This window comes from Solwaraspora sp. WMMD406 (genome assembly GCF_029626025.1).
Classification (GTDB): Bacteria; Actinomycetota; Actinomycetes; order Mycobacteriales; family Micromonosporaceae; genus Micromonospora_E.
Genome location: NZ_JARUBF010000001.1, coordinates 518,617 through 633,959 on the forward strand (window position 1 = coordinate 518,617; position 115,343 = coordinate 633,959).

Below are 115,343 nucleotides of genomic sequence, written 5' to 3' on the forward strand. Positions count from 1 at the left end.
TCGATGATCTTCGTGTTCATCGCCGGCACCTACACCCCGTTCTGCCTGCTACTGCTCCCGGGCCGCAGCGCCGCCGTACTGCTGACCGTGGTCTGGGCGGGGGCCCTCGCCGGGGTGGCGATGAAGGTGATCTGGCCGCATCTGCCGCGCTGGGCCGGAGCGCCGCTGTACATCGCGCTGGGATGGGTCGCGATCGTGGTCCTGCCGGACATCCTCCGTCACGGCGGAGTGACGGCGTTGGTGCTGCTGGTCGTCGGCGGTGCCGTCTACAGCATCGGCGCGGTCTTCTACGCCCTGCGGCGTCCGAACCCGTGGCCGGAAATCTTCGGCCACCACGAGTTCTTCCACGCCTGCACGCTGATCGCCGCGCTCTGCCACCACATCGCGATCTACTTCGCGCTGTACGCCTGACCAGCGGGCACCCCGCCGACGCCACGCCGAACGCCACGCCGGCCGCTACGACCGTGGTGAAAATCCGGTGCGGACCGCCGGGCTGGGGGAAAGCCCACGGTCCGCACCGCAAGAGTCACCGTCGTCGACCCATGTGTCGACGTCACACCGCCGACGTGAGACCGCCGACGTCACATCGGGCGGCCAGGGCGGCGGACCTCCCGGTACTGCTCCTCCACGACCCGATCGTGCTGCGCCGGCGCGACGGCGGCCGGCTCCTCGGCCGCCGAACGGGTCACCACCGTACGGCGACGGCTCTGCCAGAACCAGAGGGTCAGCACCAGGCCGAATGCGCCGGCCACCATGAGCACCCATCCGACGATGGTCAAATCCAGAAAACCCAGGTTCGCTTCGACCGCGAAGGCCAGGATGGCGCCCAGGGCGATGAGAAAGATGCTTCCGCCGATGCCCACTTCGTACCTCCTTGGCTACTGCCGGCACCGTTGTGCCCGCACCGTGCCGCTTGCGAGGTAGCGGCGCGGATTCATGTACCCAGGCGGCTTCTCGCCCAATCAGGCAAGCTGTAACCATGACGCGACGTACCATCGTGCTGCTCCGCCACGCGAAGGCGGAACCGCCGGACGCGCTGGGGGACCTCGAACGCGGTCTCACGCCGCGCGGACACTCCGACGCGGCGCATGCCGGTGACTGGCTGGCGGGGCAGGGCCTCTGGCCGGAGCTGGTGATCTGCTCACCGGCGAAGCGGACCCGGCAGACCTGGCGAGAGGCGTCGGCCGCCGGCGACGAGGTTCCCGCGATCTTCGAACCATCGCTCTACGGAGGGACGGCGGACGATCTGCAGACCATCGTCCGTCGGCTCGACGACACCGTACGGTCGGTCCTGATCGTCGGACACAACCCCACGATTTCGCACTTCTCGGCGATTCTCGACCCGGCCGGCGCGGACGACACCGGATTGCGCACCTGTGGTGTGGCGATCCACCAGCTCGCCGGTCCGTGGACCGACTGCGGACCGGAGTCGGCACCGATCGTCGACTCGTACACCGCCCGCGCCGCGAGCGTCAGCTGACCTGATGGTCGGGCTCAGTTGGGCGGCTGTGGGGGTTCGGCAGGTGGCGGCACCATCTGCGTCGGGTGGGAGAGTTTGTTCTCTTCGACGATCACCGTCCGCGCCCGGCGGCGGCGATCGTTCCAGAACCAGAGCACGGTAAGCAGGATGGCCAGACCCGCGAGGATCAGGACCCAACCCACCGCCTGTACGTCGAGCCACCAGACGTCCGCGCGGACCGCGTACGCCAGGATGGCGCCTACTGCGATCAGGAAGATTCCGCTGCCGATACCCATGCGCTGCACTCCTTGTGCGGTCGCTACAAGTTGTGCGGTCGCCGGTTGATCTACCCGGCGGGTCATCGGTGAAACGGCGTCACCTGGGTGGTTGCGGGCTGGCCGCCAGCAGGTGTGGCGGTGATGGTGGTGGTGGCGGTCGGCGAGCAGGGGGCTCCCGCCGACCGCCGGTGTGCGGTCGCGGACGGTCTCGCTATCCAGGCTCGGAATCCGGTTCGGAATCCGGCAGCGGTCATCCGACCGGTCAGAACGCTTCTTCGGGCAGCTCCATCAGGTCCAGGTCGGTGCCGGCGATGATCCGCCGGTCCGCGCCGATCCGGGGCAACACTTCGCTGGCGAAGAACCGGGCGGCGGCGACCTTGCCCTGGTAGAAGCTGCGATCGGCGGGGGACACCTCGCCGCTCAACGCGGTGAGCGCTACCTCGGCCTGCCGCTGCAGGAGCCAGGCGACCACCAGGTCGCCGAGGGCGAGCAGCAGCCGTCGGCTGCTCAGACCCACCTTGTAGAGGGAGCGCGGCTCGCCGCCGGTGGCCTCGCCCAGCCATCCGGTCATGACGCCAAGGATGTTCTGCACCTCGCCGAGGGCCCGGCCCAACGCGAGCCGTTCCTCCTTGAGCTGACCGTTGCCGCCTTCCGCCTCGATGAAGGCCTGGATCTCGGCGGCGACGGCCATCAGCGCCTGACCGTTGTTCCGGACGATCTTGCGGAAGAACAGGTCAAGGCTCTGGATCGCGGTGGTGCCCTCGTACAAGGTGTCGATCTTGGAGTCGCGGACGTACTGCTCCAGCGGGTAGTCCTGCAGGAATCCGGAACCCCCGAAGGTCTGCAGGGACTCGTGCCCGAGCAACTCGTACGCCCGCTCCGAGCCACACCCCTTGACCAGCGGAAGCAGCAGGTCGTTGACCCGCTTGGCGAGCACGACGCCTTCTTCGTCGCCAGCCGCCGTGGCGATGTTGACCTTGTCCTGCCACGAAGCGGTGTAGCAGACCAGGGCGCGCAGACCCTCGGCGTACGACTTCTGCAGCATCAGCGACCGGCGTACGTCCGGGTGGTGGGTGATGGTCACCCGGGGTGCGCTCTTGTCGGTCATCTGCAGCAGGTCGGCACCCTGCACCCGGTTCTTGGCGTATTCGAGGGCGTTGAGGTAGCCGGTGGAGAGCGTGGCGATCGCCTTCGCGCCCACCAGCATCCGGGCGTACTCGATGATCAGGAACATCTGGCGGATGCCGTCGTGCACGTCGCCGAGCAGCCATCCCTTGGCCGGCACGCCATGGTCGCCAAAGGTGAGTTCGCAGGTCGTGGAGACCTTGAGACCCATCTTGTGTTCGAGGTTGGTGGCGAAGACGCCGTTACGCTCGCCCAACTCGCCGGTTTCGGAATCGAAGTGGAACTTGGGCACGACGAACAGCGACAGGCCCTTGGTGCCGGGGCCGCCGGCGCCGTCCACCCCCACCGGCCGGGCCAGTACGTAGTGGATGATGTTCTCGGACAGGTCGTGCTCGCCGCTGGTGATGAACCGCTTGACGCCCTCGATGTGGTAGGAGCCGTCCGGCTGCGGGATCGCACGGGTACGCCCGGCGCCGACGTCCGAACCGGCGTCCGGCTCGGTCAGCACCATGGTCGACGCCCACTGCCTGTCGACGAACAGCCTGGCCCACCGCTTCTGTTCCGGGGTTCCCTCCCGGTAGAGGGTGTGGGCGAACGACGGACCGGACGCGTACATCCAGACCGGCGCGTTCGAGCCGAGCACCAGCTCGGCGAGGGACCACCACAGGGCCCGTGGAGCGTTCGTACCGCCGAGCGCCTCCGGCAGGTCGAGCCGCCAGAACTCGGCCGCCATGAAGGCGTCGAACGACCGGTGGAACTCCTCGGGCACCCGCACCGAGTGGGTGGCCGGATCGAGGACCGGCGGGTTGCGGTCGCCGGGCACGAAGCTGGTCGCGAGTTCCTCACGGGCCAATCGGTCGACCTCGCGGAGGATGTCGCGGGCGGTGTCGACGTCCAGGTCGGAGTAGGGCGCCTGGTCGAACGTCCGGTCGGCGCCGAACACCTCGAAGAGGTTGAACTCAAGATCGCGAAGGTTGCTCTTGTAGTGGGTCATCGCGCGCTGGCCCCCGCTTCCCGGACAACTGTTACTGGTCAGTAACCACCACTGTATTACTCGCAGGTAAGCCCCGACAAGCAGCGATCGACAGTGACCGGCACCACACCATGGGTCTCCTGGGCGGGAACGGGCACGGAACGGCAACCGTCACCGATGGCGACGAGAGTCGTTTGGCCGGGTACATGAGGCTAAAAAGGGCAAAGCGCGATTAAACTAGGTCTAGGGGGTCAAGGTGTCATTCATCCGACTGTTCGATGTGTTGATCGAGCCGATCGCCGGCCGTCGCTACGTCGGCCGACACCGCGCACTCACCGGAGCGTCGTTCCTGGCCGCTCTGCCGCAACACGCCTGAGGCTGACCCACCACACCTGCGCGGCTGGTCAGCTGTCGGCCGCCCCGACCTCCCAGCTCGGTACGGCTGGCGCCGGCGTCACACCGGTCCCGGAATACTCCATCAGCACCAACGCGATGTCGTCGTCGAGTCGCCCGTACACCCACTCGATCAGCGCGGTCTCCAACGAGGCGAGCCCGTCGCCGACCGTACCGTGGCCCAGCAGCCGCCAGGCCCGCTCGGCGGTCGGGAAGAACTCCCCGTCCCGCCGGGCCTCGCCCAGTCCGTCGGTGAACAGCAGCAGCCGGTCGCCCGGCTCGAGGCGTTCCACCCGAGGGCGTACCACCGGCATGAAACCCAACGGCGGCGCCGGCGCCGGCGGTTCCAGCGTGATGACCTCACCTCGACGCAACAGCAAGGGAGGAGGATGGCCACAGTTGACGATGGTCAACGTGCCGCCACGTTCCTCGACCAACGCGGCCGTGACGAAATCCTCGTCGCCGACGCTGCGCGCCACGGCTCGGTCCAGGTCCGCCACGATGGCCCGCAGATCGGCCCGCTCGTACGCGACATGCCGGTACGAGCCGAGCACGATACTGGCCAGCCGGACCGCGTCCAGACCCTTCCCACGGACGTCCCCGATGATCATCCGTACGCCGTACGGCGTGTCCAGCGCCTCGTACAGATCACCACCGATGTCGGCGGCGGCCGTGGCCGAGATGTAGCGGCCCGCGACCGCGAGCGTCCCGACCTGCGGGCCGAGCGGACGCAACACGGCCTGCTGCGCCACCGAGGCGAGCCGCGACAGTTCGGCGATCTGGTCGGCCTGACGCTCCCGGATCACCGCGACCGCCGCCGCGATTCCGGTAGCGAGCGCGATGCCGACCACGTTGACTCCGGTAGCCAGCGACAGCATCTGCCCGGTCAGGGCGAAGATCGCGCCGACCACCGTGGCCAGCGCACCGACCGACAACACCACCCGCCACGTCGCGAAGGCCGCCGAGAGGAACGGCGCGGCGGCCACCAGCCCGACGTAGTTGGCCGCCGAACCGTCCGCGATCTCCACCGCCGACACGAGCGCGAGCAGCACGAGGGCCGCGCCGAGACCGACGCGGGAACCTGCGCTCAACGGGCGGCGGCCGCCCTGCGGGATAATGTGCATGGGTACGCGAAACAGCATGACTCATCGTTCGCGGTGACCCAACGGGGTTGACTTCTCGTCTGACCCGGTTATGGCCACCCGGTGGTAGTGGACAAGATCGGCTCTCTGCCACACGCGCGGTGGTCGGCCACAGGTTGCTCGACCTGCGGTCAAATCTGGAAATGGCACACTCGGTCGGTGACCGACCTGCAACAGCTGCTCGTCGCGGCGTTCCGCTGGCACGACCCGGGACCGGCCAGCGAACACCTGGTGAGCGACGTGTCCGGCTGGTGGCGCGAGCCGACTGTCCTCGCCCGCATCGGCCCCGCCCTCGCCGACCTGGTCAGCGCAGACGAGCCGACCGTGGTGATGGCGCCGCAGGTCACCGGCATGATCATCGGTCCACTGGTGGCCACGGCACTTCGCGCGGGCTTCGTTCCCGCGTACAAGGAGGATCCGCTGCGGGCCATCGCCGAGGCGACAACCTGGACCACGACGGCGCCCGACCACCGGGGGCGGACGCTGCGGCTCGGGGTCCGCGACCGCCACCTCGGCCCGCGCGACCGGGTCGTGCTGGTCGACGACTGGGTCACCACCGGTGCCCAACTGCGGGCGATGAGCCGGCTCGCGGCGGCCAGACGGGCGACCGTGGTCGGCAGTGCCGTCATCGTCGCCGACTGCTCGCCGACGGTCGTCGACGAGCTGCGCGTCCGGAGTCTGCTGCGGGGTACGGAGCTCTGACCCGGCTGACTGACAAATGCGGTGAAGTCTAGGGTGTCGCCTCGTGACCGGGCCGCCCCCGCGTCCGCCGCGCCTGCTTCAACTCGGCCTCGTGCAGGTGCCGGCGGCCGGCCGCCAGCTCTTCCCTGGCTGCCCGCTCCACCTCCTGAAACACGGCGAAGTAGCCGTCGTCGAACTCCTCGACGACCTGAAAGGTCCAGCGACCCGGCAGCACGTTGCGACCGATCAGATCCGTTTGCACCCGGTCCGCGATCCGCTGATGGCCCGCCGCCCGCAACAGCTCGACCACCCGGTCCAGCGTCGCGTCCGCGCCACCGATCAGCTGGTGCATCGAGTAGAGGTGTCCCCGGGCGCGATGCACCGTCTCCAACGCCTTGCTCAGCTCGCCCAACGCCGCCACTGTCGCGTCGTCCACCCCGGGCGGTCGGGAGTGTGCGTCGTCGACCGACCGCTCATCCATCGATTCCGACATGACCCATTCCTACCAGGGTGATCCATTCGACGACCGTCGGTCCCGAATTCGTGACCGCAGGTAGAGTCAGCCGGTGGATCGATCCCCGCAGATCATCTCGGTGGTCACGCCCGTTCACCCGCCGAGCATCCCCTACCTGACCCAGGCGTACGCGTCGCTGCGGGCGCAGCGCCTGCCGGCCGGCTGGCAGTGGCGGTGGCTGGTCCAGGAGGACGGGCAGACCGGCGCCGTCGCCGCCGCTCTCCCGGCGGACCCAAGGATCAGTACGGGCACGAACCGCCGGGCCGGCCCCGGCGTCACCCGCACCATGGCGTTGTCCAGGGTGGTCGGGCCGCTGGTCAAGACGCTCGACGCCGACGACCAGCTCACCGACGGGGCGCTGGCCAGGGACATCGAGGTCCTGGCCGGCGACCCGACGATCGGCTGGACCACCTCGCGGGCGCTGGACCTGGCACCGGACGGTTCGACCTCGCCCGCGCCCGACGACCCACTGTCCGGTCGGCTCCGCGCCGGCACGGTGCACCGGTCCTGGCAGGCCGACGGTTACCGGCTGCCGGTGCATCCGGCGACTCTGTGTCTGCGTACGGAGCTGCTGCTCGCCCTCGGCGGCTGGATGGCCCTGCCGGCGTCCGAGGACACCGGACTGTTGTTGGCCGCGAGCGAAGTGTCCGACGGCTACTTCATCGACGAGACCGGACTGCTCTACCGCAAGTGGCCCGGCCAGGTGACCAGCCAGGTGGAGCACTGGGCATCTGACGAGCGGGCCGACCGCATCCAGATCATCGAGGCCCGGGTGGCGGCGATCCGGCGTACCTGGCCGCCTGCCAGGCAGGCACCCACGCACCGGACACCGGAGCAGGCCGTACGGAGTCCGTGGAGCGGGTGACGGGAATCGAACCCGCACTGTCAGCTTGGGAACCGCCGGACACCGGCCCCTGCTGGGCTCGTCCCCCAGGTCACAGCGGACTCGCCTGGCCTGGTCTGGCCTTGATCATCCTGACCTACTGGCACGCCAATGGCACGGCGAACGTGTTTCGGCTGAGCGGCGGGCCGGGACCCAAAGAACGTCAGGTAGGGACTCGAACCCCTAACCCGCGCACGGGCGGTGGATCGGGTCGAACCGGGCGCGTCAGCATGCCGGCCTGCGGCTCGTTCCTCGACGTCTCTCGGCCTCTCGCGGCCGCTTCGGCTCTCGTTTGTACTGACGTTGTCGTAGTTGATCTTGCCCCGACTTGTCGGCGGCCGTGTCCACGGATGCGCTTGAGCGCACGGCTGAGCGCACTGATTGGGTCCCGTGCGCATCGCGTACGCGTCACCGATCGATCCGGACGGCCCGGTGCGGTCGCTGATCTTCGTGGCGGGTGTGTCCGATGTGCGATTTCTTTCGCTGGTGTGTGTGGTGTATCTGTTGGGCTATGGGTATCGATGTTGCGCAGACGGCGGCTGCGGTTGTTCCTCATGTAGCTGCGGCGGTGGCGGCGTATGGGATGGGCACGGTGGACAAGGTGCGTGACGCGGTCGTTGAGCGGGCGTCGGACGCGTCGGTGAGCCTTGGTCATCGCATCCTGAATCGAATCTTGCGGCGGGAGGAGTCCCGTCCGGTGATCGAGAGCGCGATTGTTGATGTTGCCGCTGGGCAGGAGGACAGTGAGGCGGCGTTGCGGTTGCAGATCCGTAAGGTGCTGGCTGCGGATCCGGATCTAGCTCGTGAGGTGGCTGATCTGCTGCCGGCCGGCAGCGTGCACAACGAGGCGTCGGGTGACGGGTCGATCGCTGTCGGCACCAACACGGGGATCGCCAACACCGGCGTGAATCCCACCTTCATCCGGTGACCGAGCCGGGCGGCTCTCGGACGGCGTCGGGTGACGGGTCGATCGCGATCGGCACCAACACGGGGATAGCGAACACCGGTGCCAATCCGAGGTTCATCAGCCTGCCGCCGGGGGCGCTGGTCTCTCCGGAGCAGGTGCCGGCTCCGGTCGGGTTGTGGAACGTCCCGCGTCGCCCGTCGCGGGTGTTCGTCGGCCGGGACCAGGTCATGGAGCGGGTGGCTGCAGCGTTGGCGGCCGGATCGTCGGGGGTGATCGGCCAGAGCGTCGCGGGCCTGGGCGGGGTCGGGAAGACGGAAGTCGCGCTGCACCACGCTGCCGCTTCTCGTTCCAGGTACACGGGTGTGTGGTGGGTGCAGGCCGACACGCGGGCAAACCTTGCCGCCGGGCTCGCCGGGTTGGCACGTCGGTTGTCCCCGGCGACGTGGGCGTTGACCGATGAGCAGGCTGAGGCGTGGGCGACGGCGTGGCTGCACCATCACGCCGGTTGGCTGCTGGTCCTGGACAACGTCGATGACCCGGCCGACGTGGCAGGGCTGCTGGGTGGTGTCACCAGTGGGCATATTCTCGTGACCACCCGCCGTGATATCGACTGGGAGGATCATGGCCTCACGCTGATCCGCATCGGCGTCCTGGACTCCGCCGACGCGGTCCGGATGCTGTTCGAGCGCACCGGGCAGGACGACCAGGCTGCCGCTGCCGGGATCGCCGAGTACCTGGGGTGTCTGCCGCTGGCGTTGGAGCAGGCCGCCGCCTTCATCAAGCTGCACCGGGTCCCGATAGCCGATTACCGTGACCGGCTCCGCAGCCGACCCGACGATCTGTTGGCCAGTGCCGCGCCTGGGCAGGATGCGCAACGCGCGGTCACACGGGTCTGGGCGATCACCCTCGATGCCATCCGGGCTACCGATACGATCGCGATCGACGTTCTACGCGTGCTGGCGTGGCTTGGCCCCGATGACATTCCCCGCGACCTAGTAACGCGGCTCACCGGTGGCGATCAGAATGCAGCCGATACAGCGCTCGGCGTGCTGGCGTCCTACAGCATGATCACGCTCGGCGAGTCCGTAGTTAGCGTCCACCGGCTTGTCCAATCCGTTCTCCGCGCCGATCCAGCCCCAACCGATGCCACGACTGACCCCAGCGTTCGAGCCATCCGGGTGCTCGCCGACGCCGCACCCGACGACCCGCAGACCGACCTCGACGGCTGGCCCCGGTGGCGGAGTCTGCTTCCACACGTGGTCGCACTCGCGGAATATCTACCCGCTTCTCACACCAACGGCACACTTGGCCGTCTGCTGAACTTGGCTGCGATGTTCCTCCTTGCGCAGGGGAGGCCTACCGATGCCGTACCCCTGGAACAGCGGGCGTTGGCCATTACCGAGGCCGCCTACGGACCCGACCACCCCGACGTCGCCACCTGGTTGAACAACCTCGCCGTCAGCTACTCGGCTCTGGGTCGACCCGCTGACGCGGTACCCCTGCAGGTTCGGGCGTTGGCTATTACCGAGGCCGCCTACGGACCCGACCACCCCGACGTCGCCACCTGGTTGAACAACCTCGCCGTCAGCTACCGGGATTTGGGTCGACCCGCTGACGCGGTACCCCTGCAGGTTCGGGCGTTGGCTATTACCGAGGCCGCCTACGGACCCGACCACCCCCACGTCGCCACCTGCTTGGGTAACCTCGCCGGCAGCTACCGGGATTTGGGTCGACCCGCTGACGCGGTACCCCTGGAACAGCGGGCGTTGGCCATTACCGAGGCCGCCTACGGACCCGACCACCCCGACGTCGCCACCTGCTTGGGTAACCTCGCCGTCAGCTACTCGGCTCTGGGTCGACCCGCTGACGCGGTACCCCTGCAGGTTCGGGCGTTGGCTATTACCGAGGCCGCCTACGGACCCGACCACCCCGACGTCGCCACTCGGTTGGGTAACCTCGCCGGCAGCTACCGGGATTTGGGTCGACCCGCTGACGCGGTACCCCTGCAGGTTCGGGCGTTGGCTATTACCGAGGCCGCCTACGGACCCGACCACCCCGACGTCGCCACCTGCTTTTGTAACCTCGCCGGCAGCTACTCGGCTCTGGGTCGACCCGCTGACGCGGTACCCCTGCAGGTTCGGGCGTTGGCTATTACCGAGGCCGCCTACGGACCCGACCACCCCGACGTCGCCACTCGGTTGGGTAACCTCGCCGGCAGCTACCGGGATTTGGGTCGACCCGCTGACGCGGTACCCCTGGAACAACGGGCGTCGGCCATTACCGAGGCCGCCTACGGACCCGACCACCCCGACGTCGCCACCTGCTTGGGTAACCTCGCCGCCAGCTACTCGGCTCTGGGTCGACCCGCTGACGCGGTACCCCTGCAGGTTCGGGCGTTGGCTATTACCGAGGCCGCCTACGGACCCGACCACCCCCACGTCGCCACCTGCTTGGGTAACCTCGCCGCCAACTACTCGGCTCTGGGTCGACCCGCTGACGCGGTACCCCTGGAACAACGGGCGTCGGCCATTACCGAGGCCGCCTACGGACCCGACCACCCCACCGTCGCGATCCGGTTGAACAACCTCGCCGCCAACTACCGGGATTTGGGCCGACCCGCTGACGCGGTACCCCTGGGGCAGCGGGCGTTGGCCATTACCGAGGCCGCCTACGGACCCGACCACCCCACCGTCGCGATCCGGTTGAACAACCTCGCCGCCAACTACTCGGCTCTGGGTCGACCCGCTGACGCGGTACCCCTGGAACAACGGGCGTCGGCCATTACCGAGGCCGCCTACGGACCCGACCACCCCACCGTCGCGATCCGGTTGAACAACCTCGCCGCCAGCTACCGGGATTTGGGCCGACCTGCTGACGCGGTACCCCTGCAGGTTCGGGCGTTGGCTATTACCGAGGCCGCCTACGGACCCGACCACCCCGACGTCGCCACCTGCTTGGGTAACCTCGCCGCCAGCTACTCGGCTCTGGGTCGACCCGCTGACGCGGTACCCCTGGAACAGCGGGCCTTGGCCATTACCGGGGGAAACAACCTTGATGACGTGGCTTCCGCTATGGGCCATGCTCGTCCCGGAACCGGATTACCCTGCCGAAGGCTCGGACAAGGCGGCGCGGCGGGCGGCTGCCCGGCGGTGACGGTGGTTTTCCGCCCCGGCCGCGTAGCGGTCCGGGGCGGCTTGCCGCCGGGCGGTGTTCCGCCCGCGCGCCGCGCTGGGCGCGGCGTCTTGATCCAATACAGAACAATTCGGCAACTCTGTCAACTCGCCTGCGTTCGGCGGCTGTTGCTGGGTCCCAACCTGCACAAGCGGCCGGAAATCAGGCTTCTTGCTGGTCTCCGGCGAGTGCTGCGGAAGTAAGTCGGGACCAAGCCGACCCGTACCGCAGCCGCGCCAGCGGCGAGGAGCGGAAGCGGCGCGGTAGTGGGGTGGTCTTCGGTGCCCGGGTTGCTGCTATCGGGTGCAGGGTGCTTCGTGGGCGTTGAGTTGTTCGCAGCGGGTGCCGTCGGGTTGTTGGAGGTTGCAGATGACGCGGTGGTGTTGGGTTTGGTCGCCTTCGATGGTGACGGTGGTTTCGGGGTAGTCGAGTTCGCGTAGGTAGGTGCGCCAGTCGGCGAGGGTGACTGCGATTGTGTGGGCGGCTTCGATGGCTGCGGTGAGGTCGCGTGCGTGGATGGGGATGTGGATGACGTAGCGGGGTTGTTCGTCGGCGTCGGCGAGGGTGGTTGGCCGGGGTGGGGGTACGGGGGTGAAGTAGTCGGCTGATGGCTGGTTGATGGGGTGCTGGCCGTTGGTCATGGTGGGGAACCTCCGGTGGGTGTGGGTGTGGGTGTGGAGAGGGCCGGTCGGGGCCGGGTTGGGTCGGGGGTCCTGTCCCCGGTCCCGACCGGTGTGGTGTCGTGCTCACCTGCCGGCGCGGCTATGGAGGGCTGCACGCCGGCAGGGGTTTTCGCGCGACTGGGGTAGTGAATAGGGATTGGTGTGTCGTCGCATCCACGGTGCGGGACTGGTGGGGGACGTCTTCGTATTCTGCGAAACGTCGGGGGACGGGGTTGAAACGTCCTGGTGGTTGTTCGTCTAATAGCGGGTATGAATGAACGTCTCCGGACGGTGATGGTTCGTCGTGGTGTGCCAGTGGAGGATCTCGCGGCTGAGTGCGAGGTGGATCCGAAGACGGTGGAGCGGTGGATCAGTTCGGGGCGTGTTCCGCATCGACGGCATCGGTGGGTCGCGGCGCGTCGGTTGGGCGCGGAAGAGGCGTATCGGTGGCCGCAGATCGCGGAAGTGAATGATCGTCGTCCGGAGGCGTCGCGGGCGGAGTTGATCGAGGTGTTCGGCGATCGGGCGTCGGTGCCTCGGGAGTTGTGGTTACGGCTGTTGGGTGAGGCGCGGGAACAGGTTGACGTGCTGGTGTTGGCGGGTGCGTTTCTGTCGCAGGTGCAGCCGCGTATCGGTCGGGTGTTGGCGGATCGGGCGGGGGTGGGTGTGCAGGTGCGGTTGTGTTTCGCTGATCCGTCGGGTGAGGCGGTGGCGGTGCGGGATCGTGAGAATTGCCTGGTGGTGACGTTGGGCGCGATGATCCGTAGCTCGTTGACGCACTACCGGAGCTTGGTCGGGGTGGAGGGCTGCGAGGTGCGGTTGCATCCGGTCACGCATCACGTGAGTGTGGTGCGGTTCGATGATGAGGTGTTGGTGACTCCGCACGTGTTCGGGGAGTCGGGGAATGCGAGTCCGACGTTTCATTTCCGGCGGGTGCAGGGCGGGAACCTGTTCGATCATTACGCGGCCGGGTTTGACCGGTTGTGGGATTCGGCGTCGCCGTGGGCCGGTGATGTCGGGTGATCCGGTGCAACCTGTGATGACGCCCCGGTTTCCGCGTTTATGCGGTCCGGGGCGTCGGTGTGCCGGGTGGAGGCTGGTTAGAGTTCGCCGGGGTGGAGGGCGGTGGCGATTTCGGCCATGCTGCCGATGATGGCGTCTGCTTTGGTGAGGCTGTGGTACTTGCGGGGTTTGTTGGCGTATCCGATGGTGGGCATGTTGATGGCTTGGGCGGCTTCGATGTCGGTGGGTGAGTCGCCAATGAGTACGCATTCCTCGGGGTGGGTGTGGAGTTCACGGACGGCGGCGAGTACCGGACCGGGATGGGGTTTCATACCGCCGGGGTCGCCGTGGGGGCGGCCGATGACGGGGTGGACGTAGGCGGCGAGCCGTCGCGCGATCAGGTACTGGGTGACGGCGTCGGCGCTGTTGTTGGACACGATCGCGATCCCGCGTCGGGCGTGGTGGGCGGCCACGATGACTTCCCGTGCGTACGGGGTGGGTTCGGCGACGGCGACGGCGTCCACCTCGGCGGCCCTGAGCGCGTCGTCGACCCGGCGGACGACGGCGGGCCGGTTCAGGGTGGCTGTCCAGCTCAGGACGGCGAGCGGGTCGGGTTCGTCGAGCAGGTCCGCCGGGATGGTGACGCCCTGGTCGACGAGCAGGCGGCGCAGGGTGGCGGCGACCTGGGGCGCGGGGTGGTTGGCGAAGACCTTGCAGACGGGTCCGTCGAAGTCGAGCAGCAGGAACCGGGCGCGGTCGATGACGGCGGCGAGTTCGGCGTTCATGACGTGTACTCGCGGGCGATGGTGTTCCACAGGCTGTTGAACCAGGCGCCGGCCTGCTGCACGTACAGGCCGTCGTGGGAAGCGTCGTCGTCGCTGGGCGTGAACGGGAACAGGATCGCGTCTTTGCCCATGGCGTCGTAGATGGCCATGGGTTGGCCGTCGACGCTGACGGTGTGCTCGACGACGGGGTAGAAGCCGAAGAACGCTTTCTCGTCGTTGATGACGAACAGTTTGAACAGCGGGGCCGCGCCGTGGACGCGTACCTCGGTGGTGGCGGCCTTGACCAGGTCGAGATCGGCCAGCTCCTGGACGGCGTCGATGATGGCGTGGATGGACCGGTTGGTGATGCGGGCCGACCGGGCGCGGACGCGGGGGTCGTCGGCGCGGTCCTCGGCCCGGCACGGGATCGCCATCGGGGCGTTCATGTCGGAGATCAGGATCCGGATGCGGATCGATCCCGGGGTGAGTCGGCCGACGCGGACCTTGTCCAACGTCTCCTGGATGGCGTTGTGGAGGGTCTCGCCGGAGAAGCCGGCGAAGTCGATCGCGACGTGGGTGGCCTCGAAGGCGCGTTCGATGTGCGGGCGTAGACCGACGGGGCGTTCGGTGTTGGCGCGGACGAACGTGCCGCTGCCCTGGCGGGTGACGATCAGCCGCTCGTCTTGGAGCTTTCGCAGGGCGGCTTTGATCGTCTCGCGGGCGACGGAGAAGCGTTCGACCAGGTCGTTTTGGCTGGGCAGCTTCTCGCCGGGGGCGAACTTGCCGGTTTTGATCTCCGCGCGCAGGGCGGCGGCGATCTGCTGGGACGGGGTGCGTGGGTCGTCGGGGTCAAGAGCCATGCCCGGGACCATACCTATTGACTAGCCAGGCTAGATGTCCCGTGTCCAAGTGTTAACATGGCTAGCCAAGTTGCCTACCTGTGATCCACAGCACCTGGCTAGTCAAGCCGGCCAGGCCTACACGTGGGGTAGAGCTCCGCTCCACAGACGTTCGCCCGCAAGACCGAGGCCGAAAAGCATCACGGGCACCCGGCGCGAGCCTGCGCGACATCATGGCGCGGATGGGGCACGACAGCCCGCGTGCCGCGCTGATCTGCCAGCACGCCAACCGGGAAGCCGACCAGGGCATCGCCGACGCGATCGACAAGGCGGTAAAGGCCGCGCGGCGCAAGCCGGGCAAGCGCAAGGTCAAGCGGGTTGCAGAGCATCCAGAGAAGCCCTATGGATGAATGTGGCATTCATCCTCACTCACTCTGCACCCAGGCCTTCTTTCGTACGGGGTTCGCCACGTACGGTAGCTGAAGGTCCCGTGAGTCAAGGCCTGTCCTGACTTACAACCCATAGGAAACGGCACCCGTCTAGCCACGGATGCCGTTCCAGATCACCTGCCCGCAAGCCCCTCGCTAGAGCCTCGAAGGAAGGCACCTCGATGACCGTAACAAGACGGACCCGCGCGGACAACCACGAGCAACGGCAAGGTTCACGTAGAGTCATTCGAGGCATCCATGCAGCGCGTGGGTTCCTCCTGGCCCTCGCGGCCTTCATTAGCGCTGTGACCAGCTTGATCATCGCTCTAGCTCGCGGCTAAGCGTGACAATGGCCCGCTAATGGCCCCCGCCTGTTTCAGCATCTCCTAGAGTTACGGAAGCCCTGGCGGACCATTGGTCCTGACCAGGGCTTCCGTGCGTGGAGCGGGTGACGGGAATCGAACCCGCACTGTCAGCTTGGGAAGCTGATGTTCTGCCATTGAACTACACCCGCGAGCGGGATCACTCTACCTCGCCAGAGCGTCGGGTGCGCAACAGGGCTCAGCCGCTCAGCAGGCCGACTGCTCAGCAGGCGACCTGGTCGGGCAGCGGGCTGCGTACGCTGTCGCTGGTCGGATCGAGCCACACCTGTACGGCGGGCTGTTCGACGAGCGCGGCGGTGGCGTGGGCCGCCGAGCGTCGGGCGATCATCGCCACGTCGACGGTGAACTCGAACAGCCGCCAGTCGACGTGTGGCGACGCCCCCAGCTCGCCGGCGAGCCGGGCCACCCGGGCGACGTCGTCGACCGGATGCGCCCGCCCGGCCAGGTAGGCCTCGTCGTCGCTCTCCTCCGGCGGGAACGAGTGGAGCGCGTAGCGGCCGTCGCGCTCCAGGTCTCGACGCTTGGGCGAGTCGATGATGAAGCAGAACAACCCGTGCTGGGTGATCACCGGGGAGACCGGGTGCACACGCGGGCCGCCGTCGGCCCGGACCGTGGCGAGGTAGCCAAGGCCGGGACCGTACTGCTGCATGAGGAGTCGGATCGCCGTGGCCAGCCGGGGCTCGTCGGCTGCGAACTCGGACCAGGTCGCCATGCCGACAGCCTATCGAACATGTGTTCGAATATCCAGCGAACGCGCTGCCCGTGCCCGCTGCGCGCGGCACGGTCGCTATGGTGTGACGATGCTCCTCTCCGACCGGGACATCGTCGCGGAGACCAAGAACGGCAACCTGTCGCTCGATCCGTTCGAGCCCGCACTCATCCAGCCGTCCAGCATCGATGTCCGGCTCGACCGCTACTTCCGAGTCTTCAACAACCACCTCTACACCCACATCGACCCGTCGACCCGACAGGACGACCTGACGTCCCAGGTCGAGGTCCCGGCGGGCGACCCATTCGTGCTGCACCCCGGCGAGTTCGTCCTCGCCTCCACACTCGAGGTCGTTTCCCTGGGCGACGCGCTCGCCGCCCGGCTGGAGGGCAAGTCGAGCCTGGGGCGGCTGGGGCTGCTGACCCACTCGACCGCCGGCTTCATCGATCCAGGATTTTCCGGCCACGTCACGCTGGAGCTCTCCAACGTCGCCAACCTGCCGATCAAGCTGTGGCCGGGGATGAAGATCGGCCAGCTGTGCATCTTCCGGCTCTCCTCCGCCGCCGAACACCCCTACGGATCGTCGGTCTACGGTTCGCGCTACCAGGGGCAACGTGGACCGACTCCGAGCCGTTCGTGGAAGCAGTGGCGGACCTGGCCAACCGGCTGAGCCAGATGGCGAAAGGCGCCCTCCCAAGCCGGGGGGAGACCTGGGAGGACGCCTTTCCTGGTGGCCGGTGCCGCCGCACGACGGGGGAATCTGCGGCGTGCGCCAGGCCATGGGGAGGAGTGGAGCTATCCGGGCCTGCCGTAGCTGTGAACGTCAGAACCGATCTTGCGCATCTGGACCGGTTCACCGGCGCGTGAGGCGTGCACGATCCATCCGTCGCCGACGTACATGCCGACGTGCGACAGACCGCTGTAGTAGAAGATCAGGTCGCCGGGACGGAGTTCGGATCGGCTGACGCTCGGGATCACCTGACGTTGCCGGGCGGCGTTGTGCGGCAGCGAGACGCCACCCTGTCGCCACGCGGCCGAGGTCAGTCCGGAACAGTCGTAGCTGTTCGGACCCCCGGACCCCCAGACGTACGGTTTGCCGATCTGCGCGCAGGCGAACGTGACCGCCTTGCCCGCCGCGCCGCCCGGGTAGCTCGCCGGGCAGGGCGCCGGGCGCAGCGAGCCGAGCGTGGTGGTCGACCCGTACGCCTCGAGCCGCAGGTCCTGCAGCCGGTCGACTTCGGCGTCGATCTCCTTGGCCTTGGCCGCCAACTGCGCTTCGGTACGGGTCAACTCGACCACGAGCGCGTCGAGCGGTTCCTTCTGGGCGGCGTACTCCTCCTTGAGGTCGACCACCGCCTGCACGTCGCGGGCCTGCCGACGGGCGAACTGGTCGAGCAGCTCGAGCTGGTCGGCGAGGGCGGTCGGGGTGCCGTTCGTCAGGATCGCGTTGACCATCGAAGGGCTGCCGCCCTTGTATGACCGGGCGGCGAACTCACTGACCCGGTCCATGGCCAGATCGATCTGAATCTGCAGCGGCTGGATCTTGTCGGCGAGTGCTTTCGCCTGCTTCTTCTTGGCGTTGAGGTCCTGGCGGACCGCGTTGTGCCGTTCGATCGTGGGCTCGAGCTCGGCCCACACCTCGTCGATCTGGGCTTCGATCTGCGCGACGGTCGGTTGGGCCTGGACCGGTGCCGCGGTCAACAGCAGACCGACACCGGTGGTGACGGCGAGCGCGGCGTCGACGAACCGTCGACGGGTACGGCGTGGCTGGCGCGGCTCGCGGTCCCGGTCGGGCCACTCGGAGCTCAGCCGCAGGGCTTTCCTAGCCACCGGACTCCTTCTCCCCAGACCGCCTACCGGGTTAGCTGACGGGTTCGGGCGGAAGAGAGACGCCCTACCGCAGGGAAGCTGCGGACTCACCCCGAGGTGCCTGGGTCCCCGGTTCGTTGTGCGCGACGATTCGGCGGTGTCGGGCCGAGGCCAACCGGGGTGGCTGGCGTCCTCCCGACTCGACGATCCCCAAGAGTAGAGAGTGGCGTTCTTCAGACGCAAGCGACTAGACTACTCATTTCTTTGCGTGAACGTACGATCGCAATTAGTATCGCTGTTCGTCGATCAAACGTTCGAATGAAGCGGGTGGGCCGCCTGATATCGAGACGACCCACCCGAGCGGCCCGCTCGCCGACCGACTATCGCCGCGCCGCACCACCCCTGCCGCCGACCTGCACGATCAACCCACGCGCCGGAATCCAGCGACCGGCATGTGATCGATGTTCTCCATTTGCACCGGCTGTCCCGCGCGGGGCGCGTGCACCATGAGACCGTTTCCGATGTACAAACCCACGTGATGTAGATCACTAAAGAAGAAGACCAAATCGCCCGGTCTGGCCTCCGAACGGCTGATCGAACGGCCCTCGTTCCACTGGGCACCGGTGTAATGAGTCAGCCGTACGCCCGCCTGCGCCCAGGCGTACTGGGTCAGGCCGGAACAGTCGAATGCGTTCGGCCCGGTGGCCCCCCAGACGTACGGCTTGCCGAGTTGGGCACACGCCGTCCGGACCGCGGTTCCGGCCGCACCACCGACCGACACCGCCGGACAGGGCCCCGACGCGCCGGAGCCTCCGCTCGTGCTCGCCGTCCGGTACGCGGCGGTACGCATCTGCTCCAAGCGGTCGATCTCCGCGTCGATCGCTTTACGCTTGGCCGCGAGTTCGGCGTCCTGCTGCTGCTGGGTGGCAATGAGCTCGTCGAGGGTCCGCTTCTGCGCCAGATATTCGTCCCGGGTGGCGAGCACCGCAGCGATCTGCTCATGCCGCTGCTTGGTCAGCCGGTCGAGCACGAGGAGTTGATCGGCGAGACTGGTCGGCGACCCCGTTGTCAGCAAGGCGTTGAGCTCGCTCGACGGACCCGTACGGTAATAGCGGTTCGCGACCTCGCCGATCTCGTCGGCGGCGAGGTCGGCCTGCAGCGACAGCGGACGGATCCGCTCGTCCAGGTCGGCGGCCTTCTTCTGATTGGCCCGAAGTTCGCTGTGCACCTTGTTGTACTGCTCGATGACCGGTTCGAGCTTCAGCCACTGAGCGTCGAGCTCGGCCTCGATCTCGGCCAGCGTGGGCTCCGCCTGAGCCGGGACGGCCGGCAGCAGCGTCAAGACCAGCGGCACCAGCACGGCCAGGATTGCTCGGCCCGAGATCACCAATGAACGCTTCACGTATCCGAATTGCGACCGAGAGTAATCTCGGGTGTGCGAATGGGTGAGCACACGTGCCATTGGCAGCGACTCCTTCATTAACGATCGCCGGGGCCTCGCGGGCGGGGGAACGGAGGCCGACATCCGCAGCGGTCGGGCTCCCACCTTATTGGAATCGCCGCCGAACCTTCAAGACGGTGTCGCGGGCGCATACCGTCAGACCGGGTTAGCGTGACGTCATGAGTGCGCTCATCCTGGCCGAGGAACTCACCCTGCTCGCCTACGACGACCAGTCAGGTGACCCGATAGTCGGATCGCCCGAGCTGGACTACGCCGTCAGTGGAGCCATCCTGCTCGATCTCGCCCTCGACGGTGCGGTCACCGTCCACCCCGACGGTACGGTCCACCCCGACGGTACGGTCCACCCCGACGATGCGGGCACCGTCCACCCCGACGATGCGGGCACCGTCCATCCCGACGGTACGGTCGCGGCTGCGACGGCCGGGCCGGCGGAAGCCGATCGTCGTCATCTCGACCGGGCCGCGGCAACCATCAGGGCCGCCGACCCGCACCCGGTCGAACACTGGATCGTCGAGTTGTCCCACAAGCTGGTCCCCCGGATCCTCGACGGGCTGGTCACCGCTGGCGTGCTGCGTCGAGAGCGGGACCGGGTGTTCTGGGTGTTTCCGCACACCCGCTTCGCCGCCCCCGACAGCAGGCGCCCACCGGCGGAGGCCGAGGCCCGTACCCGGCTGCGGAGCGCCGTCCGACACTCGTCCGACCCGGTGGACGAGCGGACCGCCGCGCTGGGGGCGTTGGTGCACGCCCTCGACGCCGACGAACTGCTCCGCGAGGTCGTCTCTCCCGCTGACGGCAGCGCTGCGACGACGACCGACGTGCCGATGTCGGACCGCGAACGGGACGCCTGGTCCGCCCGGTGCCGGGCGGCGATACCGGATGCCGCCTGGGTCGCGACCGCTACCGAAAGGGTGATCCGGGACCACCGCTCCGAGGTGGCCACCGCCGTCTTCATCGCCACCAACGTCGCGACCAGCGGCAGCTAGTCGCGCCGCCGGCTGCCGGACGGCTGCGGGCGGCTGCCGGACGGCTGCGGGCGCGGCGGGGTCGGCCGCCAGACCAGCCGTACGACGCCGGCCGCCGCCGCCCCGACCAAGACCCCGGTGGCGTTGTTGACCCAGTCGTAGCCCACACACTGGCGGCCGAGCCCGCTCACGGCCTGGGCCAGCTCCACCATCGCCGGCACCACCAGGAGCACGCCGGTCCCGATCAGCGGCCGACGCACCGCCAGGACCAGGAAGAACGCCACCGGCACGAACATTGCGACGTTGCCGACTCGCTCGCCGAGCGAGTCGACCGTGACCAGCCCGGACCAGAGCACCGCCGGATCGGTCAGCGACCGCAGGCAGCCGGCCACGATCTCGCCGTCCGGGCCGGAGACGGACACACCGGGTGCGAGCGGCACCGTGGAGCTGATCGGGGCCGGTGGCAGGGTCAACGCCGCGACCGCGGCGGCACCGACGAAGACGCCGAGGGTGGGCCAGCGACGCCAGCCCAGGCGGCGGGCGACGGGCCGGTGCGCGAACACGCCGATCAGCGTCACCACGGCCAGGGTGAGGAAGGGCCAGGGCTGCGACAGGAATTCACGGGCCCAGCCCAGCACCCGCGGTCTCCTTCGCTGCGGTCAGCGCCGGTACGCGCTGATCACCCTGGTCACGACGCGTCGGTCGCGGATGATGCTACCGCCGGCCGTACGGATCGCAGCAGCACGGTCGCCACGTCGACGACCTCGACGTTCTCGGCCGCCGCGCCGCTGGACTGTTTGCCGGTGACCCCGTCGCCGAGCATAGTGAAGCAGAAGGGGCAACCGACGGCGATCGTCTGCGCGCCGGTGGACAGCGCCTCCTCGACCCGGTCGACGTTGATCCGCTTTCCGATCCGCTCCTCCATCCACATCCGGGCTCCGCCGGCGCCGCAGCAGAAGGACCGCTCCGAGTTGCGCGGCATCTCGCGTACGGCGTCGCCGGCACCGAGCGCGGCTCCGAGCACCTCGCGGGGCGGGCTGAACACCCGGTTGTGTCGTCCCAGGTAGCAGGGGTCGTGGTAGGTCAGTCCGCCGTCGACCGGGGTGACCGGGGTGAGCTTGCCGGTGGCGACCAGGTGGGCCAGCAGCTGCGTGTGGTGTACGACCTCGAAGTGGCCGCCGAGCTGCCCGTACTCGTTGCCGAGGGTGTTGAAGCAGTGCGGGCAGGTAGCGACGATCTTGCGCTTGGCGGGCTCGCGGTCGCCGAACGCCTCGTTGAGGGTCTCGACGTTTTGTTGGGCGAGCATCTGGAAGACGAACTCGTTGCCGATCCGGCGGGCCGGGTCACCGGTGCAGGTCTCACCCTCGCCGAGGATGGCGAAGTCGACGCCGGCTTCGTTCAGCAGGGTCGCCACGGCGCGGGTGGTCTTCTTGGCCCGGTCCTCGAACGCGCCGGCGCAGCCGACCCAGAACAGGTATTCGAAGTCGTCCACCTCGCCGACCCGGGGTACCTCGAAGTCGAGGCCCTTGGTCCAGTCCTCCCGGGTGTTCTGCGGCGCGCCCCATGGGTTGCCCTTGTTTTCCAGGTTGCGCAGCATCACGCCGGCCTCGCTGGGGAAGCTCGACTCGATCAGGACCTGGTAGCGACGCATGTCGACGATGTGGTCGACGTGTTCGATGTCGACCGGGCACTGTTCGACGCAGGCGCCGCAGGTGGTGCAGGACCAGAGCACGTCCGGATCGATGATCCCGCCGTCCTCGGCACCGCCGATCAGCGGGCGGTCCGCTTCGGCCAGGGCCAGGGCGTCGACCTTGGCGAGCTGTTCGGCGGTGCCCTTCTCCTCGCCGGTGAGGTCCTTGCCGCCCCCGGCCAGCAGGTAGGGGGCCTTGGCGTACGCGTGGTCGCGCAGCGACAGGACGAGCAGTTTCGGCGACAGTGGCTTGGCGGTGTTCCAGGCCGGACACTGCGACTGGCAGCGGCCGCATTCGGTGCAGGTGGTGAAGTCGAGCAGGCCCTTCCAGCCGAACTGCTCGACCTGGGCCACCCCGAACTGGTCGGATTCGGGGTCGGCTTCTTCGAAGTCGAGCGGCTTGCCGTCGCTCATCATCGGACGCAGCGCGCCCAGACCCGAGTTGGCTTTGCCTGGGTCACGCTTGAAGTAGATGTTGAAGAAGGCGGCGAACCGGTGCCAGGCGACGCCCATGGTCAAGGTCAGGGCGATGACGATGACCCAGGTCATCGAGATCAGGATCTTGATGAGGGCGGTCACGCTGATCGCCGCGTCCGAGGCGGGGAGTACGGCGCCGAGCGCGTGGCTGACCGGGGTGGCCCAGACGGGGAAATCGAAGTGGTCCGTGGCGACGCGGAAGCCTCGGATGAGGAAGCCGCAGATCAGGACGGCCAGCACGACAGCTTCGACGAAGTAGCCCTGCCACATGGTCGAGCCGGTGAACCGGGAACGTCCGCCGGCTCGGGTCGGCCGGTTGATCAGCCGGATGGCGATGAGCACTCCGATCCCGACCATTCCCAGGATCGAGACGAGTTCGGTGACGAGTCCGTAGATCAGCCAGCCGCCGATGACCGGGATGCCGCCTCCGGCGTCAACGACCTCGAAGTACGCCTCCAGCACCAACACCGAGAGCACGATGAACGCGATCATCACGAACCAGTGCGCCGCGCCGACCACGCTCCAGCGGAGCATCCGGGTGTGGCCGAGTGTCTCGGTGAGCATCACCCGGGCTCGGGTCGCCGGATCGCCGAACCGGGTCGGGTCGGGTCGGCCGAGACGGATGATCGAGACGAACTGCCAGACCGCCCGGCCGGCGAGCGTCACCGCCACGGCGGTGACGATGGCGGCAACGATCGTGGTGGCGACCTGGACGGTGCCCATGCGTTGGCCTCCCGGTGTGCTTCCGACGAGCGGCTGAGGTGACCGGAGGGCCGGTCACCACACAGCCTACCGTCAGGTTACCCACCGGTAACGTGGGACACCTCACGATCAGCCGGCCACCCGGTATCGCCACCTTAGGGCAGCACGACACGTCGTACTCGCCCGGGCGACCCAGAGTCGCCGGACGGCCAGGCGGGAGGGGAGAGCGAGGAGCGGCAGATAGTCAGCGGAAGGCGGTCAGCGCCAGCGCGAGAGCAGGATCAGCGAACTCACCATCGCACCGAAGCCCACGGCGAGATTCCAGTAGCCCCAGGTAGCCACGGGGTAGGCCGTCTCCGACAGGTAGTAGACGACCAGCCAGCCGATGCCGAAGACGATCAGCGAGACCGCGGCGATCGGCAGCCAGATCGGGCTCGGCTTACGAGTGGCAGCCGTCTGGGTTGGCCGGACGTCGGTCGGCGGGGTGTAGACCTTCTTCTTGCGAACTTGCGACTTGGGCACGACGCTCTCCTGGGTGACAGTCATCCGGCCCGACAACCGGACGCAGCGGCGACGGTCCATGGCCAATAATGTTCACCAGCTAGCGTAGTCAAGTTGGCGCGTTCCGGCCATGGACGGGTGCCGGGCAGAGCCGACAACTGGGCACGACCGGCACCACCAGGGACAATATCCAACACTGGTGGTCCACTATGCGGACAGTTGTCGATGGCTACGGGTACCGGAGGCTTCAGATGGAGTACACGTCCGGCAGCGCGTCCTGGCGGGACGTGGTCCGTCGGGCCGCCACCGGCCTGCTGCGGCGGCCGGGGGGTCGCCGCCCAGCCGGTTGGGCCGTGGGCGTACCGCTCATCGCGCTCACCGCCGGCCTGCTCTTCACGACGACCGCCACCACGGCCGGTGGCACCACCTTGCGGGAGGATCGGCGACCGCAGCTGGCCCAGTTGATCAACGACCGCCGTGCCCAACTCGCGGTCGCCGAGGAACGAGCGGCGGCGCTGCGCGCCCAGGTCGACCAGCAGGCCGCGCTGGTCGCCGGGTCCGACCAGCCGATCGCCGATCAACGGGCCCGGGTCGAGGCCAACCAGCCGGCCGCCGGCTTCACCGCCCTGGCCGGTCCCGGCATCGTCGTCGAACTCGACGACGCTCCCCGGCTGACCGACCTGCCCGACGGTGCCAGCAACGACGACTTGGTGGTGCACCAGGGCGACGTGCAGGCGGTGGTCAACGCGCTGTGGGCAGGGGGCGCGGAGGCAATGTCGATCATGGATGTACGGGTCCTCGCCACCAGCGCGGTACGCTGTGTCGGAAACACGCTGCTGTTGCATGGCGGGGTCTACTCACCCCCTTTCCGGATCGCCGCCATCGGTGATCCGAGCGCCCTGCAGGAGGCGCTCGCCGGATCGGAGGGGGTCCAGTTGTTCCAGGACGCGGTGACCCACTTCCAGCTCGGCTACCGTGAGACCGTCGAGTCGGAGCTGACCGTTCCCGCATTCGAAGGGTCGGCGACACTGCACCACACCGACGTCCCGGAGCTGGCGCGATGACGGCGGCGGGACCGCCGGGTGGTACCGGCTGGTCCAGGAGCCCGGACGACATCGACTGGGCCGCTACCCGGGACGACACCGTCTGGCCGGCGGCCGATGCCCGCCCGCCGGGCCGACACAGCCGCACCCCGGCGTACCCGGTCGACGACGCCACCGCGGTCATCCCGCGCTTCACCGGCCGCCCGCCGTACCCCGATCGCCGCGACGAGCACGCGACGAGCGTGCTGCCGGTCGTGATCAGCTCCTACCAGCCACCGGTGGACGCGACCCGCAGATCGCCGGACACCAGTGCCGACGCCGATGCCGAGCCCGGCGACCACGGCCAGCCGGCGCGGCGCGGCGAACGGGTCGTCAAGCTCCGGCCGCAGCGGACCGACTCCGGATACAAGAGCGTCTACTCCGAGTTGACCAGGCCGACGGTCTGGAGCCGGCTCCGTACCACCGCCCGGGTCTCCGGCGAACTACTGATCACTCTCGGGATGGTCGTGCTGCTGTTCGCCGGCTACGAGATCTGGGGCAAGTCGGTGATCGTCAACGCCCACCAGGAGGATCTGAGCCAGCAGCTGGCGCAGCAGTGGGCGGACGTACCGGATCCGGTGGTCAGCGACGGTCCGGCGGCCACCCCTTCACCGTCCTCCGCCCCGGTGTACGGCACGCCCGTCGCCGGCCTGTACATCCCCAGGATCGACAAGAACTGGATCGTGGTCGAGGGCGTCGAGCAGGACGACATCCGCTACGCGCCAGGCCACTATCCGGCCAGTGCGGGACCAGGCGAGATCGGCAACTTTTCGGTCGCCGGTCACCGCAACCGGGCCACCTTCTGGCGGCTCGACGAGCTGCGCACCGGCGACGCCGTCGTGCTCGAAGACCGGGACACCTGGCACGTGTACGAGGTGACCCGCAGCCACATCGTGCGCCCGAACCAGACCGATGTGGTCGCCCCGGTCCCGGGGCGGCGCGGTGCCGACCCGACCGTGGCGATGCTGACCCTGACCACCTGCCATCCGAAGTTCGACAACTACCAACGGCTGATCGTGCACGCCGCCCTGGTCCGCAGCCAGTCCAAGGCCGACGGCCGCCCGGCCGAGCTGGGTGACTGACGTGTACGGGTGGGTGGCTGACGTGTACGGGTGGGTGGCTGACTGACGTGTACGCGTGGATCTGGCGGAAGCTCCCGTTCGGCCTGCCGGGCAAGGTGATCGGGTCCGCCGTACTCGCCGGCCTGGCGGTGGCGCTGCTCTGGTTCGTCGTCTTCCCCTGGGCGGAACCCCTGCTGCCGTTCGACGACTCACAGGTCATCGACGATGGTTCCGGCGGCGCACCGGCTGACGGCGGCCCGGTCGGCGGCGATCCGGACGGCGGCACCAGCGGACCGGAGGGCGGCGCCCCCGACGGCGGCGATCCGGACGGCGGCGGCCTGGGCGAGCACGACCTGCCGTACGACACCGAGTCAAGCAATCCCGAACCATCATCCGATAACGGTGACTAGGTCCATTCCGACAGCGGCGACGAGATCAGGTGACGGCGTGCGCGTACTGGTGATCGACAACTACGACTCGTTCGTGTTCAACCTCGTGCAGTACCTGGGCCAGTTGGGCGCCGAATGCGAGGTACGGCGCAACGACGAGCTGACCGTGGCCGAGGTGGGTCGGCTCGGTGCCGCCGGGATCCTGCTCTCCCCGGGGCCGGGTACGCCGGAACGGGCCGGGATCTGCCTGGACGTCATCTCCGCGTACGCCAGCCGGCTGCCGATCTTCGGCGTCTGCCTGGGTCACCAGGCGATCGGCGCGGCGTACGGCGGGGTCGTCGAGCGGGCACCGGAACTCCTGCACGGCAAGACCTCGCTGGTCCACCACAACGGGGCCGGGGTGCTGGCCGGTCTGCCGGAGCCGTTCACCGCCACCCGCTACCATTCGCTCGCCGTACGGGCCGAGACGCTGCCCGCCGAGATCGAGGTGACCGGACGCACCGAGTCCGGTGTGGTAATGGCCATGCGGCACCGCGATCTGCCGGTGGAAGGGGTGCAGTTCCACCCCGAGTCGGTGCTCACCGAGGGCGGACATCTGATGCTCGCCAACTGGCTGGCCGGGTGCGGCCTGCCCGCCGCAGTGGATCGGGCGCCTCGGCTCGCCGCCGAGGTCGACGTCCGTCGGCGGGCGGCCTTCGCGGCGGCCTGACCCGGCCGGCCGGCCGGCTACCGTATCGGCCGCCCGACCACCCCACCTGCCGGCCGATCCGACCAGCAGGTGGCTTTCCGACTCGCTACTCCGACGGGATACGGACCGCCGGGGTGGTGGGGATCAGCGTCCCCACGCCGCCGCCGGCACCACCGCCGGAGGTGGGTTCGCCCGTCCCGGCGCCCTCGCCGTCACCGTCGCCCGGTGGTGGCTCGGTCGTCGTCGGTGCCGGGCTCGACGGGGCCGGGCTCGACGGTGTCGGACTCGGCGTCTCCTCGACCTCGCGTGGCTGTGACACGACGATCTCGACCCGCGAGTTCACCTTGGCCTGGCCGCCGTTGGGGTCCTGGCTGGTGACCCGGCCGGCGTCGGCGGGGTCGACCTCCTGGCCCTCGACGACCTGCGGATCGAAGCCGGCCCGTTCCAGGATGGAGATCGCTTCGCTCTGGGTGCTGCCGACCACGTTGGGCACGTTGCGGATGTTGCCCAGCGAGATCTCCACCACGACCGTGGAGCCGACCTCCACCATTTCGCCCTCGTCCGGCACCCGGACCACCTGGTCCTTCGGATCGGCGCTGTCCACCGGCACGAATTCCGGCACCAGTTCGAGGTCGATCAGCGCGTTCTCCGCACCGGACCGGGTGTACCCCTCCAGCGACGGGACCTGCACCATGCCCGGCCCGGCGCAGACGGTCAACTGCACCTCGCTGCCCGGTTCGACCTCGCCGGGCTCCGGGGACTGCGCGACCACGTTGTTGAGGGTGCAGTCCGGGTCTTCGGCAGTGGTGGGGACCGGATTGAGGTTGAGGCTGAGCAGTTGGCGCTGCGCCTCCTCGATCGGCTGGCCGACCAGGCTAGGTAGAACGACGAGTTGTGGTTGCTCGTCGCCGGAGTTCGCCCAGATCAGTCCGGCGGCCAGCGCCACCACGGCGAGCACACCGAGGACGCTGAGGCCGGCGATCACCCCGGGGGACGTCCGGCGCGGCCCGCTGCCGCCGGCCGGGATCCGCTGGGTGGCGCCGGCGGCGGCCATCGCCACGGTCTCGTCCTCGCGCAGCACCGGGGTGGCGTGCACCGGCCGGCCGGTGGCGGCACGGAGCAGGTCGGCGCGCATCTCGCCGGCGCTCTGGTAACGGTTGAGCGGGTTCTTGGCCAGCGCCTTGAGCACGATCGCGTCGACCGGCGGGGTGACGTCCCGGTTGATGTCGCTGGGGGCCCGGGGGTCTTCCCGGACGTGCTGGTACGCCACGCTCACCGGGCTGTCACCGACGAACGGCGGGTGGCCGCAGAGCAGTTCGAACAGCACGCAGCCACCGGCGTAGACGTCGGAGCGGGCGTCGACCGCCTCACCACGGGCCTGCTCGGGCGAGAGGTACTGCGCGGTGCCGATCACCGCCGAGGTCTGGGTCATCGTCGTCGCGCCACTGGCGAGGGCGCGGGCGATCCCGAAGTCCATCACCTTGACCTGGCCGGTCTGCGTCAGCATCACGTTGCCGGGCTTGATGTCGCGGTGGATGATCCCGTGCCGGTGGCTGAACTCCAGGGCCGCGCAGATGTCGGCGCAGATCTCCAGGGCGCGGCGCAGGTCCAGCCGGCCTTCGGCGGCGAGGACCTCTTTGAGGGTACGGCCGTTGACGAACTCCATGACGATGAACGGAAGGGTTTCGCCGGTGGGGGCGTACTCCTCACCGGTGTCGTACACGGCCACGATCGCCGGGTGGTTGAGCGACGCGGCGTTCTGCGCCTCGCGCCGGAAACGTTCCTGGAACGTCCGGTCCCGGGCCAGGTCGGCACGGAGCATCTTGATCGCGACGTCTCGACCGAGCCGCAGGTCACGGCCGCGATGGACCTCGGCCATGCCGCCATAGCCGAGCAACTCGCCGACCTGGTACCTGCCACCAAGCAGGCGGGCCTGCGCCGTCATCGTCTCTGTCGTCCTTCGCTCATCTGATCGTCATCCTGCCCGGACGTGTGCGGTGCCTCCACCGACGGTACGGCTCCGACACCAGTTTCGACGTAGCGCGAGCCCATCTGGTTCTCAGCCGTAACCAATCGCACCGCCGGCTGGACCGGGCCCGCCGAGTTGGCGGCATATTCCTGGACCAGGAAGGCGATCAGGCCGGCGCAGAGCAGCACCACGAGTGCGCCGAGGATGATCGCCAGGACGGTGAACAGTTGCCGGTGTAGTCCACCCGACCGCTGCGGTGCGGCCGGTGGACGGGTCGGGCGGTACGAGTGGGGTGGTTGACCGGGCCCGGCCTGCCGGGCCGGCGGGACGTTGTGATGGTATCCGGCCGGGTAGCGCTGAGGACTCGCCGACGCGGTCCCGGGCAGATGGGGGCCGGCGGTGGGGCCGCCGCTCGTCGGCGGCCGGGGCACCGGCGGCTGGACCATCGGTGAGTTCGGCGCCCCGGACGTCGGGCGGGGCGGCAGCATCGGTCGACCGGCGGCCGACGGGTAGCCGCTGGCCGGAGCCCGGCCCGAGCCTGCGGTGGCGCCACCCGGTGGGCGGGGACCACTCGGATGACCGGGTGCGGTCGGGTAGCCGGGGGCGGCGGGACTGCCGGGATGACCGGGGACGCCGGGCCGGCCAGGGGCGCCGGGGTGTCCTTGGCTGCCGGGGTGTCCCTGGGCGCCGGGTCGGCCCTGTCCGGCGAGGGTGGCGGCGGCCTGCCGGGAGACGGCCGCCATCGCCGCGGCGGCGGGCCACCGGGCGGCCGGGTCCTTGGCCAGGGCGCGTTCGACGATCGCGCGAACCACCGGTGGGATGTCCGACGGGAGGGCACGGGGCGTGTCCCGTACGTGCTTCATGGCGATTTCAAGCGGGTTGTCGCCTTCGAAGGGCCGCCGGCCGGACAGGCACTGGTAGGCGACGACGCCGAGGGCGTACACGTCGGAGGCCGGGGTGGCGACGGCACCGGAGGCCTGCTCCGGAGAGATGTACGAGGCGGTGCCGAGGACCGAACCGGCGGCGGTCAACTGGCCGACCATCTCCGACCGGGCGATGCCGAAGTCGGTCAGCACCAGGGTGCCGTTCGGCCGTACCAGCAGGTTGCCGGGTTTGACGTCCCGATGCACGATGCCCTTGTCGTGGGCGGCCTGCAGGGCGTCGGCGGCCTGGGCGACCAACGCCATCGTCCGGGCCGGGGTGAGTCGGCCCACTCGGGACAGGGTCCGCGACAGCGCGTCGCCCTCGACGTACTCCATGACCAGGAAGGCAATGTGCTGGTCGCTGCCGTAGTCGTAGACGTCGACGACGCCGGGGTGGTTGATGGTCGCCATGGTCCGGGCCTCGCCCCGGAACCGTTCTGCGAACCCCGGCTCCTCCAGCAGCGCCGGGAGCAGGCTCTTGACCGCGACGGTACGGCCGAGCACCTCGTCGGTGCCCCGCCACACGTCGCCCATCCCGCCGCTGGCGATCCGCTCGTCGAGGCGGTACCGCCCACCGAGCAGGACTCCGGAGCTCAGCACGTCATCGCCCCTCCCGCTCGGCGATGACGGCCCGCATGATCTGGCCGGAGATCCGGGCGGCTTCGGCGCTGCCGCCCCCGCCGGCCCCTTCGAGCAGGACGCAGACGGCGGAGATCGGCTCGCCGTCGTCGGTCATGGCGTACCCGATGAACCAGCCGTGGTCCTCGTCGTCCTCGCCGGCCTGGGCGGTGCCAGTCTTGCCGCCGACGGTGTAGCCGTCGATCCGCGCGTTGCGCCCGGTGCCGTTGCGCACCACGCTGACCATCATCTGCTGCAGGTCGCCGGCGACCTGGCCGCTGACCGACTCGCGGAGCTCGCGGGGCGCGGCCGTGTAGTAGCTGCTGGTGCGGTCCGGGCCGAGCAACTGCTGGATCAGGTACGGCCGCATCTGGGTGCCGCCGTTGGCGACCGCGGCGGCGATCATGGCCCCTTCGAGCGGGGTCATCCGTACGTTGTTCTGCCCGATCGACGACTGGGCCAGCGCGGCGCCGTCCTCGCTGCCGTCGGGGTTCTGGATGTCGCCGGTCCGGCTGGGCGCGACCGGCAGGCCGGTGTCGCCGTTGGTCCGGCCGACCACCTGCTCTTCGTCTTCGAACCCGAAGTCGCGGGCCTTGTCCTTGACCCGCTCGGCACCGAGTTCGACGCCGAGTTTCGCGAAGCCGGTGTTGCACGAGTCGGTCAACGCGGTGATCAGGGTGACCTGGTCCTGGGGGCAGATGGAGTTGGCGGCGTTGCGGATGTCGGTGCCCGAGTCGGGGTGCCGGTAGACCGGACCGGCGGAGATCTGGTCCTCGACGCCGACGCCGTTTTCCAGCGCGGCGGCGACGACGACGACCTTGAAGGTGGATCCGGGTGGCAGCACTTCACCGAGCGCCCGGTTGCGCAGCGGCCCGTCCGGGTCGCCGTCGAGGGCGTTGTACGCCTCCTGGGCGGCGTTGGTGTCGTGGCTGGCCAGCGGGTTCGGGTCGTAGCTGGGGATGGAGACCAGCGCCTGGATCGCCCCGGTACGGGGGTCGATGGCGACGGCGGCGCCCTGGTCGACCCCGACCCGGTTTTCGATCAGCTGCCGGTAGGCGGTCTCCTGCGCCCGACGGTTGACGGTCAGCAGCACGTTGCCGCCGCCGGTCTCCTCGCCGGTGAACAGGTCACGGACCCGGTCGGCGAACAGTTGGTCGCTGGTGCCGGCGAGGAAGTCGTTCTCGGCCCGTTCGATCCCGGTCGCGGCGAGGTTGACCGGCTTGTAGCCGATGACGTGGGCGTACAGTTCGTTGTCCGGATAGGTGCGCAGGAACGTGAGTTCGCCGTCCGTCTCGGTGCTGGTGGCCAGGGCCCGGCCACCGGCCTCGATGTTGCCGCGCTGCCGGTCGTACTCGGCGACTTGGACCCGGCCGTTGTAGTCGCTGTTGCGGTACTCGTCGGCCTTGTAGCCCTGGACCCAGTTGAGGTTCGCGAAGAGCAGGCCGAAGAGGATCATGATGACGACGCCGACCCTGCGTAACGGTGCGTTCATCGCTTGATCACCTCCGTGGGCGCGCCGTGCAGCTGGGCGGGCGGTCCGGCGGGGGTGCCGGGTGGCCGGGGGTCGGCCCCGGTGACCGGCCGGCGGCCGGCGTCGGAGATCCGTAGCAGCAGCGCGATCAGCAGCCAGTTCGCCATCAGCGACGAGCCACCGGCGGAGAGAAAGGGCGTGGTCTGACCGGTGAGCGGGATCAAGCCGCTGATCCCGCCGACGATCACGAAGACCTGCAGGGAGACGGTGAACGCCAGCCCACCGGCGAGCAGTTTGCCGAAGGAGTCCCGGACCGCCAGCCCGGCCCGCAGGCCCCGCTCGGCGACCAACAGGTAGATCACCAGCAGGGCGGAGAGGCCGAACAGTCCGATCTCCTCACCGATGCCGGCGAAGATGAAGTCGTTGTGCACCTCGGGCACCTTGAGCGGCTGGCCGCCGCCGGGGCCCGCGCCGAACAGCCCGCCGGTGCCGAGTCCGAGTAGTCCTTGGACGAGTTGGTACCCGTCGGCGTACGGGTCGGAGAAGGGGTCCAGCCAGATGTTCGCCCGCTGGTAGAAGTTGGCGAACGGGCCGCCGACGCTCGCGCCGAGGTAGTACGCCAGGAACGCCCCGCCGAAGAAGAGCAGCAGACCGATAATCAGCCAGCTGACCCGTTCGGTGGCGATGTAGAGCGTCACCACGAACATGCCGAAGTACAGCAGCGAGGTGCCGAGGTCCTTCTGGAACACCAGGACCAGGACGCTCAGCAGCCAGACCACCAGCACCGGGCCCAGGTCTCGGCCACGCGGGAAGTCGATGCCGAGCACCCGCCGGCTGGCGAGCGACAGGACTTCCCGCTTGCGGACCAGGTAGTAGGCGAAGAACGACAACAGCGCCAGCTTGGCGAACTCGCCCGGTTGGATGGAGAAGCCGCCGATCAGGATCCACAGCTTGGCGCCGTTGACCTCGGAGTAGCGGGCCGGGAGGACGGCCGGGATCATCACCAGCACGATGCCGGCCAGCCCGAGGGTGTACGCGTACCGGGCGATCATCTGGTGGTCGCGGACCAGGACGAGCAGACCGGCGGCGAGGACCACAGCGGCCAGGGTCCAGGCCAGCTGCCGGCCACCCGTACCGGCGAAGATCGGGTAGTCGAGCCGCTCGGCGGCGGCGACCTGGGCCAGGTCGTAGCGGCGCAGGAACGCCACACCTATCCCGTTGAGCAGAGCGACCGCCGGCAGCAGGGCCGGGTCGGCGTACGGCGCGAAGAACCGGATGACCAGGTGCAGGCCGACGAAGACCGCGCCGACGACCGCCGTGGGCACCCAGAAGCCGGGCCGGACGGTGCCGAGCACCGCCGCTTCGACAGCGGCGGAGTAGAGCGCGACGACCGCCAGCGCGAGCCCGAGCAGCCCGAGTTCGGCGTTGCGCCGGGTCCGGACGGACCGGACCCGGGGCATCTCGCCGGTGATCGCCGGGTGCGAGGTGGGTCTGACTGGCGCGGTCACTGAAATTCCTTCACGTCGATCGCGCCGGGTCTCAGTCGACCGACCGGCAACCGGCCGGGTTGGTCAACGGTGGCACCGGCTCGACCGGTGGGGCGTCCGGGGTGCTCTCCGGAGCACCGTCGGGCGCGGGCGAATTGATCCCGCTCACGTCCGGCACCACGGTCGGCCCGCCGGTGGGGCTGATCGACGGGACGGGGGCAGTCGCCGGGGGTACCGGAGACCCGGTGGGTGCCACGATCGTCGGTGCCGGCGTCGGTGCCGGCGTCAGCGATGGCGTCGGGGAGGGAGACGGCGGGCAGGTGGGCTTAAGGTTGGGGTTGTCCGGTTCGTCGCGGGTCAGCTCGACCAGGTGGCGCTGCGCCTCGGCTTCGCTGCTGACGTGAATGCCCTGCTTGACCCGGTCCTGCGCGACCGTGGTCAGGTCGTCCAACGCGGTGTCGCTCGTTTCGTGCACGGTGGAGAGACTGACCCCGGCGATCTCACCCGGCATCCCCTGGAAGATCGCCAGCTGGCCGTCACCGGTCGCGCCGACGTAGTACTGCCGCTGGGTGTAGCTCCAGCCACCCCAGATGCCGCCGCCGAGAATGGCGACGAGGACCAGCAGGACGAGCGCCGCGCGGACCGGGTGCCGGCGGGGCCGTTCCGGGTCGTCGTCGCGGCCGGGCGCGGCGGCCTCCGCCGGTTCCGGTACGGCGGCCCGGGGCGCGGACAACGCCGAGGCGCGCGCCGCCGGGGTGGAGTCGTCGGCCGCGGTGGCCATCCCCCGGTCGCGGGCAGCGGCCCCGCCGACGATCGGCGCCTGTTCGTGGATGCTCTGGTCGGTGGCGTCGGCGATGATGACCGTGATGTTGTCCGGCCCACCGCCGCGCAGCGCGAGCTGCACCAGCCGTTCGACGCACTTCTGCGGGTCGGTGTATTCCCGCAGGGTCTCGGCGATGGTCTCCGCGCTGACCACTCCGGAGAGGCCGTCGCTGCAGATCAGGTAACGATCGCCGGCGACGACTTGGCGGACCGAGTACTCCGGGTCGATGTCCCGGCCGTCGAGCGCGCGGGTGAGCAGGGAACGCTGCGGGTGGCTGCTGGCCTCCTCAGCGCTGATCCGGCCCTCGTCGACCAGCATCTGGACGTAGGTGTCGTCCTTGGTGATCTGGGCGAACTCACCGCCGCGCAGCAGGTAGGCACGGGAGTCACCGATGTGCACCATGCCGATCTTGCTGCCGGAGAAGAGGGTGGCGGTCAGCGTGGTGCCCATCCCCTCCAGGTGGGGATTGGCGTCGACGGTGTCCCGCAGATGCTGGTTGGCCAGTCCCACGGCAGAGCGCAGGGCGTCGACCATGGCGTCGTTGGGGACGTCTTCGTCGAGCGGGGCGAGCGCCCCGATGACGATGTTGCTGGCGACGTCACCGGCGGCCATCCCGCCCATGCCGTCGGCCACGGCGAGCAGCCGCGGTCCGGCATAGACGGAATCCTGGTTTCCGTCACGGATCAGTCCGCGGTCACTGTGGGCGGCATAGCGCAGGGTCAGAGTCATGGCCGTAACTCAAGAGATGTGCGGCCGATGCGAATCGGCACGGCTAGGGGTACGGGGGTAGGCCCGGTGACCTTAGCGCGATCGAGGTACGTCCCGTTAGTCGAGCCCATGTCCTCGATGAACCACTGCCCGTCACGGGGCATCAACCGGGCGTGTCGGGCTGACGCATAGTCATCGGTGATCACCAGAGTGGAATCCTCTGCCCGACCAATCGTTATCGGCGTCTCACCCAGAGTGATCCGCGTACCGTTCAGCTGACCTGCCGTCACCACCAGCTGATGCGCGGCCCGCCCCCGTTTCACCTTGGCGGTCCGGGCCGGCGCCGCCCCGCCGCCGACACCACGCGGCGCGGCGACCAGTCGACTCGACCGGGCACCGGCGAAAAGGTCCCGACGGATCACACCGACCACCGTGAACACGAAGATCCACAGCAGGACGATGAACCCGATCCGGGCGACGACAACGACGAATTCGGGCAAGGTTAGCCATCCACTCGGAACGTGAGCGTGGTCGTTCCGAGCTGGATCATGTCACCAGGGTTCAAGGCGACAGCCGAGACCCGCTGACCGTTGACCATGGTCCCGTTGGTCGACCCGAGGTCGGTCAGCACGACCTGCGCACCATCGAAATCCAGCCGGGCGTGTCGACGGGAGATCCCGACGTCCGGCAGACGCAGGTTGGCCTGGTCACCCCGGCCGATCACGGTAGAACCCATCTGCAGCGGATAGGTCCGGCCGTCGCCGGACACCAGCCGGATGTTGCGCCCGGCACCGCCCTGCTGGTGCGGCGGCGGGCCGTACCCGCCGGGCTGCTGCTGCTCGTACGGCGGGTAGCCGGGCGGGCCGCCGGGCATGTCGTACGCCGGCTGTTGCACCGGGGCGACGTCGCCGCCGGTGAAGACCTCGGCGGTGACCCGGAACATGCCGGTGTCCAACCCGTCGCCCCGCTCGATCTCGACGATCACGTCGCCGTACACCGTCCAGGCCTGCTCACCGATGAACTCGGCCTGGGACTGGGCGAGCTCCTGGGCGAGCGCGGCGGCGTACGGCGCCAGCCGGCTGTGGTCGTACGGCGAGAGATCGATCACGTAGCGGTTAGGAACCAGCGTGCGCCCGCCGGCCAGGATCGCCTTGTGCGCCTCCGCCTCCCGCTGCATCGCGTTGAGGATCTCCACCGGGTGCACGACACCCTTGAACACCTTGGCGAAGGCCCCTTCGACTAGGCCTTCCAGACGCTTCTCGAAGCGTTGCAGCACGCTCACCGGCTCCTCCTCGGGTTCCGAGGACATGATGGTATCCGGCCGTCGCCCGTGCCACCCGCACGCCGATCGACCCTGCTCCCGCCCTGTCCCGTACGGCCGGCTCGTCCCGTGCTAGTCTTCGCCAGGCGTCGCGGGCGGTTACCCGCTCGGGACTGCCAGGGACAGCGTAGTATGTCCCGGCACCTGCCAGCGGGTGGGTCCGGCCGACACCCCCTCCGGAGTCGGCGAACGACCCGTCTGGGATAGTCTTCACCGACTGTTCCGGACAGCGTCCGGGGAAGTGGCGGAATGGCAGACGCGCACGGTTCAGGTCCGTGTGCCCGAAAGGGCGTGGGGGTTCAACTCCCCCCTTCCCCACCAGCGGTACGGCCGGTTCGGCCCGTACCTGTGATGTAGTGACAAGAAGGCTCCGCCGGCGGCGGAGCCTTCTTGTACGTGGTGTCCGGATATGCTCTTGATCGTTCCTCCGCCCCCCAGCTCAGGAGTGTCGTGTGAGCGTCGCGTTGGTCACCGGATCCGGCGGTCTGATCGGATCGGAGGCGGTCCGGCACTTCGCCGGGCTCGGCCTGGACGTCGTCGGCATCGACAACGACATGCGCCGCGAGTTCTTCGGCGCCGAGGCCTCCACCGCCTGGAACGTGGAGACGCTGCGGCGTGACCTCGGTGCGGCGTACACCCATCAGGCGGTCGACATCCGCGACCGCGACGCCCTGGCGGGCCTGTTCCGGCGGTACGGCCGGGACATCGCCGTGGTGATCCACACCGCCGCGCAGCCGTCGCACGACTGGGCGGTCCGGGATCCGTTCACCGACTTCGACGTCAACGCCGGCGGCACCCTCAACGTGCTGCAGAACGTCCGGGAACACTGCCCGGAGGCGCCGGTGATCCACTGCTCCACCAACAAGGTGTACGGCGACCGGCCCAACAGCCTGCCGCTGATCGAGCAGGAGACCCGGTGGGAGATCGCCCCGGACCACCCGTACGCGGGCGGGATCACCGAGGACATGTCGATCGACGCCTGCCTGCACTCGGTGTTCGGCGCGTCGAAGGTCGCCGCCGATGTGATGGTGCAGGAGTACGGCCGCTACTTCGGCATCCGTACCGCCTGCTTCCGGGGCGGCACGCTGACCGGGCCGGCGCATTCGGCGACCGAGCTGCACGGCTTCCTCGGCTACCTGATGCGCTGCAACATGGAGCGGCGGACCTACAAGATCTTCGGGTACGGCGGCAAAATGGTCCGCGACGCGATCCACAGCCACGACGTGGTCTCCGCCTTCGAGGCGTTCTTCCGCGACCCGCGCCCGGCAGCGGTCTACAACCTGGGCGGCGGCCGGCACTCCAACTGCTCGCACCTGGAGGCGTTCGCCCTGGCCGAGCAGATCACCGGCCAGCAGATGATCACCGAATACCAGGAGGCCAACCGGGTCGGCGACCACCAGTGGTGGATCGGCTCCAACGCCGCTTTCCAGCGGGACTACCCTGACTGGAAGCAGGTCTACGACGTACCGATGATCCTGCAGGAGATCTACCAGGCCAACGTCGACAAGTGGGTGCCCGGGAAATGATCGACCAGGGCAAGCGCAACCTGCTCGGGGTGCTGGTCGACGCCGTCGACTACGAGACCGCCACCGGGCGGGTGATCGACGCCGCCCGGGAGCGCCGGCCGCTGGCGTTGACCGCGCTCGCCGTACACGGGGTGATGACCGGGGTGCTCGACCCGGCGCACAACGCCCGGCTCAACTCGTTCGACCTGGTCACCCCGGACGGCCAGCCGGTGCGCTGGGGACTCAACCTGCTGCATGGTGCCGGCCTGAAAGACCGGGTGTACGGGCCGACGCTGACCCTGCGGGTGCTGCGGCGCTGCGCCGACGAAGGGCTGCCGATCTACCTGTACGGGTCGACTGAGGAGACGCTGGCCCGGCTGGTGCCCAAACTGGAGCAGATGTTCCCGGCGCTGAAGTTCGCCGGGGTCGAGCCGTCGAAGTTCCGCTCCGTCCAGCCGGGCGAAGAGGTGGAGATCGCGGACCGGATTCGGGCGTCCGGGGCCCGGCTGGTGCTGGTCGGGCTGGGCTGCCCCCGCCAAGAGGTCTTCGCGTACGCCATGCGCCCGCTGCTGGACATGCCGCTGATGGCGGTCGGCGCGGCCTTCGACTACCACGCCGGGCTGCTGCGCAAGCCGCCGTCCTGGATGCAGCGGTACGGCCTGGAGTGGCTGTGGCGGCTCGGGCTGGAGCCGAAACGGCTGTGGCGCCGCTACGTGATCCTCAACCCGGCGTACCTGAGCCGGCTGGGCGCGCAAAAGACCGGACTGTGGTCGGCCACCCCGCCGCCGGCCGCGACTGACCGCCCCGCCACCTTCGCCGTCTGACCCCTACTCAGCTCTGGCTCGACGCCGGCCCGGGTCCTGGTCCGCCTGCCGCGCCGAGTTGCCGAGTTGTCGCCCGCCCGAAAGCTCACGAGTTGAGGGCTGGGGTACGTAATTTTCGAGAATTACGTACCCCAGCCCTCAACTCGCGCACGGACACCGGGCAACGGTGGAGACCAGCCCCGGCGCGCGGGCCTGCGATCGGCCGGGGGCATGATGCTGGTCGGCGCTGATTCGAACGACTACGCCGCTGGCCGCGATTCTTCGGCCTGCCACCAGGCCACAGCTCTGGCGGCGAAGTTGGCGACATCTACGTCGGTAGGAGCGAGGCCGAAGTGGCGCTCCATCCTGTCGCGCAGGAAGCATGTGACGTCGTCTGCGTCCGACCCGGCGGCCAGCCTCGTCAGCAGCGGTCCGAGTAGACAGTCGTACTCGTCGTCGCCGGCGTGGAACTCTCCAACACCGATGGGGTCCCACCCGTTCAGCATCTGGCGCAGCGCCCTTGTCCGGACACGGACTTGCGCCCGCACGGCGCGCTCCATCGGGCTGCTCCTCATCCGCCAACCGTGATCGGGCCGCTGATCGCGGCTACATGTCAATGATCGCCCACGTTTCGACGGCACGACCGATGCCGAGGCAGCCGAGGCGGTGACTGGGGCCGACGCATACCCCACACGCGTGCATGGTATCGGGCTTTGCGACCGAAGATCAGCGGCCGGCCATGAGCACGACCCGGTCGGCTTCCACGTCGTATCCGAGCACGGGCTGGTTCTCCAGGCCTTCGGGGGTCATCAACACCGGCTTGCGTAGCCGGCGGCCGATCGTGGTTAAGAATCGACAGAGGACGTCCAGTTGCTGTTGACCCTGCAGCTCACGCAAATCAACATCAAACTCGATTCGCTCAGCGTCGTAGAGCTGGAATATCGCGAGAACACCGGGTACCGGCCATACCTTCAACTGGACACCGCCCTCGTCACGGAGGCTCAGCATGTCCTCAACCGTGGCGGGCGGTGTACCCGCACCTCCGTCGAACAGGTAAGTAAACTGCCAGCCCTCCGACAGCACGAGGTCAACTAGAGCCAACGCCGCTCGGTTAAGCCGTTGCGGCAGCGGTCAAGGGTGTGTCGGTCGGACATGGGAAAGCGGAGTTCCTGTAACGAGGTGAGTCACTCCAAGACGCCTCGAGACCAGGAACTCCGCTTTGGTCGATCAGATTGCCATAACTCGGACGGTGCGGGTAGCCGCAGGTGTGTTCGCGCCGGGTCATCTGGGTGAGTTGACCCAGTTCCTGCCCTTCGAGATGGTCGATGAGGTCCTTGCCGCGACCCGTCGTACCCAGCAGCGGATCCGGCTACTCCCGGCCCGGGTCGTGGTCTACCTCGTCCTCGCAGGCTGCTTGTTCGCCGAACTCGGCTACGGGCAGGTGTGGCGGAAACCGACCGCCGGTCTGACCGGGCTGGATCTGACCGAGCCGGCCTCAGGCACGTTACGGGAGGCGCGTCAGCGGCTCGGGTCGACGCCGTTGCGGGCCCTGTTCGATCTGCTGCGCGGCCCGGCGGTCACCACGGCGACGCACGCCGTGCGGTGGCGGGGCCTGCTGGTGACAGCGATCGACGGGACCACGATGTCGGTCGCCGACGCCGAGGCGGTCCGGGTCCGTTACCGCAAACAACGGGGTAACCACGGCGGCGCGGGCTACCCGGCACTACGGCTGAGTGTCCTGCTGACCTGCGGCACCCGCTCGATCATCGACGCCGTGTTCGCTCCACTCGGCACCAGCGAACTCGACCAGGCCCGCTCCCTGGCCCGGAGCCTGGCCGCCGGGATGCTGCTGTTGGCCGACCGTAACTACGCCGCCGCCGACCTCATCCAGACACTCGCCGCCACCAGGGCCGACCTGCTGATCCGCTGCAAGAACGGCCGCCGCCTGCCGGTGATCCGCCGGTACCACGACGGATCCTGGCTGTCGACCATCGGCACGGTACGGGTGCGGGTCGTGGACGCTGAGATCAGCGTCCAGACCATCGACGGCGTCCGCACGGGCGGCTACCGGCTGATCACCACCCTGCTCGACCCACGCACCCACCCGGCCGGCGAACTGATAAAGCTGTACCACCGCCGGTGGGAGGTCGAAACCGCCTACCTGGAGATCAAATCCAGCATCCTCGGCGGCCGGGTCCTGCGCGCGCGTACTCCCGACGGCATCGACCAGGAGGTCTACGCCCTGCTGGTCGTCTACCAGATCCTGCGTAACGCCATGACCGACGCCACCGACAGCCGGCCCGGCACCGGCCCTGACCGGGCCAGCTTCACCACCGCCCTGAACGCCGCCCGCGACCAGGTCACCCACGCCGCCGGCGTCCTCGCCGACACCGTCATCGACCTGGTCGGCGCCATCGGTCGTGCGGTTCTGGCCCACCTGCTACCTGAGCGTCGGATCCGGGTGAAGACCCGCATGATCAAACGCTCGAACTCCAAGTACCAAGCCCGCGGACCCAACGTAGACCGACGCAGCTACAAAGCCACCATAGCCATCGATATAATCACAAACACTTGCTAACCATCCACCCGCCCTAACCGAGCGGCGTTGCAACTAGAGCACGCCAGTCCTCGACGGTCGTCTCCGGCACATGCACATCTGGGAGTGTCCCGTTCAGGTCAAGGTCGAACCAGTCCTGGACGTCCTCCCACAGCAAGCCAGTCACGTCCTACATGTACTGGGCGGCGGTCTGCTCGACTTCGCGGATGAACTCCTCCAGCTCGGCCTCGGTCCACTCTCGGTCCTGCAACAGCGTCCCGAGCACGGCGATCTGCATCGAGAAGGCGGTCTCCGCATCGATGTCGTCGATCAGGTCGGGCTCGCCGAGGGCTGCTCGGATCATGCCTTCCATCGCCAGGGCGGGCAGTTCGTGGCCGTCCGCGTACCGCTGACGGGTCGTCGCGACGAAGGTGGCGACCTGCTGCAGGTCGGGTGTCTCGCCGAAGCGTCGCTGCGCCGCGACGAAGAAGGCTGCGGTGATGGTCTGCGGCCCTTCTCGTAGCCCTTTGTCGCCGATCTCGGCGAGGAGCCGATCGGCCGTGCCCCAGTCTCCCCGGGCCATGGCACGGATCAGGTCACTGTGGTTCTGGTCGGCGCTCACGTTTCAGGTACCTCGCTATCTGCTCGCGTGCGACGTTCACCGCAGACGGCGGAAGCTACTTCTCCGCTACGTACACGCCGCGACCGGAATGTCCGATGACGAGATCTCGGTCGTGCAGGAGTGAGACGGCGCGGTACACGGTCGCCGGGCTGACGTCGTACTGATCGGCAAGCTGGGCAGTGCTGGGCAGCTTGGTGCCCGGCGGTAGCTCGCCGCCCTTGATCTTCGCGGTCAGTTCGTTTGCGATCCGTCGGTAATCGGCTGACACTGAGGGCACGGCACATCCCCTTGGTTCGGTACCATTATTCGATCACGGACAACCTTCGTCAGCAAGGGACGTAAATCCGATTAACCAGCGCCCACTGCGAGGCAGTGCCGGCGTTATCCGGCATGTCCATCCTGTAGATAATAAGCAGTTCTGGTCCTCAGTGCATCGAGCGCTACGGCAACGCGCCGCCACAAGTACGGGCGGAGCCGCTGCTGCGCCTGTTCTGCGGTACAGAACTCGAACGCGGACAGCTCCTCGTCGACAATCCTGAGCCCGGAGATCTGCTCGTCGGTCAGCTCACCACCATCAAAGATGAACGAGAGCAGGTCGTCCCAGGGCCCGTGTGGTGACACCCAATCGACCACCAGCAGCCCGGCCACGTGCAGGTCCAGGCCGAGTTCTTCTCGCAGTTCACGGCGAACGGCCTCATGAGGCGGCTCGTTGGCTTCCGCCATGCCGCCGGGTATGTCCCAGTTCGGCTTATACTGCGGGTCAACGAGGAGAATCCGCCCTTCGCAGTCACGGATGAGAACGTCAGCACTGACGCGCTTACGTGGCTGCTTGGCGTTGCCCTCTGCCAGGTACGCCTGCCACGCCTCCGGGTCACGCTCATACAGCGGAGCGTCAGAGCCCACGATCGGACCTACGATGACTGAGGCTGCCGAGAGCCTGCTGGGGTGCTGAGGACTCGTAGCTCGTCCAGAAAGGTCAGCGCCTCAGGGTGGTTGGTGTACTGCTCGTGCAACAGCTGCCCTAGCTCACGGGAGCACATGAGGAGAGACGGTAGAGACCTGCGGTCGCCCGACAGCGCATGGCGGCCGTAGGCCACTGCTTCCTCGATCTCTCCGCTGCGCGCGGCGACCACACCTAGCGTCAAACGTGCCTCGGCGTTCCGCATGGGCTTTCGTTCGGTGCCGTCCGGATCAGTGGAGGATCGCATGACTTCACGGGCGTACATCCCGGCAAGCTGGTCCTCCCGGGCCAACCGGTAGCAGTCCATCGCGTAGAAGTCGAACTTCGATGGATCAACGACGAAATGGTGGTCGGTGTCCTCCGGGTAGGGCAGCGACTCCAGGAGTGACCGGCCGCGATCAAGTGCCGTCTCCACTTGTCTGCGGTCCCCGATACGCGCCCATGCCTTGGCCTGCTGCGCTGCCAACTGCACAGCGACGCTCTGGTTGGGGGCCTTCGCTACCCCCATGTCAGCAGCGGCTATCGCTCCCCGATAGTCGCCCTGTGTCAGCGCGTACCACGCGCGCATCTCGTGCGCCCAACCGACGATTGCAGCGTCGCCCGCCTCCTCGCCGAGGGTCAGCGCCGCCTTACGGGTGCCCTCCGCTTCTCGCCGCAGCCCCAGATCGTATTCGATACACCCGACGAGCAGGGCAACCAGACCAGCAAGCGACAGGACCTCTCGGTGCTGCGCGAGCGTCAACCGGCGGTCCATGAGCCCTGTAATGCGTCGAAGCCACGCCTTACCCTCCACGTAGAGCTGATCCGGAGGGGCGTAGGGGTACTCACAGCAAAGCCGGTCGGCGGTAATCCGGAGCGCATCAAGTAAGGATTCCGAGACATCTGAAGCGCGGATGCGGGAGATAATTTCGAGGGTTTCCAGACCACTGTCCGTTAGCAAATCCGCTTCGGCATGGGCGCCACCCACGCGAGGGAAGAACGCTGCCGTGACGGTGCCGTAGGTCTTGGCAATCAGCGTCTTGTAAAAAGTGTCGGGCTCGGAGCTACCGGACTCCCACCGCTTCCAGTTGCGCAACAGCGTGCCGTCGGAGGGGAGCGGTTCTGCCGCGTGTGCCCTGAGTGCCCGCACCGCGTCGCTCTGGGACCACCCCCGGGCAGTCCGCTCCGAGCGAAGCCGCTGCGCCCACGCCGGCCGCGAGTCTTCCTCTAGCTCATCCCTCATGATGTGAGCTTATCTCCCATGAATTCAATTATCCACCCACAGGGTGATACGAGAGGGGACTTGGGCCTGTCACCGCAGTGACACCTGTCGCCCACCAAGATCGAGTGAAATCGTTGCCTTATCGACATCCGGTCGTCAACCTGACGACGCGAACTGTCTGGCGTTGTACCAGGGCGATTTTGTCTCCAAGCCGGCGGCGAGCCACTCAGTCGCCCAGCCCAAAGCGAAAGGGTTGATCATGGTGGCGTTTACGGCACTGGCCTTCGGATTACTGCTCGGATTCCTCATAGGGCTGTTCAGTTTCAAGATCAAATCCCGCTGGTGCCCCGACTGCGGCCGTACCACCGTGCCGGCGGGCCGTCGGTAGCGTGCCGGCCGACCGGTCGCCGGCTGATCCCCGCCCCGGCGACGAACTGATCATCGACGGCCGGGCGAGTGTCCAGTTCGCCGCCGGCCGAGGCTTCCGGTTCCGGGTGACGACAGTGGACCAGAAGCAGACCTATCGAGGCTGGGTGTGGCTCGGCGGTTACCAGCTGACACCTGACGGTGAAGCCCGTGAACGCCGCGAAATCTTCGTCCAGCGCTCCGGCCTCCGCTTCGCACCCAGGCTGCGCCGCCTCCGCTGACCAGGGCAGCAGCGGCGGCACGCCCGCAACCGCGCCTGCTTCACCCGTACCCCCTGATGTGATCGAAAGGTGGTCCTGCCGTGCGCAGACTTCTCGACCTGTTCCGCCGGCGGCCGGTGCGCGGCCGCCGCCACCGGCGGCTGCTCGCCGAGATCGCCGAGCACACCCGGCGCAACGCGGCACAAACGCCGACCGGCCAGCGTCGCCCAGGGCGGCGCGATCCGAACACGGTCGGCCACTACTACGAGCGGCCGGCGCGGCCGTCGATCAGCCCCGGCCTGGTCCGCGACCGCCGGTTCGGCGACCGCGTCCGGCACGGCTGCGACCCCAACGAGGTACGCGCGTTTCTGCACCTGGTCGCCGACGAGCTGGCCGCCCTGCGCGCCGAACTGCACTCCACCCAGGACGAAAACGTACGGATCAAGCAGGCGTTGCGGGACTGGCAGTCGCAGCAGTTCCAGCACTCGCAGGCGGGAGCGGCGGCGTGACGGCGGCCGGGGCTGGGGCCGGCATCAACGGGGTGCCGGCCGGCGCGGTCCGGGTCGTCGGGTTCGGGTCCGAGCGGCGGCGGGCGCAACTCGTCTTCACCGTCGCCAACCTCGACACCGGGGCGGTCGCCTCGACCAGCCTCGTCCCCGGCTCGTTCACGCCACTACCGACCCCGGGCGGCACCTGGTGGCTGCCGTACGCGCCGATCGTCACCAACCTCGCTACCCGCGCAGGGGTGGCCGCCGCGACGCTGCGCGACCCGGACTTCCCCGACGAACCGGGCCGGCTACCGTCGTCCGGGCTGATGCTGCCGGCACAGTGGCAGCCCGGCATCCCGGAGCGGGACCGCCGCAGGTGGGAGGCGGCGGCACTCGCCGATCGGCGGACCACGCCGTGGCTGGTCCTGATCGGCCGCAGCAGCGAACCGCCGGCACCGGACCATGGCCGGCTGCTCGGCCGGCTGTGTACGCTCGCCGACCAGCTGCACGTCGACCTGGTGCTCGAAGCCCGACCGGCGTCCACCCGTGGCGGGCTGAGCTGGGACATTCGGTTCGAGCTGGCTGGCGGGACAGTGCCCGACTACCCGCACCGGTGGGCCGCCGACCTGCCGGCGGCGATCGCTTCGATCAGCCCGGAGCGGGCCGCGTCCGGGCTGGACGTGACCAACCGGGACCTGCCCGCCCACTACCTGACCGAGGATGCGCTGACGCCGCGCCCGGTGACGGTCGGGCTGGCCGGCCACCCCGGCGGCCACGACCTCGACCACCTCGAACGGCGGATGGTCGCCGACGCCGAGCAGCACGGCGGGGCACAGCACAGTGGAACACAGCACGGCGGCGCGCAGGCGATCTGGCGCAACCGGCACTGGTGGCACACCAGCCTGCGACCGGTCGAGACCGCCGGCCGGTTCGTGCGCGGCTGGGAGCCGCCGGCCCCGAAGTACTGGGGCGAGCCGATCCCCACCCAGCCTTGCCAACGCTGCGCTGACGTGGTCGACCCGCCGTACTGCACCCGCTGTCACGGCACCCGCCGGGTCCGGCGCGGCGCGGTCGTCACCGTCACCGACCTGCGCGGCCGGACCGTGCACCGCAACTGGCGACCCGACGACGACGGCCCGAACCCACCGACGGTGGTGCACACCGACCGGCAGTCCGGCTCAAGCGTGTGGCAACTGCCCGAGCACTATCAGATCGGCGCGCTGGCGGCGGAGTTCGGCGTACCGCCGACCGACCTGACCGCCCTCGACGGCGAGCATGTCATCGACCAGCACCTTCGCGACGGTGTCAGCCAGGTCGCGCGCGGCGGCGGTGACCCGGTCGCCACGTACCTCGGTGCCGTCGCCGCCACCCACGACAGCGCCCGCGTCCTGGTCCGCGCCACCGACTGGCCCGGCCCCACCCTCGACGAACTCGCCCGCCTCGTCACCGGCCTCGGGCTCGCCCTGGACGTCACCGTCGTCGACCACCGCGACAGCGTCGGTCGGCCGGAGCTGACGCAGGGTCACAGCTGGTCGGTCCGGGTCGCCGACCCGGCCGCGCCGCTGGCCGTCGGCCCGCTGCCCACCTGCGCCGCGCTGCCCGAAGCCGTCGCGCTCTGCTACCGCTATCTGCCCGGCGCGCTGCGGGCGACCGTCCCCGCCGACCCCGAGCAGCCGATGTCCGTCCCGCATCGGCCCGCGACGGCCGGTCCAGCTCCGGACACCACAAGCGTCATCACCGAGGTACGCCGCCTCGCCGCCGACCGCCCCGGCGACCCGGCAACCGTCCGTCTCCACCCCGACGGCACCCACACCACGACGGCCTGAACGTCGACGACCGCACCCTGACCTCGACCGGCAGCTATCCGCAGGCGGCCTCCGGCGAGACCGAGTGTGTGTTCCGCCGTGATCCCCCTGCGGGATCATGATCCCGCAGGGGGATCAACGCCAAACGGAGTACGGGTCCCCGGCCGAGCCGGCCGGTTCGGCACCCACACCACCACGGACCAGTCGGGAGGTTGACTTGACCCTGCAGTCGTAAAGCAGTCAAAATGCAGTCATGGCTGTGGTGCTCACGATCCGCGACGTACCCGAAGAAGTGCGAGACCTTCTCGCCCAGCAGGCCCGCGAACGCGGCCAGTCGCTGCAGGCGTACCTGCTGGCTGTTCTCAACCGTCAGGCCGACTTCTGCCGCAACCGGCAACTCCTCGCCGAACTCAGCGACGAACTCGACGACCGCAGCGGCGGGGCCGGACCCACCGCACCCGATGCCGCCGACCTGCTGGCCTGTGCCCGCGCCGAACGGGATCTCCCCGACGCCGCCGCCTCCTCCGGGCGGGACGTCGCATGATCGTCGTCGACGCATCGGTCATCGCGAGCGTGCTCGTCTACAGCGACGATCGCGGACGCAAGGCCCGCGCCGTGCTGGGCCGCGATCCCGAGTGGGCGGCACCGGAGCACTGGAAGGTCGAGGTCTTCTCCGTCATGCGAGGACTCGCGCTCGGCGGGAAGATCACCAGCGAGGTGGCGGCGCGGGCGGTCGACCGGATCAGCCGCCTCGGCGTCGACACCGTACCGATCGACGATCTGCTCACCCGGATGTGGCAGTTCAAGGCGAACATCAGCGCGTACGACGCACCCTACGTCGCCCTCGCGGAACGCCGATCCCTGACGTTGGTGACCGCCGACGGCAAACTCGCCCGAGCGGCGAGCGCGTACTGCCGGGTCGAACTCGTCGCGTAGCGGGACGCTGGTGCGACGGTCGGGGTCTTCCGCGCAGGCAAGCGCTTTCCTATGCTGATCCGATGATTCGGATCGACGACTCGCTGACCCCGGCCAGCCTGCAACCCAGGATCGACCGCCTCTGGGAAGCCTCCGCCCACAAGATCGACTCGATCGAGAAGACCTGCCCACCCGGCTCGCCGTCCCCGGTCTTCACCGTCGACGGCCAGTACGCCGCGCGCGGCTGGACCGAATGGACCCAGGGCTTCCAGTACGGCTCGGCCCTGCTGCAGTTCGACGCCACCGGCGAACAGCGGTTCCTCGACCTCGCCCGGGAACGGACCGTCGCCGTCATGGCCAGCCACATCAGCCACATCGGCGTACACGACCACGGGTTCAACAACGTCAGCACGTACGGCAACCTGTGGCGGCTGATGGCCGAGGGCCGGCTCCCGCACGACCAAGCCGAACGGGACTTCTACGAGCTCGCGTTGAAGCTGACCGGCGCGGTCCAAGCGGCCCGCTGGCGGGACACCGCCGACGGCACCGGCTACATCTACTCGTTCAACGGGCCGCAGTCGCTGTTCGTCGACACGATCCGCTCCTGCCGGGCGCTCGCCGTGTCCCACCTGCTCGGCCACGTCCTCATGGGCGAACAGGACGAACGGATCTCGCTGCTCGGCCGGCTGATCGAGCATGCCACCAACACCGCCCGGTACAACGTCTTCTACGGCGAAGGCCGGGACAGCTACGACCTGCGTGGCCGTACCGCCCACGAGTCCATCTTCAATGTCAACGACGGCCGGTACCGCTGCCCGAGCACCCAGCAGGGCTACTCGCCGTTCACCACCTGGACGCGCGGGCTGGCCTGGGCCATGCTCGGCTATCCCGAGCAGCTCGAATACCTCGCCGTCCTGCCGGACGCCGACCTGGAGCCGTACGGCGGACGGGCCGAGGTGACCGCGACGATGCTCAAGGCCGCCACCGCCACCTGCGACTTCTACCTCGAACACACCCCGGTCGACGGCATCCCGTACTGGGACACCGGGGCACCGGGGCTCACCGCGCTCGGGGACTACCTGGACCGGCCGGCGGACCCGTACAACGATCATGAGCCGGTCGATTCGTCGGCCGCCTGCATCGGCGCCCAAGGTCTGTTGCGGCTCGGCCGCTACCTCACCGGGCTCGGTCAGGCCGAGTCCGGGCGCCGCTACTGGCAGGCCGGTCTCACCGTCGCGGCCACCCTCTTCGACGAGCCGTACCTGCGCACCGACCCGGCGCACCAGGGACTCGTCCTGCACTCGATCTACCACCGGCCCAACGGCTGGGACCATGTGCCGGCCGGGCACCGGGTGCCCAACGGGGAGTCGAGCATGTGGGGTGACTACCACGCCCGGGAGCTTGCCCTCTACCTGCAGCGGGTGGCCCGCGACGAGCCGTACTACACGTTCTTCGGCCCGGCGGAGTCCGCCACGGCGACCGCGTCGAGCGGGACCACCCGATGACGGACCCGACGAGCGACCGTACGGCGATCGTCACCGGCGGCTCCCGAGGGATCGGCCGGGGCATCGTGCTGGCCCTGGCCGCCGCCGGGTACGACGTCGTGGTCAACTACGCGCGCAACGCCGACGCCGCACGGGCCGTCGGCGAAGAGGTCGAGGCGCTCGGCCGGCGCGCGTCGCTGGTGCCGGCGGACATCTCGGTCGCGGCCGACCGCGAACGGCTGGTGGATTCCACGCTCGCCACGTTCGGCCGGATCGACCTGCTGGTCAACAACGCCGGCGTCGCCCCAGACGTACGCGCGGACCTGCTCGACGCCACCGAAGAGTCCTTCGACCGCTTGATCGACATCAACTTGAAGGGGCCGTACTTCCTGACTCAGCTGGTCGCCCGCACGATGATCGACCAGCTGGCCGCCGGAGTGACGAGCGCCCCGAAAATCGTGATCGTCTCGTCGATCAGTGCCTACGCCGCGAGCGTCAACCGGGGTGACTACTGCGTGGCCAAGGCCGGTCTGGCGATGACCACCCAGTTGTATGCCGCCCGCCTGGCCGAGCACGGAGTCAACGTCTACGAGATCCGCCCCGGCATCATCGCCACCGACATGACCGGCCCGGTCCAGGCGAAGTACGACGATCTGATCTTCAACCAAGGTCTGACGCCGATCCGGCGCTGGGGTCAGCCGGAGGACGTCGGGCGGGCCGTGGTGGCGGTCGCCACCGACCTGCTTCCGTTCAGCACCGGTCAGGTGCTCGACGTGGACGGCGGATTCCACCTGCGCACCCTGTGACCGGACACGGACCGCCGGACACGACCGCCGGACGCGGACCGCCGGGCGCGGGTGACCGGGCCGGGATCCGGCGGTCGCGGTACCCCTAGGGGCGACGGCTGGGGGACTCGCCGGGGACCTGCCCGGATGCGCCCCGCCCGTACGGCCGACAAGATCGGAGGATGGACGAGTACCTGCTTGCCTGGCTTGCACTGGCCGCCATCTGGCTCGCCGCTGGCGTGGTGGCCGACGGACTGCCGACGGCAGGTACGCCGGCCGTGTTGCGTCGGCGGGCGACCGGCCTGTTGGCGTCGACGACGATCGGCCTCGCCGGCTTCGTGGCGCTGACGGCATCCGGGGTGACGACATCCGAGATGACGGTGTCGGCCGGACCGGTCGGTGTGCTGGGTGACACGAGCCCGGAGGTGGCGCTGCGCGCGCTGACATTGGCGACTGTCCCGGCGGTGGCGGTCTGCGCACTGACCGTACCGAGGCTGTATCGGCTACGCAGGGGGTCGGCGGCCTTCGCGACGGCCCCCGCCACGCCCAGTCCGCCGGGGCTGCTCGCCGACGCCGCGCATCCGCTGCTCGCGCTTCCGGTCCAGGTGACGGCACTCGCGTTGCTGCCTGCGGCGGCACAGGCCGCCGGTGGGGTGCCGATGCTCGGCACCAGCACCGACGGGCTGGTCACGACCGGCGTGATCGTCCTGTTGGCCGCCGCCGGCGTACGGCATTCGTTGCGGCACCACGGCCTCGCCGAACGGGCGGTCACCGGACGGATGCCGTCACCGGCGGCATCCGCCCGGATGGGTCGGTCACTGCACTGATCGGTCCGGCGTGGATCAGTCCAAGTCGAACTCGCCGTCGCGGGCTCCGCCGACGAATGCGTCCCACTCGTCAGCGGTGAAGATCAATACAGGACCGGCGGGGTTCTTCGAGTCCCGCACCGCGATGGCCTCGTCGACGAACGCGACCTCGACGCAGTTGTCGCAGTTCGGCCCGCTACGCGAGCTCTTCCGCCAGGTCGCCTTACCAAGATCTACCCGAAGCCCTTTAGCCTCGATGTCCACAATGGCTCCTTCGCACGCTTTTCAATGACGGCGACCGACTCCTCGGGGCGCAGGGCGGCCGCCCGGATGTGATCGAAAATGAAGATGTATTTGCGCAGCTCTTCGGCCTTTTCCAGGAAGAGCCCACCAGTGGCGTTTTCCGCGTAGACCACATCCGGATCACTCTCGTCCGGGAAGTCGAGGATCGCGAACGTGCCGTCCATGCCCGCGTGTCCCCCAGCTTCGAAGGGGAGCACCTGCACCGTCACATTGGGCAGGTCAGCCGCTTCGACCAGGTAATCGAGCTGGGCACGCATGACCACGTCACCACCGACCGGCCGGCTCAGCACCGCTTCATCGAGCACCACCCATAGATCGATCGGATCGTCCTGAGTCAACAACGACTGACGCTTCAGTCGGACGTGGACCCGGTGGTCGACTTCTTCGGCGGTGATGTCCGGGCGGGCGGCGCGGATCATCGCGTTGGCGTAGTCCTTCGTCTGCAGCAGGCCGGGAACCACCTGCTGCTCGTAGGCGCGCACCGATCTGGCTGCCGCCTCGAACCCGACGTACGCGCCGGTCAACACCGTCGAGTACGGGTGCCACCAGCCTTTCTGCCGCGCTTCGCGGGCGATCTGTACCAGCTCTTCGGACTCCGGCCCGGTCACGCCGTAGATCTCCAGCATGTCCCGAACGTCCCGAGGGGTCGCCGTGGTGTGCCCGGTCTCGATCCGGGAAACCTTGGACGCTGAGCACTCCAGGCGCGCCGCGACCGTGTCGATCGTGACTCCAGCGGTCTCCCGCCGACGGCGCAACTCGGCACCGAGTCGACGGCGGCGGACGGTCGGGCTTCGGCGCTCGGTCACCGGTCACCTCCGGTCAGGGGTGTAAGGGGCAGTCGGCTGGCCCCGGTCACGCGCCGGAGGGACGGCGATCAATCATCGCGAGCGATCGGACGTGGTGGTGGAAGGCAGCCGACGCAGGAGAAGCCCGTTCAGTCTGCCGTGCGTACACGTAGGACTTCAAGCAGCAATCTCACGAGCGATTCTCGCATAACGACAAACGCACCTTGCAACTTGCATTGCCGGCAGCAGTGGTGCACCCTTTCTGTAGGCCAGAGACTACTCAGCGTCCACGCAAGACCCATCGACACGGTTACGCCGTACCGTGCCGGTGTCCTCCGCCTGGCACCCCCGTCGCGCATTGTCGACGGGTACGCCAGCACGCCCGTGTGCCCCGCCGACATCCGTACGGACGAGTGCGCCCGGAGCAGTGAAGAGTGTGCTCGGCTTCAGCTGATGTAACGGCAACTCGGAACAGGAGTCGATGTGCTACTACCCCGCTCCGGAGACGTCCTCCACGTCACTCGCTCGGCAAGCGTGCAATTCATCGAACCACTGTTGTTCCGCGTCATCCGGGTCCACGACTGGCCTACGTACCACGGCTGGGTCTGGTTGGACGGCTACGAGCTCAACGCCGTAGGCGAGGCGGTGGACCGGAGGTCCATCTTCGTCCAGATCAACGGGCTACGGCGGCTCCGTGTGGTCGCCGGCATGCCGAGCCGGACCGCGACCGGTCGCAGACCAGCCCCGGCCGTCTCCGCGCGAGCGAGTTGACCGACCAGCCCGACCAGTCCAACCAGCCCGACCTGGCGGGCTGTCGGTCCTCACCCGACCCGGCGGCCCTCAGTCTTCGTCGGACTCCGTCGGCTCCGCCGACGGTTGCGGATCCGTCGGCTCCGGTTCCGGCGACGGCTCGGAGTCCGCAGCCGAGATCACCAGCAGTACCTCGCTGCCCGGCGGCACCTCGGAATCGGCAGACGGGTCGGTATCGATCACCGTACCCGGAGGTTGGTCCGAGTCCCGCAGCTCCAACCGGTAGACCAGCCCCAGCGCGTCGAGCTCGGCCCGCGCCTGTCGCTCGGTCAGACCGATCAGATCCGGTACGGCCACCACCGGCGCGGCGGTGGTCTGCTCCGGCGTGGGCTCCGGCGCGTCGGTTTCGGCCTCAGTGGCCTCCTGGGTGGGTGCCAGGGTCGCGGTCGGAGCCACGGTCGGCGGGTTCTCGGGTTCGGTCGCGTCGTCGCCGAGGCCGTTCAGCCACCAGACGAGCAGCCCCAGGAGCACGACGAGCACCAATACCAGCACACCGATCAGGATCGGTGTCCACCACGGGCGCGCCCCCGGGCCGCCGCCCGGACCCGGCCACTCCGGTGGTGCCGGCTCGTCGGCCGCCGCCGGGCGGACCGGCACACCGGCCCGCCCGGACCAGGCGGGCTCGCGATCCGGGCCGACCGGGCCGACCGGGCCGACCGGACCGGCCGAGCCTGTCGAGCCGACCGGACCGCCATGGTCGCCCGGAGGCATCGGAGCGGTCGGCTGGCCCTGACCGCTCGGGGTCCGGTGGCCGCTGGTCTGGTCCGGACGGGTGGTTCCGGGGCCAGCCGGATCCGCCATGGTCGGATCATCGCCGTCGGCCGGTCGATCGCCGGCTCTGGTGGCCCACGGGTCGACCGGTCGCGGTAGCTGGCTGGTGTAGTCACCGGCGTCCCGCCCGGTCGAGCCGTTCTCGAACGGATCCTTCGGTGTGTCGGCCATGGCTCGTCCTCTCCGTACCGGCGGGTGACAGGCGGTACCCGGACGGTACCCGGACAACGTAACCAGCCCCGCGTGGCACGGCTCGCGCGACGCCCACGAGTCGCCGTGTTCGGCACCGACCGCTACAGTGCCCCGCATGGCCGTACGAGGCTGGGGAAAATCGGTCGCGACGGCGACCGGCGTCGCTGCCGGCGCTGGTGCCGCGCAGCTCGGCCTTGGCTACGGCCTGGGCATCGTGGCCTGGCTACCGTCGGTCGACAGCGGCGGTGAAGCCGCCTGGGTGGCCAGCCTGGCCTGGGCCACCTGGATCACCGCGACGTCGGTGGTGGTCGGCGCGGTGACCGCCGACCGACTCGCCGCACCACGCACCGGATCCGACGAGCCGGCAGCCGACCGCACCGCACCCGACGGGCCCGACACCGCACCCGACGGATTCGACGGACCCGGCCGGGCCACTCATGCCGGCCCGGCGGCATCCGGCGAGACAGATCACCGTGGCCAGGTCGACAGCCTGGTCAGTTCGGTCCTGTGGCGGCTGGCTCTGGCGGTCGCCGCAGCCGTCGGCGGGTTGCTCATCGTCGCCCTGATCGCCGTCCCGGCGCGGACCGCCACCCGGGCGGACACCTTCTCACCGCAGACCATCGCGGCCGGTTACGCGATGGTGGGCGCGGTCGTCGGGTTGCTGATGGCCGTCTGGGCGGTCGCCTCCCGGGCGGCGGCGATCAACGCCGTCGCGACGGTCGGCTGGCTGTGGTTGCTCGCGGTGGTCGCGGTGATCGACTCGGTGGTGTCCGGCACCGGACTGACCAGTGCCCAACTGGGCGTCTGGCAGATCACCGTCGACAACGAACGCTACTGGTTGCGCAACATCTACTGGCCCGGAGCGGCGCTCTCCCTGGGCTCGGCGTTCATCATCGGCGCCGTCTCCGCCTGGCCGGCGGCCCGGTACGCGCAGCAGCGGGTGGGCGCCGCGATCTCCGGCGGGGTGGGTCCGCTGCTGATCGCGGCGGCGTACTTCCTCGCGGCACCCCGGTTGATCGGACCCCGCGCGGAACAGCTCTCCGCACACCTGTTGGCGCCGTACGCGGTGATCGCCGGACTGGCCGGTTCCGTCCTGGTCACCGCGATCGCACAGCGGCTGGAGTTGTCCCGACAGCGGGTCCACCGGTCGACGCCGGTCGGCGACCGACCGCAGGCGACGCCGACCGCCACTGCCGCCACTGCCGCCACTGCCGGCGATACGGTCGCAAGCTCGTCGGCCGGCGGCCCCTCGGTGAGCCCGGCCGGCGGACCCTTGGTGAACTCCCCTGGTGACGCGTCCGCGCAACCCGCCGGGTCGGCTGGGAACGCGCCGCCACAACGCGCAGGGCGCCCGGCGCGGGCCGGTCGACCGGCGCGAGGCAGCGCTGCGGTGTCCCCGCCCGGCCAGCCCCGACCCACCCAGCCCCGGCCTACGGCCGACGGCGACGCCTCTCGGTGAATCGTCGGCGTTCAGTCGACCGGCCAGGTGTGCACCGGTTCGTTGCTGCGCTGCAGTTCGGCGTAGCGCTGCAGCATCTCGTGCAGGGCGTCCGGGCGGGCCAGCCCACGTTCGTGTTCGGTTCGCCAGACCGTCTCGGTCTGCCAGACCGCACCGTTGCGTCCGGTACGGCAGCGCTGCTCGATGATGCCGAGTAGCCGGTCCCGCTGGGCGGGGTCCACGCCGAACCGATCCAGTCCGGCGTACGCCTTCGGAAGCAGGACCTCCAAGACGAGATCGGTGACGGGAATCTCGCCGAGCTTCGGCCAGTGGATTCCGGCGGCGATACCGCGCCGGGCCGCTTGGTGGAAGTTCTCCTCGGCCGCGCCGAAGGTGAGTTGGCTCCAGATCGGCCGGTCCGCCTCGGCCAGCTCCCGGGCCAGGCCGAAGTAGAAGGCCGCGTTGGCCAGCATGTCGACCACGGTCGGGCCGGCCGGTAGCACCCGGTTCTCCACCCGCAGATGGGGCCGGCCGTGCATGATGTCGTACACGGGCCGGTTCCAGCGGTAGACGGTGCCATTGTGCAGCCGCAGCTCGCTCAGTTCGGGCACGCCGCCGTTCTGCAGCACCTCGACCGGGTCCTCCTCGGCGCAGATCGGCAGCAATGGTGGAAAATAACGAACATTTTCCTCGAATAGGTCGAAGATCGAGGTGATCCAGCGCTCGCCGAACCACACCCTCGGGCGTACCCCCTGCGCTTTGAGCTCGTCCGGCCGGGTGTCGGTAGCCTGCTCGAACAGGACGATCCGGGTCTCCGCCCAGAGTTGCTTGCTGTAGAAGTACGGTGCGTTCGCCCCCAGCGCCACCTGCACGGCGGCGATCGCCTGCGACGCGTTCCAGTAGTTCGCGAAGCTGTCCGGAGCCACCTGCAGGTGGAACTGGAGGCTGGTGCAGCCCGCCTCCGGCGCGATCGAGTCGGTGTAGGTCTGGAGTCGCTCGACACCTCGGATGTCGAGCCGGATGTCCTCACCCCGGGCGCCGACGATCTGCTCGTTGAGCACCCGGAAGCGCCCGTTGGTGGACATGTTGTTCAACACCAGGTGCTGTGGCGTCAAGGTAGGCAGGATGCCGATCAGGATGATCTCGGCGTCCGCCTTGGCCGCCCGGTCTCCGGCTCTCGCCAGGCTCGCCTGCAGGTCGGCTTCGTAGTCGGCGAACCCGTCGGCCTCGATCAGCCGGGGGCGGGCGTTGAGTTCCAGGTTGAACTGCCCTAGTTCGGTCTGGAATGTTGGATCGGCCAGATTAGCCAGGATCTCCGCGTTGCGCATCGCCGGCTCGGCGTACGGGTCGATCAGGTTGAGCTCGATCTCCAGTCCGGTCGTCGGGCGGTCGGCATCGAACTTGAAGTCGTCGAGCATCAACGCGAACACGTCCAGGCACCGGCGAACCTTCTGCCGATAGCGGATGCGGTCCTCCCGGGTGAACGACGCCCCTGACCCGACATCCCTGCCCATATTGCCCTCCCCGGCGCAATGGTGTCGCCTGACGCCCGGCCACTGCGTACGAGCACAGGCCGAACGTGTGATGCGGCTCCCGACTGTGTTGGTGCATCCCTGCTCGACCGCGGCTGCCGCCGGCTCCCCAGGCCGGGACAGGCGTTGATCGCCCCAAAGTGAGCGAATAGCAGCGCTCGGTTTCACCTTTTCACATCTGGGCACCGTCTTCTACTGCGGTTATCACAGACAGCGGCACCCCGGTCACCGTTGCCGGTGACCGGGGTGCCGCTGTCTGTACCGACCGTCAGGCCTGCCGGATGGCCTCGCCCTCGATCTCGATCCGGATCTTCTTGCCCACCAGTACGCCGCCGGTCTCCAGCGCCACGTTCCAGGTGAGGCCGAACTCCTCCCGGTCGATCTCCGTGGTGGCGGTGAACCCGAAGATGTCCTGGCCGAACGGGCTGCGGCCAGCGCCTTCGAACTCGACGGTGAGCTCGACCGGGCGGGTGACGTCCTTGACCGTCAGCTCGCCAGCCAGCACGAACTCGGTCCCGCTGTGCGAGGTTATCCCGGTGCTGCGGTATTCGATCGTGGGGTACTTCTCCACGTCGAGGAAGTCGCCACTGCGCAGGTGGCCGTCCCGGTCCGCCTGACCGGTGGCGATGCTGCCGGCCTGCAGTACGGCCGTGACGGAGGACTGCAACGGATCCTCGGCCACGGTGATGGTGGCGGTCGCCTCAGCGAACTCACCACGCACCTTGCTCACCATCATGTGCCGGGCGACGAAGCCGACCCGCTTGTGCGCCTGATCGAGCTGGTAGGTGCCGGCGGTGGGGATCACGATACCGTTCCACTCGCGGGTGTTCTGGTCGGTGCTCATGGCTGCTGCCTCTCACGGACATGTTGTTGAAGGGTGAACAACTGCAGCAGCAACAATAGACCAGGCAATATTCCACCTGTCAAGTACTGCTACGATGACCAGGTGACCGACCATCTCGCCACCGACCCACGGATCACCGCGATCGGCCTCTTCTTCGAAGTCCACGCGGGTCTGTCGGCTCGCTTCGCGGCACAGTTCGAGGAGCACGGCCTGTCCACGGTCGAGTTCGAAGTCCTGATGCGGCTCCGCCGGTCACCCGACCATCAGCTGCGGATGACCGACCTCGCCGCTCAGAGCACCCTGTCCAGCAGCGGCGTCACCCGAGTGGTGGACCGGATGGAACGCGACGGTCTGGTGTGCCGCCGGGCGTGCCCGTCCGACCGCCGCAGCTCGTACGCCGTACTCACCCAGGCCGGCGCGCAGCGGCTGGACGAGACGTTGCCCGGACACGTGAAGCTGATCGGCGAGTGGTTCACCGGGCAGCTTGATCCTGACGCCCTGGCCGCCTTTCTCGAGTCGCTGCGCCGGCTTCGTGACGCGGTGCATCCGGACGCGACGGCGGGCAGTGACGGCGCGGCGGAGGCTGTGGACTGATCCGAACCGCCACCGGCAGAAGCACCGGCAGAACCCACTACCAAAGACCATCAAAACCGACATAACGCCCGTAAGGAAGGGGTTGATCCGGATACCGTACCCGGGCCGGGAACGTAACGGGGGGTGCGGCGCGTAGATCCGGACGATCCGTCCGGTGCTGGGGGGCGACTCCGCGCCAGCCCGGGGGGCGTGTCGACGTCCGGCGAGGACCGGCTGCGGTTCTCGCCGGACGTCCGCGTCACGGACAGCACGAGGACAGCACGAGGACAGCACGAGGACAGCGTCCGCGTCACGGACAGTGTCCGCGTCAGGGGGTGCCGTCGACCCAGCCGACCGCCTTCCGTTCATCCGGCAACAGCTGAACGCCGTTGTCGCGGCAGGCAGCCGCCAACCGGTCCAGCGCGACCATCCGGGCGACCGACGTCTCCGTGTTGACGACGAGGCCGACGAGGGCTTCCACCCCGTCGCGCGAATCCAGATTGCGGGCGACGGACCGCGCGGCCACCGCGAACCACTCCACAGCCAATTCCCGGTCACCGCGCGCAGCGGCGATCGTCGCCTCGATCATCGCGCAACGGGGATCCTCCTCCGCCCCGTTCTGATCAGCGACACCCGTGAGATCCATCGGCCCGGAGTCGGCCGCAGCCGCTGGTGTCAACTGCGCGCGTAGCTCGGTCAGGGCCTCCTCGGCCGGTCCGAGCCGCCCGTCCTGTGCCAGCGCCAGGCCGATCGTGCCGATCACCCGACGCCGATGACTGGGGTCGCCGACGCTGGTCAGCGCCGAGAGCACCTGGCGGCCGAGATCGACCGCCCGGGCGTGGCGTCCCTCCAGCCGGGCCACTTCCGCCAGGTTCGCCCGCGCCAGCACCCGCAGCCGGTCCTCCCCCGCCCGGGCCGCGAGCCGGTCCACCGCCGCGAGGCGCCGACGGGCCGCCCGCAGATCGCCCACGCGGATCTCGTGCCAGGCGAGGTTCTGCTGGGCGATGGTCATGTCCCGGACCCGACCGGTCCGACCGGCGAGCGCGAGCACCGTGTGAGCGTGCTGGCGGGCCTCGTCGAACCCGCCGGCCGCCATGCACACGACGCTGAGCAACCCCCGGGCGGCGAGCGCGCCCGCCGTGTCGCCGGCTTCGGTGAACGTGGCCAGCGCGGCGCGCAACGTGGGCAGTTCCTGCGGACCGGCCGAGTGCTCCACCGCGAGCGCGGCGACGCCGACCTGCGCCCAAGCGCGCGTCGTGGGATCGGCGTCGGCGGTACGGGGATCGTCGAGCAGCCGACGCAGCCACCGCCGCCCCGCCACGTCGCGACCACGGAACCGCCACCAGCGGGGCAGGCTGGCCGCCAACCGCAACGCGGTGTGCGGATCGTCGTTGGCCGAATGCGCCAGCGCCGCCCACAGGTCGCTGGCCACCTCGTCGAGCCGGTTCACCGTGGCGACCAGCTTGGGTCCGGCCAGGTCCACCGCCGAGCGTTCGGCGAGCGCCGCGAACAGCGCGGCGTGCCGCCGCCGGATCGCGGCGAGCTCACCACGGGCGGCGGCCCGCTCGGTGGCCAGATCCCGGACCACGTCGATCAGCCGAAACCGGTACGGTCCGACACCGCGCGCCCCGAGCAGCCCCAACGCCATCAACCGGTCGAGGTACGGCACCGGGTCGATCGGATCGACCGACGAGTCGGCCGGTTCCACGGCGAGCATGCCCTCGGCCAACTCGACCGACCACCGGTTGCGGAACACCGAGAGCCGGCGGATGGCGTAGCGCTCACCCGGATTCAGCAGCCGGTAGCTGGCAGTCACCGCGTCCCGCAGAGTGACCGCCACGGTCGCCCGGGTCGGCGGCGGGCCGGACAGGTCGAGCAGCCGGTCGCCGTACCGGTTGAAGATCTCGTTGAGGTCCAGCGCCCGCCCTCGGGCGGCGGCCAGTTCGATCGCCAACGGCAATCCACCGAGCCGGCGGACCAGGCCCACCAGGGCACCCACCTCGGTCTGGTGGATCGGTTCGCGGCGGACCTGACGTAGCCGGGCCAGGAACAGCCGTACGGCTGGGTAGCCGGCGACCGCAGCGAGGTCGGTTTCGGTGTCGGCCGGCGGCACCTCCAACGGCGCCACCGGCCAGACCCGTTCGTCGGGCAGGCCGACCGGATGTCGGCCGGTCGCCACCACCCGTAGCGCGGCCGCCGAGGCGGTCAGCCAGTGCAGGGCGTCCGCGGTGGCGGCCGGAGCCCGTTCGACGGCGTCGACCAGCAGCAGCGCCGGGGCACCGGTCAGCCGAGCCGCGAGATCGTTGGTCCGGCCGACGCCGAACACGGTCGCCGTCGCGGTCAGGATGTCACTGACGGTGGAGCCCTCGGTGATGACGATGCCGCCGATGCCGCCGTGGTGTGCCGCGCCCACCTGCGCGGCCACGGCCAGCGCCAGGCTCGTCTTGCCGACACCGGCGAGGCCGACCAGGCTGATCAACTGGGTCGGGGGAGCGTCGGGTCCGGTCAGGGCGGCGGCCAGCTCCGCGACGTCACAGTCCCGCCCGACCAGGTCACCCGGCGGTGGCAGACCCCGGCTGCGTCCCGGCCCGGTCAGCACCATGCTGTCTTCCTCGCCGGCAGGCCCGTCGTCGGTGACAGCGTCGGCGTCGGTGGCCGGGCCGGCTCCGGCGGTCACCGGTTCGAGGGTCGCCCGGGCCTGGCGTGGGATCACCGGTCGTGGGTTGAGCGTCTGGCCACGGGCGACGGCCTGGAATTCCGTACGGTCGGGACCTGCCAGCCCGAGCGCGGTGGCGAGCAGGTCGACCGTCGTGCGCTGCGGGCGTGACGACCGGGCCCGCTCCAGGTCCCGGACCGTACGGATGCCGACGCCGGCCCGGGCGGCGAGTTCGGCCTGGGTCAGCCCGGCGGCCAGCCGCTGGCTGCGAAGTAGTTCGTCGAACCCGACCCTGCTCTGGTCAGGAGCATGATCCGGACTCATGGCTGGGAAGCGTACGCAATCGGCTGGCGGACGGTCAGCGGTCGGTCATGCAGACGACGCGAAAGAAACGGATTTCCGACAGAACCTAGGAAGATCGACGACTGTCGGCCACGCCGAGATCCCGGGCGATGATCATGCGCTGCACTTCGGAGGTGCCCTCGCCGATTTCCAAGATCTTCGCGTCCCGCCAGAAGCGGGCCACCGGGAACTCGTTCATGAATCCATATCCGCCATGGATCTGGGTCGCTTCGCGGGCGTTCTGCACGGCACACTCACTGGCGTGCAGCTTGGCCACCGCCGCCTGCCGCTTGAAATCGTCGCCGGCCAGCATCCGTGCCGCCGCGTCGTAGTAGGCGAGCCGGGCGGTGTGGGCCCGTACCTCCATGTCGGCGATCTTGAACTGGATGGCCTGGAAGGCACCGATCGGCTGGCCGAAGGCTCGTCGCTGACCGGCGTAGCGCACCGACTCGTCCACGCAGCCCTGGGCCAGGCCGACCGCCAACGCGGCGATGGCGATCCGTCCTTCATCGAGAATGCGGAGGAACTGGGCATAACCGCGTCCACGTTGGCCGAGCAGGTTCTCCGCCGGCACCCGACAGTCGTCGAAGGTCAACTCGTGGGTGTCCGAGGCACACCAGCCCACCTTCGAGTAACCGGGGGCCACGGTGAAGCCGGGCGTCCCGGTCGGAACGATGATCGCGGACAGTTCCTTCGACCCGTCCGGCAGCACACCGGTGACCGCAGTGACGGTGACCAGTGTGGTGATGTCCGTTCCGGAATTGGTGATGAACGCCTTGGATCCGTTGATCACCCAGTGGTCGCCGTCCAGCACCGCCCGGGTCGCGGTGCCGCCGGCGTCGGAGCCGAAGCCGGGTTCGGTCAGTCCGAACCCGGCCAACGCCTCACCACTGACCAGTTGCGGCAGCCACCGCTGGCGTTGCGCGTCGGTGCCGAACCGGTAGATAGGCATCGCGCCCAGCGAAATCGCCGCCTCCAGGGTGATGGCCACACTCGAGTCGACCCGGGCCAATTCCTCAAGGACCAGGCAGAGCGCGAAGTAGTCGCCGCCCATCCCGCCGTACTCCTCGGGGAACGGCAATCCGAACAGCCCCATCTTGCCCATCTGCCGGACGATCTCGTAGGGGAAGGCGTGCCGCTCGTAGTAGTCGCCGATGACCGGCGCGACGACCTCCCGGGCGAACTCCCGGACGGTCTCCCGCAACGCCTCCTGCTCGTCGGTTAGCCTGAAGTCCATCAGTGTGTCCTCTCTAGACTGACGAACGGCGCTGGACCGGGCTGACGCCACGCGCTGGACCGGGCTGACGCCACGCGCTAGACCGGGCTGACGCCGTGCCGGCGGCGGGAGAAGTGCCGATCCCGCCCGGCGGCCGCCGCGTACCGCCGGATCAACTCGGTCCGCAACTGGTCGGGTGCGACGATGGTGTCCACGACCAACTCGCTGGCCAGCCGTACCACGTCGATGTCCTGTTCGTACTCGGCCCGACGCGCGGCGACGAAGTCCGCGCGTTCCTCGGGGTCCTCGATCGCCGCGATCTTGTTGGCGTAGACGGCGTTGACGGCGGCCTCGGCCCCCATCACCGCGATCTTCGCGGTGGGCAGGGCGATCGTGGCGTCCGGGTCGAATCCCGGGCCGGCCATCGCGTACAGCCCGGCACCGTACGCCTTGCGGACCACCACACAGATCTTGGGTACGGTCGCTTCGGACACCGCGGTGATCATTTTCGCGCCGTGCCGGATGATGCCCTGCTTCTCCACCGCCGTGCCGACCATGAAGCCAGGCACGTCGGACAGGAACAGCAGCGGAACGTTGAACGCGTCGCAGAGTTGGACGAACCGGGTGGCCTTGTCCGCCGAGTCGACGAACAGGACGCCACCCTTGAACATCGAGTTGTTGGCGACCACCCCCACGACCTGGCCGGCCAGCCGCCCGAACCCGACGGTCAGCTCGCGGGCCCACAGCGCCTGGATCTCCAGGAAGCTGTCGGTGTCGAGCAGCCCTTTGACGAAGCGTCGCATGTCGAACGCCTGCCGCTCACTCGCCGGCACCAGGGCGGCCAGGTCGACGCCGGCCGGTGGGTCGGCGGCGGTGACGGCCGGCGGTGACTGGGTCCAATTGGCCGGCAGGTAGGACAGGTATCGCCGGACCACGTCGAGGGCGTCGTCCTCGGACTTGCAGAGGAAGTGGCCGACGCCGGACTCAGCGCAGTGCACCCGCGCGCCGCCCATCGCCTCCAGCGTGGTCTTCTCGCCGGTGACCATCTCCACCATGCGGTCCGAGCCGAGGTACATGCTGGCGTTGCCCTCGACCATCGCCACCACGTCGCAGAACGCCGGGATGTAGGCACCACCGGCCGCTGACGGCCCGAACAAGGCGCAGACCTGCGGGATCGCGCCGGACGCCCGGACCTGGTTCCAGAAGATCTTGCCGGCTCCGCGCCGGCCGGGAAAGAGGTCGACCTGGTCGGTGATCCGGGCCCCGGCCGAGTCGACGAGGTAGACCATCGGCACTCCGGTGGCGTACGCGCGCTCGATGATCCGGATGATCTTCTCGACGGTACGGGCGCCCCAGGAGCCGGCCTTGACCGTGGAATCGTTGGCCATCAGACAGACCTGCCGGCCGTCGATGGTGGCACTGCCGGTCACCACGCCGTCGGCAGGCAGCCCGTCGGCGAGGGCGTTGGCGTGGCGGCCGTCCTCGACGAAGGAACCGGCGTCGACCAGGCGGTCGATCCGGTCGCGGGCGAAGAGCTTGCCCTTGCTCGCGTTCGCCGCGTGGTACTTTTCCGCGCCGCCGGCCCGGATCCGCTTGTCGAGTCGCTCCAGTGCCTGCTCGTGCTCCAGAGCCTTGTCGTCACGCGCCACGCCGCCCCCCTCGCCGCTCGCCACATCGACCACTGAACGATCGTTAATCTACCCTATCGCCGACCCGGCTCGCGCCCCCGCGACAGTGCCTGTCGATCGGCGTCAACCGATCGGCGTCAACCGATCGGCGTCAACCGATCGGCGTCAACCGATCGGCGTCAACCGAGTCCGAGGGCCGGCGCGCAGCACCCCGGACGGAAGCTGCCGGCCGACGAGTTCCTCGGCCAGCTCCGCCGCCTCCACCAGCGCGTCCAGGTCGATCCCGGTGTCGATCCCCATGTCGTGCAGCATGTGCACCACCTCCTCCGTCGCCACGTTCCCGCTGGCCCCGGGCGCGTACGGGCACCCGCCCAGCCCACCGACACTGGCATCGAACTCGGTGACCCCCAGCTCCAACGCGGCCAGCAGGTTCGCCAACGCCGTACCCCGGGTGTCGTGGAAGTGCAGCAGCATCGGGATCGCCGCCTGCCGATCCCGGACAGCCGTCACCAGCTCACGGACCCGGCGAGGGGTGGCCATCCCGGTCGTGTCACCGAACGCGACCCGGTCCGCCCCGTCGGCCACCACCCGGTCGACGATGTCCGCCACCCGTGCCGCGTCGACGTCCCCTTCGTACGGGCAACCGAAGCTGGTCGCCACGATCACCTCGACGTGCGCCCCCGCGTCGTGCAGCACCGTGGTCAACTCGGCGATGTCGTCAAGCGACTGCGCGGTCGACCGGTTGACGTTGCGCCGGTTGTGCGTGTCGCTGGCCGAGACCACCACCTCGACCTCGGCGAAACCGGCGTCGATCGCCCGCCGCGCCCCACGCAGGTTCGGCACCAGCGCCGAGTACCGTACGCCCGGTACCCGCCGGGCCAGCCGCCAGACCTCGTCGGCGTCGGCCATCTGAGGAATCGCCTTGGGGTGCACGAACGAGACCGCTTCGATCCGGCGCACCCCGGTGTGGGACAGCGCGTCGATCAGCCGCACCTTGGCCTCGGTCGGGATCGGCTGCTCGTTCTGCAGGCCGTCACGCGGACCGACCTCGCGGATGGACACGGACTCGGGAAGGGGCGTCACTGCCATGCGTCCAGCTTCCCGCGCCCGCGCCCGCAGCTCAATGTGTCGGACCGGACACGCCCAGCGGAGGTGCCCGACCCGACCAACCGCCGCGCGTCTCAGCGCATCCGGCCGACGATCCCGGTGTCGTAGTCACCGGAGACGAACTCCGGATGGTCCAACAGCTCGGCGAAGAACGGCAGGTTGCACTTCGGCCCGGCCAGCTCGAAGTCGGCGACCGCGACCCGGGCCCGGGCGATCGCCTCGGCCCGGTCGGCCCCCGACACGATCAGTTTGGCCATCAGCGAGTCGTAGAACGGCGTCACGGTCATACCGGCGGCGTACCCGGCGTCCACCCGGACGCCGTCCCCGACCGGCTCCGACCAGGCGGTGATCGCGCCCGGTCCGGGCAGAAACCGCTTCGGGTCCTCGGCGTTGATCCGCAGCTCGATCGCGTGTCCGCGCGGGGTCAGCGCGTCCGGGTCGAACGTCGGTTCAAGACCGGCGGCGACCCGTAGTTGCTCCTCGACCAGGTCGACGCCGTAGACCAGCTCGGTGACCGGATGCTCGACCTGCAGCCGGGTGTTCATCTCCAGGAAGAAGAACTCGCCGGTGGTCGGGTCCAGTAGACATTCCACCGTGCCGGCGTTGCGGTAGTCGACCGCGACACCGGCCCGCACCGCGGCCGCGAGCAGCTCGCGGCGCAGTTCGTCGGTGATCGCCGGGGACGGCGACTCCTCGACCAGCTTCTGGTTACGCCGCTGCACCGAGCACTCCCGTTCGCCGAGGGCGACGACCCGGTGACTGCCGTCGGCGGCACGCCACCCGAGGATCTGCACCTCGACATGGCGTACCCGGGGAAAGTAGCGCTCGATCAGCACGGACCCGTCGCCGAACATCCGCTCGGCGAACGCGCGGACCTTGTCGAACTCGGCGCGCAGCGCCGCGTCGTCGGCCGCCACCGCCATGCCCATCCCGCCGCCGCCGGCGGCGGCCTTGACCATGACCGGGTAGCCGATGGTCGCGGCGGCGGCGAGCGCGACGTCGACGTGTACGGCCGGTTCGGTGGTTCCGGCGGCGACCGGCACGCCGGCGGCGGCCATCAGGTTCCGGGCGTTGATTTTGTCGCCCATCGCCTCGATCGCGTCGGCGCCGGGTCCGACCCAGATCAGGCCGGCGGCCTCGACGGTACGGGCGAACTCGGCGTTCTCCGACAGGAAGCCGTAACCGGGGTGGACGGCCCGGGCCCCGCTGGCCTCGGCGGCGGCCAGGATCGCTTCGGCGTTGCGGTAACTCTGCGCCGGGTTGGCCGGCCCCACGCAGATCGCCTGGTCGGCCTCGGCGACGAAAGGCAGTCCGGAATCGGCCTCCGAGTGGACCGCGACGGTCCGTACGCCCAGTCGGTGGGCGGTACGAATGATCCGCCGGGCAATCTCTCCCCGGTTGGCCACCAGCAGCGACTCGATCATGTTCTCCCCCTGGGTCGGGGCGCCCGGTCGGACGTACGGATCAGCGTCAGCCCGTGCCGGACGCGGGTCGGTCAGCCCGCTCGGGGACGGCGGTAGCCGTCGGCCTACGCGGGATGATGGCGGTGTCGGTCAGCAGACATCGGAGCGCGGTGTCGGCCAAGCCCGCGAAACGCGCGGTGTCGGGTCAGCCGTGCAGGGCGGCCAGGGTGGCGGCCCGCAGCAACACGGCCCGCCGGTCCCGGTCGACCTCACCGCCGAGAAACGGCGTGGAGTTCATCAGGCCGAAGGCCGCGTGCGCCAGCACCCGGGCCTCACCGGCGGACAGTTCGCCGCGCAGCACGGTCAGCACGCCGACCCACTCCTCGACGTACAACCGTTGCAGCCGGCGAATCCGGCGGCGCGGCTCCTCCGGTAGCCGATCGAGTTCGTGCAGGTGAAGCGCGATGACCGCCGGATTGGCCAGGGCGAACTCGACGTGGAACTCGATCAACGCGGCCAACGCGGCGTCGGCGTTGCCGGGATGATCGGCGACCCGGGCCCGCCCGCCGTCGAGTAGTTCCTCGCTGACCGGGATGAGCGCCGCCGCCAGCATCGCTTCCTTGCCCGCGAAGTGGTGGTACAGCGCGGGTCCGGTCACCCCGGCGGCGGCGCCGATGTCGTCCATCGAGACACCGTGATAGCCGCGGGCCGCGAACAGCCCGACCGCGATCTGGAGAATCTCGTCGCGCCGGGACCGACGTCGTGGCGCCGTCACATCCGCACCGCCCGTCGCCGTCGTCTGCTGATCTACCGTCACCTGGTCAGCCTAACCCCGTGTCCATCCAGAATTGAACGCTCGTTCAGTCAGGAATGTGCTGTCGATCGTTCGCCGATCGGTTCACGCTGACCCGGCACCGATGCCCGACGACACCGTACCGCCACCGGGACCGATGTGTATCCGAGCCGTGGGGTGAGGTCACCGCGCGGACCCGGGCCAGGTCACTGCGGCGGACCCGCCAGGCCCTCGACGATCTGCGCGTTGGGCAACACCCCCACCGCCGGACCGGGCAGCACGATCTTGCTGCGGCGCACCCCGGAGCCGATCACCACGTGCGGTACGGCCACCACTCGGGCGTCCACCAGGATCGGCCACTGCGGCGGCAACCCGATCGGGGTGATTCCGCCGTATTCCATGCCGGTCGACTCGACCGCGTCCGCCATCGCAGCGAAACTGGCCTTACGGACATCCAGCAGCCGCCGGACCGTGCCGTTGACGTCGACCCGGGTGGTCGCCAGCACCATGCACGCCGCGTACCGCACCACGCCGCCGCGTTTCCCGGCGACGACCACGCAGTTGGCCGACTCGCCCAGCCCGACCCCGTACGCCGCGCAGAACTCGGCCGTGTCGGCGAGGTCGGCGTCGATCTCCCCGACGGTGATGTCGTCGACGTCGACCGGCACCTCAGCGGACCATTGCCCGATCGCGGCGGCGACCGGAGCGGCCACCAGGTCGAACCGGTTCCGTACCGGTTCGGTCTGCAGTTTTCCCAGCACGCCGCCATCATGCCCGGTCCGGGCCGCCCCCGCTCGGTCGGGTGACACCTGTGGTTAACCTCGGCTCCACCCGTCACCGCCGATGTCGCGGTAGATTCGCCGCCGCCGTAAATTCGCCGCCGCCGTCGCGCGCCCGCCGGCCCCGCCGGCCCGCCGGTCCGGGACACTGGGCGGCGACACCCACACCGCACCCGAACCGCCGAGAGGTGACCGTGACTGCCCCGAGGGCGACTGTCGTCGTACCGGTCTACAACACCGAGGCCTGGCTCGGCGACGCGCTGGCCTCGATCGACCGCCAGCCCGACCGCGCCACGATCGAGGTCGTCGTCGTCGACGACGGGTCGACCGACGCGTCCGGGCAGATCGCGCGGGACTACGCCCAGCGGGCACCGGGGGTGCGCTACGTCCGGCAGGACAACGCCGGCCTGGGCGCGGCCCGCAACCACGGCGTACGCCTTGCCACCGGCGACTACCTGGCGTTCCTCGATTCCGACGACCTGTATCCCGCCGACGGGCTACACCATCTGATCACCCGCGCGCAGGCCACCGAGGCACCGATCGCCGTCGGCGACATGCACGGCTTCCCGCCTCGGCCGAGCCCGCCGTGGCGGGCCGAGATCGTCGGTCCACAACGCATCATCACCTCGCTCGCCGAGGCACCGTTGCTGGTCGGCAATCCGTCCGCGTGCAACAAGGTGTTCCGGCGCGAGTTCGTCGGCGCGATCGGTGCGACCTTCACCGAGGGCAGCGCGTTCGAGGACGTGCTGTTCACGGTGCCGTTGCTGTTGCGCGCACCGCGCATCGCGCTGAGCCCGCACCTGGTCTATCTCTACCGTCAGCGGGGCAACGGTTCGTCGATCATGGACAACCGGTTCCGGCCGGTCAAGATCATGCAACACCTCGCCATCATCGAACGGCTGGTCGCCACGACGACCAGGGACGGCGCGGCCACCGTCGACAGCGCAGCCACCGACGGCAGGCCGGCGACCGGCGTGGATCCGGGGGCGCGGGAAGCGGTCTACCGCTGGGTCGCGTACATGCAACTGGCCTATGCCGGGCGGGCCGCCGACAACCTGGACGACGCGCAACTCGACGAGTTCACCAAGCGGATGTCCGCGCTGCTCGGGCACGTCCCGGTGCCGGTGGCCGCCGAGTACGCGCCCAATCCGGGCGCCGGGCTCCGCGCGGTGGCGCTCTACGACAACGATCCGGCCGGGGTACGCCACCCCCGCCACCACGGCCCGGTACGGGTCGTCGGCGGGCAGCTCTACCTCGACCATCCCGCGTTCGACCGCTATCGCGAGCTGCTGCGGGTGTCATCGCCCGGCACGACGGTGGACACCGTCCGCCGCAGCGGTCCCGCCGGCGGGGAACGGATCCGGCTGACCGGTCGTTGCGTGCTGCCCGGACCCGGCGGCGACCCGGGTCAACTCCGCGACGACCTGGTCCTCGACGTCGGTGACACCCGGCTGCGCCGGCCGCTGACGGTGATCGACGGCGTCGGACCGCAGGTGCACTGGCAGGTCGAGATCCCGCTGGCCGAACTGCCCCGTGGCCGACACCTGCTGCGGGTCGTCGCCCGGGACCGGGGTGCCGAACTGGTCCTGCCGCCGGTGCCCGGCACGCCGGGCACCCGGGCCGCGCTGACCCGGCAGGGCAACGCGGTGTGGGTGGCGCCAGGCCGACAAGGACTACGTCTGATCGTCACTGACCCGATCTCCACGGCCGCGCTCACGCCGGCCAGGTGGGGGCGGGTGGCACGCTTCCAGGCCCGGCGGTTGGCGCGGCGCGGGATCGTGGTGGCCCGGGTGGGACGCCAACGGGTCCGACGGCTGACCGGACGTTAGCCGCGCACGTCACGGTCCGCTGAGGACAGGCAACGCTTCGGTGCCCCGTGACCTCGATTCGGTGCCACGTTGCACGGCCCCCATCGACCATCGAGCCCGGAATCGAGCAGGCAGATAGCAAGACAAGCGAACATCAATGCCTTGTCTGATCGGCAGCCCTGTGCAACGATTCACCGCACGCAGGCGCTGAGAAGAACCTGCTAACGGGGGCGCAACACGGGCATAACCGGGGGGGACCCCTTGCTGTCCGGCCCTCAACGCTACGGCGCAGAGCTGGCGCCGCGGAGAGAGGTGAGGACGGAGCCGTATGGACGCGACGAAGCAACTCGGCGAGATCCTGAGATGGGCAGCGCGGCGAGGGGACTCGTTGGCACCCCCGCCCCGCGCTCACGTCGAACCGGACACGCTGATCGAGGCCCTCACCGCGCACCGTCTTACCGTGCGTTTCGTCGACCGGCTGGCGGAGGCCTGCCCGACGCAGGACTTCGACGACGTCGTGCCTTCACTGACTGCGTTGAACCAGCGGATCGCCGAGCGCGCCGAACTGGACATCAAGTCCGTGGCGCGGTTGCAGGCCCTGGGCGATCAGGACCATCCGCCGATTCTACTCAAAGGGTTCACCCCGCACTGCCTCACCGGCGGAGTCGCGCCGCATCATCGGGCGGGTGACATAGACCTGCTACCCCCGGACCTCGGGGCCTTCAAGGAACTTGCCCGAACGCTCGGTTACGAGGAATTCCAGCGTCATATCGCCTTTCACGAGGCGGGTTACCTCGTCTGCGGAGATGCCGGCGATCGGGAGACTCGAACCCTGCTCGACATCCACCGTGGATTCCCGATGTTCGCGCCCGGCGACCTGGCACCGAAGGAGCAGACGGCGGCGGCTCGGGTGGACATCGATCCCGACGGGCTCGCCCGCCGGTCGATGTGGCTCATGGTCGAGTACGCCGACTTGAGGAACGAATGGAACTGGGTGCCCGCCGGGTCTGGCCGGGTGGCTGTCCTGAGCCCGGAACTGGCCACGCTCATCGCCGCCTCCCACCTGCACAAGAACATCCACAATCGGGCGTGGCGCTATCCGCTGGCGAACCTCCCCCTCGGTGAACTGGCCGACGCCGTGGACATTGCCACCGTCGCAGTACGCGGTCCCGAGAAACTTCGCGCCCTGGCCGAGCGGCTCGGCGTGAACGACGCCGTGGTCTTCGTCGCACATGCGATGGATCAGCTATTCGGCACAGTCCCGCCAGCCTTGGCCTGGGCACGACAGCGGGAAATCACCTACACGCGCACGCTGTGGGCCGACCACCACCATCCGCTGGTCCTACAGCGCACCCGCCCGCTCGAAACCTTCGCGAACCTCATCGTCCGCGAGCAGAGCATTCAGGACTACGTGCGGGAACTGGGCGCGACGCCGGTCGCGGCGCCGATGGAGATCGACCGGGCACCGACCTACGAACTCGGTGACGAACAGGTGGCGGCCTTCACCCACCGCAGGGGCCTACACGCCGTCGACGCCTCGTTGCGGGTCGCGTACACAGCCGGAACCGTCCTCGTCCATGTCACCCCGCACCAGGCGACCGACGGGCCGACACGTGTCTTCTTCAACTTCGGGGTGCCTGTCTACGAGGTGACGCTCTGGCCAGATGGCGAGCTGACGACAAAGGACTGCACCCAGGGCATCGACATTCAGCACGGCCCCGAAGTGAGCCTGATTCCCCGCACCGAGGGGAACTCCACGATCGCTGTGCGGTTCACTGCGTCGGATCTGGGCGGTCGCGATCCGCTCGATCTGAACCGCCATGGCCATGCCATGGTGCTGGGGGTCAGGCAGCAAGTTCCCGGCAGGGATGTCAACGCCGCGACGGTCGCCGCCTTAGAGATCATCCCGTCCTGATCCCGATCTGGACCGATGCCGAAATTCACGACCACGACAACAGGGGGAACAGCTATGGGTGCTGCGCTTGCCGCCAACCGACCGCCACAAAAGTGGCATGATCCGGCGGCACATTTCGACCCTATCATGGAAAGTCCCTGGTACCGGATGATCACCGCGATCAACGCGGCAATCGTTGAAGCAACGGCCGCCTTCTATCAGCGTCGTGGTATCGTGCCGGCTCTCATGCCCATCACGGTCAGTTCTGTCTCGAGCCCGATGGGACTGGGCAGCGACAGTTTGCCGGTTCGGGTGAACCTCCTAGGCAGGGAAACCTACCTGGCGGACTCGATGCAATTTCAGCTCGAGTTCATGCTCCGCCACGGTCTCAACGGCGCCTACTACATCATGCCGACGTTCCGCGGCGAGGAGCCCAACGCGACGCACCTCAACCAGTTCTTCCACTCCGAGGCGGAAATCACGGGTGGCCTCGCCGATGTGATGACACTCGTCGAAGCCTACTTGCGAGCACTCACCGCCAGCGTCGTCGCGAGCCCGGCGTGTGAGGCGGTGGTAGAGGCGGTCGGCGGCCTCGATCACCTCCAACCGCTGCGAAACGAGTCGCCGGTGCCATCCATCGATTTCGAATCCGCCGCCGAACTACTGGGAGAGAGTGCCTTTACGGTGCGGGAACAGGGAATCCTCACCATAACACGTAAGGGCGAGCGGACGCTCCTCGAGCACTTCGGTGGCGCTGTGTGGCTCACCCATCCTCCGTGCGCCTCCGTTCCCTTCTATCAGCGGTCGGACGCGCAGGGACGGGCGATGAGCGCCGATCTCCTGCTGGGTTGCGGAGAGGTCGTCGGGTGCGGCGAACGGTGGACCACCGGAGCGGAGGTCAGACGTGCGCTGGCGGATCACCTCGTGGATGAAGATGACTATCGCTGGTACGTCGACATGAAGGACCGGCTGCCTATGCAAACCGCCGGTTTCGGTCTGGGGATCGAACGCTTCCTCATGTGGCTCCTCCAGCACGACGACATACGCGATCTGCAAGTGATGCCCCGGATCAAAGGGCAGGAAAGCTGGGTGTAGGAACATTACCGATCAACGATGCCCAAGGAAAGCTACATGCGTGTGGAAACCGTGGATCCAGTGGCCGTAGCCGACATGGACTACTCTCGCTTCGTCGGTTTCATCCGAGAAAGAAATCGCCCGTCCGGGGGGATTCGTTCAGTTCAGGAAGCGACCATCCATGCTCGCATCGGCCGGAACAGTCGCGTTCTCGAGATCGGCAGCAACACCGGATTCGCGTCGGTCAACATAGCACTCCTCACCGGCGCCTCAGTGGTGGGAATCGATCTCCAGGAGGAGTCCGTCGCGGAGGCCACCCGATACGCGCGGCAGCAGGGTGTCGCGGATCGCGTCGATTTTCGCGTGGGCGACGTGCGGAGTCTGCGCTTCTCGGATGGCGAGTTCGACGCGGTGTGGGTGAGCAACGTGGTCTCTTTCGTGGCTGATCAGCACGCCATGCTGAGTGAATGCCAACGGGTCCTCGCCCCCGGCGGCACCCTGATCACCATTCCGATCTACTACCGCGAGCAACCGCCACAAGCGTTGGTAGACAGGGTATCCGCGGCCATCGCCAACCAGATCGACGTGCGAAGCAAGAGCAGTTGGCGGACCTTCTTCGAATCCAGGCATAACCTGGAACTCTATCATGAAGCGGACTACGACTACGTGGATCGTACCGATCAGGAGATAGTCGAGTACTGCGACACGCTGTTGTCGAAGGAGCACCTGCGTACCTTCACCGATGCTCAGCTGGACCAGATTCGGGATCGAGCGTCTGAATTCATGATGCTGTTCAACGAAAACCTCCGCTACACGGGGTTCTCGGTCATGCTCTTTCAAAAGCGGCTCGTCCGGGACGAGGTGGAACTGTTCCTGAGTCGCCCTGCCGTGTCGCCGTCGGAACGTGGCTGACGTCGCGGCGGTCCGGGAACGGCTGCGGTGGCTCCGTGAGCTCCGCCTGCCGATCGGGCGGACCCCACTGGCGGTCGTCGATCTCGACCGGATAACGGAGAGTGTCGATCTGGTACGGCGTTCGGCGCCGCACAGCCGGCTCACCTATGCGCTGAAGGCCTCCTATTTCGCACCGCTGGTTCGCTCGATGCGGCAGGCCGGCGTCGGCGTGAGCGTCTTCTCGGATCTGGAGCTCGCACTCGCCCGGCGCGCGGGCTTTCCGCCGGCGGACATCGTCTACAACGGCGTCGGCCGTACCGGCCGGTCGCTGAACGACGCGGTGGAATCCGGTGTCCAGGTCACCGTCGAGTCAATGGACGAACTTCACGCTCTGCTGCGGAAGCGTGCCGGTGCCGCCCGACCCGCTGCCATCGGGCTGCGCGTCAATGGGGCGCACTGTAGCGACATCGACGCGGCGGTGAAGTACCAGGTGCTCGGCCTTCCAGTGGGCGAAGTCGCGCGGGCCGCCGACCTGATCGCCGGGTCTGGCCTACGCATCAACGGGATCGGCTTTCACCTGTTCCAGAACCAGGTGACGAACGACGCCCACCTGTCATACGTTCGATCACTCGTACCGACGCTGCGGAAGCTCGCCGGGCACCCCGCTGCCGCGGTAACGTTCGTGGACGTCGGCGGCGGCTTCGCGAGCCGGCTGGAGACAGGCGACCAGCGTGCCGCAGACACGTTCGCCGGCATCGAACAGGAGATCCGTGATCGGCTGGGGGTAGACCCAGTCTTCGAACTCGGCAGATTCCTGGCGTCGGACGCGCAGTTGATCGTTAGCCGGGTCGTGGACGTCCGCTCTACGTCCGCCGGACACCGAATCGTCCTGCTCGACGCGTCGACGAACTACCTGATACCGGCGCCAGGGCATCGATTTCGGGTAGCGCCCGTCGCTCCGGAGGGCAGCGGTGACCAGTCGTCGCCGGCTACCTTCGTGGACAGACTGGGCAGCAAGATCTCCAGCCACCTATGTGGCCGGCTCGCGCCAGGCGACCTGGTCGTCGTCCTCAACTGCGGCGCCTACACGGACGTGATGAAGGAGCACTTCGTCTATCCCCTTCCCGAGGTGGTGGCGATCAGCCGGGGAAGCATCGTGGTCACGGCACCCGCCGGCGACGGCCACGACGTGGCCCAATACCACCACTGGCATCGCGTGGCGGAGGTGGTCGATCAATGACCCGGTTCATCCCCGTCTACGGAACCAAGGGTGGGGTCGGCAAGTCGACGATCGCCACCAACCTGGCCTACGCCATGGACGCGGCCGGTGCCCGCGTCGCCCTGATCGACCTGGACATCACCGGCCCGAGTGTGCCCGACCTCGTCGGCGGGCTCGGCGGCACGCCGCCGACGATGTCCAGGTTCCGGGTCTTTCCCGGGGTGTTCGCCGGGCAGGGCTATTGCGTAGTCGGGTAACTCCTGGTCACGGCGTCGATGAGGTCTGTAGAACGGCGGTTCGCTCGTCGGGTGGCGCGGGCGATGTTGGGTTCGCCGTTGCTGCGGTGGTAGCCGACCGCGGTGTTACGGAGTGTGGCGAAGACGGCGGGTCCGTTTCCGGTCCGGGCGTGATGGGCATCCTCACGTAACGTGACATCGCGGACGTAGTGCAGGCGGTTCTCGATATGCCACTCCGCCCGGGCCCAGGTGCCGAGGTCGGCGGGTCGGGCCTGTCCAGCGGGCAGGGACACCGTCAGGTACGCCGTTTCGCGGCTGGTCCTGCCCTTCACCGTGCGGGTACGGGTGATCCGGACGGCCTGCTGGGCGTAGGGGAAGCCGAGCCCGCCGGGGGTCGCCACGGTGACAGCTTTGACGGTGCGGGTCTCCGTGCGGCCGTGTCCGGTGTCCCGGGTCCGGGCTCCAACCGGGACCTGCGCCCAGGGAACAGCTTTGAGCTGGGCGAACGTGGTCGGCCGGTTGGCTTTGACCGTGACCATCAGATGTCCGCCGGCGGCGGCCAGGTACTCGGCGTGTCCGGTCTGGGCGTGCAGGGCGTCCGCGACGACCAGGACGTCGGTCAGCGATCCCAGCTGGGCGGCGACCAGGCGCAGCAGGGGCGTGAACGCCGGGATCTCATTCGACTTCGCGGCGATCTGGACCTGGGCGAGCACGACGCCGGTGCTGGTGTCGTAGGCCGACAGCAGATGGATCTGACGTCCGTCGGCGAGTCGGGCGCCGCGTACGACCTTGCCGTCGACGGCGATGACGAGGCGCCACCGCCGCCCGCTGCGGGTGACGGGTGTCGTGCGTGCCAGTAGCCAGCTGGCCAGCACCGTCGACAGGGCCTGCGCGTCGACGCGGATCAACAGCCGCCACACCGTGGTCGCGGCGGGAACCCGGTCGGTGAAGCCGAGCCTCGCCCACGCGGTGCGGTCCAGGTCCCGTACCCAGTCGGCGATCGCGGCGAAGGTACATGCCCCGGCCAGTACCGCGCACACCGCGACGGCGAGCACGCTGACCAGGGGGTAGCGGCGGCCACGCGGATCACGCGGATCGGGTACCGCCCTCAACGCGGCGAACAGGCCGTGATGCTCGCTGTCGGTGACCGCCGCCGGTGGTGGCGTATCGGTGGGTCGGTGCGGAAGCAGAATCTCGGTGGGTGATGATGGCATCGGCGGGTGCGGTCCTTCTCGTGATCATGTGGCTTCGCAACTTCATGATCACCAACGGGCCGCGCCCGTCCTGCATAGACCCCCGAATTCCTCCCGAACTCCCAGCTCAGCCAGCCCTCAACCGACTACGCAACAGCCCTGGTTCGCCGGGGTCGAGGTGTCCAGTGTGGGATTTTTCACGCAACCGCACGAAGCCCCGTTCCTCACCGGCCGCTATCTCGCCGGAGCGCTGGAGCAGATGCTCTTCTATCAGCCCTGGGACGGCCGGGACTACGTCGTCATCGATCTTCCGCCGGGATTCGGTGAGTTGCACCGGCTTGTCTTCACGCGACTTCGCACCGAAGCGATTCTCGTCACGACACCACACGTATTGTCGCAGCGTGATCTCGCCCGCGGAGTGCGGCTGCTCACGCAGATAGAGTCGGCTGTCACCGGAATCGTCGAGAACATGAGCCAGGTGACCTGCATGCGCTGCGGGAATCTGTCTCCTCTGTTTCCGGCCAGCGAATCCTCTGTACTGGCAGGGCTGCCCACATTGGCCCGGCTTCCCTTTTCCCCGGAACCGCCACGCTCGCCGGACGGGTCGGTGCCGCTGTTCTTGGTGGACGATCCGGCACTCAGCGAGTTCCGGGCCGGCATGACTCGACTCGTGACCCGACTGACGGAAGGACGGTGACGCGAGGTGCTGGCGGCCCACAAGCCGATCGACCTGTCGATCGGATCATTCTCCGACGACCAGCTCACCAGGGTGATGAACGGCTTCGGGGTGCGAGCCTTTCTCGTGTTGCCGTTCTATGCGCTCAACGACGTCATACTGGACCTGCGACGCAGAACGGAGACCGCACGAAAGGTCCTCATCGAGACCGACCACGGCGTGGTCTTCGTCAAGGAATTGCCCTGGTATTGCTCGTCACCCGAACACGCACGCTTTCAGACCTCGCTTCAAGAGGCGCTACGGGAGCAATCGATGCCGATTCCAGAGCTGGCGCGCGCCACCTCGGGAGAGAGATTCGTCGTCGACGGCATGTCTGGAGCGATCTTCGTCGCCCATCACTACACGCATGGCCGGAGCTGGACGGAAAGTATCGGCGAGGCGCACGCGGCGGGCGGCACGCTCGGCCGGCTCCACGGTGCCTCGAGTGGCATTCGGCTGCAAGGTTTCCCCGGCATGGACGACGTCTTTGGGACGGCGCACAAGATCACGTCCCTGCTGCGGCACGGCTGGACCCGCGAGGCGGAGCGAGACGTCGGCGCACTCGCCACCGTGCTGCTCGACACGATCGACCACTGCCGCCGCGCCGCACGTGCCGCCGGATACGGCGACACCGTGCTGCCGGTCCATGGCGACTACAACCCGTTCAATCTCCTCTACGACCTCGACTCGGACGTTGTCGCCGGGGTGGTCGATTTCGACAATGCCTGCCTCGACGATCCGGCGCACGACATCGGCGAAATCGTCGTCCGCTTTGCCTGGATGCGATACCGCGGTCTCAGCTCCGCCTACGGCGCGGTCCCCGACCAGTTCTGCGACGCGCAACTCGAAGCGGTGCTTGGCGGCTATCTCGACGCCAACGAACAGGTCGGTCGCAAGGCTCTGCCCCTGCTCCCGCACGTGGTGACCGCCGTCGCGACTGAACTGGCCGCCATCGGCCTGCTCGCGGGTTACTACTCTATCGACGACATTCCCTAGCTGAAGAAGAACGCCACCGCGTTACCCCAGATGGCTGCAGACGCCATCGCGGCGTTCACGAGATAGGTGCGCAATGACCAACATGCCAGAAAACCTGCTCTCCATCATCGGCATCGACGGCGCCGGGAAGTCGACACAGGTCTCGGCCGTGAGCGCCGCATTGTGCGATCTGGGTGTCGACGCGCGCCCGATCGTCGCCAAGGCCTTCGGGGCCCGCACAGTCACCGTCCTCGCGGAGCAGCTGACCGGTGATCGATTCGCGTATCACCCGCTGATCCCGGCGGAACTACGAGAATGGGCGCTAGCCTGCGATCTGGCGCAGTACACGCGAATCGAGTTCACGCCGCTCCTACAACAGGGAACGACGCTTGTCTGGGATCGCGGCCCGCTAGCCTACCGGGTGTCCGCCGACGTCTACGGCGGGCTCTCCGAGTGGGTGGAGCGGGCACAGGCGCTGTTCCCCTGGCCACGCCGGACGTATCTGCTGGACCTGCCAGCGTCGATCGCCGTCGACCGGCTACGCAAGCGCTCGTCGCGACCGCAGCAGGCCGACGAGTCGGAACCGCTGCTCGAGCAGGTACGCGCGGGATTGCTCAGAGAATCCCAGACGCGCGGCGATGTCGTCGTGCTGGACGCGACTCGCGACGACGTCGAGTTGACCAGGACGATCGTGGCGGACTGGCTGAGCAGCTCCTGCCGCGGTATAGGGACCAGCGCATGAATGCGTCACACGGGGAATCGTTGTCTGTGGGATTCGTCAATCGCCAGTTCGCTATTCGGCTCGGCCCCGGCACCGAGACCGCCATGGCACCCGTGCTGCGCTTCCTGGCGCCGCACTTCCGGATCCGCCCGGCGGCCGCCGCATCATCGGCGCCTATTTCGCCGCTGATCGAGTTCGAACCGTACGACGCCTGGGAACGGCCGGCCGACGACGGTGAACCGACGCTGGTGCGTGAGGTCACCGATCCAACGCGGAATGTCTGGGGTCGCCGGTGGCGACGGGATGGGCGCACCCTCATTCACATACCGTCGAGCACCACCGTCCTGGACCTTGCTGACGACGCGACTCATGCCGTGGTGTATGTCAGCCCGCGGTCGAAACACCATGCCAGTGACTTCCTGCGGGACGTAGCGTGGGAACTCGTTGCCGGAGACGGCTCGTTCACTCACGCTGCGGCCGTGAGTACCGACGACGGCGTGATCGCCATCGTCGGGAACAAGGGGGCGGGCAAGACGACGACGGCCATCGAGTTCATGCGGTCGGGCGCGGACTTCTTCACGGGCGATGTGCTGTTCCTCGCCCACAACGACAATTCCTGCCACAGCTTCCCCGATTATCCGCACGTCGGCTGGGGCACTCTCCGCATAAATTCCGAATTGGCCGCCGCAGCCCGTCGGCATGGACTCGAACCGGCCTCCGACAGCACCAAGGTGTTCCTGCCGCACGACATCTACCAGACGGCGCTGGGCGTAGCACAGGGTCGTTCTCCGCTTCCCCTGCGGGTCGTGGTCGCGCCGCAGGTGGCGGAACCCGGTGCGGCGCGCATCGTCGAGTGCCGGTCGCCGGACATCGTCGAGCCGATGTCGCGGGAGACGACCCGTGCCGGCGAAGGCTGGGAGTCGTTCGTGCGGCTGCTGCGGTCTGGCACCGCACCGGCCGTGTCCCCGGTGTTCCAGCAGGCGATGTGGTTCCGCCGGCCCGGTCGTGGCCACCCGCCGGCGGGCCAGGTGGCGGCCGTGCTTGGGCGGAGATACCGGCGCCAATAGTGAAACGATACATTGGCGCTGTACGGGGACTAGTCTTGACTGTCCGAACATTTCGATGCGACGATGCACCACCTCTGATCAAGCTTCGGCCGCTCGGCGCCATCGGCGCTGCGCCGACGCGTTAGGGGGGTTCGGAGTGGACGTCTCTGGTGTTGTCGCACTGGTGACCGGTGGTGCGTCGGGACTGGGCATGGCTACGGCTCGTCGACTGCTATCGGCTGGCGCGAAGGTGGTCCTCGTCGATCTGCCGACGACCGACGGCAGATCGAGGACGGAGAAGCTAGGCGAGCACGCCCGCTTCGTGGCGGCCAACGTCAAGGACGAGGATCAGCTCGGCGTCGCGTTCGATGTCGCCGGCGAGCTGGGTGAGCTGCGGCTGGTGGCCAACTGTGCCATCATCGGCACGCCGGGACGGACGATCGGCCGGGACGGGCCGATGTCCCTGGGCCGGTTCCGCAAGATCATCGAGGTCAACGTCGTCGGCACGTTCAACGTGGCTCGGCTGGCCGCTGACCGGATGCGGCACCTGGGTCCGGTGAACGGGGAGCGGGGCGTGATCGTTAACCAGGCAGCGGTGGCGCAAACCGTCGGTGAGTTCGGGCGCGTAGCCTATTCCACGTCGATGGGTGGGGTCGCCGCGATGACCCTGCCGCTCGCGCAGGACCTCGCGGAGCTGCAGATTCGGGTGGTCACAATCGTCCCCGGCGTTTTCGACCTTCCTTTGTTCGACTCACTGCCGCACGAGGTCCGGGAGTCGCTCGACGCGCAGGTGCCGCACCCCAGCCGGCTCGGCGAGCCGGACGAGTTCGCCGACCTGGTGATGCACATCGCGGCGAACCAGATGCTCAACGGCACGACCATCCGCCTCGACGGCGCGATCCGCCCGTCGCCGCGTTGACGTGGCCGTTCCCGATGCGATTTGATCTCACTGACCGCCGCGCCCTGGTCACCGGCGCCGGGCACGGAATCGGCGCTGCGGTAGCCCGGCGGCTCGCCGCCGCCGGTGCCGATGTCGTCGTGCACCACGGCCACAGCGGCGAGGAAGCGGCGCGGGTCGTCGCAGAGATCGAGCAGCTCGGTGGCCGGGCGACAGCACTGCAGGCCGACCTCACCGACGGCCCCCGGACGAGTGCGATGGTCGATGCGGCGGCGGCCTTCCTCGGCGGTCTGGACATCGTCGTCGCCAACGCCGGACAGTTGGTGGCCCGCGTGTCGATGGCGCAGCTGACCGAGGATCACTGGCAGGCCGTCCTCGACGTCAACCTCACCGCCACCTACCGCACGGTGCGTGCCGCCCTCCCCTATTTGCGAGCGGCCGGACGCGGACGCATCATCACGATGGCCGCGCAGGCCGGTCACGACGGCGGTGGGCCAGGCGAAGCGGCCTATGCGGCGGCCAAAGCCGGCGTCATCGGTTTCACCAAGGCGCTGGCCAAGGAGTTCGGTGCGGACGGCATCACCGCGAACGCCCTCGCGCCGGGATTCGTCAGCGGCACGGCCTTCCACCGCGACGTCACCATGCCGAAGCTGCGGGACCGCATCATCCGCCGCGTGCCGGCGGAACGGGCGGGCGAACCGCAGGACGTGGCGGGCGCGGTCGCGTTCCTGTCCTCCGACGCGGCCGGCTACCTCACCGGCGCGACGATCGACATTGGCGGTGCCGCGTGGCCCCGGTGACCGGTCGCACGTCGTTCGACCTGACGGGCCGTCGGGCGCTGGTCACCGGCGCCGGCCGGGGCATCGGTGCAGCCATCGCCTTCGGACTCGCCGAAGCCGGGGCCGACGTGGTCGTTCACTTCGGGCAGTCAGCTGACGAGGCAGCGCACGTGGCAACCACGATCCGCGCTCTCGGGCGGCGCGCCACCACCATCGCGGCCAACCTTACGGATCCCCGGCATGTGAACGGGCTGATCGACGAGACGGTCGCCTTCCTCGGCGGCCTCGACGTTCTGGTCAGCAACGCGGGTCACCTGGTGGCGCGGGTACCGGTCGCGGAGATGGCCGAGGCGCATTTCCAGCGAGTTCTCGACGTCAACCTGGTGTCCACGTTCCGCGTCTGCCGAGCCGCACTGTCGCACTTGAGCCAGGCGACGGACGGGCGGGTGATCATGCTGGCCGCGCAGGCCGCGCACAACGGCGGCGGCAAGGGCGTCGCCGCCTACGCGGCCGCGAAGGGTGGAGTCGTCTCGTTCGCAAAGGCCTTGGCAAAGGAGGTGGCCGCTCGTGGAATCACGGTCAATGCCATAGCCCCAGGATTCATCGGCGGCACCTCGTTCCACGACACCTTCACGGCGCCCGACAAGCAGCGCCGGATCGTTGCGCGGCAACCGATCGCGCGCGCCGGCACGGCCGACGACGTGGCCAGCGCGGCCGTCTTCCTCGCCTCCGGTGAGGCGCGGTTCATCACCGGCGCGACCATAGACATCGACGGTGGCCGATGGCCACGCTGACCCGAGGAAGTGGTGCGAACGACATGGCCGAGTCCGATCGCGCAAGCCTGTCCGCCGGCACGGTACTGGGTTTCTACTGGCGCGCCTCGTGGCGCTACCCGCACCTGGTCATCGCCTGCGCCCTGGCCGTGCCGTTCACCGTCTTCGTCAACTCGGTGCTGCCCCCGCTGATCGTCACCGACGTGCTGAACCGGCTGGCCCACAATGACTATCAGCCAGGGCACCCGTGGGAAAGCTTTCGCACCAGTCTGATTGCCTACGCGGTGGCGATGCTCGCCGGCGGCGTGGTCGCCTGGCGGTTGGTCGACGTGGCCGCCTGGCGGCTGGAGGCACACGTCCAACGGGATCTCGCCCAGCGCTGCTTCAACCACATCATCAAGCAGAGCATGGACTTTCACGCCAACCGGCTCGGTGGCTCGCTGGTCGCGCAGAGCACCAAACTGATCGGCACCTACACCCGCATCACCGACACCTTTCTGTTCCAGACGCTGCCGCTGCTGTCGTCGCTGACCGCGGTGGTGGTGATCATGTCGGTGAAGGTTCCGCTGTACTCGGCGCTACTGGCGGTGCTCGCGATCTCCTACATGACGGTTGCCGGCGCGTTGTCCCGTCCGGTACGGAGCATCGGCCGGCAGCACGCGGCGAGCGAGAGCGTGCAGACCGGACAGCTAGCTGACGCGATCACCAACGTGGTGGCCGTCAAGAGCTTCGCGCAGGAGCGGTACGAGGAACGCAGGTTCGCTGAGACCACGCGGCACGTGTTCGGTTCGATGTTGCGGCTGTCGCGCGCGCACATGCGGCTGATGGCCTACTTCGGTGGCATCACTGGCACCGTCGCGACCGTGGCGCTCGCGGTCGCGGTGTACGTGGTGGTCTCGCTGCAGGCGGAGGTGGGCACGATCTTCCTGATCGTCAGCTTTACCGGCACCGCCCTGCAGCAGCTGTTTGTCTTCTCCAACTCGAGCCTGCGCACGTACAACCGGGCGGTCGGGGACGCCAGCGAGATGGTCGAGATCCTGGCTACGGACTCCAGCGTGCCCGATCCCGCCCGGCCGGAATCGTCGCGGATCGGCACCGGGGCGATCACGGTCGACGACGTGGTGTTCCGGTACGCCGGGTCGACTGAGCCGCTGTTCGACGGGTTGAGCCTGACGATCGCTCCGGGGGAGAAGGTCGGCCTGGTTGGACACTCTGGTGCGGGCAAGACCACCCTCACCCGGCTGTTGCTGCGGTTCTCGGACGTGGACGCCGGTCGCATCCTGATCGACGGGCAGGACATCACCGCCATCACCCAGGCCGACCTGCACGCCGCCATCGCCTACGTGCCACAGGATCCGCTGCTGTTCCACCGGTCGATCAAAGAAAACATCGCCTACGGAGCGGTGGATGCCGACGAGCACCGGATCCGGCTGGCCGCCCGCCAAGCGAATGCGCTGGGGTTCATCGTGGAGCAGCCGGCGGGGTTCGACACCCTGGTCGGTGAGCGCGGAGTGAAGTTGTCCGGCGGCCAACGTCAGCGGATCGCCATCGCCAGGGCCATGCTCTCCGACGCACCGATCCTCCTGCTGGACGAGGCTACGTCGGCCCTGGACAGCGAGAGCGAGGCGTTGATCCAGGATGCATTGTGGACGCTGATGGAGGGCCGCACCACGATCGTCGTCGCACACCGTCTGTCGACGATCCAGAAGATGGACCGGATCATCGTCATGGACGAGGGTCGGATCGTGGAGACCGGGGTCCCACGCGGACCTGCTGGCCGTTCCCAACGGTGTCTACGCCGCACACTGGGCGCGCCAGTCCGGCGGGTTCGTCGAGCCGGAGCTGTACGGTTGACGCGCCGCACGGTCCTGAAGCCCTACGCGCCGGCACCCGGCGCTGCGGTCGGGCTCGTCACGCCGTCCAGCTCGATAGCCGGCTATCCTCGCCGGCTTCGGCGGTCACTGCACGCGCTGTCACGGCAGGGTTTCCGGCCCCGCCTGGCCCCGCACGCCCGGTGGGAACCCCACAGTCCCCCGTCACCGGCCGAGCTGGCGTCGGACATCGTCTGGTGCTGCCGGCAACCGGACATCGAGGCGATCGTCTGCACCACCGGCGGCCTCACCTCGAGCAACCTGCTGCCCTACCTCGACTACGGGCTGCTTCGTGCGCGCCGCCTACCGGTCTGCGGGCTCAGCGACATCACGGCCCTGTTGCTCGCCATCCACGCGCACAGCGACCTGGTGGTCTTCCACGGACCCACCCTGCTGCCGTCGTTCGGTGATGCCGACGGAGTCGCTCCGTACACTGCCGCCAGCCTGCTGGCCGCCTGGCGGCCGGCACCCGGTCGGGACCTCGATCCGGCAGCCATGACCTCGGCCGAGTCACTGTGGTGGGAGACGGAGGATCACCGCCCGCGCATCTTCCGTCCGGCTGGTGCGTGGCGTGTCCTGCACGCGGGCAGTGCCCACGGACGCCTGCTCGGTGGCCACCTGGGCACCATGTGCCAGCTGGCCGGCACCCCGCACCTGCCGGAACTTCGCGGTGCGGTGCTGTTCCTGGAGACCAACGAGGCCCGAGCCACGCACGCATGCGGACAACTCGAGGTCCTCACCGACGCGGGAATCCTCGACGGGGCAACGGCCCTGGTGGTCGGCAGATCGCCGAGTCTCGATCGTCCTGCGCAGTGGGAGCATGCGCTGGCGCGGTTGGGTGCGGACCGGTCCATCCCCGTGCTGACAGACGTGGACCTCGGCCACACGGTGCCCATGCTGACCCTGCCAGTCGGCGTGCGGGTCGCTGTGGACACCCACCCTGTTCGGATCCGCCTCGAGGAGAACGCCGTCGTGTCCCGGCCGCACTCTGACACCGCGTGAGCACGGTTGCAGAGGTTGCGCTGTGACAAGATTGAGACAGCTAAGTGGTTCAGGTCGTAAGTCCTTCGGGGGTTGACGGTCCGGACCTGGCGCGGTTGGTGATCAAGAGGTCCTGGGGCTGAGCTTGAGGTCGCAGACCAGGTCGAAGGCTTCCTCGGTGGTGCCGGTGAACCAGACCTGGTTCTCGTAGTCGTTCGTGCTGGCGGTGTGGATGGCGGTACCCCACCGGTGGGCGGAACCGCCGTAACGCAGTCGCATCAGGGGGAGCCGTTCACCGTCGGTCAGCTCGACGGTGACGTAGGCGAACTGGCCGTGGTACCGCACGTGCACGCCCGCCACCTGTGGCCAGTTCCGGCGGGCGTGCCCGCTCAGCCGCTGGATCAAGGACGCCTTGGTCGACGCGGGGATCGTGGGCATGGCCTCATCCTCCCCGTTCGCGGCGTGTCACGTGCCGCTGTCGAGCCGTCATCCGGCAAGGATCGTGATCCGCCACGGGGGCCGTCGATCGACCGTGGAGTCCTCCAGTGCCCGCCTGCCACGCCCGCCAGATCACCGTGTCCGCCGCCGACCGGCACCGGCTCGAAACCCTGGCCCGCTCACATGCCGCCGGCTACCAGCAGGTCATCCGCGCCCGGATCGTCCGCGACGCCGCCCGTGGCCACTCCAACGCGGCGATCGCCCGCCGGCATCAGGTCACCGTCGACACGGTACGACGCTGGCGCGGTCGGTACGCCGACGAGGGCATGGCCGGGCTGACAGACCGACCCCGCAGCGGACGACCGCCCCGTCTCACCCCGGTCCAGATCGCCGAGGTCAAAGCCCTGGCCTGTCAACTACCGGCCGAGACCGGCACACCGCTGTCGAAGTGGAACTGCCCCGACCTCGCCAGAGAGGTCGCCGCCCGGGGAATCGCCGAGACGATCTCACCGGCCACGATCCGCAGAATCCTGGCCGCCGACACGATCAAACCCTGGCGACACCAGTCGTGGATCTTCATCCGGGACCCGGACTTCGCCACCCGCGCCACCCGCGTCCTGAACCTCTACCAGCGCGTCTTCGACGGTCGGCCACTGGGCGACGACGAGTACGTCATCAGCGCCGACGAGAAGACCTCCATCCAGGCCCGCTGCCGCTGCCACCCCACACTGCCCCCCGGCACCGGCCGCGCCATGCGGGTCAACCACGAGTACGACCGCGGCGGCGCCCTCGCCTACCTCGCCGCCTACGACGTGCACCGCGCCCACGTCATCGGACTCTGCCACGACACCACCGGCATCACCCCGTTCACCGACCTCGTCGACGAGGTCATGACCCGGGAACCGTACGCCTCCGCCCGCCGCGTGTTCTGGATCGTCGACAACGGCTCCTCCCACCGGGGCCAGACCGCGATCGACCGCCTGCGCAGGCGCTACCCCAACGCCGTCATGATCCACACCCCGGTCCACGCCTCCTGGCTCAACCAAATCGAGATCTACTTCTCCATCGTGCAACGCAAAGTCGTCACCCCCAACGACTTCACCAGCCTCGACCAGGTGCAATACCGCCTCGCCGCCTTCGAACAGCGCTACAACGCGACCGCCCGGCCCTTCAGATGGAAGTTCACCCCGACCGACCTCACCGACCTACTGGCCCGGATCGAACGACACGAACGGAAAGACCCACACCCCGAGCAACACGCCGACTGCCAACACCAGCCCGCCGCACACGCCCAGGCCGCGTAACCCCGAAGGACTTACGACCTGAACCACTAAGGAGCACCTTCAGATGATCGAGAAGGGTAGGGAAGCCGCACGTGAAACTATTTGACAGGGCCACGCAGGGAACGACCACACTGTCAGTGGGCGACGAGGCTCTCATCTACGTCTGCGGCATCACCCCGTACGACTCCGCGCACCTCGGCCACGCGTTCACGTTTCTGACCTACGACCTGTTGCGGCGCCGTCTCGAAGACACCGGCACCCGCGTACGGATGGCTCGCAACATCACCGATGTCGACGAACCGATGTACACCAAGGCCGCAGAGCTGGGCGTTCACTACCTGGAATTGGCGCAAACCGAGTCCGCCGAGTTCAGCCACAGTATGCGAACTCTCAACTTCATCGACCCTGAGGTCGAGCCGCGGCCGAGTGAACACATCGCGGCCATCGTCGATTCGGTGCAACAGCTAAAAAAGCGCGGACACACCTACGAAATCGACGGCGATATCTACTACGACGTCTCGACGTTCCCAGAATACGGCGAGATCAGCGGGTACAGTGAACGCCTCATGGCCGAGTTCTCCAGCCTGCGTGGCGGGGATCCGCAGCGCGTCGGCAAGCGGCATACCCTGAGGCTTATTCAGCAGGCCTCCGACCCGCTACAGTAGACCCCCAATAAAAGGACGATCCGCTCTTCCGTAGGATGGAGTTACCACACAACATCACAAAGAAAAGCGGACCGCCGAACATGTATCATACCACTGGCTTCACCACGGACCAGATCCGCGACCTCTGCGTGCTGGTCCGAGCGGAATGCCAGGATCTGGATGTGGAGCCGTGGCCCCCGGTCCTTGGTCTCTACCGCGCTGTCGTCGTCGCGTTGACCTACATGCGTCGCAACCGCGTCCAAGCGGAGATCGCCGAAGCACACGGCGTCTCCCAGCCGACGATCTCGCGAGCGGTCACCGGCATCACCCCGGTCCTCGATCGCGTGCTGACGGAGTTCGTACCGACAGCCGACGACCTCAGCCCGACCGACCAGTACATCGTCGACGGCACCCTGCTTCCCTGCTGGTCATGGCGCACGCACCGCTGTCTGTACTCCGGCAAGCACAAGACCACGGGCATGAGCGTCCAGGTCGCCTGCACCCTCGACGGCGCGCTCGCCTGGATCTCCGATCCCGTCACCGGCAACCACCACGACTCGTACGCGATCAACGACACCGGGGTCCTCGTCACCCTGAATCCCGGAGACTGGATCGGTGACAAGGGCTACGTCGGCAACGGCATGATCACCCCGTACAAGAAGCCCAAAGGTGGCGAGCTCGCGGAATGGCAGAAGGAATACAACAGGCAGGTCAACAAGATCCGCTGGGTTGTGGAACAGGTCGTCGCGAACCTGAAGACATGGCGGATCCTGCACACCGACTACCGCAGACCGCTCGCGACCTTCACAGAAACGATCTCCTGTGTTATCGGGTTGCACTTCTACAGGATGGCCTGTGAATAGACCTCCCTGGACTTCCTTCTCTGGAAGAGCGTTCCGGACGAGCACGATCCGGCCCGGTGGGAGACGTCGCTGGGTGCCGGCCGGCCGGGCTGGCACATCGAATGCTCCGCGATGTCCCTCGTGCACCTCGGTCCGACCATCGACGTCCACGGCGGCGGCTATGACCTGATCTTCCCGCACCACGAGTGCGAGAACGCACAGAGTCGTGCCATCCGCCCGAATGTCCCCTTTGTTCGCCGGTGGATGCACACCGCCCCGCTCGGTCTGGGCGGCGAGAAGATGTCGAAGTCCCTCGGGAACCTGGTTTTCGTGCGGGATCTGGTGAAGGACACGGATCCGGCCGCGATTCGGCTCGCGCTGATGAACTATCACTATCGAATCGGTGGCGAATGGCGAGCGGACCTCCTGCGGTCCGCCGGTCACACGGTCGAGAAAGTCAAATACGCGCTGCGTCATCCCGCCGGTGGGGACGTGCGCCCCCACCTGGCGCGCATTCGCGCCGCGCTGGATGACGACCTGGACACCGCGTCCGCGGCGAGCGCCCTGAACGACATGGCGGACACGGCAATCAATGGTGGTTCCGCCAATGCCGCCGGCACCATCAACGAAGCGTTGCACCTTCTGGGGCTCGACATCGAGGACCGGACGTGATCATCTACAACACGCTGACCAGGCGGAAAGAGCCCTTCGTCCCCATGGAGCCAGGCCGGGTGCGGATGTTCGTGTGCGGGCCGACCGTCTACGACCTCAGCCATGTCGGGCACGCCAAGACCTACACCCAATTCGACCTGGTTGCCCGCTACCTGCGCGCCCGTGGCTACCGGGTGACCTACGCGCAGAACCTCACCGACATCGACGACAAGATCATCCGGCGGGCCGCCGAGCTGCGTGTCTCGCCGCAACAGCTGGCCAAGGAGAACGAGCAGGCGTACCTGGAGGACATGGCCGCGCTGCACAACACCAGCGTGGACGTGCACGAGCGGGCGCTCGACCACATCGACGACATCGTCGCCCAGGTGCAGGCGCTGATCGACCGCGGCCATGCCTATCGGCTCGACGACGGCTGGTACTTCGATCTGTCCACGTTCGCCGGCTATGGCAAGCTTTCCGGCCGCACGGAGACCCGGCCCGAAGACTCGCTGTCCCGAGTCGATGAGAACGAGCAGAAGCGCAACCCCGGCGACTTCGCGCTCTGGAAATCCCGCAAGCCGGGCGAGCCGTACTGGGACACCCGGCTCGGGCCGGGGCGTCCCGGTTGGCACATCGAGGACACCGCTATCACGGAGGCGCTGTTCGGTCCGCAGTACGACCTGCACGGCGGCGCGGAGGACCTGATCTTCCCGCACCACGAGGCCGAGATCGCGCAGATGGAGTCCGCCTCGGGTCGCGAGCCGCTCGTCCGCTGCTGGATGCACACCGGCTTCCTACGCGTCGGCGGCGACAAGATGGCCAAGAGCGCGGGCAACTTCACGACCATTCGGGACGCGTTGGGCAGAGCTGACTTCCGCACGCTCCGGTACGCCTTCCTGTCCCAGCACTACCGGTCGTCCATGGAGCTCGACGAGGGCACCCTGGAACAGGCTCGCGGTGCTCGCCGACGCGTGGAGAACTTCTGGCGACTGATCGATCACAGCCACGACGACCACGCCACGCGGGATCTGACCGAGCGCACCCGCGACGACTTCTACGCCAGGATGGACGACGACTTCGACGCGCCGGGCGCCCTGGCGGCACTGTTCGAGTACATCCGCGAACACAACCGCAGCGAGCACCAGCCGGGCAGGGCCGCCGCCGACTTCCTCACCGAGGTCAACACCATCTTCGACGCCTTCGACTTCGAGCGCGACGAAGCGGGTGCGGACGACGCCGTCATCGAACGACTCCTGGCCGATCGTCGTCGGCTCCGCGGCGAGAAGCTGTACGCGGAGGCGGACGCGATCAGGGCCGACCTGACGGCACGCGGCATCGTCATCGAGGACACCGCCACCGGCACCCGCTGGTGGCGGGACAAGTGACGGCCCCGGCCCGCTACGCGAGCTGCCGCATCACGTGCGAGACAACCGGAGCCACAACCTCGTCCTCTCCTCGTCCTGACCGGCCCCACACCGCAGAAGCGTTGATCGCGGGCCGCCGACCAGCCAGTTCCACACATGAGGTAGGCCGTACGGCGCAACAGCGGCGCTGCTGACGTGGCGAAGTCGACGAAGCTCTCGTCGAGGGTACGGGCCGGGGTCCCGGTACGCGCGGACGTCTGGTCGGTGGCCGGCCGAAGGCTGGCGACGAGCCGACCGGACAGTGCCACCTCAGCCGCCGTACACACCGCACGCTCATGCCGTGGCACCTTCCCGGGTCCGGACTCCGTCGAACTGTCAGCCAGCCGGGTAGACGCCGCGAAATCGAGAAAAGATGACATGTCCCAGGAGATCCCGGACGTTCGCTTCGTGCTCGTCACCTGTTAGCTTTCGGATCGGCCTCTCGTCCTCTCCCGCGCGGAAGATGTCCGCTTCCCCCAGCGGACGATGTCCGCGCTCGCCGGCGGACAATGTCCGCTGGACCGACGGATCTGGACCGACGGATGCGGAAGGCGACTTGTTCAGATGACCCTGTTGAGCCTGATCATCCCGGTCTACCGAGTCGAGAAGCACCTGGCCGCGTGCCTGGATTCGATCCTCGGCCAGCCGCACGACGGCGTGGAGATCATCGCGGTGGACGACGCGTCGGACGACGGGTCGAGCGCGATCCTGGCCGACTACGCCAGCCGGTACGCCGAGCTGACCGTGGTGACCCTGGACCGCAACGTGGGGCTCGGTGCGGCCCGCAACGCCGGCATCGCCCGGGCCGACGGCCGCTACGTCTGGTGTGTGGACAGCGACGACTGGCTGCCCGACGGCAGCCTGGCGGCGGTCACCGAGCGGATCGCCCAGGTCGAGCCAGACCTCCTGATCACCGGTTACGCCCGGGTCTACCCGGACGGCCGCAGCGACGACCAGCCGGTACGCCGGATCGCACCCGGCCGCGATCTGCCGACGCTGTTCCGCTTCGCCGACGAACCCGGCCTGCTCAACGTCCTGTGGATCGCCTGCAACAAGATCATCAAACGGGACCGGCTGGTCGAGTCGGGGATCACCTTCCAGTCCGGCTGGTACGAGGACGTCTCCTTCGTGGTGCCGCTGCTGGTCGCCCTGGACCGGATCGCCGTGCTCGACCGCGACTGCTACGCGTACCGGCAGCATCACGACGGGGCGATCACCCGGACCGTCAGCGACCGGCACTTCGAGGTGTTCGACCAGTGGCAGCGGGTCTTCGACCACCTGGACACCCGTCCTGACCGTGGCGCGTCGCTGCGGCCGGTGATCTTCGGCCGGATGATCTGGCACTGCCTGCAGGTCCTCGGTCATCCGCACCGGGTGCCACGGTCCAGCCGACGCCGCTACTTCCGGCGTACCAGCGAGCTCTACCGCCGTCACCTGCCACCCGGCGGCTACCCGGTGCCAGGCGGCGCGAACGAGGCGGTCAAACACCGCCTCGTCGCGGCCAACGCCTATCCTCTGTACGAAGCGTTGACGGCCGGCTGGCTGCTCCGCAAACGACTGCTGGGCCGGGCCACCCATCCGACCAGCCCACCGATACCGCCGACACCGGTGCGGACCGCGGCCGGCGCGGGCCCCGGCGACGCAGACAGCGACAGCCGCAGCGACGGTCAGGAGGGGACGGGCAGGTGAAACGTAGCGCCGGGGCAGCCCCGGCCGGTCCGGCATCCACCACCGTCGACTGGCGCCTGACCGGGCTTCCCGCCCCTCGTCCCGCTACCCGGCTCGGCCGTGCCGTCGGGCTGCGGGTGGTACGGCTACCAGGCACCCGCCGGGTACTGGTGGTCGCCGGCACCGTCGAATGGCTCCGCGATCTGCTCAACCGGCCAGCGGCCCAGCAGCCGGTACGCGGCGCCACCGTGATCGTCGTCTGGTGGCGCTACCCGCGACCCGGCTGGTCGGGCACCATCGGCCCGCTGCGGCACCTGCGCCGCCAGCGGGTCAGCCTGCCCCGGCTGCGTCGGGGCGCGGCCACCGTACGGCTCGCTCTGACCGCGCCGGTCCCGCTGCGCGAGGCGGTACGGTCGGCGCTACGCGCCCTCGACGGGTCCCGGCCGATGCCGGCGCCCGCGAGCGCGGCGGTGACCAGTCACCGGGAGCCGCCGTCGTATCTGCCGGCGGTGGCGACCGTGCTCGACACCACGGACCCGATTCCGGCGCGGGCCGAGATCCGCTCACACGATCTGGTCCTCGGCCCGACCACGACCGGGCCGGATCAGCCCGCCGGCACGCCGGTCCAGCTCAATCAGTCCGATCAGCCCGATGGCACGGCGGACCAGCCGGAGCAGCCGTACGGGACGTGGCTGGGCACGACCGGGCACACCGTACAGGGCCAGGACGGCAGGCCACTGGTGCTCGTCGACGCCGAACGGATCAATCCACGGGGCCGCTTGGCCTCGGCGTACCGGCCAGGGGCGGCCGAGGTCACTCTGGAGTTCGCGCGGGCCGACCGACCCGGAGCGGGTTTTCGCGGCCGACCGGGTGGGCCGACGCTCGGCGGTACGTTGACCGGACCCGGCTTGGACGGCGCGGCCGTGGTCGCGCTGCGTCAGGTCGGGGTGGTGCACTGCCGGCTGGTTCCCGGCGAGCATCCGGCGCAGACAGCCGGCCTGCTGGCGCAGTTGGCGGCGACCGGGGTGCTGGTGCACGCGCCGATCCTCGCGCCGGCCGTCGCCGATCTGCTCGACCCCGAGCTGCGGGCGATCATCACCGAGCCGCTTGTCGGCGTCGCCGACAGCGGGCACGACGCCGTGCCGGCCGCCGAACCGACCGGCGTCGCCCCCGCCGTGACGCCGGACCCGGTCGCGATGGCCGCGCTGGCCGCCGAGGCGCGCAGCGTACGGCAACGCCGGGCCGCGCTCCGTGGCCACGCCGCCGGCCTGCGGCTGGCCCAGCTGGGTGCCGGTGGGCTACCGGTGCTCGGCCGGCCGCCCTCGGTCAGCGCCATCCTGGTCACTCGGCGACCGGACCTGGTAACCAGCGCACTGGCGGCCGTCACCGGGCAGACCTACCCGGAGCTGGAAATCATCCTCGGCCTGCACGGCATCGAACTGCCGGAGTCGGCCAGGGTCGCGCTCTCCGAATGCGGGCGGCCGTTCGAGGTGGTGCACCTGCCGGAGACGACGGACTTCGGGGCGGCGCTCGGCGCCGCCACCCGACGGGCCCGGGGCACCCTGGTCACCAAGTTCGACGACGACGACAGCTACGGTGCCGAACACGTCTGGGATCTGGTGCTGGCCCGGCACTATTCCGGAGCCACCCTGGTCGGCAAGAGCGCCGAGTTCGTCTACCTGGAAAACCGTGGGGTCACCCTGCGCCGATCGTCCGGCATCCCCGAGGCGTACGGCGATGTGGTCGCCGGCGGCACGATGCTGCTCGCCAAGGGTGATCTGGAGGCGGTCGGCGGCTGGCGGCCGGTGCCCCGCTCAGTCGACCTTGGCCTGATCGAGCGGCTCCGGGCGGAGGGCGCGACGATTTACCGCACCCACCCGCTCGGCTACCTCTACCACCGCCGTCCCGCCGGGCACACCTGGGATCCGGGAGAGGCGTACTTCGTGGACAGTTCGTTCGCACGCTGGCCGGGGGTTCCGCCGGAGCTGATGGCCGACTTCAGACCACCATCGACGGCAGTGGCCAGCGACGCAGCCGGTGCGGCAGCCAGACCAGCCGGTCACCCACCTTCGTGACCAGACCTTCCTCGTCGAAGTCGCGGGCGATGTCGAGGTCGATGTCGGTGATCTCGGCACCGTCGAGTAGCTGGTCGAGCACCGCGAGGCAGGCCGGGTCGTCGATGGTCAGCAGGGGTCAATTCCCGGACCAGCACCAGCCGCCGGACCGCGTCGGCGGCGGCTGTCGAGTCCGTCACGGTCACGTCGACGACTCCGCTGATCACCACCTTGCGGACGCCGTCGGCGAGCCATCCAGCGACCGCCTCGCCGATCGGACCGCGCGGCTCGGCCGGGCCGAGGTCGATCCCCGGCAGGTCGGTCACAGCGGGGTCGTCCTCGGCGGGCGGCAGATCTCGGCGGGCGGCAGATCCGGCCCTCGCATGACCACCCTGCGGGCGGGTACCCGTGGGACATGATGGGCAGCGCCAAGTCCCCGTCGCGGTCCCACACCTCGCTGGCGGAGCCGGGCCGTAGCAGAGCCGCCGTGCGGCCAGCCGGGTACGGCGATCTGGCGACCACGGCCCGTACGCATGTGGAGTTCCTGCCGGTCGGACTGTTCCCGTCACTCGGAACGAGGTTCGTCCGTCGCTGGCACCGCACCTACCTGGACTCCCGGCACGGCGTCGGCTACGTGGTCACCGACCCGACGGAACCCCACGCCGACATTGTCGGATTCCTGCTGGGCACCACCGACCAGGCCGCCCACATGGCGGCACTGCTCGCTGATCGACGGGCGCTGGCGTCCCTCGCGGCGGCCGGTGCCGGGGCACTGGGGCGGCGACCCAGGTTGGCCCGTCAGCTGTCGTCCCGGGTCGTGCCCTGGGCCCGGCAGATCGCGCAACGCCGATCCGGTCAGTCGGCTGCGGCGGACGGGCCGGCCGACAAGCCGCAGGTCGCGGTGATGGTCGCGGTGGCGGTGCGACCGCAGTGGCGGGGCAGCGGAGTCGGCGCGGAACTCGTCCGCCGGTTCGTCGAGGACGCCCGGCGGGCCGGGGCAGCGGAGGCCGAGCTGGTCACCCCGGTCGGGTCGGCCGGAGCGACCGGCTTCTACGAACGGCTCGGCTGGGAGCTTGGGCCGTGCTGGCACACCCGCGACGGTGACCAGCTTCAGGCCTACCGTCAGCGCCTCGATGCCGACGACTGATCAGCCACCGGCCGGCTGCCAGGCGGCGAGATCCTCGACTTGAGGTGCGTGCGCTCCAACAACTCTCGATGCTGGTGCGGGATGCCAATCCGACGGAGGCGTTGCGCTTCGCTGAGGCGGCCCAGCGGATCGGCGCGCCGTGGGCTACGCCCCGGCTAAAGGCCCTCCTGCACCTGCGCTCGACGCTGGCCTATGCCAAGGCGGGCGACGCATCCGGCTTCCGGCGCAGGCCGCGTACGCCTCCTGGGGCTGGCGCACTGTCGCCCAGCTCCGGCCGGGGTGGGACAACGCCCCCGTCTACGACGTCCTCATCCGCCCGTAGCCCCGTCGAGGTGACGCCCTACGCACCCTAAAACGGACGCGTGAGGTGTCTCAGCGTCACCTCGACGAAAGCGCAAACCGGCTGTACGCCCAGGTGGGCACTTGGAAGTCGTATGATCTTCCTATGGTTACCACAGTCAACCTGCCGGACGATCTGCACGCGCGGCTCAAGCAGATCGCCGAGACCGAGCACCGGTCGGCCAACGCCACCATCGTTGTCGCGATCGAGGAGTACGTCGCGAGGCACAGCAAGCGGTCCAAGGTGCGTGGGTTGGCCGCGGATGTGGCCGAGCGCCACCGTGAGCTGCTCGACCGACTGGCCCAGTGACCGTCTATCTCGATGTCGAAGACCTGCTGGAGATCGGCGACCTGCTGGAGATCGGCTCGATCGTCTTCGGCACCCCAGCCAAGGTCCGCGACTACGGGCTGCTCGCCTCCGCCGCTGCCCGTCCGAGCACGATCGTCTTCGGGCAGGAGGCCTACCCCGACCTCGCGGGCAAAGCGGCCAGCCTGCTGCACTCGATCTGCGGCAACCATGCGCTGGTCGACGGCAACAAACGCCTGGCCTGGGCCGCCGCGCTGGTTTTCATCAACCTCAACACCGGGGCGACGATCCCGGACGTCGACGTCGACCGCGCTGAGGCGTTCATGCTCGCGGTCGCCGACGGCAGCCTGCACGAGGTCGCCGCGATCGCCGCAGAACTGCGACGGCTCGGGCTCCTCGACGCGCTCAGCTCATGATCGTGAGCGCCAGGAGGCCTTGGTCCAGACCGATCAGTAGCGTGTCGTCGACGGTGCAGCAGGCCAGCGCTGGATGGAGTACGGGGATCGTGCGTACCGCGCGAGCGGTCGGTGGGTCCCAGACCCGGACGGTGCGGTCGTGGCTGGTCGAGGCAAGCAGGTCACGCCCACCCACCCGGACCAGACTCAGCCCGGTCACCGGCCCCGTGTGCCCGGTCAGCCAATGGATCGGCTGACCCCGCTCGGCGTCCCACAACCGGATGGTGTGGTCCGCGCTGGCCGACGCCAGCGCCGGACGGCCGGCGACCACAAGCCCGCAGAGTGCGTTCACCGCGTCCTGATGCCCCTGCTGCGACCAGAGCTGCGTGCCGTCGGTGTCCCAGAGCATGATGGTGCCGCTCTTGTCTGCGGAGGCGAGCATCTCGCCGGCAGGCCCGGCGACCGTGGCCAGCGTCGTCACCCAGGCCAGGGTCACGTGCCCGAGCAACACCTCGCGCACGTCGCCCGAGTACGGACGCCACAGCCGGACAGTGTGGTCGTCGCCGGCAGAGGCCACCAACAGCTCCGCGGCGTGCTGCACCGGGCAGACGGCGGCGACGCGCTCGTAGTGGCCGTTCATCTCCCCCTGCAGTGTCCCGTCCCGCGCGTCCCACAGCTTGACGGCTCGATCATCGCCAGCGGTCAGGATGCGCGGTTCCTCCTCGTCGGGTACGACACACAACGCATTGACCGGGCCATCCGACGCCCGGAACTCGCGCATCTGGGTGCCGGTGACCGCATCCCAGATCCGTACCTGCCCGTCCAGCCCGGCCGATGCGACCAGCCGGCCCTCATCGCCCGGCACCCGGCACACCGCGGTCACCGCCCCGATCCGGTCGTGCTCGGCGACCGCCCCCGGCGGTCCGCCGCCCGGGTCCCACAGTCGCACGGTCCCATCGTCGCCGGCGGTGGCGAGCATCCGGTTGTTCGCCGTCGGCAGCTCGCAAACCGCTCGGATCCAGCTGGCATGCCCGCGCAAGCTTGGTCGGGGAATCCAGGTCTGCTGCGGGGCGCCGGTCGGCACCTCCCACATCCGGATCAGTCCGTCCTCACCGGTCGAGACCAGCAGGCAGCCGTCGCTGGTGTCTACCGTGCACAGATCGGTCAGCGGGCCCCCGGTTCGCAAGACCTGGACGCATGTCCCGGTCACGGGGTCCCAGATCCGCACTGTGCTGTCGTAGCCGGCCGAGGCGAGCAGGGTACGGCCGGGGGTACGCACCGCGTACAGAGTGTTGACCCAGCCGAGGTGACCAGTGAGGACTCCGGTCGGTTCGCCGGTTGCCGGATCCCACAACCGCACCGTGCCGTCGTAGCCGGTGGAGGCGAGCAACTGTCGGTCCGCGACGGGCACGTGGGTCACCGCCGTCACCCAACCGGTGTGCCCGCTCAGCACGTGGCCTGGTCTGCCCGTGTCCGGATCCCACAACCGCACCGTCCGGTCGTCACCGGCGGAGGCGAGCAGGTCACCGTCGGGCAGCGGGATCGCGCAGATGTTGCGTACCCAGTCGCCGTGGCCACGCAGCTCGTGCCGGCGGTGCCCGGCACGCGGGTCCCACAGCCCGATGGTGCCGTCGTGGCTGGCCGTGGCGAGCAGCACCTCACCTGTGGCGAGGCGCACCGCGCAGACGCCGTGGATCGTGTCGTCGTGACCGGTGAACGTCTGCTCGGCCTGGTTGGTCAGCGGATCCCAGAGTCGCACTGTGCCGTCGTCGCCGGCCGAGGCGAGCAGACGACGCCCGTCGATGACGATCGCCGCGACGTCGTAGACGGCCTCGGAGTGTCCGTCGAGGATGCTGCGTTCCTGTCGGGGCGGGGTGTGCGCCCAGCCTGCCCGGTACGGGGCGGCCGCCGCCGTGATCCCGTTGTCCAGGCCGTCGAGCCGGTCGACGACGGAGAACAACGCCGCCCGCTCGGCCGACTCGGCCGCCACCGCCAGTGGGGTCCGTTGTAGGAGCCGGGCACGAGTGACGGCGAGCGGACTCTGGGCCGCGTCCGCCACCGTCAGCAACCGGTCCAGGTGGGCGTGTAGCAGATAGTCGTCATCGGTGAGCAGGTCGTCGACCGCGCCGGCGCCGGCCGCGTGCTGCGGTAGCGACCGCAGCAGGTAGTCGAACGCTGTGGCCCATCCGGTGGCCCGCGCGGCAGCGGTCCAACTCGTCAACAGCCGGGCGTGGTCGTCACGCCGCGACGCCTGCGCGTCCCGATCGGCCAGCAGCGCGTCGTTGAGCGCTTGGTGGAACAGCCGGTACACGGGCTGAGCGCCGCCGCCCGCTTCGACGAGGAAGTTCGCCGCCGAGGTACGCGCGAAGTCGGCGAGTTCCGGCTCGGTGACCGCCCCGCCGAGGGCTTCGATCGCGGACTGCCACAACGTCAGTGGCAGTCCCGGCGTCTCGGCGTACGCCAGGGCGGTCAACGCCAGCCGGGCCGATGTTCGGCCGGCGGTCGGCAGCCCGGCCAGGTAGGTATCCAGGGCGTGCGCCACGGTAGCGGTGAACGACACCTCGTCCGGGTCGATCGCGATGTTGTCGCGCAGCGCGTGAGCGCGGGCGACCAGGCCAGCGACCAGGAAGTTTCCCTTGGCGAGGGCGGCGATGCGGCGGGCGAGCGGCGCGGCGACGGTCGGATCGGCGTACGGGTTTCCTGGTCGTTCGGCACCGATCAGTTGCAGGGTCGCCCGGGCGTACTCAGCCAGGTCGGATTCGGCGAAGTACTCCGACGTGTCCAGGTCGACGAGTTCCGCGTTGCCGCCGAAGCGGCTGATCAGGTCACCGTGATCGTCGGAGCGCCGGGTGCCGATCACGATCCGCAGGCCCCGTGGGCCGCAGTCACGGGCCAGGGGCATCAGGATGTCGTCGATGATCATGCGCGCCTGCGCCGGGTCGGTCGCCTCGTCGAGGGCGTCGAGGACCAGGGTGAACCGGGTCCGCCGGTGGTTCAGCTGATCGCGCACCGCGGGCATCAGATCAGCCGGTACGCCTGGCAGCTCGACGGCGACGGCACGGGCGATCTCGGCGGCGACTTCGAGGGCTGTCTTGCCCTTGACGTGCACTGCGCAGGAGACCGCACCGACCGGAGCTCGGACGGCCACGTCGGTGTCGGACAGTTCCCCGCTGATTTGCTGGTCGGCGGTGGTGACGATCCGCCCGAGTACGGCCGACTTGCCGACCCCCGGCGACCCGGTGACGATCAACGGCCGGCTGACCGGTTCGGCGCTGTCGATCCAGTCGACGATGCGGTGCAGGGCGGCTGCCCGGCCGCGGAACCGCGCGCCGCCTTCGGTGTCGACCGCGACCCCGCGTGCCCTGGGCAGCCAGTGCCGGCCGGCCTCGCCGTCGGTGGCCAAAGCCCATCCCCAAGCGGCGAGGGCGGCGTCGTCCGCGTCGGCGGCCCGCCAGGCGGACAGAGTCGCCAGCTTCATGTCCGGTAGTTGCTGGTCGGCGTAGTGCAAGGTCACGGCTTGACCGCCGCCCTGGGCATCAGCGGTGACCACGACGCCGACCACCGCCTGGTACTCGGGTGACCAGACCGCACCGCCGCTGAACCCTTTGCTCAGCTGGGTGGCCGGCGAGGTGTGGATCATGACGCGACCCCACCCACCGGGCTGGCCGACACTGCCTTCGGCATGGCAACCGCCGACCACGTGCGCCGGGAACCCGTATGTCCAGTAAGGACTTCCTGCCAGTGGCTTGGCGGGCAGACAACGAAGTCGGGCCGGGGTCACCGAGGCCGGCACCGGCTCCACGAGTTCAAGCATGACCAGGTCGACCTTGGCGTCCCGCATTCCGTCGTGCAGGCAGCTGCCGATCCGGCGGCGGTCGAACCAGGTGACCTTCTCGGCCAGTGGAAACGAGATCCAGAGGTCGTCGTGCAGCTTCCCGTCGTTGCCGAACACGACATGGTGGCAGGTCAGCACCAGGTTGCTCTCCACAACGACCCCGGTACCGACGGGGGTGTCCTGGTGCTGCCCGCGGTGCAGGGCAACCAGCCAGGAGCAGTCGTCGGGTCCTGCGGTCACCGGCCGCTCCGTCCCGGTCAGCGCCGCATCGTGGTGCCGGCGTCCGGCGGCCCACCCGGATACCAGCAGAGGGTGACTTCAAAATTGCCTTCGGTCGCCGCCTTGGCGACCACCCAGTTGGCCGTTCCGGTCGCCTTGATGCCGAACTTCACCTCGACAGCATCCGGGGAGACAGCCTTGACCTGGTCCAATAACACTTTGGCGGCGGCGACGGCAGGTGCGGCGGACTCTCGTACCCAGCCGGCGACGTCACCGATCCCGGCCGGCTGAAAACCAACCGGTGGATCGATCTCGATCATCGCTATCGTCTTGTCGTCGACCTGATAGCGGACCACTTCGGACTGCACCACACACCTCCGCTGCCCGACAGAAGCAGACATAAGACCGCAGCCCGCACTTTGCGGACCACCACCCGGGTTACACCGACCAGCCATGCTGCCTCTCACCGACGAGATTTGGCAACGGTTCCATTCATGATCACTTTTAGGCAGCTGCGAACAGGTGTTTCAGGTAAGCGCCTGCCCTGCGGGGTTGAAGATCCACTCATTGCCGAGTGTCAGCTATCTGCACCGGACGGACGGACCTTGCGCCGATCCGGCGGTATCGGCAGAATCGGCCAGTGCCCAGGCCACCCCGGCCCAGCATCTCATCTTCCCGGCCACCCCGAGCTATTGATCATCGCCATGTCGATGCGACCGCTCACGCCCTTGAGGAGCACCGCATGTCGGAGAAGGACCTCACCCTCGTCGAGCGGTGCGTACTCATCAACCTGATGGTCAAGGCCGCTCCGCTGCAGCAGAGCTACCTGATCAACGTCGCGGGCGTCACCGGGTTCAAGGCGACCCATCGCCGCGCCCTGGAGACCCTTGGGCTGATCGAGGTGACGGAGAAGCCGATCACCCTGCACCTGACCGACAGCGGGTGGGAGGCAGCCAAGGCGGAGTTGAGTAAGGACGAGCCACCGAAGGGTGCCGGCACCGCCGGTGCGACGCTCTACACGGTGCTCGACTTCGTTCGCCGGCTGATCGACCACTCGGGCGTTCGAGCCGACGACCTCTTCCGGATGCAGTTCAAGCCCAACGAGATCGCTACCACCATCAGCCCGGCAGAGCCGGTCGGGACGACGGCCAACGGCAGCGAAGCGAGCCAGGTTGACGTGGCCACACGGATCCGGCGGGCGTACCACGAGCTGATCGACCAGCCCGGCGACTACGTCATGCTGGCCGCGCTGCGGGCCGCGCTCGCCGATCTGCCGCGCGACGATCTCGACACCGCCCTGATCAAGCTCAACCAGGACCCCGACGTGCAGATCGTGCCGGAATCCAACCAGAAGGTACTCAGAACGCAGGAGCGCGACGCGGCCGTCAGCATCGGCAATCAGCTCCGGCATCTGATTTCGATCTCGCCCTCATGACCGGTCCCACCGGGATGACCGATGAGCAGCGGCGGGCGCTGGCCGCGCTACGGTTCAACTGGGCACCGACTCCGGATGATGTCTGGAAGCCGATCCCGTTTCACGTCGAAGGGCTACATCACCAGATCATCGAAATGGTGATGGAGGGCGTCTCCGAAGCGAATCACAGCGTCGACTCCAGCCCGGTGGGTCTGGCGATCCTGGGACAACGCGGCACCGGCAAGACGCACCTGCTCGGCGCGGTCCGTCAACGGGTACAGGCCGCCGGTGGGTTCTTTTTTCTTGTCAGGCTCCTAGAGGCCAACGCGTTCTGGCGGAGCACCTCGCTGTCCCTGCTGGAGGATTTCGCCCGACCGGCACCGGACGGGACTTCGCAACTGCACGCATTCCTGCGCAGACTGGCCGACGAGGTCGACGCGCCACGCGCCGTCCGGCGGTCGGTCACCGGCGAGACCGAACTGACCCGGCACGCCCTCGATGCCTTCGTAGACCAGGTACGCAAGGCCAATCGCCAAATCGGCACCGAATGCCAGGACACCGCTCGGGCACTGGTGCTATACGCCAGTGACGACGGCACGGCCCAAGACGTCGGCTACGATTTCCTGTCATCCAGTGACGAGGAAAGCCCCGGAGCGCTGGCCGCGTGGGGCATCCGGCGCAGCAAGCGTGCGCCACAGGAGATCGTCCGCGACACCTCCCGGTTGGTTGCCCTGGTCGGACCCACCGTCATCGCGCTCGATCAGATCGACCTGATGGTCGCCCAGTCGGTCAAATCCACCACTCGTGAAGTCCGCGGCGAGGTCGACTGGCAAACCTCGTTGCTGCTGGAGCAGATCGCCAGCGGGCTGATGTCGCTCCGTGAGAACACCCGCCGCTCGTTGTCGATCGTCTCCTGCCTACCGCAGACCTGGCAAAGCATCAAGGTGCAGGCCACCGACACTGTGCAGGATCGGTTCCGGGAGGCGGTGCGGCTCAAGGAGATCCCGTCACCGGAGATCGGCCGCGAGTTGGTGGAGAAGCGGTTCGGCCTGGTCTTCGACGAGCTGGGCTTCACCCCGCCGTACCCGACGTGGCCGATCCACCCGTCCGCCTTCGCTGAGGTCGTCCAGTTCACGCCGCGCGAACTGCTCCGTCGGATCGACACCCACGTGCGCAGCTGCCTGGCTGACGGGCAGGTGCGCGAGCTTACTCACCTGCTGCGTGCGCCATCTGGATACGACGGCCCGTCCACGAGGTCCGATGCCGTGTCCACACCCGATCGGTCCGGCAAGTCCGAGTCGCAGGGCGACACGCGGCCGGTGCCGGCCGAATCCGACGAGCTAGCCAAGATCGACATCAGGTACGCCGAGTTGATCGAGTCAGCCGAGACCGCGAGCGCGGTGCAGCAGTCCAGCGAGGACCTGAGGGTGCCGGTGCTGCTGCAGGCCGGGTTGACCGCGTGGATCGCCGCTCAGGACGGATCAGCCGACGAGTTCAGCCTCGACCCGCTGCCGGTCAGCGGCAAGCCGGCTCTGCACGCCCGGTTGCGGCGAACGCTCGACGACGAGACCGAGGACGAGGAACACTGGTCGTTCCGGGCCGTCTGCGCCCCGCACCACATCGCGGCGCTCAACCGAATCCGCAACGCCATGACCACCGCCGGGTTGACCGAGGGGGTCACCAAACGGCGTCTCTTCCTGCTCCGGAGCGTGGACTGGTCGGCCGGTGCACGTACCCGGGAGGTGCTCGACGCGTTCACCAGAGCCGGCGGGCGGACGCTTCCCTTCCCCACCGCGGACATCCGGCGCCTGGCCGCCCTGGAACAGCTGATCCAGCAGTACGGGTTGGAACGGCTACGACCATGGTTCGCCAACCGGCGACCGGCATCCGGTATCGCGGCCCTGCGGACCGCGCTCGATGGCGACACCGACGCCAGCAGGGACGACCATGCCGCCGGTGGCGACTCGACGGCACCAGCCGAGCCCGATCAGGCCACGCCCCCGGTCGACCCGCCGGTACGGGCGGTCGGCCGGGCCTCCGTACCAGTGATGCCGGCGGCAAGTGAGAACTCGTCTGCTGGTCGCGGTGGGCGCGACGATCAGCCTGTGGTGCTGCCCGGACCTGAACAGCCTCAGGTGCCGGCCGGGATCGACCCGTACCACTTGACGGTCGGTTCCGTCGCCGGACGGCCGGATCCGGTCCGGATGAGTCTGGAGTCACTGCGTCGGCACACGGTGATTTTTGCTGGCTCGGGATCCGGCAAGACCGTGCTGATCCGCCGGCTTGTCGAGGAGTGCGCACTGCGTGGCGTGTCCGCGATCGTGCTGGACCCGAACAACGATCTCGCCCGACTCGGCGATGCCTGGCCGGAGCAGCCGATTGGCTGGGGCCCTGCGGATCCGGATCGGGCTGCCGCATACCTGGCCGGCACCGACGTGGTCGTCTGGACGCCCGGTCGTCGTGCCGGCCGCTCGCTGAGTTTTCCACCGCTGCCGAACTTCCGTGACGTGCTCGACGACCCCGACGCATTCCGCGCGGCTGTCGACTCAGCCGTCGCCACACTCGCGCCACATGCCCGGGTCGACGGCGGCACCGACAAGGCGAGGCTCGGTCGAGCCGTGCTGCGCGAGGCGCTGACCGGGTACGCCCGGACCGGTGGCAGCGACCTGCGGGCGTTCACCGATCTGTTGAACGAACTGCCGGACGGGGTCAGCCAGCTCGACAGCGCCCCGAAGCTGGCAGCGGGCATGGCGCAGCTACTGAAGGCCGCGTTGATCGACGATCCGCTGTTCGGGGGTGACGGCACTCCTGTCGACCCCGGCACGTTGCTCACGCCGCTGCCAGGACGACGCGCCCGGGTCTCGGTGATCAGCTTTGTCGGACTGCCACACGACCACCAGCGGCAGAGCTTCGTCAATCAGCTACAACTCGCCCTGTTCACCTGGATCAAGCGGCATCCCGCTGGTGACCGGCCACTCGGTGGCCTTTTCGTGATGGACGAAGCTCAGACGCTGGCACCATCCGGTGCGGTCACCGCGTGTACACAGAGCACCCTCACCTTGACGTCACAGGCCCGCAAGTACGGACTCGGTCTGGTCTTCGCCACCCAAGCACCGAAGGCGCTGAACAATCAAATCCCTGGCAACGCTGCCACTCAGTTCTTCGGCCTGTTGACCGCGCCGGTGCAGATCGAGGCGGCCCGCGACGTCGCGCGGGCCAAGGGCGCCGACATCCCTGACGTCGGCAGAATGCGCACCGGACAGTTCTACGCGGCGGTGGAGGGCGCGCGGTTCGTCAAGCTCCAAGCGCCAATGTGCCTGAGCCACCACCCCCGCAGCCCGTTGACGGCTGAGGAGGTCGTACAACGAGCCGCTGTCACCAGGTGACCGGTCTGTTCGCGCCGATTCAGGACCAGCATCTTGGTCGTGCTCCACCACTCGCCTCGGTGTCCATCACCCGCCAGGCAGGCACCTTCCGGGTGGCTCGGCTGCCGACAACTCACCAAGTGATCGGATCCGGAGCAGAGCTCGCTACGACCTTCGTCGGCTCTCCGCATCCGTACATCAGGACGGTCGCCGAACTCATGGACGGTCGGGGACTCCGCCGACGCCTCCGCCGGTTGTGCCTCGGCGTCGCGGGCGGCGTTGAAGCTCGACACCAGGTCCACGCCCGCCGACTCGTTGCTGCTGAGCGCGCGCTGAAAGAAGATGATCTCTCCGGGTACGTCGAGCGTCGGCCGCCAGCCCAGACCGTCCCGATAGAAACGCCGGGCCGCGTCGAGGTCGACGGTCGCGACCGTGACGAAGTGGACCTGCTGCCGCACGACCGTGCTCCCTTGCTCGACCTCGGTGCCGACCCGTCCGGCACCGCAGTCGAGTGGCCGGACCAGGGAACGTGGCTAGTCCCAGGTGACCGACCAGATCGACATGCCGGCGGGAACCGGCGGGACGTCAACGAAGTCGTCGACCAACCCCGCCATGATGCCACTGGACTCCAGCCCGTCGACCCACGACTCGCAGGTCGGCTCGTCCGCCGAGGTGCAGATGGCGACCGCCTCACCAGCCAATTCGTCGGTTTCCAGCGTCTCCGGGTGCAGCTGCACCCGTACCCAGGCCACGTCCTCGCGCCGTTCGATGTCCCGGAACCGGTCCGCCAGCTCGGCCAACGGCGGACGCCCGTACTCCCACTGGTTGGGGGCGATGGAACCCTCTTCGTCGTTGCCGTCGAAGAACTCCGAAATGGTGACCAGCGGCAGGGCATCCGAGTCCCCGGCCCGCCGCACCAGCTCCGCGATCGAGATCACGATGCGCAGTGTGCCACCCGTAGGTGCCTAGCTCGCAGCCTGGTCACCCCCGCGATCGTCCCCAGCCGACCTGGGGATCTCGCCGGTCAATCGGCCCAGCCCGCCGGCCAGTACGCCGGGTGCCCGGCGGCGGCGACCTGGGCGTTGGCGTCCACGATCACACTTCCGGCTTCGGCGCGCGCCGCAGCCAGTCCCTCCTGGTCGCCGCCGAACCGTTCGTCCGCCCCGCCCATCACCTCGTGGACCAGCCGTACCGCCCGGTCGACGTGTCCCACGTTCAGATAGAGCCGGGCCAGGTAGAGCGCCTCGAAGGTCAGGCGGGGATCCTGCCAGCCGGGCCGGCGGCGGGCCCGGCGCAGCAACTGCTGCTGCTTCTCGATCGCCTCGAAGCCGAGCCCACGCGCGGCCAACTGCTCCGCGCGATGCCCGAGGACCCGCAGGTCCTGCTCGACGTCGCGGGGCGCCGAACCGGCGGCGGTCAGCACGGCCAACCCGCCGAGCAGGCAGACGTAGAGCCCGATGCCGGGTCCGATGTCCCACCTCGCCCCGTCCGGACCGGCCGTGTCGCCGACCTCGACGAAGTCCAGCACCGTCCAGGCCAACGCGAGCGACGCCGCGCCGAACAGCGCCGTCTGCTGCCAGCGGCGCGCCCGACCCAACCCGTACCAGCCGGCGAGGCCGACGGCGACGATCCCGGCGAGCAGCGTGACGAGCGCGTCGCCGCCGGCGATACCGGCTCGGGAACCCAAGGCCGACCCGCCGGTGGCCGACGCCGCCACGCCGTAGGTGACCGCGTCGGCGTCCGGCCCGGCCACCCAGGGCAGTACGGAGCCCAGCATCAGCATCAGACCGCCGGCGGCAGCCAGGCCGGCTGCGATCAGCCCGCGCAGCGGCGGACGCACGCGGTCGATCAGTTCGAGTACGGCGTTGCCCGTCTCGGCATTGTCGCCGGCCCCGGTGTCGCCGTTGCCTGCTGTCACGGCCTTCATGAGGGCAGCCGGACCAGGTCGGCGGTGGCGGTCACCTGGGTAACGTAGAAGATCACCGGAACCAGCAGAACAGCGATCGGCATCAGCACGATCCGGGCGGCCAGCCGTAGCCGGGTCGGCTGGAGCCGGGCGGCCAGCAACGCGAGGCTGCCGGGTACCAGAATCAGCAGGGTGACCACCGACAACAGGTAGCGGGCCGGGCTGTCCCCCGGCGCGGGAAACAGCGGCGCCAACACGGACTGTTCCGCCAGCCAGGTCGTACCTCGGGCCAGCCCGGTGACCACCACCACCAGCGCGACGAACGGCAGGGCCAGCAGGAACAGGTCCCACAGCCAGCGGATTCCGCCGCTGGTACCCGGCCTGGCGGCGAATCGGCGCGGCGGCCCGTACTCGCGCTCCCGTAGCTGTCGTTCCTGCTCGCGGCGGTGCTCCTCGCCGGACACCCCGCGCACCCCGGCCCAACGGGCCGCGCTGAGCTCCGCCTCACTCATCGACTGGAGTGGCTTGTCGGGATCCATCGACGTCACCGCCGTTCCTCGCTCCGCGCACCACCGCGCGCCGTCATGGGGCGGCCCGCCGGGTAGCCCGCTGCCGTCGTACCAGGGTGACCAGGCAGACGCCGAGGCCGGCCGCCGAACCGACCAGACCGCCGGCGAGGACGCGCAGATCCGGCTCGCCTGATAGCGGACCGACCGCGAGACCGGCCACCGAGCTGTCCGCGTACGGTCCGGGATCGACGAGCGTGACCTGGTAGACACCGGGGCCGAGCGCCATGCCGCCGATACCCCAGCCGAGCAGCTGCGCGGATTCGGTCGCCGCCCGGTAGTCGTAGCCGAGCGCCGGACCGACCGGTACGGCCGCGCCGTCGGCTCCGGTGACCCGGATGTCTACCAGCCGGGCCACCCGCGAGTCGGCCAGCCGCCGGACCGACTCGGGCCGCTGTGCCCCGGCCACCGTCTCCAGCCAGACGCCGTACTCCCCGGCGTCGGAGACCTCGACGGTGAGCGTGCCGTCCACGCCGACGCGGGTGTACGCGGCGGCGGCGACGTCACGGTCGGTCTTGGCCAGGTAGCCGTACCCGAACAGGCCGAGAAAGCCAGCCACCCACAGCGCCAGCCCGGCGACATACCACCACCGGGAGGGACCCAGCCGGATGAAGAAGGGACGGATGTTCATCGGTCGTGTTCCCTGGTCATGGCGCCCAGCCGATCAGCCGATCCGGCATCTCGGTCCCGGTGACGTCCCGAGCCGCCCCTGGTCGGAGTCGACGTCGCACCCCTGGTCGGAGTCGACATCAGCAGACCCGTCCGCCGCGATCCTGTCCGGCGGCACTTTCGTTGACCAGGTCGAGAGCAGCGGTCGGCTCCGGGTTCGGCAGGTCTTCACGACCTTCGGGCGTCACCGGAGCGCCGTTTCCGGTCACGTGAGAGACGTAGAAGTCGTCGCCGTCCCACTCCAGCCACAGGTAACATCTGGCGAAAGCCATGTCGGCCTGCACCTTCCATTGCCCGTCGGCTTCGACCGGTTCCCCGAGTCCGCCATATCCGGCGTCGGTCAACGCCTGTACGAACTCGTCCCGCTCACTTTCGCTGGTAATTCTTCCGCCGACGAGTCCGCAACCCGCTGCGGGGAACACGAGGGCGGTGACCGCAATAGCGCTGACCACGCCGTACCGACGCATAGATGACCTACTCCCGCCAACGATTCACAAGGCGAATCATGACTGTCTCTCAACTTCGGGAAGGTCACCGTACCGTCTGCGCACAAGCCCACGGATTGGCAGTGATCCAGGTCACACAAGGCTGGACCAACCGGACCAACACCGCGCCGCCGGGTCAGCGGTATCTCGGCGGAAGCGACCGATCTGCCACTCAACCATTCGGACAGTGCTGCCCGGCCCCTCATTGGTGGCCGGGCAGCCGTACGTCCCGCTGGGGCACCCGACCGACGACCAACGTATCCGCAGGTCGCGTCCATGGCACCACTGTGCCGGCCAGGTGTCGGTCGGATCACACGATCGGCCGGCTCACTCAATCAACGCCGAGATCACCGGGCTGCGGATCAGGATCGGGCAGTCCGGTCGGACGCAGATTCCGGTTGTTACGTGGTTCCTGCCGGGTCTTCGCATCGTTGAGCCGACGACGCAGATCATCGCGTACGTCGTTGAGCGCGGCCCGCAGATCCTCCTCACCCGACGTGGTGACAATTTTCGGCCAACCCGCGATCCAGCATTCCAGCGTCACCTTCTGCCCCCGGGCAGCCCGATCCTTGACCGACAGTTCCAATTCGGTGCTGTCCTGCGGGAACGCCGCCAATCGGCTGTCGAGGGTGGCAAACTGCTCCACGATCCACCGTCGATCACCCTGTGAGAAACCGCCCCCGAGGCGGAGGCAGTCGTCGACGGTCGCCGATTCGGATGCGGTCGTCATCACGCCACCTCCCGACCGGAATCACGCACATCGGCGGTACGGGGCACGGAATCGTCGACCATGGCGCTGGCCCTTCTGTCCGGACAGTTCACTGTCGCGTCACTGTCGTGGATACTCGCAGTGGTTCGGCACATACCCACCTGGGCCCGGGGCGGAAACGCCGTACGGGCGAGGAGCACGAGGGGCGACATGGACGACGGTCTGCTGACGGCGCTGACCACGGCGACGCACGACCAGCCCGACGCGGTACGAGTGGCGGATCGGGCGATGTCCCGGTCCGAGCTGCTGGCCGCCGCCGGATCGGTCGCCCGCGACGTCGCCGGAGCGCAGGTGGTCGCAGTACACGCGGACGCGAGCCTGGACACCGTCGTCGCGGTCACCGGCTGTCTGCTGGCGGGTACGCCGGTTGTCCCCGTACCGCCCGACGCCGGACCGGTCGAACGTGAGCACATCATGCGCGACTCCCACGCCGAACTGGTGCTCAAGGCCGGCCGAATCGACCCGCCCGGTGGAGCCGATCCGGTGGATCGGGCCGGGACCACACAGCAGCTGACCGGCGACGCCAGGGCGCTGATTCTCTACACCAGCGGCACCACCGGAGCGCCCAAGGGCGTACCGGTCACCCGGCGGGCGATCGCCGCCGATCTGGACGCCCTGGCCGAGGCCTGGGCCTGGACGCCCGACGACGTGCTGGTGCACGGCCTGCCGCTGTTCCACGTGCACGGCCTGGTGCTCGGGGTGCTCGGCGCGCTCCGGATCGGGTCCCGGTTGGTGCACACCGGCCGTCCCACCCCCCAGGCGTACGCCACGGCCGGCGGCACCCTCTACTTCGGCGTACCCACGGTCTGGTCCCGGATCTGCGCGGACCCTGCCTCGGCACGGGAGCTGCGTGGCGCCCGGCTACTCGTTTCCGGCAGCGCCGCGCTACCCACGCCGGTCTTCGAAGAGTTGGCCGGTCTGACCAGGCTCCGGCCGGTCGAGCGGTACGGAATGACCGAGACCCTGATCACGGTCAGCAGTCGGGCGGATGGCGAACGGCGGCCCGGCGCGGTCGGCGTTCCACTGGCCGGCGTACGGACCCGCGTCGTGGACGAGCACGGCGAACCGCTCCCGACAGACGGCACGACAATCGGTGAGCTGCAGGTACGCGGCCCGACGGTGTTCGATGGCTACCTCGGCCGGGACGATCGTGCCGAGTTCACCGCCGACGGCTGGTTCCGCACCGGGGACGTCGCCGCGATCGGCTCCGACGGCTGGCACCGCATCGTCGGCCGGTCCTCCACCGACCTGATCAAGAGCGGCGGCTACCGGATCGGCGCCGGCGAGGTGGAGAGCGCGCTGCTGGCCCATCCGGCGGTACGCGAGGCGGCGGTGATCGGCGTTGCCGATGCCGATCTCGGCCAACGGATCGTGGCGTACGTCGTTGCCGACGGCGTACGGCCGGAACAGCTCATCGCATTCGTCGCGGACGAGTTGTCGGTCCACAAACGTCCTCGCGAGGTACACATGGTGGACGGTCTGCCACGCAACGCGGTGGGCAAGGTGCAGAAGAAGCTGCTGTCCGACCTCGAACCCCGACGGCCTGGCGATGGCCTGGGCGGCATCAGCCGAACGGCTGATACGGAGGGTTCGACCGACTCCCTATAAGTTTTCATTATTGGCGGCTCAAGTATCCATCATTTCTGACGCCGAAGTTGATTTCTCGTTGAACCGATCCCTACGGTGTGCGTAAGGCCGGGACAGCGCTCGATGCATGGTGTCATCCGAGTGCCCGAGCCTACGGCAGACAGCCACAGCACGGTGAGCGTTCGGAAGGTATACACATGGGACGGTCGGCCCACAGACGCGCCACCACTGGACGGATCGGTAGTCGGGGACGCCGCGCGGTCATCGCGGCCGCCACGCTCACCGCCTTCGGCGTCCTGATTGGTGTCAGCCAGATCTCGAACGCGGAAACGGACCGCGACGCGACCGCACAGACCAACACCAACGGCTTGGACGTCCTCGGCGACAGCTGCGAAGACAGTGCTCTGCCGGCACACGCCGGCTTTCAGGAGGGCGGCCGCTGTGTCTCGACCGCGTTCGGTGAGGTGGCCGAGGCGGAGAAGAATCCCACGCTGCTGATCACCGAATTCCCGGAGAACGTCGGGGTCGGCGAGCCGTTCCAGCTCAAGGTGAGTACCCGCAACCTGGTGCGTGACCGGTTCCTCCCGGCCGCCCAGGGCGGCTACTACGTCGAGTCGTCGCTGCTCAACGGCGACGGGCTGGTACGCGGCCACTTCCATACCGCCTGCCGGATGCTCACCAGCACCACCGAGGCGGTCGATCCGGCACCGGTCCCGGCGTTCTTCGTCGCCACCGAGGACGGTGGCGGTGGCGCCGAGCCGGACGTGGTGACGATTCTCGTACCCGGCATGCCGCAGGAAGGTGTGGCGCAGTGCGCGTCCTGGGCGGGCGACGGCTCGCACCGTATTCCGATGATGCAGCGCGCCAACCAGACGCCAGCCCTCGACGCGGTACGCATTCGGGTCGGTGCAGCCGGACAGCCGCCGGAGGAAGAGGCGCCCGAAGAGGAGCAGCCGGAGGAGCAGCTCCCGGGCGAGGAGCAGCCCGAGGAGCAGCCCGAGGAGGAAGTTCCGGGCGAGGAGCAGCCGGGCGAGGAGCAGCCGGGCGAGGAACCGCAGCCGCAGGAGCCGGGCGAAGAGGAGGGCCCTGGCGAACAGGAACCTGGTCCGGAAACCCCGGAGGAGACGGCTTCGCCAGAACCACCAGCCACCCCCGTCCCGACCGAGGCACCGACCGAGGCACCTGAGGAAGCGCCGACCAGCCCACCGGCCGCCGGTGTGGACCCGGAGGACGACGAACAGACGGCCGCTCCGGTAGCCGGTGGCACCGATCCGACACCGTCTCCGTCGCCCACTGCGCCCGCGCCCGAGGAGTCAACGAACGATCCCGGAGAGTCGCCGGCACCGATCGTGGAGAACCAGCCGGCGGGTGCCGTTGCCAACGCCCCAGCGGCCGACGAGCTCGCTGCCGATTCGGATGACCTGGGCGGTGACCGGCTGGCGCTCACCGGAGCCAACACGATGAACTTCCTGGTCGTCGGCGCGGTGTTGATCCTCGGCGGACTGGTGATCGTCCACCTGACCCAGCGGCGCCGCTACCCGGGACGACGCCGCTGACCGTACGGCCCGCCCGCCTGTGGGACGGGCGTTGGATTCACGTGAAACGGCCCTGACCGGCGACGGTCGGGGCCGTTTCGGGTGATGTCCGTCGGCACACGGAGCTCATCGGCAACGGATGACCCGCCCCGGTCGGTGTCCATCGGGGCGATCTCCCAGCTCTGCAGAATCGGCCGGGCCAGGCCGGGCCTGGCAGCAGTCGCGATCAGATCGACGCCGAGATCATGTCACAGCGTGGAGCCAAGGGGACTCGAACCCCTAACCCCTGCCTTGCAAAGGCAGTGCTCTGCCAGTTGAGCTATGGCCCCGTACGGTCGCCCTCGGCGCACGCCTGCGAGCGGCGACCGTTGTGGGAGACCGGAAGTTCGGGTCAGCGCAGGTCGGGAGCAGTGGTGGCCTCGTGCCACAGGGCACGCTCGTCGCTGGTGTCCTTGACCTTTTTGGCGATCAGTGCGGCAACACCGATGACCGCCGCGATGATCAGGAGCTTCTTGGCCATGGGGCGAATCCCCTTACGCTCGACTGTCGTGGAGTGGGGCTAGCTGGAATCGAACCAGCGACCTCAGAGTTATCAGCTCTGCGCTCTAACCGACTGAGCTATAGCCCCGTACGCGACGAGCAAGGTTACCGTACCGCCGGGCCGTGCCCCAACTCGGGGCAGCGATGGCGTCGCCTGAACGGATCGACCTAACCGGTCAGGCTGATCGGGCCTGTGCACCGACTCGGAGGAGCGTACCGGATCGCGGAAGGCCGGGGCCATCGGGTATCGACGCACCCGACCCGCCCGGCCTTCCGCTCAGCGGCAAGCTCAGTCGCGTTCGGCGAGGGTCAGCTCGATCCCGCCGACCAGGTCGGCGCAGACGTTGTAGATGAAGGCACTGAGTGTGGCGAGCGCGGTGAACAGCACCACGTTGATCAGGCCGAACAACGCGGAGGTCCCGATCACGCCCTGGGCGGTGATCCGGAACGACGGCCCGTCCCCGCTGCCGGTGCTGATCAGGTCGCTCAAGCTGGTGTTGACGCTCTGGAAGACACCCATCGCGTCGAGCGCCAGATAGAGCACGGACGTCGCCACCACCACGACGATGAAGAGCACCAGCGAGACCGCGAACGAGAACTTCATGACCGACCAGGGGTCGATCCGCTTGAGGTTGAGTCGGGCTCGACGAGGGCCACGTGACGCCGGGGAGCTCACCGCCGGGCGGGAGACCCGGGTGCCGTCGCCGCCGCCGACTCGGGCCGCGCCGACGGCGGCCGCGCCGCCGATCGTCCGTACCGAGGGCGATCCCAGCCCGGCCCGGCCGGCAGCGGTGCTCCCCGGCGACGTGACACCGGGTGAGCCGAGACCGTTGCCGGGCCGGGTGCTGGTGCCGAGGCCGCCAGCGGCGGTGGCGCCGAGCGCCCCACCGCTGAACCCGCTGCCGGAGCTTGCCGGCGGGGCGGAGGAGACAGGAGGCGCGGAAGTCACGGGTGGTGTCGACCTTCCAGATGAGGCGGCGCTGCCGCTGGCTGTAGAGGCACCGTCGCCCCCGGCTCCCGGTCCGGACGCTCGATCGTCCGGTGGGACGTCTGCGGGTTTGTCCGGTGGTGGCGGCATCCCGGGTGCTCGGGTGAATTTCGGCGAGGGCGAATCGGCGGGGACACTCGCCCGACCGACGGCTGCCCGCCCGGTGGCCGGTGCGGCTCCTCCGCCAGCGGAGTCCTCGTCGGCCGGTGTCGCCGAGGCCCCCGTGGCGCCCGACTTCGCCTGGGTCTCCGTCATCAACTAGTCCTGTTCGTCAGGCTCGTCGGCATTGCGAGCAATGGCCACGATCGTTACGCCTTCTGGGAGGTCCATGAGCTTGACCCCCATTGTGTTCCGATCCCGGGTACGTCGTACAGGCTTCACCGGAGTCCGGATCACGCCACCGTTGCTGGTGATGGCGAAGAGCTCGTCGTCCGGGCTGATCACGGCCGCGCCGACCAGACCACCGCGACGCTCGGTGATCTTCGCGGTCAGCACGCCTTTGCCTCCCCTGCCCTGGACCGGATATTCCTCGATCGGGGTCCGCTTCGCGTACCCGCCGTTGGTGGCGACCAAAACGTCCAGCCCGTCCTGGACCACCTCCATCGCCAGCAACTCGTCGGCGTCGGTGAACCGCATGCCGATGACGCCCGAGGTGGCCCGGCCCATCGGCCGCAAGGCCTCGTCGGTGGCGTTGAACCGGATCGCCTGGGCGTTCTTGGAGACCAACAGCAGGTCGTTGTCGGCCGAGGCGAGCGCCGCGCCGACGAGTTCGTCGGCGTCGCGCAGGTTGATGCCGATGATCCCGCCGGAGCGGTTGGAGTCGAACTCCTCCAGTTTGGTCTTCTTGACCAGGCCGTTGCGGGTGGCCAACACCAGGTACGGCGCGATCTGGTAGTTGGGGATCCGAATCACCTGGGCGATGTGCTCGTCCGGCTGGAACGCCAGCAGGTTGGCGACGTGCTGACCCCGCGCGGTCCGCGACGCCTCCGGCAGCTCGTACGCCTTCGCCCGGTACACCCGGCCCTTGTTGGTGAAGAAGAGCATCCAGTCGTGGG

General features: G+C 68.8%; 107 protein-coding genes, 4 tRNA genes, 2 pseudogenes and 1 riboswitch (2 of these 114 only partly in view). Of the genes and pseudogenes, 57 read left to right on the plus strand and 56 right to left on the minus strand.

Annotation, left to right across the window (positions count from 1 at the left end; all coding sequences use genetic code 11):
- On the plus strand, positions 1-411 hold the 3' portion of the coding sequence (locus tag O7632_RS02215; protein WP_278110995.1) for a hemolysin III family protein. The gene continues 267 nt to the left of window position 1, outside the view; only the last 411 of its 678 coding nucleotides appear in the window; its start codon lies beyond the left edge, outside the window; the stop codon is at positions 409-411.
- A 170-nt stretch (positions 412-581) separates the two neighbouring features.
- Here the strand turns inward: O7632_RS02215 and O7632_RS02220 are convergent, their stop codons facing one another.
- On the minus strand, positions 582-863 hold the full coding sequence (locus O7632_RS02220; RefSeq protein ID WP_278110997.1) for a DUF6458 family protein: 282 nt from the start codon (positions 861-863) through the stop codon (positions 582-584).
- A gap of 116 nt (positions 864-979) precedes the next feature.
- Here O7632_RS02220 and O7632_RS02225 point away from each other — a divergent pair, with 116 nt between their 5' ends.
- Positions 980-1,480: a histidine phosphatase family protein gene (locus O7632_RS02225; RefSeq protein WP_278110999.1), complete on the plus strand. Its 501-nt coding sequence runs from the start codon at positions 980-982 to the stop codon at positions 1,478-1,480.
- Positions 1,481-1,494: 14 nt separating this feature from the next.
- Here O7632_RS02225 and O7632_RS02230 read toward each other — a convergent pair whose 3' ends face one another.
- The 3 genes from O7632_RS02230 to O7632_RS02240 all read right to left on the minus strand — a co-directional run bounded on the left by O7632_RS02230 (position 1,495) and on the right by O7632_RS02240 (position 5,352).
- Positions 1,495-1,755 (minus strand): DUF6458 family protein, encoded by a 261-nt coding sequence (locus O7632_RS02230; protein ID WP_278111000.1) that lies wholly within the window; start codon positions 1,753-1,755, stop codon positions 1,495-1,497.
- Positions 1,756-1,999: 244 nt separating this feature from the next.
- Positions 2,000-3,856: an acyl-CoA dehydrogenase gene (locus O7632_RS02235; protein ID WP_278111001.1), complete on the minus strand. Its 1,857-nt coding sequence runs from the start codon at positions 3,854-3,856 to the stop codon at positions 2,000-2,002.
- 383 nt (positions 3,857-4,239) lie between these two features.
- A complete protein-coding gene (locus tag O7632_RS02240; protein WP_278111003.1) occupies positions 4,240-5,352 on the minus strand; it encodes a PP2C family protein-serine/threonine phosphatase in 1,113 nt (370 codons plus the stop codon).
- Positions 5,353-5,529: 177 nt separating this feature from the next.
- Between O7632_RS02240 and O7632_RS02245 the strand changes: the two genes are divergently transcribed.
- Entirely contained in the window at positions 5,530-6,072 is a 543-nt protein-coding gene (locus O7632_RS02245) for a phosphoribosyltransferase family protein (RefSeq protein ID WP_278111005.1), read from the plus strand.
- Between the two features lie 28 nt (positions 6,073-6,100).
- Here O7632_RS02245 and O7632_RS02250 read toward each other — a convergent pair whose 3' ends face one another.
- Positions 6,101-6,544, minus strand: coding sequence for a hypothetical protein (locus O7632_RS02250; RefSeq protein ID WP_278111006.1), 444 nt, complete (start codon positions 6,542-6,544; stop codon positions 6,101-6,103).
- A 73-nt stretch (positions 6,545-6,617) separates the two neighbouring features.
- On the opposite strand from O7632_RS02250, the gene O7632_RS02255 reads away from it, so the two are divergent.
- The 3 genes from O7632_RS02255 (at position 6,618) to O7632_RS02265 (ending at position 11,729) form a co-directional block, all read left to right on the plus strand.
- Positions 6,618-7,430, plus strand: coding sequence for a glycosyltransferase (locus O7632_RS02255; protein WP_278111008.1), 813 nt, complete (start codon positions 6,618-6,620; stop codon positions 7,428-7,430).
- A 529-nt stretch (positions 7,431-7,959) separates the two neighbouring features.
- Positions 7,960-8,376: a hypothetical protein gene (locus O7632_RS02260; protein ID WP_278111009.1), complete on the plus strand. Its 417-nt coding sequence runs from the start codon at positions 7,960-7,962 to the stop codon at positions 8,374-8,376.
- Positions 8,373-11,729 carry a tetratricopeptide repeat protein gene (locus O7632_RS02265; protein ID WP_278111010.1) on the plus strand — a complete coding sequence of 1,119 codons (3,357 nt, stop codon included), beginning with the start codon at positions 8,373-8,375 and terminating at the stop codon, positions 11,727-11,729. The genes O7632_RS02260 and O7632_RS02265 overlap by 4 nt, the downstream gene beginning before the upstream one ends.
- Positions 11,730-11,822: 93 nt before the next feature.
- Here the strand turns inward: O7632_RS02265 and O7632_RS02270 are convergent, their stop codons facing one another.
- Entirely contained in the window at positions 11,823-12,167 is a 345-nt protein-coding gene (locus tag O7632_RS02270) for a hypothetical protein (protein ID WP_278111012.1), read from the minus strand.
- 486 nt (positions 12,168-12,653) lie between these two features.
- On the opposite strand from O7632_RS02270, the gene O7632_RS02275 reads away from it, so the two are divergent.
- Positions 12,654-13,211 (plus strand): XRE family transcriptional regulator, encoded by a 558-nt coding sequence (locus O7632_RS02275; RefSeq protein ID WP_278111013.1) that lies wholly within the window; start codon positions 12,654-12,656, stop codon positions 13,209-13,211.
- Between the two features lie 77 nt (positions 13,212-13,288).
- Here O7632_RS02275 and O7632_RS02280 read toward each other — a convergent pair whose 3' ends face one another.
- Positions 13,289-13,975 carry an HAD-IA family hydrolase gene (locus O7632_RS02280; RefSeq protein ID WP_278111014.1) on the minus strand — a complete coding sequence of 229 codons (687 nt, stop codon included), beginning with the start codon at positions 13,973-13,975 and terminating at the stop codon, positions 13,289-13,291.
- Positions 13,972-14,814: a GntR family transcriptional regulator gene (locus O7632_RS02285; protein ID WP_278111017.1), complete on the minus strand. Its 843-nt coding sequence runs from the start codon at positions 14,812-14,814 to the stop codon at positions 13,972-13,974. The genes O7632_RS02280 and O7632_RS02285 overlap by 4 nt, the downstream gene beginning before the upstream one ends.
- A gap of 221 nt (positions 14,815-15,035) precedes the next feature.
- Here O7632_RS02285 and O7632_RS02290 point away from each other — a divergent pair, with 221 nt between their 5' ends.
- Positions 15,036-15,203 carry a hypothetical protein gene (locus O7632_RS02290; RefSeq protein WP_278111018.1) on the plus strand — a complete coding sequence of 56 codons (168 nt, stop codon included), beginning with the start codon at positions 15,036-15,038 and terminating at the stop codon, positions 15,201-15,203.
- 458 nt (positions 15,204-15,661) lie between these two features.
- Here O7632_RS02290 and O7632_RS02295 read toward each other — a convergent pair.
- Together O7632_RS02295 and O7632_RS02300 are read right to left on the minus strand one after the other, a co-directional pair.
- Positions 15,662-15,735 (minus strand) — tRNA-Gly (locus tag O7632_RS02295).
- 71 nt (positions 15,736-15,806) lie between these two features.
- Entirely contained in the window at positions 15,807-16,316 is a 510-nt protein-coding gene (locus O7632_RS02300; protein ID WP_347403551.1) for a pyridoxamine 5'-phosphate oxidase family protein, read from the minus strand.
- A gap of 88 nt (positions 16,317-16,404) precedes the next feature.
- Here O7632_RS02300 and dcd point away from each other — a divergent pair, with 88 nt between their 5' ends.
- Complete coding sequence (gene dcd, locus O7632_RS02305; RefSeq protein WP_278111020.1) at positions 16,405-16,983, plus strand: dCTP deaminase; 579 nt, start codon at positions 16,405-16,407, stop codon at positions 16,981-16,983.
- 125 nt (positions 16,984-17,108) lie between these two features.
- Here the strand turns inward: dcd and O7632_RS02310 are convergent, their stop codons facing one another.
- Positions 17,109-18,143 carry an NlpC/P60 family protein gene (locus tag O7632_RS02310; RefSeq protein ID WP_278111021.1) on the minus strand — a complete coding sequence of 345 codons (1,035 nt, stop codon included), beginning with the start codon at positions 18,141-18,143 and terminating at the stop codon, positions 17,109-17,111.
- Positions 18,144-18,148: 5 nt separating this feature from the next.
- Positions 18,149-18,289: riboswitch (cyclic di-AMP (ydaO/yuaA leader) on the minus strand.
- Between the two features lie 254 nt (positions 18,290-18,543).
- Positions 18,544-19,602, minus strand: a complete 1,059-nt coding sequence (locus O7632_RS02315) for a C40 family peptidase (protein WP_278111023.1) — start codon at positions 19,600-19,602, stop codon at positions 18,544-18,546.
- Positions 19,603-19,742: 140 nt separating this feature from the next.
- Between O7632_RS02315 and O7632_RS02320 the strand changes: the two genes are divergently transcribed.
- Positions 19,743-20,567, plus strand: coding sequence for a GPP34 family phosphoprotein (locus O7632_RS02320; protein WP_278111025.1), 825 nt, complete (start codon positions 19,743-19,745; stop codon positions 20,565-20,567).
- Here O7632_RS02320 and O7632_RS02325 read toward each other — a convergent pair.
- From O7632_RS02325 to O7632_RS02335, 3 genes are all read right to left on the minus strand, one after another.
- Entirely contained in the window at positions 20,564-21,184 is a 621-nt protein-coding gene (locus tag O7632_RS02325; RefSeq protein ID WP_278111026.1) for a VanZ family protein, read from the minus strand. The genes O7632_RS02320 and O7632_RS02325 overlap by 4 nt on opposite strands.
- Before the next feature lie 50 nt (positions 21,185-21,234).
- Positions 21,235-23,436: a (Fe-S)-binding protein gene (locus O7632_RS02330; protein ID WP_278111028.1), complete on the minus strand. Its 2,202-nt coding sequence runs from the start codon at positions 23,434-23,436 to the stop codon at positions 21,235-21,237.
- A 237-nt stretch (positions 23,437-23,673) separates the two neighbouring features.
- Positions 23,674-23,937 (minus strand): cell division protein CrgA, encoded by a 264-nt coding sequence (locus O7632_RS02335; protein WP_278119775.1) that lies wholly within the window; start codon positions 23,935-23,937, stop codon positions 23,674-23,676.
- 230 nt (positions 23,938-24,167) lie between these two features.
- Between O7632_RS02335 and O7632_RS02340 the strand changes: the two genes are divergently transcribed.
- The 4 genes and pseudogenes from O7632_RS02340 (at position 24,168) to O7632_RS02355 (ending at position 27,157) form a co-directional block, all read left to right on the plus strand.
- Positions 24,168-24,980, plus strand: coding sequence for a DUF881 domain-containing protein (locus tag O7632_RS02340; RefSeq protein WP_278111029.1), 813 nt, complete (start codon positions 24,168-24,170; stop codon positions 24,978-24,980).
- Positions 24,981-25,078: 98 nt separating this feature from the next.
- Positions 25,079-26,080 (plus strand): annotated as a pseudogene (locus O7632_RS02345) (class E sortase); the annotation flags it as partial.
- A gap of 47 nt (positions 26,081-26,127) precedes the next feature.
- Positions 26,128-26,469, plus strand: a complete 342-nt coding sequence (locus O7632_RS02350; protein WP_278111031.1) for a hypothetical protein — start codon at positions 26,128-26,130, stop codon at positions 26,467-26,469.
- 37 nt (positions 26,470-26,506) lie between these two features.
- Complete coding sequence (locus tag O7632_RS02355) at positions 26,507-27,157, plus strand: aminodeoxychorismate/anthranilate synthase component II (RefSeq protein WP_278111033.1); 651 nt, start codon at positions 26,507-26,509, stop codon at positions 27,155-27,157.
- A gap of 85 nt (positions 27,158-27,242) precedes the next feature.
- Here the strand turns inward: O7632_RS02355 and pknB are convergent, their stop codons facing one another.
- The 7 genes from pknB to O7632_RS02390 all read right to left on the minus strand — a co-directional run bounded on the left by pknB (position 27,243) and on the right by O7632_RS02390 (position 36,444).
- On the minus strand, positions 27,243-29,081 hold the full coding sequence (pknB, locus tag O7632_RS02360; protein WP_278111035.1) for a Stk1 family PASTA domain-containing Ser/Thr kinase: 1,839 nt from the start codon (positions 29,079-29,081) through the stop codon (positions 27,243-27,245).
- Positions 29,078-30,628, minus strand: a complete 1,551-nt coding sequence (locus O7632_RS02365; RefSeq protein ID WP_278111037.1) for a serine/threonine protein kinase — start codon at positions 30,626-30,628, stop codon at positions 29,078-29,080. The genes pknB and O7632_RS02365 overlap by 4 nt, the downstream gene beginning before the upstream one ends.
- A 1-nt stretch (position 30,629) precedes the next feature.
- On the minus strand, positions 30,630-32,138 hold the full coding sequence (locus O7632_RS02370; protein ID WP_278111039.1) for a penicillin-binding transpeptidase domain-containing protein: 1,509 nt from the start codon (positions 32,136-32,138) through the stop codon (positions 30,630-30,632).
- The gene (locus tag O7632_RS02375) at positions 32,135-33,577 is read right to left on the minus strand and encodes an FtsW/RodA/SpoVE family cell cycle protein (RefSeq protein WP_278119776.1); all 1,443 of its coding nucleotides are present in this window, start codon (positions 33,575-33,577) and stop codon (positions 32,135-32,137) included. Before O7632_RS02375 ends, O7632_RS02370 begins: the two co-directional genes overlap by 4 nt.
- A gap of 79 nt (positions 33,578-33,656) precedes the next feature.
- Positions 33,657-35,156: a PP2C family serine/threonine-protein phosphatase gene (locus tag O7632_RS02380; protein ID WP_278111040.1), complete on the minus strand. Its 1,500-nt coding sequence runs from the start codon at positions 35,154-35,156 to the stop codon at positions 33,657-33,659.
- The gene (locus O7632_RS02385; RefSeq protein ID WP_278111042.1) at positions 35,153-35,635 is read right to left on the minus strand and encodes an FHA domain-containing protein; all 483 of its coding nucleotides are present in this window, start codon (positions 35,633-35,635) and stop codon (positions 35,153-35,155) included. Before O7632_RS02385 ends, O7632_RS02380 begins: the two co-directional genes overlap by 4 nt.
- 2 nt (positions 35,636-35,637) lie before the next feature.
- Positions 35,638-36,444, minus strand: a complete 807-nt coding sequence (locus O7632_RS02390; RefSeq protein WP_278111044.1) for a DUF3662 and FHA domain-containing protein — start codon at positions 36,442-36,444, stop codon at positions 35,638-35,640.
- Positions 36,445-36,691: 247 nt separating this feature from the next.
- Between O7632_RS02390 and O7632_RS02395 the strand changes: the two genes are divergently transcribed.
- The 3 genes from O7632_RS02395 (at position 36,692) to O7632_RS02405 (ending at position 38,785) form a co-directional block, all read left to right on the plus strand.
- A tRNA-Leu gene (locus O7632_RS02395) sits at positions 36,692-36,777 on the plus strand.
- Between the two features lie 131 nt (positions 36,778-36,908).
- Positions 36,909-37,982 (plus strand): NAD-dependent epimerase/dehydratase family protein, encoded by a 1,074-nt coding sequence (locus O7632_RS02400; protein WP_278111046.1) that lies wholly within the window; start codon positions 36,909-36,911, stop codon positions 37,980-37,982.
- Positions 37,979-38,785 (plus strand): WecB/TagA/CpsF family glycosyltransferase, encoded by an 807-nt coding sequence (locus tag O7632_RS02405; RefSeq protein ID WP_278119778.1) that lies wholly within the window; start codon positions 37,979-37,981, stop codon positions 38,783-38,785. Before O7632_RS02400 ends, O7632_RS02405 begins: the two co-directional genes overlap by 4 nt.
- A 239-nt stretch (positions 38,786-39,024) precedes the next feature.
- Here O7632_RS02405 and O7632_RS02410 read toward each other — a convergent pair whose 3' ends face one another.
- Positions 39,025-39,324, minus strand: coding sequence for a hypothetical protein (locus O7632_RS02410; RefSeq protein WP_278111047.1), 300 nt, complete (start codon positions 39,322-39,324; stop codon positions 39,025-39,027).
- A 166-nt stretch (positions 39,325-39,490) separates the two neighbouring features.
- Complete coding sequence (locus O7632_RS02415; protein WP_278111048.1) at positions 39,491-39,865, minus strand: hypothetical protein; 375 nt, start codon at positions 39,863-39,865, stop codon at positions 39,491-39,493.
- 118 nt (positions 39,866-39,983) lie between these two features.
- On the opposite strand from O7632_RS02415, the gene O7632_RS02420 reads away from it, so the two are divergent.
- A complete protein-coding gene (locus tag O7632_RS02420; protein WP_278111049.1) occupies positions 39,984-41,342 on the plus strand; it encodes an IS4 family transposase in 1,359 nt (452 codons plus the stop codon).
- 148 nt (positions 41,343-41,490) lie between these two features.
- On the opposite strand, the gene O7632_RS02425 is transcribed toward O7632_RS02420, so the two are convergent.
- The 4 genes from O7632_RS02425 to O7632_RS02440 all read right to left on the minus strand — a co-directional run bounded on the left by O7632_RS02425 (position 41,491) and on the right by O7632_RS02440 (position 44,105).
- Entirely contained in the window at positions 41,491-41,922 is a 432-nt protein-coding gene (locus O7632_RS02425; protein WP_278111051.1) for a hypothetical protein, read from the minus strand.
- A 55-nt stretch (positions 41,923-41,977) separates the two neighbouring features.
- On the minus strand, positions 41,978-42,199 hold the full coding sequence (locus tag O7632_RS02430) for a winged helix-turn-helix domain-containing protein (RefSeq protein ID WP_278111053.1): 222 nt from the start codon (positions 42,197-42,199) through the stop codon (positions 41,978-41,980).
- Positions 42,200-42,303: 104 nt separating this feature from the next.
- Complete coding sequence (locus O7632_RS02435; RefSeq protein ID WP_278111054.1) at positions 42,304-42,825, minus strand: NUDIX hydrolase; 522 nt, start codon at positions 42,823-42,825, stop codon at positions 42,304-42,306.
- Between the two features lie 8 nt (positions 42,826-42,833).
- Positions 42,834-44,105 carry an XRE family transcriptional regulator gene (locus O7632_RS02440; protein ID WP_278111056.1) on the minus strand — a complete coding sequence of 424 codons (1,272 nt, stop codon included), beginning with the start codon at positions 44,103-44,105 and terminating at the stop codon, positions 42,834-42,836.
- Positions 44,106-44,473: 368 nt separating this feature from the next.
- Here O7632_RS02440 and O7632_RS02445 point away from each other — a divergent pair, with 368 nt between their 5' ends.
- The 8 genes from O7632_RS02445 (at position 44,474) to O7632_RS02480 (ending at position 51,014) form a co-directional block, all read left to right on the plus strand.
- Positions 44,474-44,731 carry a hypothetical protein gene (locus O7632_RS02445; protein ID WP_278111057.1) on the plus strand — a complete coding sequence of 86 codons (258 nt, stop codon included), beginning with the start codon at positions 44,474-44,476 and terminating at the stop codon, positions 44,729-44,731.
- An 80-nt stretch (positions 44,732-44,811) separates the two neighbouring features.
- Positions 44,812-45,219, plus strand: coding sequence for a DivIVA domain-containing protein (locus O7632_RS02450; protein WP_278111059.1), 408 nt, complete (start codon positions 44,812-44,814; stop codon positions 45,217-45,219).
- Positions 45,216-47,024 (plus strand): hypothetical protein, encoded by a 1,809-nt coding sequence (locus O7632_RS02455; protein ID WP_278111061.1) that lies wholly within the window; start codon positions 45,216-45,218, stop codon positions 47,022-47,024. Before O7632_RS02450 ends, O7632_RS02455 begins: the two co-directional genes overlap by 4 nt.
- Before the next feature lie 232 nt (positions 47,025-47,256).
- Positions 47,257-47,547, plus strand: a complete 291-nt coding sequence (locus O7632_RS02460; RefSeq protein ID WP_278111062.1) for a hypothetical protein — start codon at positions 47,257-47,259, stop codon at positions 47,545-47,547.
- A complete protein-coding gene (locus O7632_RS02465; protein WP_278111063.1) occupies positions 47,544-47,939 on the plus strand; it encodes a type II toxin-antitoxin system VapC family toxin in 396 nt (131 codons plus the stop codon). Before O7632_RS02460 ends, O7632_RS02465 begins: the two co-directional genes overlap by 4 nt.
- 62 nt (positions 47,940-48,001) lie before the next feature.
- Positions 48,002-49,423: a hypothetical protein gene (locus O7632_RS02470; protein WP_278111065.1), complete on the plus strand. Its 1,422-nt coding sequence runs from the start codon at positions 48,002-48,004 to the stop codon at positions 49,421-49,423.
- The gene (locus O7632_RS02475) at positions 49,420-50,208 is read left to right on the plus strand and encodes a 3-ketoacyl-ACP reductase (RefSeq protein ID WP_278111066.1); all 789 of its coding nucleotides are present in this window, start codon (positions 49,420-49,422) and stop codon (positions 50,206-50,208) included. The genes O7632_RS02470 and O7632_RS02475 overlap by 4 nt, the downstream gene beginning before the upstream one ends.
- A gap of 161 nt (positions 50,209-50,369) precedes the next feature.
- Positions 50,370-51,014 carry a hypothetical protein gene (locus tag O7632_RS02480; protein WP_278111068.1) on the plus strand — a complete coding sequence of 215 codons (645 nt, stop codon included), beginning with the start codon at positions 50,370-50,372 and terminating at the stop codon, positions 51,012-51,014.
- Between the two features lie 15 nt (positions 51,015-51,029).
- Here the strand turns inward: O7632_RS02480 and O7632_RS02485 are convergent, their stop codons facing one another.
- Positions 51,030-51,257 carry a DUF397 domain-containing protein gene (locus tag O7632_RS02485; RefSeq protein ID WP_278111070.1) on the minus strand — a complete coding sequence of 76 codons (228 nt, stop codon included), beginning with the start codon at positions 51,255-51,257 and terminating at the stop codon, positions 51,030-51,032.
- Positions 51,227-52,102 (minus strand): helix-turn-helix transcriptional regulator, encoded by an 876-nt coding sequence (locus tag O7632_RS02490; RefSeq protein WP_278111073.1) that lies wholly within the window; start codon positions 52,100-52,102, stop codon positions 51,227-51,229. The genes O7632_RS02485 and O7632_RS02490 overlap by 31 nt, the downstream gene beginning before the upstream one ends.
- 462 nt (positions 52,103-52,564) lie before the next feature.
- On the opposite strand from O7632_RS02490, the gene O7632_RS02495 reads away from it, so the two are divergent.
- Positions 52,565-52,852, plus strand: coding sequence for a hypothetical protein (locus O7632_RS02495; protein ID WP_278111074.1), 288 nt, complete (start codon positions 52,565-52,567; stop codon positions 52,850-52,852).
- Between the two features lie 69 nt (positions 52,853-52,921).
- Here O7632_RS02495 and O7632_RS02500 read toward each other — a convergent pair whose 3' ends face one another.
- The gene (locus O7632_RS02500) at positions 52,922-53,833 is read right to left on the minus strand and encodes a PASTA domain-containing protein (protein WP_278111075.1); all 912 of its coding nucleotides are present in this window, start codon (positions 53,831-53,833) and stop codon (positions 52,922-52,924) included.
- A gap of 136 nt (positions 53,834-53,969) precedes the next feature.
- Between O7632_RS02500 and O7632_RS02505 the strand changes: the two genes are divergently transcribed.
- Positions 53,970-55,313, plus strand: coding sequence for a hypothetical protein (locus tag O7632_RS02505; RefSeq protein ID WP_278111077.1), 1,344 nt, complete (start codon positions 53,970-53,972; stop codon positions 55,311-55,313).
- 11 nt (positions 55,314-55,324) lie between these two features.
- Here the strand turns inward: O7632_RS02505 and O7632_RS02510 are convergent, their stop codons facing one another.
- Positions 55,325-56,806 (minus strand): glutamate--cysteine ligase, encoded by a 1,482-nt coding sequence (locus O7632_RS02510; RefSeq protein WP_278111079.1) that lies wholly within the window; start codon positions 56,804-56,806, stop codon positions 55,325-55,327.
- A gap of 286 nt (positions 56,807-57,092) precedes the next feature.
- Positions 57,093-57,668 carry a YceI family protein gene (locus O7632_RS02515; RefSeq protein WP_278111081.1) on the minus strand — a complete coding sequence of 192 codons (576 nt, stop codon included), beginning with the start codon at positions 57,666-57,668 and terminating at the stop codon, positions 57,093-57,095.
- A 102-nt stretch (positions 57,669-57,770) separates the two neighbouring features.
- On the opposite strand from O7632_RS02515, the gene O7632_RS02520 reads away from it, so the two are divergent.
- Entirely contained in the window at positions 57,771-58,262 is a 492-nt protein-coding gene (locus O7632_RS02520) for a MarR family transcriptional regulator (protein ID WP_278111083.1), read from the plus strand.
- 307 nt (positions 58,263-58,569) lie between these two features.
- Here O7632_RS02520 and O7632_RS02525 read toward each other — a convergent pair whose 3' ends face one another.
- The 7 genes from O7632_RS02525 to O7632_RS02555 all read right to left on the minus strand — a co-directional run bounded on the left by O7632_RS02525 (position 58,570) and on the right by O7632_RS02555 (position 68,144).
- The gene (locus O7632_RS02525) at positions 58,570-61,221 is read right to left on the minus strand and encodes a helix-turn-helix domain-containing protein (protein WP_278111084.1); all 2,652 of its coding nucleotides are present in this window, start codon (positions 61,219-61,221) and stop codon (positions 58,570-58,572) included.
- An 85-nt stretch (positions 61,222-61,306) separates the two neighbouring features.
- Positions 61,307-62,476, minus strand: coding sequence for an acyl-CoA dehydrogenase family protein (locus tag O7632_RS02530; RefSeq protein WP_278111086.1), 1,170 nt, complete (start codon positions 62,474-62,476; stop codon positions 61,307-61,309).
- A gap of 77 nt (positions 62,477-62,553) precedes the next feature.
- Positions 62,554-64,104: an acyl-CoA carboxylase subunit beta gene (locus O7632_RS02535; RefSeq protein ID WP_278111088.1), complete on the minus strand. Its 1,551-nt coding sequence runs from the start codon at positions 64,102-64,104 to the stop codon at positions 62,554-62,556.
- 144 nt (positions 64,105-64,248) lie between these two features.
- Positions 64,249-65,172, minus strand: coding sequence for a hydroxymethylglutaryl-CoA lyase (locus O7632_RS02540; protein ID WP_278111089.1), 924 nt, complete (start codon positions 65,170-65,172; stop codon positions 64,249-64,251).
- A 92-nt stretch (positions 65,173-65,264) separates the two neighbouring features.
- On the minus strand, positions 65,265-66,614 hold the full coding sequence (locus O7632_RS02545; RefSeq protein ID WP_278111090.1) for a biotin carboxylase N-terminal domain-containing protein: 1,350 nt from the start codon (positions 66,612-66,614) through the stop codon (positions 65,265-65,267).
- A gap of 184 nt (positions 66,615-66,798) precedes the next feature.
- The gene (locus tag O7632_RS02550; RefSeq protein ID WP_278111091.1) at positions 66,799-67,410 is read right to left on the minus strand and encodes a TetR/AcrR family transcriptional regulator; all 612 of its coding nucleotides are present in this window, start codon (positions 67,408-67,410) and stop codon (positions 66,799-66,801) included.
- Positions 67,411-67,592: 182 nt separating this feature from the next.
- Positions 67,593-68,144 (minus strand): YbaK/EbsC family protein, encoded by a 552-nt coding sequence (locus O7632_RS02555; RefSeq protein ID WP_278119779.1) that lies wholly within the window; start codon positions 68,142-68,144, stop codon positions 67,593-67,595.
- 215 nt (positions 68,145-68,359) lie between these two features.
- Between O7632_RS02555 and O7632_RS02560 the strand changes: the two genes are divergently transcribed.
- The 6 genes from O7632_RS02560 to O7632_RS02585 all read left to right on the plus strand — a co-directional run bounded on the left by O7632_RS02560 (position 68,360) and on the right by O7632_RS02585 (position 75,308).
- Positions 68,360-69,994, plus strand: a complete 1,635-nt coding sequence (locus O7632_RS02560) for a glycosyltransferase family 2 protein (RefSeq protein WP_278111092.1) — start codon at positions 68,360-68,362, stop codon at positions 69,992-69,994.
- A 307-nt stretch (positions 69,995-70,301) separates the two neighbouring features.
- Positions 70,302-71,888: a nucleotidyltransferase family protein gene (locus O7632_RS02565; RefSeq protein ID WP_278111093.1), complete on the plus strand. Its 1,587-nt coding sequence runs from the start codon at positions 70,302-70,304 to the stop codon at positions 71,886-71,888.
- Positions 71,889-71,942: 54 nt separating this feature from the next.
- Positions 71,943-72,962: an asparagine synthetase A gene (locus tag O7632_RS02570; RefSeq protein ID WP_278111095.1), complete on the plus strand. Its 1,020-nt coding sequence runs from the start codon at positions 71,943-71,945 to the stop codon at positions 72,960-72,962.
- A gap of 18 nt (positions 72,963-72,980) precedes the next feature.
- On the plus strand, positions 72,981-73,853 hold the full coding sequence (locus O7632_RS02575; RefSeq protein ID WP_278111097.1) for a class I SAM-dependent methyltransferase: 873 nt from the start codon (positions 72,981-72,983) through the stop codon (positions 73,851-73,853).
- On the plus strand, positions 73,846-75,072 hold the full coding sequence (locus tag O7632_RS02580) for an alanine racemase (protein WP_278111100.1): 1,227 nt from the start codon (positions 73,846-73,848) through the stop codon (positions 75,070-75,072). The genes O7632_RS02575 and O7632_RS02580 overlap by 8 nt, the downstream gene beginning before the upstream one ends.
- A complete protein-coding gene (locus tag O7632_RS02585) occupies positions 75,069-75,308 on the plus strand; it encodes a P-loop NTPase (RefSeq protein ID WP_278111102.1) in 240 nt (79 codons plus the stop codon). Before O7632_RS02580 ends, O7632_RS02585 begins: the two co-directional genes overlap by 4 nt.
- On the opposite strand, the gene O7632_RS02590 is transcribed toward O7632_RS02585, so the two are convergent.
- Complete coding sequence (locus tag O7632_RS02590) at positions 75,290-76,501, minus strand: ISAs1 family transposase (RefSeq protein ID WP_278111103.1); 1,212 nt, start codon at positions 76,499-76,501, stop codon at positions 75,290-75,292. The two genes, O7632_RS02585 and O7632_RS02590, sit on opposite strands and share 19 nt — an antisense overlap.
- A gap of 28 nt (positions 76,502-76,529) precedes the next feature.
- Here O7632_RS02590 and O7632_RS02595 point away from each other — a divergent pair, with 28 nt between their 5' ends.
- The 8 genes from O7632_RS02595 (at position 76,530) to O7632_RS02630 (ending at position 85,260) form a co-directional block, all read left to right on the plus strand.
- Positions 76,530-77,177 (plus strand): P-loop NTPase, encoded by a 648-nt coding sequence (locus O7632_RS02595; protein ID WP_278119780.1) that lies wholly within the window; start codon positions 76,530-76,532, stop codon positions 77,175-77,177.
- Between the two features lie 6 nt (positions 77,178-77,183).
- Entirely contained in the window at positions 77,184-78,191 is a 1,008-nt protein-coding gene (locus tag O7632_RS02600; protein WP_278111105.1) for a phosphotransferase, read from the plus strand.
- Positions 78,192-78,264: 73 nt separating this feature from the next.
- A complete protein-coding gene (locus O7632_RS02605; protein WP_278111106.1) occupies positions 78,265-78,912 on the plus strand; it encodes a hypothetical protein in 648 nt (215 codons plus the stop codon).
- 83 nt (positions 78,913-78,995) lie between these two features.
- Positions 78,996-79,958, plus strand: a complete 963-nt coding sequence (locus tag O7632_RS02610; RefSeq protein WP_278111108.1) for a hypothetical protein — start codon at positions 78,996-78,998, stop codon at positions 79,956-79,958.
- The gene (locus O7632_RS02615) at positions 79,933-80,856 is read left to right on the plus strand and encodes an SDR family NAD(P)-dependent oxidoreductase (RefSeq protein WP_278111110.1); all 924 of its coding nucleotides are present in this window, start codon (positions 79,933-79,935) and stop codon (positions 80,854-80,856) included. Before O7632_RS02610 ends, O7632_RS02615 begins: the two co-directional genes overlap by 26 nt.
- Positions 80,857-80,870: 14 nt before the next feature.
- Positions 80,871-81,635 (plus strand): SDR family NAD(P)-dependent oxidoreductase, encoded by a 765-nt coding sequence (locus O7632_RS02620; protein ID WP_278111111.1) that lies wholly within the window; start codon positions 80,871-80,873, stop codon positions 81,633-81,635.
- Entirely contained in the window at positions 81,632-82,408 is a 777-nt protein-coding gene (locus O7632_RS02625) for an SDR family oxidoreductase (protein ID WP_278111113.1), read from the plus strand. The genes O7632_RS02620 and O7632_RS02625 overlap by 4 nt, the downstream gene beginning before the upstream one ends.
- A gap of 23 nt (positions 82,409-82,431) precedes the next feature.
- Positions 82,432-85,260 carry an ATP-binding cassette domain-containing protein gene (locus O7632_RS02630; RefSeq protein ID WP_278111115.1) on the plus strand — a complete coding sequence of 943 codons (2,829 nt, stop codon included), beginning with the start codon at positions 82,432-82,434 and terminating at the stop codon, positions 85,258-85,260.
- 102 nt (positions 85,261-85,362) lie between these two features.
- On the opposite strand, the gene O7632_RS02635 is transcribed toward O7632_RS02630, so the two are convergent.
- Positions 85,363-85,677, minus strand: a complete 315-nt coding sequence (locus O7632_RS02635; RefSeq protein ID WP_278110294.1) for a PH domain-containing protein — start codon at positions 85,675-85,677, stop codon at positions 85,363-85,365.
- Between the two features lie 107 nt (positions 85,678-85,784).
- Here O7632_RS02635 and O7632_RS02640 point away from each other — a divergent pair, with 107 nt between their 5' ends.
- The 7 genes from O7632_RS02640 to O7632_RS02670 all read left to right on the plus strand — a co-directional run bounded on the left by O7632_RS02640 (position 85,785) and on the right by O7632_RS02670 (position 94,243).
- Positions 85,785-86,981, plus strand: a complete 1,197-nt coding sequence (locus O7632_RS02640; protein ID WP_278110295.1) for an IS630 family transposase — start codon at positions 85,785-85,787, stop codon at positions 86,979-86,981.
- Positions 86,982-87,052: 71 nt separating this feature from the next.
- Positions 87,053-87,625, plus strand: a complete 573-nt coding sequence (locus tag O7632_RS02645; RefSeq protein ID WP_278111117.1) for a class I tRNA ligase family protein — start codon at positions 87,053-87,055, stop codon at positions 87,623-87,625.
- An 80-nt stretch (positions 87,626-87,705) separates the two neighbouring features.
- Positions 87,706-88,467, plus strand: a complete 762-nt coding sequence (locus O7632_RS02650; RefSeq protein ID WP_278111118.1) for a transposase family protein — start codon at positions 87,706-87,708, stop codon at positions 88,465-88,467.
- Positions 88,468-88,473: 6 nt separating this feature from the next.
- Positions 88,474-89,118: a class I tRNA ligase family protein gene (locus tag O7632_RS02655; RefSeq protein ID WP_278119781.1), complete on the plus strand. Its 645-nt coding sequence runs from the start codon at positions 88,474-88,476 to the stop codon at positions 89,116-89,118.
- Positions 89,115-90,482 (plus strand): cysteine--tRNA ligase, encoded by a 1,368-nt coding sequence (gene cysS, locus O7632_RS02660; RefSeq protein ID WP_278111119.1) that lies wholly within the window; start codon positions 89,115-89,117, stop codon positions 90,480-90,482. Before O7632_RS02655 ends, cysS begins: the two co-directional genes overlap by 4 nt.
- A 582-nt stretch (positions 90,483-91,064) precedes the next feature.
- Complete coding sequence (locus tag O7632_RS02665; RefSeq protein WP_278111121.1) at positions 91,065-92,189, plus strand: glycosyltransferase family 2 protein; 1,125 nt, start codon at positions 91,065-91,067, stop codon at positions 92,187-92,189.
- The gene (locus O7632_RS02670; RefSeq protein ID WP_278111123.1) at positions 92,186-94,243 is read left to right on the plus strand and encodes a glycosyltransferase family 2 protein; all 2,058 of its coding nucleotides are present in this window, start codon (positions 92,186-92,188) and stop codon (positions 94,241-94,243) included. Before O7632_RS02665 ends, O7632_RS02670 begins: the two co-directional genes overlap by 4 nt.
- Here the strand turns inward: O7632_RS02670 and O7632_RS02675 are convergent.
- Positions 94,167-94,325 (minus strand): DUF5825 family protein, encoded by a 159-nt coding sequence (locus tag O7632_RS02675; protein WP_278111125.1) that lies wholly within the window; start codon positions 94,323-94,325, stop codon positions 94,167-94,169. The genes O7632_RS02670 and O7632_RS02675 overlap by 77 nt on opposite strands.
- A 384-nt stretch (positions 94,326-94,709) precedes the next feature.
- Here O7632_RS02675 and O7632_RS02680 point away from each other — a divergent pair, with 384 nt between their 5' ends.
- The 3 genes from O7632_RS02680 to O7632_RS02690 all read left to right on the plus strand — a co-directional run bounded on the left by O7632_RS02680 (position 94,710) and on the right by O7632_RS02690 (position 96,431).
- Positions 94,710-95,369 carry a GNAT family N-acetyltransferase gene (locus O7632_RS02680; protein WP_278111127.1) on the plus strand — a complete coding sequence of 220 codons (660 nt, stop codon included), beginning with the start codon at positions 94,710-94,712 and terminating at the stop codon, positions 95,367-95,369.
- Between the two features lie 445 nt (positions 95,370-95,814).
- A complete protein-coding gene (locus tag O7632_RS02685) occupies positions 95,815-96,018 on the plus strand; it encodes an Arc family DNA-binding protein (RefSeq protein WP_278111128.1) in 204 nt (67 codons plus the stop codon).
- Positions 96,015-96,431 (plus strand): Fic family protein, encoded by a 417-nt coding sequence (locus O7632_RS02690; protein WP_278111130.1) that lies wholly within the window; start codon positions 96,015-96,017, stop codon positions 96,429-96,431. Before O7632_RS02685 ends, O7632_RS02690 begins: the two co-directional genes overlap by 4 nt.
- Here O7632_RS02690 and O7632_RS02695 read toward each other — a convergent pair.
- Both O7632_RS02695 and O7632_RS02700 read right to left on the minus strand, forming a co-directional pair.
- Entirely contained in the window at positions 96,421-100,485 is a 4,065-nt protein-coding gene (locus tag O7632_RS02695; RefSeq protein ID WP_278111133.1) for a trypsin-like peptidase domain-containing protein, read from the minus strand. The two genes, O7632_RS02690 and O7632_RS02695, sit on opposite strands and share 11 nt — an antisense overlap.
- A gap of 17 nt (positions 100,486-100,502) precedes the next feature.
- Positions 100,503-100,832: a CU044_2847 family protein gene (locus O7632_RS02700; protein WP_278111134.1), complete on the minus strand. Its 330-nt coding sequence runs from the start codon at positions 100,830-100,832 to the stop codon at positions 100,503-100,505.
- Between the two features lie 374 nt (positions 100,833-101,206).
- Between O7632_RS02700 and O7632_RS02705 the strand changes: the two genes are divergently transcribed.
- Positions 101,207-101,899, plus strand: coding sequence for a hypothetical protein (locus O7632_RS02705; protein WP_278111135.1), 693 nt, complete (start codon positions 101,207-101,209; stop codon positions 101,897-101,899).
- Positions 101,896-105,264, plus strand: a complete 3,369-nt coding sequence (locus O7632_RS02710) for a DUF87 domain-containing protein (RefSeq protein WP_278111137.1) — start codon at positions 101,896-101,898, stop codon at positions 105,262-105,264. The genes O7632_RS02705 and O7632_RS02710 overlap by 4 nt, the downstream gene beginning before the upstream one ends.
- A gap of 512 nt (positions 105,265-105,776) precedes the next feature.
- On the opposite strand, the gene O7632_RS02715 is transcribed toward O7632_RS02710, so the two are convergent.
- The 6 genes from O7632_RS02715 to O7632_RS02740 form a co-directional block, all read right to left on the minus strand.
- Positions 105,777-106,181: a hypothetical protein gene (locus O7632_RS02715; protein WP_278111139.1), complete on the minus strand. Its 405-nt coding sequence runs from the start codon at positions 106,179-106,181 to the stop codon at positions 105,777-105,779.
- 86 nt (positions 106,182-106,267) lie between these two features.
- The gene (locus O7632_RS02720) at positions 106,268-107,161 is read right to left on the minus strand and encodes a hypothetical protein (RefSeq protein WP_278111141.1); all 894 of its coding nucleotides are present in this window, start codon (positions 107,159-107,161) and stop codon (positions 106,268-106,270) included.
- 5 nt (positions 107,162-107,166) lie between these two features.
- Positions 107,167-107,661: a hypothetical protein gene (locus tag O7632_RS02725; protein WP_278111143.1), complete on the minus strand. Its 495-nt coding sequence runs from the start codon at positions 107,659-107,661 to the stop codon at positions 107,167-107,169.
- 70 nt (positions 107,662-107,731) lie between these two features.
- Entirely contained in the window at positions 107,732-108,346 is a 615-nt protein-coding gene (locus tag O7632_RS02730; protein WP_278111145.1) for a hypothetical protein, read from the minus strand.
- Between the two features lie 118 nt (positions 108,347-108,464).
- Entirely contained in the window at positions 108,465-108,851 is a 387-nt protein-coding gene (locus tag O7632_RS02735) for a hypothetical protein (protein ID WP_278111147.1), read from the minus strand.
- Positions 108,852-109,200: 349 nt separating this feature from the next.
- On the minus strand, positions 109,201-109,599 hold the full coding sequence (locus O7632_RS02740) for an HPF/RaiA family ribosome-associated protein (protein ID WP_278111149.1): 399 nt from the start codon (positions 109,597-109,599) through the stop codon (positions 109,201-109,203).
- A gap of 189 nt (positions 109,600-109,788) precedes the next feature.
- Between O7632_RS02740 and O7632_RS02745 the strand changes: the two are divergent.
- Positions 109,789-111,165, plus strand: a pseudogene (locus O7632_RS02745) (acyl-CoA synthetase); the annotation flags it as partial.
- 257 nt (positions 111,166-111,422) lie between these two features.
- A complete protein-coding gene (locus O7632_RS32175) occupies positions 111,423-112,781 on the plus strand; it encodes a hypothetical protein (protein ID WP_347403552.1) in 1,359 nt (452 codons plus the stop codon).
- A 235-nt stretch (positions 112,782-113,016) separates the two neighbouring features.
- On the opposite strand, the gene O7632_RS02755 is transcribed toward O7632_RS32175, so the two are convergent.
- From O7632_RS02755 to gyrA, 5 genes are all read right to left on the minus strand, one after another.
- A tRNA-Ala gene (locus O7632_RS02755) sits at positions 113,017-113,089 on the minus strand.
- A 62-nt stretch (positions 113,090-113,151) separates the two neighbouring features.
- Positions 113,152-113,280, minus strand: a complete 129-nt coding sequence (locus tag O7632_RS02760) for a DLW-39 family protein (RefSeq protein WP_278111150.1) — start codon at positions 113,278-113,280, stop codon at positions 113,152-113,154.
- 34 nt (positions 113,281-113,314) lie between these two features.
- Positions 113,315-113,388: transfer RNA gene (locus O7632_RS02765), tRNA-Ile, on the minus strand.
- A 201-nt stretch (positions 113,389-113,589) separates the two neighbouring features.
- On the minus strand, positions 113,590-114,543 hold the full coding sequence (locus O7632_RS02770; protein ID WP_278111152.1) for a DUF3566 domain-containing protein: 954 nt from the start codon (positions 114,541-114,543) through the stop codon (positions 113,590-113,592).
- A gap of 3 nt (positions 114,544-114,546) precedes the next feature.
- A protein-coding gene (gene gyrA, locus O7632_RS02775) for an intein-containing DNA gyrase subunit A (RefSeq protein WP_278111154.1) crosses the window boundary here: on the minus strand, positions 114,547-115,343 show its final stretch. 2,998 nt of this gene lie beyond the right edge of the window; only the last 797 of its 3,795 coding nucleotides appear in the window; its start codon lies beyond the right edge, outside the window — the gene reads right to left on this strand; its stop codon occupies positions 114,547-114,549.

What these genes read in the sequence shown, in the direction of transcription:
- O7632_RS02740 (WP_278111149.1), bottom strand. Translation starts at nt 109,599, where the DNA reads ATGACGACCGCATCCGAATCGGCGACCGTCGACGACTGCCTCCGCCTC.
- O7632_RS02230 (WP_278111000.1), bottom strand. Translation starts at nt 1,755, where the DNA reads ATGGGTATCGGCAGCGGAATCTTCCTGATCGCAGTAGGCGCCATCCTG.
- pknB (WP_278111035.1), bottom strand. Translation starts at nt 29,081, where the DNA reads ATGACGGCGCAGGCCCGCCTGCTTGGTGGCAGGTACCAGGTCGGCGAG.
- O7632_RS02410 (WP_278111047.1), bottom strand. Translation starts at nt 39,324, where the DNA reads ATGGAGCGCGCCGTGCGGGCGCAAGTCCGTGTCCGGACAAGGGCGCTG.
- O7632_RS02515 (WP_278111081.1), bottom strand. Translation starts at nt 57,668, where the DNA reads ATGAGCACCGACCAGAACACCCGCGAGTGGAACGGTATCGTGATCCCC.
- dcd (WP_278111020.1), top strand. Translation starts at nt 16,405, where the DNA reads ATGCTCCTCTCCGACCGGGACATCGTCGCGGAGACCAAGAACGGCAAC.
- O7632_RS02470 (WP_278111065.1), top strand. Translation starts at nt 48,002, where the DNA reads ATGATTCGGATCGACGACTCGCTGACCCCGGCCAGCCTGCAACCCAGG.
- O7632_RS02380 (WP_278111040.1), bottom strand. Translation starts at nt 35,156, where the DNA reads ATGACTCTGACCCTGCGCTATGCCGCCCACAGTGACCGCGGACTGATC.
- O7632_RS02725 (WP_278111143.1), bottom strand. Translation starts at nt 107,661, where the DNA reads ATGAGTGAGGCGGAGCTCAGCGCGGCCCGTTGGGCCGGGGTGCGCGGG.
- O7632_RS02250 (WP_278111006.1), bottom strand. Translation starts at nt 6,544, where the DNA reads ATGTCGGAATCGATGGATGAGCGGTCGGTCGACGACGCACACTCCCGA.
- O7632_RS02320 (WP_278111025.1), top strand. Translation starts at nt 19,743, where the DNA reads ATGAGTGCGCTCATCCTGGCCGAGGAACTCACCCTGCTCGCCTACGAC.
- O7632_RS02730 (WP_278111145.1), bottom strand. Translation starts at nt 108,346, where the DNA reads ATGAACATCCGTCCCTTCTTCATCCGGCTGGGTCCCTCCCGGTGGTGG.
- O7632_RS02440 (WP_278111056.1), bottom strand. Translation starts at nt 44,105, where the DNA reads ATGAGGGATGAGCTAGAGGAAGACTCGCGGCCGGCGTGGGCGCAGCGG.
- O7632_RS02525 (WP_278111084.1), bottom strand. Translation starts at nt 61,221, where the DNA reads ATGAGTCCGGATCATGCTCCTGACCAGAGCAGGGTCGGGTTCGACGAA.
- O7632_RS02620 (WP_278111111.1), top strand. Translation starts at nt 80,871, where the DNA reads ATGCGATTTGATCTCACTGACCGCCGCGCCCTGGTCACCGGCGCCGGG.
- O7632_RS02505 (WP_278111077.1), top strand. Translation starts at nt 53,970, where the DNA reads ATGGCCGTACGAGGCTGGGGAAAATCGGTCGCGACGGCGACCGGCGTC.
- O7632_RS02710 (WP_278111137.1), top strand. Translation starts at nt 101,896, where the DNA reads ATGACCGGTCCCACCGGGATGACCGATGAGCAGCGGCGGGCGCTGGCC.
- O7632_RS02650 (WP_278111118.1), top strand. Translation starts at nt 87,706, where the DNA reads ATGTATCATACCACTGGCTTCACCACGGACCAGATCCGCGACCTCTGC.
- O7632_RS02475 (WP_278111066.1), top strand. Translation starts at nt 49,420, where the DNA reads ATGACGGACCCGACGAGCGACCGTACGGCGATCGTCACCGGCGGCTCC.
- O7632_RS02315 (WP_278111023.1), bottom strand. Translation starts at nt 19,602, where the DNA reads ATGAAGGAGTCGCTGCCAATGGCACGTGTGCTCACCCATTCGCACACC.
- O7632_RS02235 (WP_278111001.1), bottom strand. Translation starts at nt 3,856, where the DNA reads ATGACCCACTACAAGAGCAACCTTCGCGATCTTGAGTTCAACCTCTTC.
- O7632_RS02330 (WP_278111028.1), bottom strand. Translation starts at nt 23,436, where the DNA reads ATGGGCACCGTCCAGGTCGCCACCACGATCGTTGCCGCCATCGTCACC.
- O7632_RS02280 (WP_278111014.1), bottom strand. Translation starts at nt 13,975, where the DNA reads ATGAACGCCGAACTCGCCGCCGTCATCGACCGCGCCCGGTTCCTGCTG.
- O7632_RS02570 (WP_278111095.1), top strand. Translation starts at nt 71,943, where the DNA reads ATGGGTGCTGCGCTTGCCGCCAACCGACCGCCACAAAAGTGGCATGAT.
- O7632_RS02585 (WP_278111102.1), top strand. Translation starts at nt 75,069, where the DNA reads ATGACCCGGTTCATCCCCGTCTACGGAACCAAGGGTGGGGTCGGCAAG.
- O7632_RS02705 (WP_278111135.1), top strand. Translation starts at nt 101,207, where the DNA reads ATGTCGGAGAAGGACCTCACCCTCGTCGAGCGGTGCGTACTCATCAAC.
- O7632_RS02735 (WP_278111147.1), bottom strand. Translation starts at nt 108,851, where the DNA reads ATGCGTCGGTACGGCGTGGTCAGCGCTATTGCGGTCACCGCCCTCGTG.
- O7632_RS02540 (WP_278111089.1), bottom strand. Translation starts at nt 65,172, where the DNA reads ATGGCAGTGACGCCCCTTCCCGAGTCCGTGTCCATCCGCGAGGTCGGT.
- O7632_RS02225 (WP_278110999.1), top strand. Translation starts at nt 980, where the DNA reads ATGACGCGACGTACCATCGTGCTGCTCCGCCACGCGAAGGCGGAACCG.
- O7632_RS32175 (WP_347403552.1), top strand. Translation starts at nt 111,423, where the DNA reads ATGGGACGGTCGGCCCACAGACGCGCCACCACTGGACGGATCGGTAGT.
- O7632_RS02635 (WP_278110294.1), bottom strand. Translation starts at nt 85,677, where the DNA reads ATGCCCACGATCCCCGCGTCGACCAAGGCGTCCTTGATCCAGCGGCTG.
- O7632_RS02630 (WP_278111115.1), top strand. Translation starts at nt 82,432, where the DNA reads ATGGCCGAGTCCGATCGCGCAAGCCTGTCCGCCGGCACGGTACTGGGT.
- O7632_RS02565 (WP_278111093.1), top strand. Translation starts at nt 70,302, where the DNA reads ATGGACGCGACGAAGCAACTCGGCGAGATCCTGAGATGGGCAGCGCGG.
- O7632_RS02460 (WP_278111062.1), top strand. Translation starts at nt 47,257, where the DNA reads ATGGCTGTGGTGCTCACGATCCGCGACGTACCCGAAGAAGTGCGAGAC.
- O7632_RS02270 (WP_278111012.1), bottom strand. Translation starts at nt 12,167, where the DNA reads ATGACCAACGGCCAGCACCCCATCAACCAGCCATCAGCCGACTACTTC.
- O7632_RS02665 (WP_278111121.1), top strand. Translation starts at nt 91,065, where the DNA reads ATGACCCTGTTGAGCCTGATCATCCCGGTCTACCGAGTCGAGAAGCAC.
- O7632_RS02260 (WP_278111009.1), top strand. Translation starts at nt 7,960, where the DNA reads ATGGGTATCGATGTTGCGCAGACGGCGGCTGCGGTTGTTCCTCATGTA.
- O7632_RS02340 (WP_278111029.1), top strand. Translation starts at nt 24,168, where the DNA reads ATGGAGTACACGTCCGGCAGCGCGTCCTGGCGGGACGTGGTCCGTCGG.
- O7632_RS02545 (WP_278111090.1), bottom strand. Translation starts at nt 66,614, where the DNA reads ATGATCGAGTCGCTGCTGGTGGCCAACCGGGGAGAGATTGCCCGGCGG.
- O7632_RS02300 (WP_347403551.1), bottom strand. Translation starts at nt 16,316, where the DNA reads ATGGCGACCTGGTCCGAGTTCGCAGCCGACGAGCCCCGGCTGGCCACG.
- O7632_RS02770 (WP_278111152.1), bottom strand. Translation starts at nt 114,543, where the DNA reads ATGACGGAGACCCAGGCGAAGTCGGGCGCCACGGGGGCCTCGGCGACA.
- O7632_RS02465 (WP_278111063.1), top strand. Translation starts at nt 47,544, where the DNA reads ATGATCGTCGTCGACGCATCGGTCATCGCGAGCGTGCTCGTCTACAGC.
- O7632_RS02500 (WP_278111075.1), bottom strand. Translation starts at nt 53,833, where the DNA reads ATGGCCGACACACCGAAGGATCCGTTCGAGAACGGCTCGACCGGGCGG.
- O7632_RS02480 (WP_278111068.1), top strand. Translation starts at nt 50,370, where the DNA reads ATGGACGAGTACCTGCTTGCCTGGCTTGCACTGGCCGCCATCTGGCTC.
- O7632_RS02760 (WP_278111150.1), bottom strand. Translation starts at nt 113,280, where the DNA reads ATGGCCAAGAAGCTCCTGATCATCGCGGCGGTCATCGGTGTTGCCGCA.
- O7632_RS02405 (WP_278119778.1), top strand. Translation starts at nt 37,979, where the DNA reads ATGATCGACCAGGGCAAGCGCAACCTGCTCGGGGTGCTGGTCGACGCC.
- O7632_RS02285 (WP_278111017.1), bottom strand. Translation starts at nt 14,814, where the DNA reads ATGGCTCTTGACCCCGACGACCCACGCACCCCGTCCCAGCAGATCGCC.
- O7632_RS02605 (WP_278111106.1), top strand. Translation starts at nt 78,265, where the DNA reads ATGACCAACATGCCAGAAAACCTGCTCTCCATCATCGGCATCGACGGC.
- O7632_RS02610 (WP_278111108.1), top strand. Translation starts at nt 78,996, where the DNA reads ATGGCACCCGTGCTGCGCTTCCTGGCGCCGCACTTCCGGATCCGCCCG.
- O7632_RS02240 (WP_278111003.1), bottom strand. Translation starts at nt 5,352, where the DNA reads ATGCACATTATCCCGCAGGGCGGCCGCCGCCCGTTGAGCGCAGGTTCC.
- O7632_RS02390 (WP_278111044.1), bottom strand. Translation starts at nt 36,444, where the DNA reads ATGTCCTCGGAACCCGAGGAGGAGCCGGTGAGCGTGCTGCAACGCTTC.
- O7632_RS02685 (WP_278111128.1), top strand. Translation starts at nt 95,815, where the DNA reads ATGGTTACCACAGTCAACCTGCCGGACGATCTGCACGCGCGGCTCAAG.
- O7632_RS02590 (WP_278111103.1), bottom strand. Translation starts at nt 76,501, where the DNA reads ATGCCATCATCACCCACCGAGATTCTGCTTCCGCACCGACCCACCGAT.
- O7632_RS02290 (WP_278111018.1), top strand. Translation starts at nt 15,036, where the DNA reads ATGGGGCACGACAGCCCGCGTGCCGCGCTGATCTGCCAGCACGCCAAC.
- O7632_RS02530 (WP_278111086.1), bottom strand. Translation starts at nt 62,476, where the DNA reads ATGGACTTCAGGCTAACCGACGAGCAGGAGGCGTTGCGGGAGACCGTC.
- O7632_RS02575 (WP_278111097.1), top strand. Translation starts at nt 72,981, where the DNA reads ATGCCCAAGGAAAGCTACATGCGTGTGGAAACCGTGGATCCAGTGGCC.
- O7632_RS02510 (WP_278111079.1), bottom strand. Translation starts at nt 56,806, where the DNA reads ATGGGCAGGGATGTCGGGTCAGGGGCGTCGTTCACCCGGGAGGACCGC.
- O7632_RS02375 (WP_278119776.1), bottom strand. Translation starts at nt 33,577, where the DNA reads ATGCCCCGGGTCCGGTCCGTCCGGACCCGGCGCAACGCCGAACTCGGG.
- O7632_RS02370 (WP_278111039.1), bottom strand. Translation starts at nt 32,138, where the DNA reads ATGAACGCACCGTTACGCAGGGTCGGCGTCGTCATCATGATCCTCTTC.